Source organism: Microbulbifer marinus, from assembly GCF_900107725.1.
GTDB lineage: Bacteria > Pseudomonadota > Gammaproteobacteria > Pseudomonadales > Cellvibrionaceae > Microbulbifer > Microbulbifer marinus.
Genome location: NZ_FNQO01000002.1, coordinates 1 through 115,343, shown reverse-complemented (window position 1 = coordinate 115,343; position 115,343 = coordinate 1). Strand labels below are relative to the sequence as shown.

Annotated in this window: 88 protein-coding genes and 1 pseudogene (1 of these 89 running past the window's edge); 56 read left to right on the top strand and 33 right to left on the bottom strand. The window is 61.3% G+C overall.

Going from position 1 to position 115,343, the window contains the following annotated elements; genetic code table 11:
- Positions 1-537, top strand: partial view of an O-antigen ligase family protein gene (locus tag BLW36_RS08410; RefSeq protein WP_091387228.1) — the final stretch only. The gene continues 756 nt to the left of window position 1, outside the view; 537 of the gene's 1,293 nt are visible here — the last part of the coding sequence; its start codon lies beyond the left edge, outside the window; its stop codon occupies positions 535-537.
- A 61-nt stretch (positions 538-598) separates the two neighbouring features.
- Here the strand turns inward: BLW36_RS08410 and BLW36_RS08405 are convergent, their stop codons facing one another.
- Positions 599-1,930, bottom strand: coding sequence for a UDP-glucose dehydrogenase family protein (locus tag BLW36_RS08405; RefSeq protein WP_091387226.1), 1,332 nt, complete (start codon positions 1,928-1,930; stop codon positions 599-601).
- Between the two features lie 268 nt (positions 1,931-2,198).
- Between BLW36_RS08405 and BLW36_RS08400 the strand changes: the two genes are divergently transcribed.
- On the top strand, positions 2,199-3,095 hold the full coding sequence (locus BLW36_RS08400) for an ELM1/GtrOC1 family putative glycosyltransferase (protein WP_244506197.1): 897 nt from the start codon (positions 2,199-2,201) through the stop codon (positions 3,093-3,095).
- A gap of 45 nt (positions 3,096-3,140) precedes the next feature.
- Here the strand turns inward: BLW36_RS08400 and BLW36_RS08395 are convergent, their stop codons facing one another.
- A complete protein-coding gene (locus BLW36_RS08395; RefSeq protein ID WP_091388592.1) occupies positions 3,141-3,812 on the bottom strand; it encodes a YrbL family protein in 672 nt (223 codons plus the stop codon).
- A complete protein-coding gene (locus BLW36_RS08390; protein ID WP_244506227.1) occupies positions 3,805-4,938 on the bottom strand; it encodes a glycosyltransferase family 4 protein in 1,134 nt (377 codons plus the stop codon). The genes BLW36_RS08395 and BLW36_RS08390 overlap by 8 nt, the downstream gene beginning before the upstream one ends.
- A 168-nt stretch (positions 4,939-5,106) precedes the next feature.
- On the opposite strand from BLW36_RS08390, the gene waaA reads away from it, so the two are divergent.
- The gene (gene waaA, locus BLW36_RS08385; protein ID WP_091387219.1) at positions 5,107-6,396 is read left to right on the top strand and encodes a lipid IV(A) 3-deoxy-D-manno-octulosonic acid transferase; all 1,290 of its coding nucleotides are present in this window, start codon (positions 5,107-5,109) and stop codon (positions 6,394-6,396) included.
- A 63-nt stretch (positions 6,397-6,459) separates the two neighbouring features.
- On the opposite strand, the gene BLW36_RS08380 is transcribed toward waaA, so the two are convergent.
- The gene (locus BLW36_RS08380; RefSeq protein WP_091387217.1) at positions 6,460-7,962 is read right to left on the bottom strand and encodes a TolC family outer membrane protein; all 1,503 of its coding nucleotides are present in this window, start codon (positions 7,960-7,962) and stop codon (positions 6,460-6,462) included.
- Positions 7,963-8,314: 352 nt separating this feature from the next.
- On the opposite strand from BLW36_RS08380, the gene BLW36_RS08375 reads away from it, so the two are divergent.
- The 5 genes from BLW36_RS08375 to BLW36_RS08355 all read left to right on the top strand — a co-directional run bounded on the left by BLW36_RS08375 (position 8,315) and on the right by BLW36_RS08355 (position 13,293).
- Positions 8,315-8,983: a paraquat-inducible protein A gene (locus BLW36_RS08375; RefSeq protein ID WP_091387215.1), complete on the top strand. Its 669-nt coding sequence runs from the start codon at positions 8,315-8,317 to the stop codon at positions 8,981-8,983.
- Between the two features lie 137 nt (positions 8,984-9,120).
- Positions 9,121-9,648 carry a paraquat-inducible protein A gene (locus tag BLW36_RS08370; RefSeq protein WP_091388590.1) on the top strand — a complete coding sequence of 176 codons (528 nt, stop codon included), beginning with the start codon at positions 9,121-9,123 and terminating at the stop codon, positions 9,646-9,648.
- Positions 9,641-12,025: a PqiB family protein gene (locus tag BLW36_RS08365; RefSeq protein WP_091387214.1), complete on the top strand. Its 2,385-nt coding sequence runs from the start codon at positions 9,641-9,643 to the stop codon at positions 12,023-12,025. Before BLW36_RS08370 ends, BLW36_RS08365 begins: the two co-directional genes overlap by 8 nt.
- 25 nt (positions 12,026-12,050) lie before the next feature.
- Positions 12,051-12,599, top strand: coding sequence for a DUF4136 domain-containing protein (locus tag BLW36_RS08360; protein WP_091387212.1), 549 nt, complete (start codon positions 12,051-12,053; stop codon positions 12,597-12,599).
- Positions 12,600-12,741: 142 nt separating this feature from the next.
- Positions 12,742-13,293, top strand: coding sequence for a DUF4136 domain-containing protein (locus BLW36_RS08355; RefSeq protein ID WP_091387211.1), 552 nt, complete (start codon positions 12,742-12,744; stop codon positions 13,291-13,293).
- 99 nt (positions 13,294-13,392) lie between these two features.
- Here the strand turns inward: BLW36_RS08355 and BLW36_RS08350 are convergent, their stop codons facing one another.
- Both BLW36_RS08350 and BLW36_RS08345 read right to left on the bottom strand, forming a co-directional pair.
- On the bottom strand, positions 13,393-14,445 hold the full coding sequence (locus BLW36_RS08350) for a glycosyltransferase (RefSeq protein ID WP_091387209.1): 1,053 nt from the start codon (positions 14,443-14,445) through the stop codon (positions 13,393-13,395).
- A gap of 38 nt (positions 14,446-14,483) precedes the next feature.
- Positions 14,484-15,524 (bottom strand): glycosyltransferase family protein, encoded by a 1,041-nt coding sequence (locus BLW36_RS08345; protein WP_091387207.1) that lies wholly within the window; start codon positions 15,522-15,524, stop codon positions 14,484-14,486.
- Positions 15,525-15,772: 248 nt separating this feature from the next.
- On the opposite strand from BLW36_RS08345, the gene BLW36_RS08340 reads away from it, so the two are divergent.
- The 6 genes from BLW36_RS08340 to parE all read left to right on the top strand — a co-directional run bounded on the left by BLW36_RS08340 (position 15,773) and on the right by parE (position 21,369).
- Positions 15,773-16,432, top strand: coding sequence for an NUDIX domain-containing protein (locus tag BLW36_RS08340; protein ID WP_091387205.1), 660 nt, complete (start codon positions 15,773-15,775; stop codon positions 16,430-16,432).
- Between the two features lie 87 nt (positions 16,433-16,519).
- Positions 16,520-17,041, top strand: a complete 522-nt coding sequence (locus tag BLW36_RS08335; protein ID WP_091387203.1) for a DUF1249 domain-containing protein — start codon at positions 16,520-16,522, stop codon at positions 17,039-17,041.
- A gap of 43 nt (positions 17,042-17,084) precedes the next feature.
- The gene (locus BLW36_RS08330; RefSeq protein WP_244506195.1) at positions 17,085-17,912 is read left to right on the top strand and encodes a metallophosphoesterase; all 828 of its coding nucleotides are present in this window, start codon (positions 17,085-17,087) and stop codon (positions 17,910-17,912) included.
- Positions 17,913-18,053: 141 nt separating this feature from the next.
- Complete coding sequence (locus BLW36_RS08325; RefSeq protein WP_139304842.1) at positions 18,054-18,752, top strand: hypothetical protein; 699 nt, start codon at positions 18,054-18,056, stop codon at positions 18,750-18,752.
- 94 nt (positions 18,753-18,846) lie between these two features.
- Positions 18,847-19,470, top strand: a complete 624-nt coding sequence (locus BLW36_RS08320) for a YqiA/YcfP family alpha/beta fold hydrolase (RefSeq protein WP_091387200.1) — start codon at positions 18,847-18,849, stop codon at positions 19,468-19,470.
- A gap of 12 nt (positions 19,471-19,482) precedes the next feature.
- Complete coding sequence (gene parE / locus BLW36_RS08315; RefSeq protein ID WP_091387198.1) at positions 19,483-21,369, top strand: DNA topoisomerase IV subunit B; 1,887 nt, start codon at positions 19,483-19,485, stop codon at positions 21,367-21,369.
- Positions 21,370-21,527: 158 nt separating this feature from the next.
- Here parE and mmsB read toward each other — a convergent pair.
- The 3 genes and pseudogenes from mmsB to BLW36_RS08300 form a co-directional block, all read right to left on the bottom strand.
- Positions 21,528-22,430: pseudogene (gene mmsB / locus BLW36_RS08310) on the bottom strand (3-hydroxyisobutyrate dehydrogenase); the annotation flags it as partial.
- Between the two features lie 16 nt (positions 22,431-22,446).
- Positions 22,447-23,958, bottom strand: coding sequence for a CoA-acylating methylmalonate-semialdehyde dehydrogenase (locus BLW36_RS08305; protein WP_211567168.1), 1,512 nt, complete (start codon positions 23,956-23,958; stop codon positions 22,447-22,449).
- A 131-nt stretch (positions 23,959-24,089) separates the two neighbouring features.
- Positions 24,090-24,689, bottom strand: coding sequence for a GNAT family N-acetyltransferase (locus BLW36_RS08300; RefSeq protein ID WP_091387195.1), 600 nt, complete (start codon positions 24,687-24,689; stop codon positions 24,090-24,092).
- A gap of 505 nt (positions 24,690-25,194) precedes the next feature.
- Between BLW36_RS08300 and BLW36_RS08295 the strand changes: the two genes are divergently transcribed.
- Positions 25,195-26,541 (top strand): DEAD/DEAH box helicase, encoded by a 1,347-nt coding sequence (locus tag BLW36_RS08295; protein WP_091387193.1) that lies wholly within the window; start codon positions 25,195-25,197, stop codon positions 26,539-26,541.
- 68 nt (positions 26,542-26,609) lie between these two features.
- On the opposite strand, the gene BLW36_RS08290 is transcribed toward BLW36_RS08295, so the two are convergent.
- A complete protein-coding gene (locus tag BLW36_RS08290; protein ID WP_091387191.1) occupies positions 26,610-27,908 on the bottom strand; it encodes a M20 family metallopeptidase in 1,299 nt (432 codons plus the stop codon).
- A 63-nt stretch (positions 27,909-27,971) separates the two neighbouring features.
- On the opposite strand from BLW36_RS08290, the gene BLW36_RS08285 reads away from it, so the two are divergent.
- From BLW36_RS08285 to BLW36_RS08240, 10 genes are all read left to right on the top strand, one after another.
- A complete protein-coding gene (locus tag BLW36_RS08285) occupies positions 27,972-28,301 on the top strand; it encodes a tetratricopeptide repeat protein (protein ID WP_091387189.1) in 330 nt (109 codons plus the stop codon).
- Between the two features lie 214 nt (positions 28,302-28,515).
- Positions 28,516-29,625: an ABC transporter ATP-binding protein gene (locus BLW36_RS08280; RefSeq protein ID WP_091387187.1), complete on the top strand. Its 1,110-nt coding sequence runs from the start codon at positions 28,516-28,518 to the stop codon at positions 29,623-29,625.
- Positions 29,616-31,859, top strand: coding sequence for an extracellular solute-binding protein (locus BLW36_RS17400; RefSeq protein ID WP_211567167.1), 2,244 nt, complete (start codon positions 29,616-29,618; stop codon positions 31,857-31,859). The genes BLW36_RS08280 and BLW36_RS17400 overlap by 10 nt, the downstream gene beginning before the upstream one ends.
- Positions 31,856-32,731 (top strand): sugar ABC transporter permease, encoded by an 876-nt coding sequence (locus BLW36_RS08270; protein ID WP_091387185.1) that lies wholly within the window; start codon positions 31,856-31,858, stop codon positions 32,729-32,731. The genes BLW36_RS17400 and BLW36_RS08270 overlap by 4 nt, the downstream gene beginning before the upstream one ends.
- Positions 32,732-32,783: 52 nt before the next feature.
- Positions 32,784-33,656, top strand: coding sequence for a sugar phosphate isomerase/epimerase family protein (locus tag BLW36_RS08265; RefSeq protein WP_091387183.1), 873 nt, complete (start codon positions 32,784-32,786; stop codon positions 33,654-33,656).
- Positions 33,657-34,071: 415 nt separating this feature from the next.
- Positions 34,072-37,026 carry a TonB-dependent receptor gene (locus tag BLW36_RS08260; protein WP_091387181.1) on the top strand — a complete coding sequence of 985 codons (2,955 nt, stop codon included), beginning with the start codon at positions 34,072-34,074 and terminating at the stop codon, positions 37,024-37,026.
- A gap of 114 nt (positions 37,027-37,140) precedes the next feature.
- Positions 37,141-38,694: a tryptophan halogenase family protein gene (locus BLW36_RS08255; RefSeq protein ID WP_091387179.1), complete on the top strand. Its 1,554-nt coding sequence runs from the start codon at positions 37,141-37,143 to the stop codon at positions 38,692-38,694.
- A complete protein-coding gene (locus BLW36_RS08250; RefSeq protein WP_091387177.1) occupies positions 38,691-39,701 on the top strand; it encodes a cupin-like domain-containing protein in 1,011 nt (336 codons plus the stop codon). The genes BLW36_RS08255 and BLW36_RS08250 overlap by 4 nt, the downstream gene beginning before the upstream one ends.
- Positions 39,702-39,737: 36 nt before the next feature.
- The gene (locus tag BLW36_RS08245) at positions 39,738-41,231 is read left to right on the top strand and encodes a tryptophan halogenase family protein (protein ID WP_091387175.1); all 1,494 of its coding nucleotides are present in this window, start codon (positions 39,738-39,740) and stop codon (positions 41,229-41,231) included.
- A gap of 294 nt (positions 41,232-41,525) precedes the next feature.
- The gene (locus BLW36_RS08240; RefSeq protein ID WP_091387173.1) at positions 41,526-44,072 is read left to right on the top strand and encodes a glycoside hydrolase family 3 protein; all 2,547 of its coding nucleotides are present in this window, start codon (positions 41,526-41,528) and stop codon (positions 44,070-44,072) included.
- Positions 44,073-44,280: 208 nt separating this feature from the next.
- Here the strand turns inward: BLW36_RS08240 and BLW36_RS08235 are convergent, their stop codons facing one another.
- Positions 44,281-45,429: a helix-turn-helix domain-containing protein gene (locus BLW36_RS08235; protein ID WP_091387171.1), complete on the bottom strand. Its 1,149-nt coding sequence runs from the start codon at positions 45,427-45,429 to the stop codon at positions 44,281-44,283.
- 373 nt (positions 45,430-45,802) lie between these two features.
- On the opposite strand from BLW36_RS08235, the gene BLW36_RS08225 reads away from it, so the two are divergent.
- The 4 genes from BLW36_RS08225 to BLW36_RS08210 all read left to right on the top strand — a co-directional run bounded on the left by BLW36_RS08225 (position 45,803) and on the right by BLW36_RS08210 (position 53,188).
- Positions 45,803-47,380 (top strand): sodium/sugar symporter, encoded by a 1,578-nt coding sequence (locus tag BLW36_RS08225; RefSeq protein WP_091388581.1) that lies wholly within the window; start codon positions 45,803-45,805, stop codon positions 47,378-47,380.
- A gap of 214 nt (positions 47,381-47,594) precedes the next feature.
- Positions 47,595-48,557, top strand: coding sequence for a glucokinase (gene glk, locus BLW36_RS08220; protein WP_091387169.1), 963 nt, complete (start codon positions 47,595-47,597; stop codon positions 48,555-48,557).
- Positions 48,558-48,730: 173 nt separating this feature from the next.
- On the top strand, positions 48,731-51,517 hold the full coding sequence (locus tag BLW36_RS08215; RefSeq protein WP_091387167.1) for a TonB-dependent receptor: 2,787 nt from the start codon (positions 48,731-48,733) through the stop codon (positions 51,515-51,517).
- A 171-nt stretch (positions 51,518-51,688) separates the two neighbouring features.
- Entirely contained in the window at positions 51,689-53,188 is a 1,500-nt protein-coding gene (locus BLW36_RS08210) for a tryptophan halogenase family protein (RefSeq protein WP_091387166.1), read from the top strand.
- Positions 53,189-53,468: 280 nt separating this feature from the next.
- On the opposite strand, the gene BLW36_RS08205 is transcribed toward BLW36_RS08210, so the two are convergent.
- Positions 53,469-54,296, bottom strand: coding sequence for a DUF3014 domain-containing protein (locus BLW36_RS08205; RefSeq protein WP_091387163.1), 828 nt, complete (start codon positions 54,294-54,296; stop codon positions 53,469-53,471).
- A gap of 79 nt (positions 54,297-54,375) precedes the next feature.
- Positions 54,376-55,290, bottom strand: a complete 915-nt coding sequence (locus tag BLW36_RS08200) for an alpha/beta hydrolase (protein ID WP_170833170.1) — start codon at positions 55,288-55,290, stop codon at positions 54,376-54,378.
- A gap of 152 nt (positions 55,291-55,442) precedes the next feature.
- Here BLW36_RS08200 and BLW36_RS08195 point away from each other — a divergent pair, with 152 nt between their 5' ends.
- A complete protein-coding gene (locus BLW36_RS08195; protein WP_091387160.1) occupies positions 55,443-57,086 on the top strand; it encodes an alpha-amylase family glycosyl hydrolase in 1,644 nt (547 codons plus the stop codon).
- 66 nt (positions 57,087-57,152) lie between these two features.
- Here BLW36_RS08195 and BLW36_RS08190 read toward each other — a convergent pair whose 3' ends face one another.
- The 4 genes from BLW36_RS08190 to BLW36_RS08175 form a co-directional block, all read right to left on the bottom strand.
- Positions 57,153-58,004, bottom strand: coding sequence for a universal stress protein (locus tag BLW36_RS08190; RefSeq protein ID WP_091387158.1), 852 nt, complete (start codon positions 58,002-58,004; stop codon positions 57,153-57,155).
- A 319-nt stretch (positions 58,005-58,323) separates the two neighbouring features.
- Positions 58,324-60,195: an alpha-amylase family protein gene (locus BLW36_RS08185; protein ID WP_091387156.1), complete on the bottom strand. Its 1,872-nt coding sequence runs from the start codon at positions 60,193-60,195 to the stop codon at positions 58,324-58,326.
- A 44-nt stretch (positions 60,196-60,239) separates the two neighbouring features.
- Positions 60,240-62,672 (bottom strand): glycoside hydrolase family 31 protein, encoded by a 2,433-nt coding sequence (locus BLW36_RS08180; RefSeq protein WP_170833169.1) that lies wholly within the window; start codon positions 62,670-62,672, stop codon positions 60,240-60,242.
- Between the two features lie 39 nt (positions 62,673-62,711).
- The gene (locus BLW36_RS08175; protein ID WP_091387152.1) at positions 62,712-64,586 is read right to left on the bottom strand and encodes a glycoside hydrolase family 13 protein; all 1,875 of its coding nucleotides are present in this window, start codon (positions 64,584-64,586) and stop codon (positions 62,712-62,714) included.
- A 318-nt stretch (positions 64,587-64,904) separates the two neighbouring features.
- On the opposite strand from BLW36_RS08175, the gene BLW36_RS08170 reads away from it, so the two are divergent.
- Complete coding sequence (locus BLW36_RS08170; RefSeq protein WP_244506194.1) at positions 64,905-66,422, top strand: MFS transporter; 1,518 nt, start codon at positions 64,905-64,907, stop codon at positions 66,420-66,422.
- Positions 66,423-66,562: 140 nt separating this feature from the next.
- A complete protein-coding gene (locus BLW36_RS08165) occupies positions 66,563-67,969 on the top strand; it encodes an alanine/glycine:cation symporter family protein (protein WP_091387147.1) in 1,407 nt (468 codons plus the stop codon).
- A 68-nt stretch (positions 67,970-68,037) separates the two neighbouring features.
- On the opposite strand, the gene BLW36_RS17520 is transcribed toward BLW36_RS08165, so the two are convergent.
- Positions 68,038-68,742, bottom strand: coding sequence for a L,D-transpeptidase family protein (locus BLW36_RS17520; RefSeq protein WP_244506193.1), 705 nt, complete (start codon positions 68,740-68,742; stop codon positions 68,038-68,040).
- A 437-nt stretch (positions 68,743-69,179) separates the two neighbouring features.
- On the opposite strand from BLW36_RS17520, the gene BLW36_RS17515 reads away from it, so the two are divergent.
- Positions 69,180-69,485 (top strand): hypothetical protein, encoded by a 306-nt coding sequence (locus BLW36_RS17515; RefSeq protein WP_244506192.1) that lies wholly within the window; start codon positions 69,180-69,182, stop codon positions 69,483-69,485.
- Here BLW36_RS17515 and BLW36_RS17680 read toward each other — a convergent pair.
- Positions 69,421-69,564 (bottom strand): hypothetical protein, encoded by a 144-nt coding sequence (locus BLW36_RS17680; protein ID WP_425286752.1) that lies wholly within the window; start codon positions 69,562-69,564, stop codon positions 69,421-69,423. The genes BLW36_RS17515 and BLW36_RS17680 overlap by 65 nt on opposite strands.
- Before the next feature lie 1,768 nt (positions 69,565-71,332).
- Between BLW36_RS17680 and BLW36_RS08145 the strand changes: the two genes are divergently transcribed.
- From BLW36_RS08145 to BLW36_RS17610, 4 genes are all read left to right on the top strand, one after another.
- Entirely contained in the window at positions 71,333-71,596 is a 264-nt protein-coding gene (locus BLW36_RS08145) for a hypothetical protein (RefSeq protein WP_091387141.1), read from the top strand.
- A gap of 159 nt (positions 71,597-71,755) precedes the next feature.
- On the top strand, positions 71,756-72,505 hold the full coding sequence (locus BLW36_RS08140) for a hypothetical protein (RefSeq protein WP_091387139.1): 750 nt from the start codon (positions 71,756-71,758) through the stop codon (positions 72,503-72,505).
- Positions 72,506-72,727: 222 nt separating this feature from the next.
- Positions 72,728-72,919 (top strand): DUF3185 family protein, encoded by a 192-nt coding sequence (locus tag BLW36_RS08135; RefSeq protein WP_091387137.1) that lies wholly within the window; start codon positions 72,728-72,730, stop codon positions 72,917-72,919.
- Positions 72,920-73,072: 153 nt separating this feature from the next.
- A complete protein-coding gene (locus BLW36_RS17610; protein WP_091387135.1) occupies positions 73,073-73,291 on the top strand; it encodes a GDCCVxC domain-containing (seleno)protein in 219 nt (72 codons plus the stop codon).
- A gap of 311 nt (positions 73,292-73,602) precedes the next feature.
- Here BLW36_RS17610 and BLW36_RS08125 read toward each other — a convergent pair whose 3' ends face one another.
- Positions 73,603-75,258, bottom strand: a complete 1,656-nt coding sequence (locus BLW36_RS08125) for an alpha-amylase family glycosyl hydrolase (protein ID WP_211567166.1) — start codon at positions 75,256-75,258, stop codon at positions 73,603-73,605.
- Between the two features lie 312 nt (positions 75,259-75,570).
- Positions 75,571-78,285, bottom strand: a complete 2,715-nt coding sequence (gene malT, locus BLW36_RS08120; protein WP_091387133.1) for an HTH-type transcriptional regulator MalT — start codon at positions 78,283-78,285, stop codon at positions 75,571-75,573.
- Between the two features lie 235 nt (positions 78,286-78,520).
- Between malT and BLW36_RS08115 the strand changes: the two genes are divergently transcribed.
- The 9 genes from BLW36_RS08115 (at position 78,521) to BLW36_RS08075 (ending at position 85,214) form a co-directional block, all read left to right on the top strand.
- A complete protein-coding gene (locus BLW36_RS08115; protein WP_091387131.1) occupies positions 78,521-79,414 on the top strand; it encodes a hypothetical protein in 894 nt (297 codons plus the stop codon).
- Positions 79,415-79,450: 36 nt separating this feature from the next.
- Positions 79,451-80,101, top strand: a complete 651-nt coding sequence (locus BLW36_RS08110) for an MBL fold metallo-hydrolase (protein WP_091387130.1) — start codon at positions 79,451-79,453, stop codon at positions 80,099-80,101.
- 48 nt (positions 80,102-80,149) lie between these two features.
- Entirely contained in the window at positions 80,150-80,719 is a 570-nt protein-coding gene (locus BLW36_RS08105) for a DUF2799 domain-containing protein (protein WP_091387128.1), read from the top strand.
- A gap of 46 nt (positions 80,720-80,765) precedes the next feature.
- Entirely contained in the window at positions 80,766-81,194 is a 429-nt protein-coding gene (locus BLW36_RS08100) for a hotdog fold thioesterase (protein WP_091387126.1), read from the top strand.
- Entirely contained in the window at positions 81,194-81,916 is a 723-nt protein-coding gene (locus BLW36_RS08095) for a M48 family metallopeptidase (RefSeq protein WP_091387124.1), read from the top strand. The genes BLW36_RS08100 and BLW36_RS08095 overlap by 1 nt, the downstream gene beginning before the upstream one ends.
- A gap of 41 nt (positions 81,917-81,957) precedes the next feature.
- Positions 81,958-83,346, top strand: coding sequence for a 23S rRNA (uracil(1939)-C(5))-methyltransferase RlmD (rlmD, locus tag BLW36_RS08090; RefSeq protein WP_091387121.1), 1,389 nt, complete (start codon positions 81,958-81,960; stop codon positions 83,344-83,346).
- Positions 83,347-83,466: 120 nt separating this feature from the next.
- A complete protein-coding gene (locus BLW36_RS08085; RefSeq protein ID WP_091387120.1) occupies positions 83,467-83,835 on the top strand; it encodes a DUF2750 domain-containing protein in 369 nt (122 codons plus the stop codon).
- Positions 83,836-83,892: 57 nt separating this feature from the next.
- Entirely contained in the window at positions 83,893-84,270 is a 378-nt protein-coding gene (locus BLW36_RS08080; RefSeq protein ID WP_091387118.1) for a VOC family protein, read from the top strand.
- 14 nt (positions 84,271-84,284) lie between these two features.
- Complete coding sequence (locus BLW36_RS08075; RefSeq protein WP_091387116.1) at positions 84,285-85,214, top strand: SDR family oxidoreductase; 930 nt, start codon at positions 84,285-84,287, stop codon at positions 85,212-85,214.
- Between the two features lie 10 nt (positions 85,215-85,224).
- Here the strand turns inward: BLW36_RS08075 and mnmH are convergent, their stop codons facing one another.
- Positions 85,225-86,313, bottom strand: a complete 1,089-nt coding sequence (gene mnmH / locus BLW36_RS08070; protein ID WP_091387114.1) for a tRNA 2-selenouridine(34) synthase MnmH — start codon at positions 86,311-86,313, stop codon at positions 85,225-85,227.
- A 91-nt stretch (positions 86,314-86,404) separates the two neighbouring features.
- Between mnmH and BLW36_RS08065 the strand changes: the two genes are divergently transcribed.
- Positions 86,405-88,339, top strand: coding sequence for an SLC13 family permease (locus BLW36_RS08065; protein WP_091387112.1), 1,935 nt, complete (start codon positions 86,405-86,407; stop codon positions 88,337-88,339).
- A 19-nt stretch (positions 88,340-88,358) separates the two neighbouring features.
- Here BLW36_RS08065 and BLW36_RS08060 read toward each other — a convergent pair whose 3' ends face one another.
- Entirely contained in the window at positions 88,359-88,805 is a 447-nt protein-coding gene (locus BLW36_RS08060; RefSeq protein ID WP_244506191.1) for a CBS domain-containing protein, read from the bottom strand.
- A gap of 434 nt (positions 88,806-89,239) precedes the next feature.
- On the opposite strand from BLW36_RS08060, the gene BLW36_RS08055 reads away from it, so the two are divergent.
- A complete protein-coding gene (locus BLW36_RS08055) occupies positions 89,240-89,713 on the top strand; it encodes a hypothetical protein (RefSeq protein ID WP_091387110.1) in 474 nt (157 codons plus the stop codon).
- 202 nt (positions 89,714-89,915) lie between these two features.
- On the top strand, positions 89,916-90,461 hold the full coding sequence (locus BLW36_RS08050; RefSeq protein ID WP_091387109.1) for a SixA phosphatase family protein: 546 nt from the start codon (positions 89,916-89,918) through the stop codon (positions 90,459-90,461).
- Here BLW36_RS08050 and cobB read toward each other — a convergent pair.
- From cobB to selD, 3 genes are all read right to left on the bottom strand, one after another.
- Entirely contained in the window at positions 90,458-91,189 is a 732-nt protein-coding gene (gene cobB / locus BLW36_RS08045) for a Sir2 family NAD+-dependent deacetylase (RefSeq protein WP_091387107.1), read from the bottom strand. The genes BLW36_RS08050 and cobB overlap by 4 nt on opposite strands.
- A gap of 48 nt (positions 91,190-91,237) precedes the next feature.
- Positions 91,238-92,545, bottom strand: a complete 1,308-nt coding sequence (locus tag BLW36_RS08040) for an NAD(P)/FAD-dependent oxidoreductase (protein WP_091387105.1) — start codon at positions 92,543-92,545, stop codon at positions 91,238-91,240.
- Positions 92,546-92,677: 132 nt separating this feature from the next.
- Positions 92,678-94,966 carry a selenide, water dikinase SelD gene (gene selD, locus BLW36_RS08035; RefSeq protein ID WP_091387101.1) on the bottom strand — a complete coding sequence of 763 codons (2,289 nt, stop codon included), beginning with the start codon at positions 94,964-94,966 and terminating at the stop codon, positions 92,678-92,680.
- A gap of 256 nt (positions 94,967-95,222) precedes the next feature.
- Here selD and BLW36_RS08030 point away from each other — a divergent pair, with 256 nt between their 5' ends.
- From BLW36_RS08030 to BLW36_RS08020, 3 genes are all read left to right on the top strand, one after another.
- A complete protein-coding gene (locus tag BLW36_RS08030) occupies positions 95,223-100,466 on the top strand; it encodes a DUF748 domain-containing protein (RefSeq protein ID WP_091387099.1) in 5,244 nt (1,747 codons plus the stop codon).
- A gap of 18 nt (positions 100,467-100,484) precedes the next feature.
- Positions 100,485-102,428, top strand: a complete 1,944-nt coding sequence (locus BLW36_RS08025; protein ID WP_091387097.1) for an aconitate hydratase — start codon at positions 100,485-100,487, stop codon at positions 102,426-102,428.
- A gap of 78 nt (positions 102,429-102,506) precedes the next feature.
- On the top strand, positions 102,507-102,989 hold the full coding sequence (locus tag BLW36_RS08020) for an MgtC/SapB family protein (RefSeq protein WP_091387095.1): 483 nt from the start codon (positions 102,507-102,509) through the stop codon (positions 102,987-102,989).
- A gap of 82 nt (positions 102,990-103,071) precedes the next feature.
- On the opposite strand, the gene BLW36_RS08015 is transcribed toward BLW36_RS08020, so the two are convergent.
- The 4 genes from BLW36_RS08015 to BLW36_RS08000 form a co-directional block, all read right to left on the bottom strand.
- Positions 103,072-103,365: a hypothetical protein gene (locus BLW36_RS08015; protein WP_091387093.1), complete on the bottom strand. Its 294-nt coding sequence runs from the start codon at positions 103,363-103,365 to the stop codon at positions 103,072-103,074.
- Between the two features lie 60 nt (positions 103,366-103,425).
- Positions 103,426-104,739, bottom strand: a complete 1,314-nt coding sequence (locus tag BLW36_RS08010; protein ID WP_091387091.1) for a sulfite oxidase — start codon at positions 104,737-104,739, stop codon at positions 103,426-103,428.
- 260 nt (positions 104,740-104,999) lie between these two features.
- The gene (locus tag BLW36_RS08005) at positions 105,000-105,806 is read right to left on the bottom strand and encodes an ABC transporter permease (RefSeq protein WP_091387088.1); all 807 of its coding nucleotides are present in this window, start codon (positions 105,804-105,806) and stop codon (positions 105,000-105,002) included.
- Positions 105,803-106,489, bottom strand: coding sequence for an ABC transporter ATP-binding protein (locus BLW36_RS08000; protein WP_244506190.1), 687 nt, complete (start codon positions 106,487-106,489; stop codon positions 105,803-105,805). The genes BLW36_RS08005 and BLW36_RS08000 overlap by 4 nt, the downstream gene beginning before the upstream one ends.
- Before the next feature lie 156 nt (positions 106,490-106,645).
- On the opposite strand from BLW36_RS08000, the gene parC reads away from it, so the two are divergent.
- The 4 genes from parC to BLW36_RS07980 all read left to right on the top strand — a co-directional run bounded on the left by parC (position 106,646) and on the right by BLW36_RS07980 (position 112,076).
- Positions 106,646-108,895, top strand: a complete 2,250-nt coding sequence (gene parC, locus BLW36_RS07995) for a DNA topoisomerase IV subunit A (protein WP_091387086.1) — start codon at positions 106,646-106,648, stop codon at positions 108,893-108,895.
- 133 nt (positions 108,896-109,028) lie between these two features.
- Positions 109,029-109,484 carry a MarR family winged helix-turn-helix transcriptional regulator gene (locus BLW36_RS07990; RefSeq protein ID WP_091387084.1) on the top strand — a complete coding sequence of 152 codons (456 nt, stop codon included), beginning with the start codon at positions 109,029-109,031 and terminating at the stop codon, positions 109,482-109,484.
- Between the two features lies 1 nt (position 109,485).
- Positions 109,486-110,571, top strand: coding sequence for an HlyD family secretion protein (locus tag BLW36_RS07985; protein ID WP_211567165.1), 1,086 nt, complete (start codon positions 109,486-109,488; stop codon positions 110,569-110,571).
- A 14-nt stretch (positions 110,572-110,585) separates the two neighbouring features.
- Entirely contained in the window at positions 110,586-112,076 is a 1,491-nt protein-coding gene (locus BLW36_RS07980) for a DHA2 family efflux MFS transporter permease subunit (RefSeq protein WP_170833167.1), read from the top strand.
- A gap of 51 nt (positions 112,077-112,127) precedes the next feature.
- On the opposite strand, the gene BLW36_RS07975 is transcribed toward BLW36_RS07980, so the two are convergent.
- The 3 genes from BLW36_RS07975 to BLW36_RS07965 form a co-directional block, all read right to left on the bottom strand.
- Entirely contained in the window at positions 112,128-112,544 is a 417-nt protein-coding gene (locus BLW36_RS07975; protein ID WP_091387083.1) for a DUF2147 domain-containing protein, read from the bottom strand.
- Between the two features lie 112 nt (positions 112,545-112,656).
- On the bottom strand, positions 112,657-114,123 hold the full coding sequence (locus tag BLW36_RS07970; protein ID WP_091387081.1) for a protein adenylyltransferase SelO: 1,467 nt from the start codon (positions 114,121-114,123) through the stop codon (positions 112,657-112,659).
- Between the two features lie 70 nt (positions 114,124-114,193).
- On the bottom strand, positions 114,194-115,343 hold a 1,150-nt coding region (locus BLW36_RS07965), incomplete at its 5' end, for a Ppx/GppA phosphatase family protein (RefSeq protein WP_139304840.1).

Sequence of the window (115,343 nt, the reverse complement as noted above, 5' to 3'; positions counted from 1 at the left end):
GGGACCAAGTTTGGCGGTATCGTGGTCGAGCGGCTCGACTATGAAAGCGACACCATCGATGCGGTGATGGCCGGGGATATTGAGGGCACACCTTTCACCAGTACGGGTATCCGCGTGCGCACCTGGGTGGAGTCGCTCGGCTGGATCCAGGAGCGCCCACTGCTCGGCTGGGGCGGCAAGGGGCGCAGCCTGGTGATTGAGCAATCGCAGACCATGCCCCAGCATCTGAAGGACCTCTTCGGGCACCTGCACAACAGTTACCTGGACCTGCAGGTGAATAACGGCCTGCTCGGCAGCCTGCTGCTGCTGGCGTTGATCGGCTGGCTATTGGTAGGCAGTGTAAAGACGTGGCGACGGGGCGAATTGCCGGGGGATCTGCTGCTGTTTTTCCTCTGCTTTATGCTCTACTGGCTGGTGATCAACTGTTTTGAATCGTATCTGTTTTTTGCCAGCGGCGGCTATGTCTTTGGCCTGGTCTGCGCCGGTGTGGCCACCCAGATACTGCGGGCGGATTTCGCCCGGCCACCAGCTGGGTAGGCGAACTCCGCGATAAAAAAAGGGGCGCCAGCGGCGCCCCTTTTTTATGCTGCTGCCCGGCTTACGCGTGCGGGCGGCCGACACAGTAGTAGTCGATGCCGGCGCGGGCCAGCTGCTTCGGCTCGTACAGGTTGCGGCCGTCGAAGATAACCGGCGCCTTCAGGCCGCCGGTCACCGCCTCGACGTCGATCGCCTTGAACTGTTGCCACTCGGTGGCGATGATCAGTGCGTCGGCGCCGGCCAGGGCGCTCTCCTTGGTGCCGCACAGCTGCAGGTCGTCGCGCACGCCGTAAATGCGCTGGCACTCCTCCATCGCCTGCGGGTCGAACGCCTGCACCTTGGCCCCGCGCGCCCACAATTGCTCCATCAGCACACGGCTCGGCGCTTCGCGCATATCGTCGGTATTGGGCTTGAAGGCGAGCCCCCACAGCGCGAAGGTCTTGCCGGTCAGGTCTTCGCCGAAGTGCGCCGTGATCTTGTCGAGCAGGTAGTGCTTCTGCCGCTGGTTGCGCTCTTCCACCGAGGTCAGGATGCCCGGGGCGATACCCAGCTTGCCGGCGGTGGTGATCAGTGCCTTGACGTCCTTCGGGAAGCAGGAACCGCCGTAGCCGATACCGGCGTAAATGAACTGGTAGCCGATGCGCGGATCGGAGCCGATGCCCTGGCGCACCTGTTCGATATCTGCGCCGACAAGATCGGCGATTTCCGCCATCTCGTTCATAAAGCTGATCTTGGTCGCCAGCATGCAGTTGGCCGCGTACTTGGCCAGCTCGGCGCTGCGCACGTCCATCGCCATGATCTTTTCGTGGTTGCGGTTAAACGGTGCGTACAGCTGGCGCAGGGCTTCTTCCGCATCCTGGCTGTCGGTACCGATGATAATGCGATCCGGGCGCATGCAGTCGGCGACGGCGGAGCCCTCCTTCAGGAACTCCGGGTTGGAGACTACGTTGAAGGTCAGGTCCCTGGCGCCGCGCTTGCCCAGCTCGGTCTCGATCGCCTCGTGCACCTTGTCGGCGGTGCCGACGGGCACGGTCGACTTATTGACGACGATCTTGGGCTCGCTCATATGCTCGGCGATGGTTCTGGCAACCGTCAGCACATGGCGCAGATCTGCGGAGCCGTCCTCGTCCGGCGGCGTACCCACGGCGATAAAGATAATCTCACCGTGGTCGACACCAGTCTTGGCGTCGGTGGTGAACTGCAGGTTCTCGGTGGCGAGGTTGCGCTCGACCAGCGGTTCCAGGCCCGGCTCGTAAATCGGTACCTGGCCCTGCTTCAGCGCCTCGATCTTGTCCTTATCGATATCGATACAAAACACTTTGTGGCCGGCCTCGGCCAGTACCGCAGCTTGAACCAGGCCGACGTAGCCGGTGCCAAATACACTTACATTCATTCGCGTGTCTCAATTTCAGTCGATAGGGATAAGGGCGATGGGCGCGGCCCATAGCCATAGCCGCCGGAATTGTACCCGATATTCGCAAAGATTCTGGAATGGGGACCGTTCATAGGCAGCGGGAGATTGGTGTTGCAGGGCCGGTGCCGCGAGCCTGCGCGGCATTTTCGCGGGGCCGGGGATTATACTGCGCCGCCCCGGGCCTTCAACAGCGGGGCGAAGCTGGGCTATGCTTCCCGCCCTTGCCAATAGTTTGAGGCTATTTCCCTTGCATTTGACGGTCTGGCGTTTCCTCGACGGAAATCGAGCCCACGAGAAACAGAGTGCAGCGCTGCTGCAAGGTCTGCGCGGCAGCTTTGCCGGAACCGTGGAGAGCTTCGATATTCCCGCCTCGATTACTGCATCCCGGTTGTGGTTCGCTGAGCCAGCAGTATTGCGCGACATGCCGCGGCCGGACTTCCTGATCGGTACCGGCCGCCGCAGCCGCCTGCCGATGCTGGCGGCGCGCCGACGCTACGGCGGCCGCGCGGTGGCCATCAACCTGCCGCTGCTGCCGTTCCGCTGGTTTGATTTTGCCATAGTGCCCGAGCACGACCGCCCGCCACCGCTGCAGAACGTTATTTTGAGCCAGGGTGCACTCACCGAGCCGCTGCCGCAGGACGCGATGCAGCGGGGGCGCGGCCTGATCCTGTTGGGCGGGCCCAGCAAGCACTTCGATTGGGACGCGACATCCATTCAGCAGCAGGTCGAGCGCCTGCTGGAGGCGCCGCTGGATTGGCACCTGTCGGACAGCCGGCGCACACCGGCGGGTACCGTCGCGCGGTTTTCTGCGGCCGCTGCGCAGGTGGTCGACTGGCAGGATTGCCCGCCGGGCTGGGTGCAGGAACAGATGGCCGCCGCGGAGCAGATATGGGTCACCGAGGACAGCATTTCGATGGTGTTCGAATCGCTGCAGAGCCGGGCGCGGGTAGGGATTATTCGCACTTCGAGCAAGGGGCGGGCAAACAAGGTGCGCGCCGCGGTACAGCGGCTGGTGGATCAGGGGCTGGTCACCGACCGCGTGGACGACGTGGCCGCACCCTTCGAGCTGTCCCGCGAGCCGCTCAACCAGTACCTGATCTGTGCGCGGGCGCTGCTGCATCGGTGTGGCCTGCCGGTTACCTGACTCGGGACGGTCGCTGGCTGCCACTTTTGTATCGCGCAAACAAAATCAACGTTGTCGCTTCAGTCCGCGCGCCTCGAATTTGCGCCACGGCACTTTCTTGTCGGAAATCTCCCAGTCCACACGCAGCCACATACGCTCGATGCGCCGCTGGATATAGCGCTCGGCAAAGAAGTCGGAAATTTCCGGTAGCGGCAGGAAGGCGGCGCTGCCGAGGCCGTCGATCAGGTAGAGTTCCAGCTGGCCGCGTTCCTCGCGCAGCACCAGATTGTGTGCAATCAGGTTTTTGGTCAGCACCTTGTATTGCAGCAGCCAGTCGGCAAAACGCTGCAGTGCCGCGCGCACCTCTGCATCGAGGCCGTGCTTGTTCAGGTACTGGCGCAGGGTGGGGGCCGGTGCGCCGGACGCATCCAGGATCATATCGGTGACCGCACCCGGCCCGAGGCTCGTCTCCTGTATTCCATACCAGCGCGGCAGGTGCCGCCACAGGCCTGCGTCGTCGCGCTGCAGTGAGCGCTGTGAGTAACCTTCCAGCTCACGCAGGTTGTCGTCGAAATATTCTTCACCGCGCCACTGTTTGTACCAGGGCGCGCGACCGATCAGTTCCGCGGTGCGCCCCGGACGCATCACCTTGACGCAGAGTTGCGGGTTTTCCGGGTGGCGGTAGCAGAAGCGGTTGCCGCCGCTGGCGAAGGGCTCGCTGTGACTCAGGTCAATCACGCGCATGCTCCCCGCTGCCGTTTGCTGCGCTTTCCGCCAGCAGTGACTGGTAAATTTCGATGGTGTGTCGCGCCTGTTTTTCCAGGGTGAATTCCTCTGTCAGGCGGGATCTTGCCGCGGGGCCATCGAGCAGTTTGCGCACCGTTTGGTAGAGTGCCTGCGGGTCGGATTTGTCCACCAGTCCCTGCGGGAAGCAGGCGCGCAGGGATTCCGCCGGACCGCCGATATCGTAACCGACCAGGGGCGTCCCGATCGCCGCGGCTTCGATCACGGTGCGGCCGAACGGCTCCGGGCGCTGGGACAGATTGAAGACCATGGCCGACTGCTTGTACCAGTAGCGGATATCCGCACGGTGGCCGACAAAACTCACCCGATCCTCAATGCCGCGATCGCGTACCCGCTGTTTCAGTTCCTCTTCGTAGTGCGCCTTGTTCGGTTCGCTGCCGCCAAGGATAACGCCGTGAATGTCCGCGTATTCTTGTGCCAGGCGCGCCATCAGGTCGATGAAATCCTCCTGGCCTTTCCAGCGGGTCAGGCGCCCGGGCAGCAGCAGCCAGCGCTTGCCGCGCAGCTGCGGGAATTCCGTGCAGGTTTTGTCGAGCCAGTCCGCCGGCAATGGCAGATCGGGATAAAACTCCTGCGTGTCCACGCCCCGGTAGACAATTTGTGGTGGTCTGCGCAGATCCTGCGGGTAATTTTGCAGCAGGTAATCGCGCACGCATTCGGAGATGGCGATGACCTGTTCGGTCTTTGCCATGATGGCGCTGTAGCGGTTGATCGAATAGAGGCCGTGCGCGGTACTGACCAGTCTAGGGCGGCTGGCTGCGGGCATCTTTTTCCAGGCCAGGTAAGTCAGCCAGGCGGGCACGCGTGAACGCACGTGCAGTATGTCCGCATCCAGCTCCGCGAGCAGTTTGCGCAGCGGGCGCACCTGCAACAGGCTGGACAAGGATTTTTTGTGGATCGGCATGGCAATATGCCGCGTGCCTTCGCGCTGCAGCTGTTCGACCATACGGCCGCCGCTGGAAATGACGATGGATTCGTGTCCGGCGGTTACCAGCGCGCGGGCAAAATCCACGGTGCCGCGCTCAACCCCGCCCGAATTCAAGGCGGGCAGCAGTTGCACTACCTTCAAAGGCTCAACTCCGATTGCAGAAGGGGAAATGATCCCGTCGGTGATATGATGGGCCCGGACTCGGGCGGCCGGACAGGGCGCCCATTATAGGCAGCGGAGCCGCATCCCGTACAGGCGACGGCTCTGCAACTGACTGATTGAGCTTTATCACACCCATAGATGCGCACTCTGTATACCTGGTTATTTCGAGCCGCCATTCCGCTGATACTGTTGCGCCTCTGGTGGCGCGGCCGGGTACAGCCGGAATACCGCCAACGTTGGCGCGAGCGCATCGGTCGCGTCCCCGTGCGGGCAAGTCGCGCGCCGCTAATCTGGGTGCATTCGGTGTCGGTCGGCGAGACGCTGGCGGCAGTGCCGGTGATCGAGCAGCTGGCCGCGCGGCATCCGCACTGGCAGTGGTTGGTAACCACCACCACACCCACCGGTTCCGAACGGGTGCGCGCGGCGCTGCAGCCGTTGCTCGGCGGGCGACTGCTGCACTACTACCTGCCCTACGACCTGCCCGAGTGCCTGACGCCCTTCCTCGATGCGCTGCGGCCGGACATGCTGGTGATCATCGAGACGGAGCTGTGGCCGAACCTGCTGGCGACCTGTGCGGAGCGCAATATTCCCACGTTGCTGGCCAATGCGCGGCTCAGCGAGAAGTCGGCGCGCGGCTACGGACGCTTTCCCCGCCTGACCCGGCCGATGCTCGACAATCTGAGCCGGGTCGTGGCCCAGTATTCAGCCGACGCCCAGCGTTTCGTCGAGCTCGGCCTGCCGCCTGAGCGGGTCGTCGCCAGCGGCAATATCAAATTCGATCTGCATATCGACCTTGGCCTCGAGAGCGAGGCCCAGGCCCTGACACACCAGTGGCGCGGCGCGACCGGGCGTAAAGTCTGGCTTGCGGCCAGCACCCATGCCGGCGAAGAGGAAGTCATTCTCGACGCCTTCGCGCAGTTGCGTAAGAAGTTTGCAGACTTGTTGCTGGTACTCGTGCCGCGCCATCCGCAACGCTTCGATAGCGTCGCGCGTCTGTGTCGCGACCGCGGTTACAAACTACTGCGCCGCAGCGACGGCGGTCCACCGCGCCCCGAGCACCAGATATTGCTGGGCGACACCATGGGCGAGCTGCTGCGCTTTTACGGCGCCTGCGATACCGCATTTGTCGGTGGCAGCCTGGTGCCGGTGGGCGGTCACAACATGATTGAGCCGGCCGCCTGGGGCGTGCCGGTCGTGTGCGGTCCGCACCTGCATAACTTTGCCACGGTGGCAGAATTGCTGCGCGGCGCTGGCGGTATGGCGGTGGTGGAAAACGCCGAGGAGCTGGCGACGCAGATCGCCGAGTGGCTCGGTAATGACAGTCGGCGCCACAGGGTTGGTGAGCGGGGTCGGGCCGTAGCGGCAGAGAACAGCGGTGCCTTGCAGCGCCTGTTGGGTGAAATCGAGGGATTGGCCGAAGCCCTTTGAGGGAATCGGCAGGCGGGTATTGCCCGCCTGCCGTGACAACAGGGCATTAAATGCCCAAGTCTATTACTTGGACGCAGGGACGGCGACGGCCTCGGCGACCCGGGTGATCGGCTGTGCCGGGTTCAGCTTGGCTTCCAGCTGCTGCAGGTCGTCCGGCGCCAGCAGGCCCGCTACCCGTTTCAGGTTCAGCGTATTCAGGATGTAGTCGTACAGGGCATTGGCGAAGTCGGTCTGGGACTGAAACAGCGTGCGCTGCGCCAGCAGTACGTCGACGATATTGCGTGTGCCCACTTCGTAGCCAGCCTGGGTCGCCGCCAGTGCGCTCTGGGCGGAGATCACCGCCTGTTGGCGCGCTTCTACGCGGGAAACATCGGTCACCACCGCGCGGTGCAGGGTGCGGGTGTTCTGCACGGTGTTGCGCTCGGCCAGGTTACGCAGGTCCTCGGCCTGGAAGGCGAGATTGCGCGCCTCGCGGCGGCTGGCGCTGAGACGGCCGCCGGAATAGATCGGCACGTTCAATGTCAGCGCGGCAATTTTGGTCTCGCGATCTGTGTCGATCGGCAGGGTGAGCGGAGTCTCGCCCGGTACGGAGGTGTCGGCGTCGCCATCCTGGTAGTACTTCTGATAGCTCAGCGAGCCGGTCAGGGTCGGCAAATGCTCGCTGGCGGCGGCGCGGGCGCCATAGCGGGCCGCATCGGCGGCCAGGCGCGCGGCCTTGAGATCGAAGTTGTTTGCCAGCGCGAAGTCCACCCAGGCGCTGCGCTCTACAGGCTCCGGCGGCGCAACATTGAAGTTTTCTGCTAGCGATGCGACGGAATCGTGGTGTGTGCCAGTGAGTACAGACAGCGCATCGAAGTTGCTCAGCAGGTTGTCCTGTGCGGTCAGCCTGCGTGCGACGGCGTTGTCGTAGGCCGCCCGGGAATCGTAGACGTCGGTGATCGCGGTAAGACCGACCTCGAAGCGCTGCTGAGTCTGTTCCAGCTGCTTGGCCAGGGCCTCCTCTTCCGCGCGGGCAGCTTCCAGTACGTCGTAGGCGCGCAGCACATCGAAATAGGCGGTGGCCACACGCAGCATCATTTCCTGCTGGTTGGCGCTGAATTCAGCCACGGCCTGATCGGTGGCCTTTTTACCCTGCTGGTAGCCGAACCAGGCCGGCAGGTCGAAGATGGCCTGATCGAGGCGGGCGGAATAGACACGCTCGTCCGTGTCGGAGTCGGTGCTGTTCGGCGTCGCGATAACCGTGTCCGCGATAAACGTATAACTGAACTGGGTAGAATCGGAGCGGGTGCGGCTGGCTTCGGCACTGCCGTTGATCTGCGGCAGCAGCGCGGAGCGGCCCAGGTTCTTGGCTTCCAGGCCGGCGTGGTAGGCGGCGCGGTCGGCGGCCAGCTGTTGGTCGTTATCCAGTGCCTGCAGGTAGATTTCCCACAGGGTATCTGCCTGGGCTTGCATTGCACTCAGGCCCAGCACTGCGGCGGCAAGCGGAGCCTTCAACGCGGCGAGGATATGAGTCTTCAGCGGGCGCAGGTGGCGGCCTCGCGTTTCGCTGCAATCACTTCTTTTCATCTTTTTCAACTTCCTGTGGCGGGTGCGGTCTTAAAGCTTCTACTTTCGAGTTCGGGACTAAAGCCCTGTCCGGTGAACGAAGAGGCCCCTCTGAACTCCTAAAGTGAGTAGTGCTGCCAGTCTCCCCAATAGCAGTCGCGAGAGTGTACCTGCGGCCAGCTGGAGCGTCGAGGCGACGACTGTGGCTTTTTGGTATATCTTCGTTAAACCGACGCGAATGTGCGGTTACTGGCAAGCATTCTTATGCCGCGGCTATGGATGCGGCCTCAGCGCGACATTTCAATAGACGCGCCCGCAGCCTGTTTGGATGCGGCAAACATTGTGCAGAAAAAGGCAAGGATTCCTTCCGCAAATGAAACCCGGGCGAGACAAGACGCCGACGCGCTGGCAGCGTGCCTGTCACGAATGTGATCTGCTGCTGACCGGCAGGCTGGCACCGCCCGGTCAAAAACTGCTGTGCCCGCGCTGTAACGCCACGCTGCACCGTAATGCGCACAACAGTATCCGCTACACCGCGGCCCTGAGCCTGACCGGGCTGCTGCTGTTCATCCCTTCCGCGACCCTGCCGCTGCTGCGTTTTTCCATTTTTGCTATCGGTGCCGAAAACACGCTGCTCAATGGTGTCATGTCTTTGTTTGATGCCGGCTATATCTGGCTCTCGACCCTGGTGCTGTTCTGCAGTGTGCTGGCGCCGCTGGGAAAATTTCTGTTGTTGGCTTTTATCTGCTGGGGCAGTGGCTGGGCATTCCTCGACCGTCCGGTGGGCGCGGCGGTGCGCTGGTATCAGCACCTGAAGGAGTGGGGCATGTTGGATGTGTACATGCTCGGCATACTGGTGGCGCTGATCAAGATGAGCGATCTGGGCAAGATGGAGGTAGAGCCCGGTCTCTACTGTTTTGTCGCCATGATGCTGGTGGCGAACCTGACCACTCTGAGTTTTGATCCGCACGCGGTCTGGGACCGTTTGGCGCAGCGCCGCGCGCACAGGACGCGTGCCGCCACAGCGGGGGGATTGCCGTGAACCGCGCACAGAAAGCGCTTCAGCAGGGGCTGACCAGCTGCCTCTGCTGTCACCAGCTGGTCGCACTGCCCGCGGCCGGCCGCTGCCGCTGTCCGCGCTGTGGCGCCCGGGTACACGGTCGTATCGACGGCAGCCTGATGCTGACCTGGGCGCTGACCATTACTGGCGCGCTGCTGTTACTGCCGGCCAATATGCTGCCGGTGATGACGGTCATCTATCTGGCCTCCGGGGAACCCAGTACGATAATCAGCGGCGTGATGCAGCTGTATCACGCCGGTCTGTGGGGCATAGCGCTGATTGTCTTTGTCGCCAGCATCGCGGTGCCGGTGATGAAACTGGTGGGGCTGACGCTGTTGTTGATACAGATACAGCTACCGCTGCCGCTGAATCCGCGCCAGGCAATGGTGCTCTATCGGGTGGTTTCCGGTATCGGTCGCTGGTCGCTGCTGGATCTGTTCATGATTTCGATCCTGGTGGCGCTGGTGGATATGGGAGCCGTTGCCCAGGTAGCTGCGGGGCCCGGCAGCACGGCCTTTGCCACTGTGGTGGTGATAACAATGCTGGCGGCGCGCAGTTTCGATCCGCGTTTGATCTGGGATGTGTACGACCGGCGGCGGGGCATGGATTCCACTAACAACAACCATGGAGCCGCGGGGAATGGCTGACGAGCTTCCGCCAGAAAATCGCCCGCGGGAATCAAGCTTCGAAGACGAAGGCCCGCAGCGCGGGGTGGTCCGCAGCAGTCGCGGGCTACCACTGGTGTGGATTTTGCCACTGATTGCGGCCCTGATCGCCGTGTGGCTGCTGTACCGGGATGTCACCCAGGGGGATATCAAGGTCACGATTCTCTTTCATTCCGGTGATGGTCTGATCGAAGGCAAGACGGTGGTCAAGTATTCCGGCGTCGATATCGGCGTCGTGCGGGATTTTCGCCTGGTGCCGAAGGCGCCGGAGCTGGATGGCGCCGACGGCGTCCTGGCCGAAGTGGATTTCAATCGCAGTGCCGAGCACCTGCTGGTGGAGGGCACTGATTTCTGGGTGGTGAGGCCGGAGTTTTCCATTACCGGTGTGCGCGGTCTGGAAACCCTGGTATCGGGCAACTATATCGCCCTCGAACCCGGTAGCGGTGGGCGCAAGCGCAAGTTCGTCGCGCTGGACCGGCCGCCGGCGTTTGTACGTGGCGACGGCCTGCGGGTAACTCTGAAGTCGCCACGACTGGGGTCGCTGAACCGTGGCTCGCCCGTCTACTACCGGCAACTGCGGGTCGGCCAGGTGGAGGATTATCGTCTCGACCAGGACGACCGAGAGGTGGAGATAGATCTGTTTATCCGCCGCGAATTCGCCCATCTGGTGCACCGCGGCAGCCGTTTCTGGAACAGTTCCGGCATTTCGGTGGAGGGCGGTATCGGTGGCATTACCGTGAACCTGGAATCGCTGGCCGCACTGGTGGCCGGCGGGGTCAGCTTCCATACGCCGGAGGCACAGCGGCAGTCGCCGCTAGCGGTCAACGGCACCGAATTCAAACTGTACAAGAGTTTTGCTGCTGCCGATGCCGGAATTTCTGTCACGCTGAATTTCGATCGCGGCGTCAATGTCACGCCCGGCAGCACCCAGGTGTATTACCAGGGCATACAGGTGGGTAAAGTCAGCGCGGTCAAGGCCAGCCGCAATATCGACGGCATGGAAGTGCGCCTGCTGATGGACCCGATCACCGACGATCTGCTGAGTGAAAACACGCGCTTCTGGCTGGCCCCTCCGACGCTGGAATTTGCCGGCGGTCTCAACGATCTGCTCAAGGGCAACCGCATCGAGGTGGATCTGCGCCGCGGTGAGCGCTCCCTGCGTACTTTCCAGGCGCGCGCCTCGGCGCCGCCAATGGATCCGCGCGCACCCGGTCTGCACCTGCGCCTGACGGCGCGCAACACCGGCTCCCTGCAGCGCGGCGCATCGGTCTATTACCGGCGTATCGAGGTCGGCAAGGTACAGGGCATGGAACTGCGCAAGGGCGGCGATGGCGTCGAGGTTTACGTGGTGATCGAGCCGCGCTATGCCCATCTGGTCAACAAGGAGAGCCGCTTCTGGAATATCAGCGGCCTGCGTGCGTCTGCCAGCCTGAGCGGAATTGAAGTGGAAGCGGATTCACTGTTGTCGCTGCTCAGGGGCGGGATCGCGTTCGGCAGCCCCCCGCGGGCGCGCGAGAATGCGGCGCCGGCGAGCAACGGCGAGCGTTTTCCGCTGTACAGTAGCCGCGAGGCGGCGCTGGAAGAGGGGATCGCGATCCAGGTTACGCTGGCCAACGCCGAGGGACTCAAGGTCGGCGCGCCTCTGCGCTATCGCGGCATCCAGGTAGGCGAGATCACCCGCATGCGGCTGGAGCGAGACATCAGTGCCGTGCGCGCGACCGCCAAACTGTTTCACCGCGGCGAGCACTTCGCCCGCGAGGGTACGCGCATCTGGGTAGTGTCACCGCAAATCGGCCTCAGCAAGGTCGCCAATGTGGACACCCTGATCACCGGTCGTTACCTGGCACTGGAGCCCGGCGGCGGCGCGGTGCAAACGGAGTTCACCGCTCTGCCGGAACCGCCCCGTGAAGACCTGGCGGACACCATGCTTCGCCCAGGCCTCGCCGTCATTCTCGACGCGGCGCGACGGGGGTCGCTGGTGCCGGGCAGCCCGGTTTACTACCGCCAGGTGCAGGTGGGCGAAGTTACCGGTTTTGCGCTGGGGGAACTGGCGGACCGGGTTTACATCTATGTACATATAGAGCCCTGCTACCGCACACTGGTGCGCGAACATACGGTGTTCTGGAATGCCAGCGGCATGGAAGTGAACTTCGGGCTGAAGACCGGTCTGCAGGTCAATACCGAGTCCGCACAGGCGCTGCTGGCGGGCGGCGTCGCCTTTGCGACACCCGAGCCACCGCAGATGGGGCTGGAAGTGGAATCGGGCAGTCATTACCCGCTCTACCCGGAGTCGAAGCCCGAGTGGTTCACCTGGAGCCCTAAAATAGAAATATGCGGAGCCGCCGAGCCGACCAAATAAAGTAACGGAAAAAAGGGAAGTAATTATGCGCAAGACACTGATTGGCCTGTTCGCAACATTGGTACTGGCCGGTTGCCAGGACATGCAGGTAGAGCGCGTCGAGCCGCGCGCGGCACCGGTGCCTTTTTCCACCTATGCCTGGGGTGAGGCGGCGCTCAGCGATGTACCGGAAGCTTCCGCGCAGCTGGTGGAACTGGATGAGGAAATGCGTGCGGCGGTTTCGGGTGAGCTGCGGGCGCGTGGCTATCGCGAGGTGGACGAGGTCGCGCGCGCGGATATGCTGGTCGACTACCAGGTGGCGGTCGTCGAAGAGCAGTTTTCGGGAGATCCGACCGACCCCACTTGGGATGCCCAGTTCGATAGCAATGCAACAAAAGGGGTAGTGGAGCTGCCCGAGCGCACCGGCGCGCCACGGGTGATCCTGTCCCTGGGCATAGGGCGGGCCGACGGTGCTCCTATCTGGGGCGGCAGCGCCACTAAGCTGCTGACGCGGCCGGAGAGCGAAGAGGAGCGCCGGCGTATAATTGGCACCGCGGTGCGCGAGCTGTTGCGGGATCTGCCGGCGGCCTACTGACACGGTAGGCCTGGTGCGGTGAGATGACCCGGTTCAAAATGCCCGGCGGGATTATATTCGCGCCGCTTGAAAATTAGTTCGGACAAATTTCCACATCGGTACGGATGCCGATTCTTCAGCAATTGAGCAGTAGGAGAAAGGCATGCTTGCCATTTTGCGGGCCCACGTTTTGCGTTTGCAACTATTGGCCCTGATCGTTTTGTTACTGGCCGGATGCGCGACGGTGCCGCCGGTTGCCGTGGATTACGATCCGCAGGCGGACTTCAGCAGCCTGCGGACCTATTACCTGCTCGATCCCCTCGCCACCGGTCCCGTTTCGCCGCTGGAGATGAAGCGTGCCACCCAGGCGCTGGAAGGGCTGTTGCGCATGCGCTACCAGCCGGCGGAGACTGCCGACAGCGCTGATTTCCTCGTGCGGTTACAGCTCAACTCGGTGGAAAAGGTGGTGGTCTACGAGGACAGTCTGGCCCTCTACGGTGGCTACCGCTACTGGGGCGTGGGCTGGCGCGCGCCGCTCGAGGTGCGCCAGTATCGCGAAAGTTACCTGGTACTGGATGTACTGTCGCCGCAGAGTTCGCCGCTGTGGCGCGCCAGTACGCCGTCTGCGGCGGCGCGCTATGCCGATCCGCTGCAGAGCCAGCAGCGGATACGGGAGGAGCTGGCGTTAATGCTCAACCGGTTCCCACCTCACTGATTCGGTGCGTTTGAGAAATGGAAGTCTGCTGGGCAAATGTCAGCAGACTTCGACATTGCGGCCGCCGATGTGCGAGCCGTCGGCAGGCGTCGGTTTGACTCAGCCGCGCTTTGCCATCAGCTGCTGATACAGCTCGACATAAGAGTCGACGATATGCTTCCTTGAATAACCGTTCGCGTACACTTCGGCAGCGCCTTCGATCAGGCTCTGGCGCAAATCGGGATTGTCCAGCACAGACTTGATCGCCTTGGTCAGCGCATCCGCGTCGTCGATGGGGGTGATCAGGCCGCTCACACCGTCGGTGATGGCCTCGCCGGGGCCCTGAGAGTTGGTCGCCACGATCGGGCAGCGGTGCGCCCAGGATTCCATCACGATGGAGCCGAGGCCCTCGTGCCGCGACGGGCACACGAACAGATCGGCCGTGCGCATTAGCGCGGTGACGTCAGTACGCCAGCCGAGAAACCGCACGCGCTCATCCAGGCCGAGCTTGTGGCATAAAGCTTTCAGCTTTTTCTCTTCCGGGCCGGTGCCGGCGAGCCACAGTATCGCATCCGGTATCTGCGCCAGTGAGTGCAGCAGCACGTCGAACGCCTTGTTCACATGCAGGCGACCGGCGGCGAGGATCAGCGGCTTGTCTTCCGGGGTGTTGAAGCTGTTTCTTGGCAGCGGCTCCACCGGCGTCTCGTCGGCGAAGTTGGGGATGTGAAAAATCCGCTCTTTCGGGATACCGCCATCGATCATGTGCTGGCAGATGCCCTTGCTGATACCGATCCAGTAATCCGCATGGCGGTAGTACTTCAGGTTGTAATAGTGCCCCAGGCGACTGACCAGCAGGTAATCGCTGGAATTGGGGGTGATGATGGTGGCGCGTCCCATCCAGGTCATCACGATATCCGGCTGCCAGTTGTTGAGTGCCTGCCGGTAAATCTTGCGGCCGCGAAAATCCAGCTTGCCGCCGAACTTGAAACCTTCGGTCTCCACGCCGTTGTTGCGCAGCGCCTGCACGCGGTGGTCGTGGTTGCGGATAAACGCTTTCTCGTCCAGCTGCGGGCGCTCGTTCAGACCGCTCACCAGGCGCACGAAAAAGTTTTCCGCACCGCCGTGTTCTGCGCCGGCCAATACCTGTGCCACTCGAATTGGCTTGTTACTCATAAGCAATACTGTTCAGTGTCTGTGGTCCGGTGTGCGCGCTACTTCAGCGAGCCGTCCAGATTGATATCGCGCGCCCAGGCGTAGTCGTGGCTGAAAGGCTGCAGCGTCGAGGCTTCGACGATGTACTGCGCGTAGAGTTGCGAATTCATTTCCGTCTGGAAGAAATCCCGCGCGCGCGCCGCCCAGGCGCGACGCTTGGCATCGTCGCCGTGGAATTCACGAATCTTTGCCAGCAGATCCTGCTCGTCATCGAAGTAAACCACGCTTTCCGGTGGCAACAGCTCGTCGAAATGCAGCTTGTCGCTGGTGAACTGCAGGATGCCGTTGCCGGCCAGTTGCGCCATGCGCGCCGACGAATACCAGTAGTGCGTGTCCTGGCGATTGAAGTTCAGTCCCATCTTGGTCTGCGCCAGCGCGCGATCGTAGTCGCGGCCCCACACCGGCGCCTCGCCGAAGCTGCCGTAGGTTTTGAAGTTCAGCGAATCACCGAGCGCGTCTTTCAGGTTCTTGACCATCTGCAGGCGTTTGGTGAAGTTGTTGCTGTTGCTGCAGAACAGCAGGTCGATGGGCAGATCGGTGCGCTGGGAGTTGTCCAGGTTTTCGATCGCCGGATCTACCGGGTTCGGCATGTGGTAGACGCGCGCCCCAAAGCCCTCGAACATCTTCAGTTCGCGGCGACCGGTGGAGACGAAGACCGCATCGGCAACCTCTGCGCGGTATTTGATGCGCTCCACATTGCTCGGTACGAACAGCGGATCGTTGTTGCAGTGCGCGATCACACAGTTCGGCAGCCGCTGTTTGATCTCTTTCAGGGTGTCGTTGCCGATCATGTCGCAGTGGCCGGCAATCACCAGGTCGGGCTCGAATGCATCGACGGTTTCCAACAGGCGCCGGTTGGCCTTTTTTACGCCGAGGTCGCGAATCCCTAGCGGCGCTTCGAACGCGGCTACATCGCGATCGCTGAAAACCTGAGTATAGTGGTCATTCTTGATCAGTCCGAAGGTCAGTTTCTGGGCCCAGCTGACCCGCGTCTTGCCGTAGCGGCGCAGTTGCTGATAGGCAATATTGAGCACTCTCATATGGTGCGTTCTCTAGATATCCTGGGGAAAATAATTTGTGTGGCCGCTGAGTCAGGGGCTGTCAAAGGGCCCAAGACAGATCCAAGACGGCTTTGCAGGTGGCTCTGGGAGCCCCGTTGCGACTGTGGATTTGTTCCCAGGCCCGTTAAATGGGCGCAGAGTATAACAGTTGCCCGACGGCGATATAGCCCCGCAAATGGGAATGGCCCCGCGGCGCTGTCCCGCTGACCCGTTGAAGAGATGCGATAATGAAAAAGAGTGAGAGCAAAACCGATCTGTCACCCCAGTTCAGCCGCGGTGCTGTGGATGTGATATCCCGCACGCCGGTATTTCAGGGGTTTTTCACCATGCTGCGCCTGCGCCTGCGGCATCGCCTGTTTCGTGGTGGCTGGAGCGGCGAGTTCGAGCGCGAGCTGTTCGTGCGCGACCCGGCGGTGGGGGTGCTGCTCTACGATCCCGAGCGGGACCTCGTCGGGCTCATAGAGCAGTTCCGCGTCGGCGCGCTGGAGCGCCCGGGCGGCCCCTGGTGCCTGGAGGTGGTCGCGGGTATGGTGGAGGAAGGCGAGCCTCTGGAAGAGGTGGCCCGGCGGGAAGTGGTGGAAGAGGCCGGTCTGCAGGTGGGAGAGCTGCACTTCGTTAGCAGTTATATGCCGAGCCCGGGCGGCAGCTCGGAGCGGCTGCACCTCTACTGTGCGCTGGTCGACCTCGACGGAGCCGAGGGGCATTTCGGCCTGGAGCACGAAAACGAGGATATCCGCCTGCGGGTGTTTCCGCGGCAAGAGGTGCTGCGGGCGATGGATGAGAGGGGCCCGGATGGCTGCCCGATCGATAATGCGGCCACCATCATTTGTCTACAGTGGCTGCAGCTAAAGCGTGAACAACTGGTGGCAGGTACGCCAGAAGGCTAACCGGTCACCGTGGATTTCGTTCGTTTACCCGCTCTGCGTGCAAACTGAGATCTAAGTCACGGCGACAATAGAATTGGAGTGTCGATAATGGCCCTACTGACCGAAACCGGGGCAAAGGCGCGCAGTCGCGCCGATGTGTCGCTAAAAGGTAAGAAAAAGTCGACGTACCGCGTCGACTTGCCGTCTTATCACGCCGACTGCGATGCGAACTATCTGCGCCTGTGCAAGCTGCTGCCGGAACTGGCCAGCAGGCAGCACTGGCGCTACCGGATGCCGCACGGCTCTCTGGAGCTGTCAGTAGTGGAGCGCTCCAGATATACGACGGAAGTCCGTTTGAGTGCGGCGGCCGACGATAGCGAACGCCGCTGGCTGGCGCCGCCGCAGATCAGGGTGCGGCTCTACCACGACGCACGTATGGCAGAGGTGGTTGCGGTGGACGGGTACGGGCCGGTGGGTGGCAATGGAGTCGATAGTGTCTACCCCAATCCGCGCATGCAGCGGGCGGATGAACGGCAGCAGGCGAACCGCTTTCTCGGTGAATGGCTGGGGCACTGTCTCGCGAACGGTCAGGTGGAATTTGAATTAGTGCTGGATGGTCGGCGAATGTAACGTTCTGCCGGGTTGCACATGGATGTGTTTACAAGGTGAGCAAGTGAGTCGCGAGCGCAAACAGTCAATCGGGTCCGTACATCGCCTGGTTCAGTTTACCGACCCCCATATCGGCGGTCGGCCTGACTACCAGTTGCTGGGTCTGGACACCGGTCACACCCTGGACGAAGTGCTGCGGGCCATCGGTGCACAGCAGCCGGGCGCGGATTTGTTGGTTGCTACCGGCGATATCAGTGCCAATGGCTCCGAGGCGGCCTATCGCCGCTTCCTGCAGAAAATGCAGCCCGTGCGCACGCCGTGGTACTGGCTGCCCGGCAACCACGACGATGCCGCGCGCATGCGGCAGTTCGCCCCGAGCCGCTGCGCGGAACTGGTAGCGCTGGGCAATTGGCGGTTGCTGCTGCTGGACACCAGCCTGGAAGGTCACATTTGCGGCGGGCTCAGTGACGAACAACTGACGCGCTTGCAGCAGCTGCTGACGGAGTGTCGCGAACACCCGGTGATGATTCTGATGCATCACCAGCCGGTGCCGGTGGGCAGTGACTGGATCGACGGCCATATGCTGCGCGAGGGCGCTGAGCGCTTTCTGCAGTTGATTGGCGATGCCGAGAATGTGAAGGCCCTGGTGTGGGGGCATGTGCACCAGCAGTTCGACAGCCGGCTCGACCGCCCCGGCCTTGGCAGCGTGGGCCTCCATGCAACACCTTCCACATCGGTGCAGTTCACGCCGGGCAGCGGGCCCTTTGCCGTTGATGAAGAAATGCCCGGCTATCGCTGGTTCGAGCTGTGCGACGATGGCAGCTATGAAACAGGCGTGGAGCGCGTCACCGTGTCCGAGTACAGCGTCGACCTGGCTTCGGCCGGCTACTGAGCCAGCCTGCTGCTCTGTTCGTGAATGCTTGGTCGGCGGCTGTCCGGCGCCAGCCGCAGTCGTTACTCAAAACCTGTCTTTCCCCTTTGCCGGCCTTACAATGAATGCTCCAGCTGTATGCGGGACCTTGTGAGGCGATGTATGAGAAACGTTTTCCTGCCGCTAGTCTTGGCTTCCCCCCTGTTCCTGGCCGCCTGCGGCCAGCAGCCGGCCGTATCGGGCGATGCATTGTCCGCTAGCGGCGCCGGTGCCCATGCGGCGATTCGTTCTGAGGCCGGCGCCAGAGGCCTGTTGCCGCGCCGCAGCGGCCTGGACGCGGTGGCGGCCGCGCCTGCTCTTAATCTCAGCGGTGCCTCCGTGTACCTGGCGCCACTCGAAATCGACTACCGCAGCCAGGATGCCTCCAGCCTCCAGCCAATAGGGTTTCGCAATCGCACCCTGGATGCCAGTGAGCGCGCCCGCCTGCAACAGACCATGGCACAGGCGTTTGCCGAAAACTTTCTCGGCCCGCGGGGCGGTCGGCTGGCTGCCGGCAGCGGCGCCGCGGACTATACGCTGCGGTTGCGGCTGACCAACTTTTATCTGCCCGCCCCGCTCGAGCAGACCACCCGGTTGCGGCAGGTGTTCTCGGAGAGCGTCGCCTACGGCACTCTATCCGGCACCCTGTATGACCGCAGCGGCAACGTCGTCCTGCAGTTCCGCGACCGCCGCGAGTTCGGCGATACCTTTGCCGGCTCCGGTGGCGAGCGCCTGCAGCGCTTCTCGCCGCCGGCATTCTGGGCGGACATGCGCATGGACCTGCGCCGCGCGTTTAGCAGCCTGGACAGATCCCTGCGCTGACCGCGGATGCCGGGTGGCCCCGGCCCCGGGGTTGCATCGACAATCCCGGCACAAGTCGCCAATCCTGCCGCCGTGGGCGTTATAATCCCCGCCCATGTCCGCATTAGAGCAAAAACAGCGGCCGTTGCTGATCTACCTGCACGGCTTTCTGTCGTCCCCGCAATCCTACAAGTGCCAGCTGATGCGCGAGCGCCTCGCCGCCGAGCACCCGCGCATCGTCTTCTGTGCGCCGCAGGTGTCGCCCTATCCCGCCATCGCGCAGCAGTCTCTGGTCGCGCTGGTGGAACGCTTCCTGAACAGCGGTGGGTGCGGTCCCATAGGCCTGGTGGGCAGCTCCATGGGCGGCTTCTGGTCCAGTTACCTGGCGGAGCGCTATGGACTGCCGGCGGTACTGGTAAACCCCGCGGTGCATCCGGGGCGCTTTATGCCGGCTTACGTCGGGCAGGTACTGAAGCCATACAGCGGTGAGTCGCAGGAATATCGCCTAACCGAGGCAGACGTTGATACCATGCGCCAACTGGATGGCGAACTGCGGCAGCCCCTGCGCGGCCGCTACTGGCTGTTGGCGCAGCGCGGCGACGAGACGCTCGACTACCGCGACGCGGAGACGTTTTACCGCGGCCAGCGTCAGACCATCGAAGACGGGGGCGATCACAGCTTTCAGGGCTTCGCGCGCTATTGCGAGCCCATTGTCGAATTTCTATTTAACCAGCAGTAATCAATAAAAATTATGGCCAACTATTCCGCCGAAGATATTGAGGTACTCACGGGGCTAGATCCGGTGCGCAAGCGCCCGGGCATGTACACGGATACCACGCGCCCCAACCATCTGGCGCAGGAGGTGATCGACAACAGTGTCGACGAGGCCCTCGCCGGCCACGCCAAGAAGATCGAAGTCGTATTGCACAAGGATCACTCGCTGTCGGTCAGCGACGACGGTCGCGGCATGCCGGTGGATATCCACCCGGAGCAGGGGCGCCCCGGGGTCGAGGTGATCCTGTCCACGCTACACGCCGGCGGCAAGTTCTCCAACAAGAACTACCAGTTCTCCGGCGGTCTGCACGGGGTCGGCGTGTCGGTAGTGAACGCGCTGTCCAAAGTGCTGGAAGTTACCATCCAGCGCGACGGGCATGTGCACCGCATCGGCTTCCAGGACGGCAACAAGGCCTCGGACCTGGAAGTGATTGGCGACTGCGCCAAGCGCACCACCGGCACCAGCGTGCGCTTTATGCCGGATCCGAAATACTTCGATTCCGCCAAGTTTTCCGTGCCGCGCCTGCGCCACCTGCTGCGCGCCAAGGCGGTACTCTGTCCGGGCCTGACCGTCACCTTTATCAATGAGCAGGACGGTGAATCCGATCAGTGGTTCTATGAGGACGGCCTGAAGGATTATCTGGCGGCCGCCAACCAGGGCTGGGAAGTTCTGCCTGCCGAACCGTTTGTCGGCAGTTTTGCCGCTTCCACCGAGGCCGCCGACTGGGCGGTGCAGTGGCTGCCGGAGGGCGGCGAGATCACCGCCGAATCCTACGTGAACCTGATTCCGACTGCCCAGGGCGGCACCCACGTCAACGGCCTGCGCTCCGGCCTGCTGGAGGCGATGCGCGACTATTGCGAGATCCGCAACCTGCTGCCGCGCGGTATCAAGCTCGGGCCGGAGGATATCTGGGCTCAGTGTTCCTACGTGCTGTCGGCCAAGCTGGCCGATCCGCAGTTCTCCGGCCAGACCAAGGAGCGCCTGTCGTCCCGCGAGGCGACAGCGTTTATTTCCGGCGTGGCCAAGGATGCGTTCAGCCTGTGGCTGAACCAGCATACGGAAGAGGGCGATCGCCTCGCGGAATTGTGTATCAGCAACGCGCAGAAGCGCGTGCGCTCGGCGAAAAAGGTCGCGCGCAAGAAAGTCACCCAGGGGCCGGCACTGCCGGGCAAGCTGGCGGACTGTTCCAGCGGCGATACGTCCCGCTCCGAACTCTTCCTGGTGGAGGGTGACTCCGCCGGCGGTTCCGCCAAGCAGGCCCGCGACCGTGAATTCCAGGCGATCATGCCGCTGCGCGGCAAGATCCTGAATACCTGGGAAGTGGATTCGGCCGAGATTCTCGCCAGCCAGGAAGTGCACGATATCGCCGTGGCCCTGGGGGTGGATCCGGGCAGCGACAACCTCGAGGGGCTGCGCTACAACAAGATCTGTATCCTCGCCGACGCCGACTCCGACGGCCTGCACATCGCCACGCTGCTGTGCGCGCTGTTCCTGCGCCACTTCCGTCCACTGGTCACCGAGGGCCACGTGTACGTCGCCATGCCGCCGCTGTTCCGCATCGATATCGGCAAGGATGTCTACTACGCGCTGGATGAAGCGGAAAAGCAGGGCATCCTCGACCGCATCACCGCCGAGAAGAAAAAGGGCAAGGTGCAGGTCACCCGCTTCAAGGGCCTCGGTGAGATGAACCCGCTGCAGCTGCGCGAGACCACCATGGATCCGGACACGCGCCGACTGGTGCAGCTGTACATCGATGCCGGTGATGACAGCAATCAGCTGCTCGACATGCTGCTGGCGAAGAAACGCGCTGGTGATCGCAAGCAGTGGCTGGAGACAAAAGGCAACCTGGCGGAAGTCGGATAACCGTTCGCCCCACTGAAAAAGCCCCGCCGATGCGGGGCTTTTTGTTTTTACGGCATATAAATCTGGCGAGTTTGAATAGCGTATTGCAGTTTTGAGGAATGGATAAAAACTCTGGGCTATTTGTTTTTTCTCTGAAAAGTTTCGGAATTCTATTTTCGTTATTTTCTATTAAACAATGTCTGGATGCTGGAAAAATCCAGTTCGTTATTTCCCGCCAAGCTATGCAGCCCGTACAAGTTGCGCGCCAGTGAGCCCAGCGGCGTATAGGACCGGCTGGCGGTCGCCGCCTGCTGTGCCAGGCCCAAATCCTTGCACATCAGCTTTACCATAAAGCCGCCCTCATAGTTCTTGCTCGCCGGCACATTCTCCATCACGCCCGGATAGGGATTGTATTTCTCCAGTGACCAGTTGGCGCCGGAACTTTTCTGCATGATTTCCGATAGCACCTTAGGGTCCAGGCCGTTGTCGACGCCCAGTTGCAGTGCCTCGGCGGTGCCGATCATATGGATGGCCAGCAGCATGTTGTTGCACATCTTCGCGGTCTGCCCGGCGCCTGCGGGGCCGGCGTGGAAAACGTTGCTGCCCATATGTTGCAGCACTTCCCGCGCGCGCTCGACATTGGCCGTCTCGCCACCGCACATAAAACTGAGCGTGCCGGCGACGGCTCCGGCGACGCCGCCGGACACCGGCGCCTCGATCGCATCCAGCCCGCGCTGCTGCGCCTCCGTGATCAGACGCCTGGAGCTGCTGGCAGCGACGGTGGAACAGTCGATCACCAGCGTTGTTTCGGCGATATGGTCGAGCAGTTTGTCCCGGTCGATATACAGCGCTTCGACATCTTCGCCGTTCGGCAGCATGCTCAGCACGTAGTCCGCACCGGCGACGGCTTCGAGCGGTGACGACGCCTTGCCGACGCCGCGGCTGGCGGAAATATCCAGCAATGCCGCCACCGGATCGAAGCCCTTTACGGTAAAGCCTGCCTCGACCAGGTTGGCGGCCATGGGACCACCCATATGGCCGAGTCCGAAGAATGCCACTGTCTTGCCCATCGTTTTTCTCCCTGAAGCGTGCGCGCTTTTATTTCAGGTGAATGGTCATGTTCGGATGTTCCGCGTGTTCGATATCCGCATCGAACCAGCGCGCGGTAATCGTCTTGGTCTCGGTGTAGAAACGCACCGCCTGTTTGCCGTAGGCGTGCTGGTCGCCGTAGAAGGACGCGCGCCAGCCCGTAAAACTAAAAAACGGCAGCGGCACCGGAATCGGCACGTTGATACCCACCTGGCCGACGAGGATTTCGTGCTGATACTTGCGCGCCGCGGCGCCGCTCGAGGTAAAGATCGAGGTGCCGTTGCCGTAGGGGCAGTCGTTGATCAGCCGGATGGCGTCGTCGAGCGTATCGGTGTTGACCAGGCACAGCACCGGGCCGAAGATTTCGTCCGTGTAGATCGACATCTCCGGCATGACATCGGCAAACAGCGTCGGCCCGACCCAGTTGCCGTTCGGGTAGCCGTCGACTTTTACCTCGGAGCCGTCCAGAAGACAGCTGGCACCCTCGGCCTTGCCGTTGGCGATATAGCTCAGCACCCGTTCGCGCGCCGTAGGTGAAATCAACGGGCCGAAGTCCGCCTTCGGATCCTTCCAATAACCCGGGCGCACCTTCGCCATGGTGTCGCGAATCTCCGGAATCCATTGCTGCGCCTCGCCCACCAGTACAACCACCGAGATGGCCATACAGCGCTGGCCGGCGGCGCCGACCGAGGAGCCGACCACATTGTTCAGTACCGCCTGCTTGTTCGCGTCCGGCATCACCACCATATGATTCTTGGCGCCGGCGAAGGCCTGTACCCGCTTCAGGTGATCGGTGCCGGTGCGGTAGATATGTTGGCCCACGGGCACCGAGCCGACGAAGGAGATAGTCTTTATGTCCGGGTGCTCGAGCAGGAAATCCACCTGTTCCCTGCCACCGTGCACCACCTGCAATACCCCCCTGGGGGCGCCGGCCTCTTCAAACAATTCCGCCAGCTTGCACGGGGTAATTGGATCCTGTTCTGACGGCTTTAGTACAAAGGTGTTGCCGGAGGCAATCGCCATCGGGAACATCCACAGCGGAATCATTGCCGGGAAGTTGAACGGAGTGATGCCGGCGCAGACACCGAGCGGTTGCAGATACGAATAGCAGTCGATGCTTGATGCCACATTCTCGACTGTCTCTCCCATCGTCAGCGCGGCGATATTGGCCGCCTGTTCGACCACCTCGATACCGCGCCAGATATCGCCCTTCGCATCCTCGAAGGTCTTGCCGGTCTCCTCGCACAGGATCTCGGCCAGCTCCTCCTGGTGCTGCTTGAGCAGCTCCTGGTATCTGAGCATCAGCCGCGCGCGGGCCGGCACCGGCGTTTCGCGCCAGTTCTGGAACGCCTCGCTGGCGGAGTCTATCGCCCGCTGCAGTTCGTCTTCGGTCGTGTAAGGTGCCTGGGTCAGCACTTCACCGGTAGCGGGATTGGTTACATCCAGCCATTCGTGGCTGTGGGATTGGACCCAACTGCCGTGCAGGTACAGGGGAAGTTTGGCGGGAATTGTGTTGTCCATGCTGGTCACCCGGATAGCGATGCATGAACAGTTTAGGTGCAGGAATCAGTGGCGCTAGAAAAAGTGGCGCGCCTGTTTTCACCGGCACGCCACATAGGCTTTCCTCCCTTACTTTTTTGCGCTGCCCGTGGCTAACGTGGGCGCGCAGCAATGTTGTGCGCTGCAGCAACTGTCGGCCCGAAAGCCGGCTGATGCAGGTCGAGCGAATAAGTCAGCAGCGTGTAGTCGCGCGGGTCCGCCTTGCAGCTGAAGCCCATAGACTTGGCAAAGCCTTTCACGCGCACGTTGTCGGCGGACTCAATGGAGTAAATCCGATCGAGATTGTGCTCGCGGGCAGAGTCGATCAGCCGTTGTAACATTCGGCTGCCGAGACCCAGGCCCTGCCAAGCATCGCTCACCACTACGGCACATTCACAGCCGTGGCCGTCATCGTCCAGCGCGTAGTGGGCTACGGCCACTGCGCGTTGAGCGTGGTCGCTATCAGCCACGGCGATAAACGCCTCGTGCTGCTGGTGATCATTATCGGTCAACAGTTCGATGAGTTTTTCGCTGGCCTTGCAGCTACCACCAATAAAGCGGTCGCGGCGTGTCTCGGGCGACAACCCCTCAATCAGATCTTTTTCCAACTGGCCATCGTTTCTGCACACCGGGCGAATCATTACCCTGCGTCCATTTCCCAAGGTGACCGTTTCCGATTCGTAATTTTTGCATGTGTTGTTGTAGGTAGACATTTTTATCTACCTCCTAACTGCTTTTGCAGTTGTTGCCGAAACTTCCTCAGCAGAAATTTAACTTCTACAAAGCCCTCGATCGCTTATGCAACCGTATTTGTATCCTACGGTCGTGGTCTGGGGATCCCCAAGGGGTGGCGCCCATTGAAGTAAATCGTTTAACCGATAGGCGGGCTAGAACGCGATCGCATCTAGGTGAAATAAAACGGTAAATAAAACTATGCAGTCGGGATCTGTGTGTTATAGTGCCGCCGCTGATCCGAGATCAGCTGCGTCATCTGTAGGCCGGCAAGCCGCCGGCAACTCCCCCGGAATTTTTTCCTAAATTCTTCCCGGACCTCTCTACTGAATGCCGCACCATGCCGGTGCTATCACCGGTCACTCGACGGCGGCGCGAACTCAGAGCCAAGTAGCATAAGTTCGCCAATCCCGATTTTTACTTCGCACCCGCGAGCGGGGCGAGCTTATTTAATTGTGCCCAAGGCGCAATTCGAGGTTTTTATACATGTTATTTGAAGATCTGGGCCTGGCCCAGGAGATTGCCCGCGCCGTGGCGGAACAGGGCTACAGCGAACCCACACCCATTCAGGCGCAGGCGATTCCCGCCGTGATGAAGGGCGGCGACATTATGGCTGCTGCGCAGACCGGTACCGGCAAGACCGCCGGCTTTACCCTGCCTCTGCTGCACCGTTTGTCCCAGGGAGAACGCGCGCGCAACAACCAGGTGCGCGCACTGGTGTTGACACCGACCCGCGAGCTGGCGGCACAGGTATTCGACAATGTGCAGGGTTACAGCAAGTATCTGCCACTGCGTCACTCTGTGGTGTTTGGTGGAGTGAAAATCAATCCGCAGATGATGCGCCTGCGCGGCGGTGCAGACATTCTGGTGGCGACTCCCGGTCGCCTGCTGGATCTCTACAACCAGCGCGCTATCCGCTTCGACAATCTGGAAGCACTGGTGCTGGACGAAGCCGACCGCATGCTGGACATGGGCTTTATCCACGATATCAAGCGCATCCTGAAGGTCCTGCCGGCCAAGCGCCAGAACCTGCTGTTCTCGGCGACTTTCTCGCCGGAGATCCGCGGCCTCGCCAAGGGGCTGGTCAAGGATCCGCTGGAGATCGATGTCAGCCCGCGCAATACCACCACAGAAACCGTGCGCCAGAAACTGCACCCGGTGGACAAGGCGCGCAAGCAGAAGCTGCTGAGTCACCTGATCCGCGAGAACAACTGGCACCAGGCACTGGTATTCAGCCGCACCAAGCACGGCGCCAACAAACTGGTGAAGCAGCTGGAGGCGGATAAGATCCGCGCGGTGGCAATTCACGGCAACAAGAGCCAGAACGCGCGCACCAAGGCGCTGGCGGATTTCAAGAGCGGCAAGGTGCAGATACTGGTGGCAACCGATATCGCCGCGCGCGGAATCGATATCGACCAGCTGCCGCAGGTGGTGAACTTCGATTTACCGAACGTTCCGGAAGATTACGTGCACCGTATCGGCCGCACCGGCCGCGCCGGGGCGCGCGGTCAGGCGGTATCGCTGGTCAGTGCGGACGAGATCAAACAGCTGCGGGATATCGAGCGGTTGATCAAGAAGCCGGTGCCGCGGGAGGAGATCGAGGGATTTGAGCCCGACCACCAGCTGCCGGAATCCGGCAGCCACAAGCCGCGCGGTGGACAGAATCGCAGTGGCGGTGGACAGGGTCGCAACGGCGGCGGGCAGCGACGCGAGGACAATCCCCGTGGCAACGGCCGCGGTCGCAGCGGCAACCGCGGCGACGCGGCACCGCGCGGCGATGCCGAGCGCCCGCGCCGCCGCAGGCGCCCGGCGCGCAGAACCGAATCCGCCTAGCGGACTGCAAATATAAAAAGAGCGGCCAGTGGCCGCTCTTTTTCGTTGCGCAGTTACTGCTTTTTCAGTTACTGCTTCTTGTAGTTGGCCATATAGTCCAGGGTCAGTTGGGTAATGGCCTTGGTGCCGATCTTTAATGCGCTCTCGTCCACATAGAAGCGCGGTGAGTGGTTGCTGGCGGCAGTCGCGGCGTCTTTGCCCTTCGGAGTTACCCCGAGCCAGTAATAGAAACCCGGCACTTCGTTGGCAAAATAGGCGAAGTCTTCAGCGCCGGTGATCTTGGGAATTTCCATCACCCGCTTTTCTCCTGCTGCGGCGCGCAGGGCGGGCAGCGAAGCCTGGGTCAGCTGCGGGTCATTGGACAGCACCGGATAGCCTTCAATAATCTGGACCGTTGCCTTGGCGCCGGCACTTTCGGCGATCTTTTCCGCCGTCGTTTTCAGTTTGGCAAATATCTGCTGGCGGTTGTCCATATCGAAATTGCGGATGGTGCCGTTCATGAACACGCTGTCAGGAATAATGTTGTTGCGCACGCCGCCGTCGATCTTGCCGAAGGACACCACTGCCGGCTCCTTGGTGATATCGATCTGGCGGCTGACGATGGTCTGGGTGCCCATCACTATCTGCGCGGCCACTGTGATCGGGTCCACGCCGCCCCAGGGGCGCGAGCCGTGGGTCTGGCGTCCCTCCACGGTGATGCGGAATTCGTCGGAACTCGCCATTGTCGGACCTGGGCGATAGCCGATCACGCCGGAGGGCAGGTTGGAGGTCACATGCTGGCCGAAGGCTACATCCGGCTTGTACTTCTTGAACAGCCCCTCTTTCAGCATCAGCTCGGCACCGCCTTCCTCTCCGTCCGGCGCACCCTCTTCGGCAGGCTGGAAGATAAACAGCACGTTGCCGGCCAGCTCGTCGCGCATGCCGGCGAGCACCTCCGCGGCGCCCATCAGCATCGCCACGTGGGTGTCGTGACCGCAGGCGTGCATCACGCCCACGTCTTTGCCCTGGTAGGTGGTTTTGACCTTGGAGGCGAACGGCAGGTCCACCTGCTCGGTGACCGGCAGCGCGTCCATATCCGCGCGCAGCGCGACGGTCGGGCCCGGCTTGCCGCCCTTCAGCAGGCCGATCACGCCGGTGTGGGCCACGCCGGTTTCCACCTGCATGCCGAGGGACTTCAGGTGCTGTTCAATATATTTGGCCGTCTCGAATTCGCGGTTGCCCAGCTCGGGGTTCTGGTGCAGGTGGCGGCGCCACTCGATCACCTTGGCTTCGGTGTTCTTCAACAGTTGATCCGGGTCGGCGGCGGTGGCCGGGTTGGCGCCAAGCAGCGTTGCGCCTATGGCGAGGGGCAGGAATAATCGTTTCACGGCTGATTTCCTTGGTTGTTGTTATCGTCGGCCGATTCTAACGTGTGTCTGCCGGAGACTCCCATGACCAATCCGATCATTGCCCGCCTGCGCGCCCAGCTGGATCAGGGCCGGGATTCGCCGCTGCTCCGCTTTGGACTCGGCAGTGCGCTGTTCAATGAGAAGGCCTACGGAGAGGCGGCAGAGCACCTGCAGCTGTGCGTCGAGCAGATGCCGGATCACTCCGCGGCCTGGAAGCTGTTGGGCCGCAGCCAGTTGGCGTTGGGCGATTACGACCGCGCACGCAAGGCCTTTACCAGTGGCTTGGAGGTGGCCCGCATGAAGGGAGACAAGCAGGTGGAGCGGGAGATAGAGGTCTTCCTGAGGAAGGCCGACAAGCTGGCAGGCAATTGATCTTTCGGGGTTGATCAATTATTGTTCGATTCTTGTTCGCCTACGCCCTGCGCGGGGCTGATGTCCGCGCGCCGGGGGCTGAGCGAGAATGCGAGGCTGCCCGATTCCACCCCTAGAGTGGTGCGGATAATAACAAGATTGCCAAGTTGTGCGTCGATGAGAGAAGCCTGCCGAACCTGTTCACCCGGCGCCAGCGATTACCAAGGGTGCCGACGTGGCCAGCATTGAATTCAAGCGAGTAGAGAAGCGCTACGCAGACAACCCGCCCACCGTGCCGGGGCTCGATCTGCATATCCGCGACGGCGAGTTCATGGTGTTGGTGGGCCCGTCCGGCTGTGGCAAATCCACCACCCTGCGCATGATCGCCGGGCTGGAGTCGGTGACCAGCGGCGAGCTGTGGATCGGTGATCGCCTGGTCAATGAGCTGCAGCCAGCGGCCCGCGACGTGGCGATGGTGTTCCAGAATTACGCCCTCTACCCGCACATGACCGTGTTCGACAACATGGCGTTCGGCCTGCGGGTGCGCAAGCAGCCGGCATCCCTGATCAAGTCCAAGGTGGAACAGGCGGCGGACACCCTCGGTCTCGCCGATCTGCTGGCGCGCAAGCCGGGCCAGCTGTCTGGCGGCCAGTGTCAGCGGGTGGCACTGGGGCGCGCGATAGTGCGCGATCCGCAGGTGTTCCTGTTCGACGAACCCCTTTCCAATCTGGATGCGGAGCTGCGTGTGCAGATGCGCGGCAATATCGGCCGTCTGCACCGCGAGTTCGCCACCACTTCCGTCTATGTGACCCACGACCAGGTCGAGGCCATGACCCTGGGCTCGCGCATAGCGATACTGAACCGCGGCGAGCTGATGCAGGTGGGCACGCCGATGGAACTCTATAACGATCCGGATAATGTGTTCGTAGCGGGCTTTATGGGCTCGCCGCCGATGAACATAGTGCCGGTTCAGAACCGCGGCGCCGGCCTCAAGAACGCACTGCTCGACCTGCCGCGCGCCGATCTCGGCGGGCTGGCCGGCGAACTGCTGCTCGGCATTCGCCCGGAGAAGCTGCACCCCGCGGCGGGGTCGCCGGATCACTGGCCGCGCCTGCGCGCTAAGGTGGAAATGGTCGAGACCCTCGGCGCCGAGATGCTGGTGCACCTGGGTGACGGCAGTGAGCGCATGATCGCGCGGCTGCCGGGTTTGCAACTGCTCACTCCCGGGCAGACCCTCGAGCTGGCGCTGGATCCGGACGCGATCTACCTGTTCGACCGGCACAGCCGGCAGCGCATTCGCACCGTGCAGCCAGTGGCGGTGGCGGAGGCCGTGCCGTGCACCTGATACAGCGCGCGCTCGCCCTGTGGCTGTGTCTGTGTGCCGTTCAGGCGGTTGCCCAGGAGGAGTTGCTGCTGTGGCACGGCTACCGCGGCGCCGAGCGCCAGGCGCTGGAGCAGTTGCTGGACGACTACAACCGCAGCCAGAGCCAGGTGCGGGTCCGGGCGCTGGCGGTGCCGTTCGGCAGTTACGCCGACAAGCTGTCCGCGGCGCTGCCGCGGGGGCAGGGCCCGGACCTGTTTATCTTCGCCCACGACCGCATCGGCGGTTGGGCCAGTGCCGGTCACTCCATTGCGCCCATCGACGATTTCGTGCGGCCGCAGGTATTGGAGCGCTTCCCGGATAACCTGCTCGGCGCCATGCGCTATCAGGGCAGCCTCTACGGCCTGCCGTTCAATTTCAAGAGTACCGCGCTGATCTACAATCGCGCCCTGATTGACAGTCCGCCGGCGACGACCGCCGAGATGATCGCCCAGGCGCGCGCGCACACCGACCGACAACACGGCCGCTTCGGCCTCGCCTACAGCTATACCGAACCCTTCTTCCACGGCGCCCTGATGAACGGCTTCGGCAGCGGTCCGTTCGATGCACAGAACCGACTGGCGCTGGATAGCGATACCAATGTCCGCTCCGTGCAGCTGCTGACGGAATGGGTCCGAACGGATGGAGTACTGCCGGAGGAGCCCAACAGCACCCTGGTCACCAACCTGTTCAATCAGGGCCGCGCCGCCATGGTCATCAGCGGCCCCTGGATGCTCGGCGAGATAGATCCGCAGATCGATTACGCGGTAGCGCCACTGCCGCGCTTGAGCGCCAGCGGCACGCCGCTGGCGCCGTGGGTGGCGGTCGAGGGCCTGTTCCTGTCTCCCTGGTCCGACAGCAAGGAGGCCGCCTATCGCTTGATGGAATACCTGACCGCGCGCGAGTCCGCCGAGCAGATGGCCATCGCCGGTGGGCAGCTGCCGGCCAACCTGGGCGCCTTCGAGCATCCGCAGATCGCGTCCAATGACGTCGCCATGGCCTTTCGTCAGCAGCTGGAAACCGCGGTGCCGATTCCGAACCTGCCGGAAATGACGCTGCTGTGGAAGCCACTGGAAAATGTACTGAAGAAAGTGGTGAAGGGCGCGGCGCAGCCGGCGGCGGCGATGCAGCGTCTGCAACGCGACCTGCAGCGGGATATCGCCGCATTGCAGGCATCGCAGAGTCGGGATGCCGGGCCGGCACAGCTACCGGCCTGGCTGTGGGGCCTGGGCCTATTCCTGCTGCTGGCCGCCGTGACGGCGCTGCTGAAGCTGCGCCGGCGTATCGCCGCAACCTGGCGCCACAACAGGACCGCGTACCTGTACATCCTGCCGGCGATGCTCGGCATGCTGCTGCTGGTGTTCTTCCCGCTGCTGTACGGCCTGCTGCTATCCTTTACCGATACCACCCTGCTGAACGAGAACACGCCGCTGGCGTCCCGCTGGCTGGGGCTGGACAACTATGTCGGCATCCTCGGCGACTGGAATCTGTGGTACGGCGCGGGTGCCGAGCGCAGTATCAATTTCGATAACTTCTACTGGACCCTGCTCGTCACCGTCTGCTGGACCGCCAGTAACGTGCTGCTCGCCGTCGGCCTGGCGCTGCTGCTGGCGCTGGCCCTGAACAAGCCGATCTTCGGTCGCGCCTGGTTCCGGGTGCTACTGATACTGCCGTGGGCGATACCCAACTACATCACCGCGCTGGTGTGGAAGGGCATGTTTCACCCGCAGTTCGGCGTAATCAATCAGGCGCTGCAGATCTTCGGTATTGCGCCGGTGGCCTGGTTCGATTCAGTTGGGGCGAGTTTCTTTACCGGGCTGGTCACCAATGTGTGGCTGTCGATCCCGTTTATGATGGTGGTGATTCTCGGCGGCCTGCAGTCGATACCGCGCGAGCTGTATGAGGCGGCCCGGGTCGAGGGTGCCGGGCGCTGGTTCCAGTTCCGCGAAATCACCCTGCCGCTGCTGAAGCCGGTGCTGATCCCCGCCATCATCCTGTCGGTGGTCTGGACCTTCAATATGTTCAATGTGATCTACCTGGTCAGCGACGGCGCGCCGGCCGGGGCCAACGATATCCTGATCACCAAGGCTTTCCGCATCGGCTTCGAGAAGTACCAGTACGCCTACGCCGCCGCCTACTCGATGGTGATCCTGGCGCTGTTGTTCTGCTATGCGCTGTGGCAGACGCGGATCTCCAGAACCATGGAGGCGGCGCGATGAAGAGGGTACTGGGCGATATTTTCAGCTGGCGCTTCGCGCTGTTGCTGTTCGCGGGCCTGATCGTGATCTACCCGCTGCTGTGGGTCGTGAGCCTGGCCTTCTCCGGCCAGCAGGCCCTGCAGCTGGTCGCGCTGCCGGAGGGCGCCGGTTTCTGGCAGCAGCTGGCCGCGCTGGTGCCGCTGCCGCAGCAGTGGTCGCTGGACAACTTCCGCGCGGTGCTTACCGAGCAGCCGTTTATGCGCTGGCTCGGCAATAGCCTGGTGGTCGCGCTCAGCACCACCGTGGTGGGGCTGTGCCTGTCCTGCACCGCCGCCTATGCCTTCTCCCGCTTCCGTTTCCCCGGGCGCGAGCGCGGCCTGATGCTGTTCCTGATTTCACAGATGTTCCCGGCGGTGCTGATGCTGATCCCGCTGTACGTCATCGTCGTGCAGTGGCTAGGGCTCGGCAACACCTGGCTGGGGCTGGTGCTGGTGTATGCGATCACCGCGCTGCCGTTCTGCGTGTGGATGCTGAAGGGCTACTTCGACACGCTGCCCTACGAGATCGAGGAGTCGGCCCTGCTGGAGGGGGCCTCGCGCTTTACCATCTTTTACCGGATCATCCTGCCGCTGGCGCGCCCGGCCATCGCGGTGACCGCGCTCTTCTCCTTCATGACCGCCTGGAACGAATTCATCCTCGCCTCCATCTTTATGGACGACGAATCCAGGTACACGGTGCCGGTGGGGCTGCGCTTCTTCGTTAGTGACTATGCATCGGAGTGGGGCTTCTTCGCCGCCGGCTCGATTCTGGTATCCATTCCGGTGATACTGCTGTTCCTTGCCCTGCAGCGTTTCCTGGTGTCGGGGCTGTCCGCCGGTGCCGTGAAGGGCTGACCCTTCGGCGCAGCGGCCGATAAGAATAACCAAGCATTAGTCGGTGTTCCCCATGCCCTCCGGAATCTCCCCCGCCCGTCGCCGCTTCCTGTCAGTTGCCGTCGCGGGCCTCGCGTCTACGGCGATGCCGATGGCCGCCGAGCTAGCCTGCGCAACTGGCTCCCGGAGTTCCTCGACCCGTTCATTGCCCAGCGTGCGGGGCCTGCAGCTGTATACGCTGCGTGCACAAATGGCACAGAGCGTGGAGCGGACACTGGCGCGGGTGGCTGCCACCGGCTACCGGCAGGTGGAGTTTGCGGGTTTCTTCGGCCGGGCGCCGTCAACATTGCGGCGCCTGCTCGGCAATCTGGGGCTCGCCGCACCCGCCGCGCATTTCCCGGTGGAGGAGATGGAGGCGGACATGTCGGCAGTTGTTGGCCAGGCGCGGGCCCTCGGCAGCCGCTATGTGGTGCTGCCGTGGCTGGATCCTTCCCGCCGCAACATCGGCTATTACCGGCAGCTGCCGGACAAGCTCAATCGCTGGGGGCGGATGTGTCGGGATGCCGGACTCCGGCTGGCCTATCACAATCACGATTTCGAATTTGTCGACGCCAAAGGGGCGCTGCCCTATCGATTGTTGCTGGATGGCACCGATCCGGAGCTGGTGTATTTCGAGATGGATCTGTATTGGATGCACCGGGCCGGGCAGGCACCACAGAGTTACTTCGACCGTTATCCGGGCCGCTTTCCGCTGTGGCACTTGAAAGATGCGACGGCAGCCGGGGCCATGACTGAGGTTGGGCAGGGCGTGATCGATTTCCCGCGGCTGCTGGCGCAGGCGGATCGGGCCGGGCTCGAATACGGATTCGTCGAGCGGGATGACGCCGAGGATCCTCTGTCGAGCATCCGCACCAGCCTGGCCGGTGTCAACATGTGGAAAAGTTAGCCTTTGGCCCGCGGTTTCAGTGGGTGGCGGCGGCCGGTAGCGCTGGGGTGGCCAGCGGGTCGCAATTCCTTGTTGGTTGTTTTTTGCGCCTTTGGTAGGGTTTGCCCTGCGCTCATTGCGAATTTGCCCTATCGTTGTGCACAATCGTCGAATCCTGTTAAGTGTTTGAAAAATATAGATGTTTTCTTTCCCGCTTTACTGGGATCAAGGTGGGATAGTCCATTTTTCCCCATTCCCCCAAGGTGGGACGACTCACTTTGGAGCCCTGGCAGAGGATAGGCTCGAGCCAGATCGGGTCGCCGGTGCGAAATGAGAGTAGCCGCATTGGCCGTAAATGAACCCAGAGGTATTGAAGAGTTGTCCCGTCTGGCGAAACCAATAACGAAAACGACGTGAAGATGGGGGAGACAACTCCATGAACAGAATGACCGGATTCAAGAAGAATTCCATGGCCGCAGCCATTGCCGCACTTACCGGGCTGAGTGGCGCGGCACTGGCACAGGACGCCGCGCTGGAAGAGGTGACCGTTGTCGGTATCCGCGGCAGTTTGATCAAGTCGATGGACATCAAACGCGACGCCCAGGGCGTGGTTGATGCGATTTCCGCGGAAGATATCGGTAAATTCCCCGATACCAACCTGGCGGAATCCCTGCAGCGTATCACCGGCGTATCAATCGACCGCCAGAACGGCGAAGGCAGCCGGGTCACTGTGCGTGGCTTTGGTCCTGACTACAACGTAGTCACCCTGAACGGTCGCCAGATGCCGGCGGCAAATCTTGAAAGCAGCGGCGCCTCTGCCTCCCGCTCTTTCGACTTCGCCAACCTGGCGGCCGAAAGTGTTAGCGGCGTAGAGGTATTCAAGACCGGTCGTGCCAACCAGCCTACTGGTGGCATCGGTTCTGTGATCAACGTGAAGACCATCCGCCCGCTGGAACAGGCGGACACCGTCCTCAACCTGAGTGCCAAGTCCCTGCACGACACTTCCAGTGAAGAAGGCGACAGCCTGACTCCGGAGCTGTCCGGTATTTACAGTGGTAAGTTCGCTGACGATACCATCGGCGTGGCTTTTGCTGGTTCCTTCTCCGAACGCCACTCTGGTCAGGCTGGTTCCGAAACGGGTCCAGGCTGGTACACCATCCCCGGTGGCCAGTGGGACTGGGGTTCGGTCAATCCGGGTCATCCCAGCTTTGACAATTTTGAAAACGTTCCGCAGGAAGGTGATATCTATTCCATGCCGCGCGGTATTGGCTTCAACTTCTCCGAGACCCAGCGTGAGCGTACCAACGCCATCCTGACTCTGCAGTGGGCGCCCTCCGACGAGTTCGAGGCCACCCTGGATTACGCCTACGCCGAACAGGACGTAGAGCACCAGTACAATGCGATGGGTGCCTGGTTCAACGGCGACCCGATTTCAGGCTCCTTTACCGAAGGCTCTGGCAACGGCAGCGTGGTAGCCCCGATCGTTTACACCGATGGCACCAATGCTGACGTGACCTTCAATGCGGGAGAGTGGGGCACCATCAACAAAAACGACTCCATCGGCCTGAACCTGGTCTGGAACCCTCGTGAGGACCTGACCCTGAGGTTTGACTACCACAATTCCAGCGCCGAGAACGGTGCCAAGGACGACCGAGGTACCAACAACAATATCGCCGGTGTGCAGTTCAACCGTGAAGCAACCACCGTCAACTACGGCAAAGACCTGCCTACTGTCAACTTCGAATTCATCGATGGCCAGGGCTTCGATCCAGCCCAGATGCTGACCTCCGGTAACGTCTTCAACAACAGTTACATGAAGCACGATATCGAGCAGACGCGCTTCGACGGTACCTTCGATGTCAACGAAGGTTTCGTGAAGAGCATCGACTTCGGTATCGGTCGCAGCGAGTCCACCAACCGTTCCGCATTCGCCAACGTCCAGAACGATACCTGGGGTGGTCTGGGGACGCCGGCGGATTATGACGACAGCCTGTTCGTGCAGAAGAGCATGGCCGATGCGCTGGATGACTTCGGCAGCGCCGACAGCTCGGAGATGACGCCGTACTACTACGCCTCTGACTTCGATGGCATGCGCGCAGCTATCGCCACTTGGGTTGAGGCCAATGGCGATACCTTGCCTAATGAGTGGAATAGCCCATGCGGCCCTTGGTTGTGTGCCAGCAATGACTTCACTACCGACCGTACCGCGGTTGAGACCCAGCAGTATGCCTATACCCAGGTAAACCTGGCCTGGGAAGATGCGGCAATGCCGGTGCATCTGGCAATGGGCCTGCGCTATGAAGACACTAATGTCGACTCCAAGGCGAAAGTGCCCCAGTACGATTACATTACTTGGGTAGGCGACAACGAATTCCGTGCCCATCAGAACGGTGTTGGTTTCAGCCGCCAGGAGGGTGGTTACGGTAACTGGCTGCCGAATCTCGACCTCGATATCGCCCTGACCGACGATGTTGTTGCGCGTGGGTCCATCAGCAAGACTATTACCCGCCCCGGTTACGGTGACATCCAGGGCGGCCAGACCATCGACTCGCTGCTGCGTTTCAGTGGCGGTACCGCACAGCGCGGCAATCCGGATCTGGATCCGTTTGAATCGCTCAACTACGACCTGTCCACCGAGTGGTATTACGGTGAGGCCAGCTATGTATCCGCCGGTTACTACCGCAAGAGCGTGAAGAACTTCATCGGTCAGGACTCATTTACTGAAACGCCGTTTAACCTTGCGCATCCGGCAACTGGAAAACGCTTTGAGGAGGCTGCAGCGGCGCTGGGTACTCGTGATTTAGCTGCCGTCCGCGCGGAAATGGAAGCCAAATACGGTGCGCCGATCGTGGGTGATGCAAAGCTTGGCGATGAAGCAGCTGTCTTTAGCGTGCTGACGCCGGTGAATGCGAAGCGGGCAGAAATCGACGGCTTTGAGTTCGCGGCACAGCATATGTTCGCTGACTCGGGCTTCGGCGCGCAGTTCAACTTCACCACCGTCAACGGCGACATCGCCTATGACAACTTCAACACCAACAAGGGTGACGGGGTTGAAAACCAGTTTGCGCTGCTCGGTCTGAGTGACTCCATGAACGTTGTGGGTTTCTATGACAAGAATGGGATTCAGGCGCGTATCGCCTACAACTGGCGCGACGACTTCCTGGCCGGTACTTTCGATGGCAACGGCGAGCGCAACCCGGTATACGTTGCTGCGTACGGCCAGTGGGATGCCAGCGCGAGCTACGACGTACGGGAGGACCTGACCGTATTCTTCGAAGGCATCAACCTGACCAACGAAACCAAGCGTTTGTATGGCCGTCATGAGAACATGATGATCGGCGCATACCAAACTGGCGCCCGGTACAGTCTGGGTGTGCGCTACAGCTTCTAAGGTTGTAGCCAGGAGTGGTGGCGGCTTGCTGCCACTCACGTCTCGCAGGATGCAAAGGGCGTGATCAATCACGCCCTTTGTTTTTTGAAAGTCCTTGAAGTGAGAGGCTCAACAATGCAACAGGCACCGTTATCCATTCTGATTCTGGGCGGCGGCGCTGCTGGGTGGTTGACCGCCGCGGTACTGGCGGCCGAGCACGGTCGGGCTCGTGGCGGGCACTGTGACATTGTGCTGGTGGAGTCGCCGGATATACCGACCATCGGGGTTGGCGAAGGTACCTGGCCTTCGATGCGGGAAACGCTGCGGCGCATTGGTCTTAGTGAAACGCGGCTATTCGCAGAGTGCGAGGCCTCATTCAAGCAGGGCTCCCTCTTCTCGGCCTGGCGAACGACCGATTGCAAGGATCAGTATTACCATCCTTTCTCCCTCCCGCACGGTTATTTCGAGCAAGATCTCGCACCGTTCAGCCAAGAGGCATATGCCTACGCCGTGACACCACAGGCGGCCATCTGTGACGCGCACCTGGCGCCCAAGCAGCTGGCCACGCCCGAATACGCAGGCGTACTCAATTACGGTTATCATTTTGATGCAGTGAAATTTGGTCTGTGCCTGCGTGACCACTGTACCCGTCATCTGGGTGTGCAGCATGTGCGGGCGAACATTGCCTCGGTGGAAGGTGGTGCAGACGGCAGCGTCGCTGCTCTGGTTACCGATGCCGGTGAGAGACTGTGCGCAGACTTGTTCGTGGATTGCTCCGGTAGTGCCGCGAAGATTATCGGCGAGCACCTGCAGGTACCCTGGGTCGACCGCTCGTCGATCCTGTTTAATGACCGTGCTCTCGCGGTACAGATTCCCCATGCCTCGCCCGAATCACCCATCGCTTCTGTCACGCGCGCAACCGCGCAGGCCAATGGCTGGATCTGGGATATTGGCCTGCCCTCGCGCCGCGGCATGGGTTACGTCTATTCCAGCCAGTTCACCGATACGGCGACCGTCGAGGGCGAGTTCCGCCGTTTCCTCGCGCGCGAGCTGCCGACGGGGGCGGATAGCGAACTGATGTTCCGCGAGCTCAAGTTCGCGCCGGGACACCGGGCCGCCATGTGGCAGGGCAACTGCGTGGCGGTGGGTATGGCCGCCGGCTTTATTGAGCCGCTCGAGGCATCGGCGCTGGCATTGATCGAGCAAAGCGCCGGCCTGATCAGAGATTTTTTGCCGGCGCGCAATGAGCAGATGGGGCTGGCGGCAAAGCGCTTTAATCGTCAGATACTGGCGCATTGGGAGAATATTATCGATTTTCTCAAGTTGCACTATGTGCTGTCCGAGCGCACGGATTCCGACTATTGGCTGGCCCATCGGCGGGACGAATCCATTCCCGAATCTTTGCGGGAAAATCTGCAGCTGTGGCGCCACAGGGCGCCGGCGAAACAGGACTTTCCCCAGGCGCAACCACTGTTTCCCCCACCCAGTTACCGCTATGTGTTAAACGGCATGGGGTACGACTGCGACTGGGTGCGGGCCCCGCGCAAGGACGGCGACCAGGCACGCGCGAAAACACTGTTGACAGAAGTGCAAAAACAGCTAGCCAGCTATCGGCAGGGGTTGCCTGCAAACCGGCAGCTGATTTCGCAATTGGTTGCCCGCAGCCAACCGGGAGTCACTGTTCGATGAAGTATCCAGAACACATTCCCGCGGTCGAAACCTGCTCCGGCGTTGCCGCGGACGAGATCGCCGCGCGGGTGGCGGGACGTACCGAGCCGCTGTTGATGAAAGGAGCGGTAGCCGACTGGCCGATAGTTGCGGCAGCCCGTGCTGGGGCGCTGGCGGATTATCTGGCGCCCTTTGATCAGCGGCGACCCATCATGGTGTTTCACGCCGCTGCGGAAACCCAGGGGCGCATTTTTTACAATGACGCCATGGATGGATTCAATTTCCAGCGCAACGCCGGTGAGCTGCTGCCGACGCTGCGTGCGCTGGAAACCAATAGCGTCGGCCAGGAGTGCTGCTACGTTGGGTCCACACCGGTCGACCACCACTTGCCCGGGTTGCGTACGCACAATGATATTCCCGTCGGCCAGCACAAGCCGCTGGTGTCGCTGTGGTTCGGTAACCGCACCCGCGTTGCCGCCCACTTCGACCTGCCGGAAAACCTGGCGTGTGTGGTGGCTGGTCGCCGCCGCTTCACGCTGTTCGCGCCGGAGCAGGCGGCAAACCTCTATCCCGGACCGCTGGACTTCAACCCCGCCGGGCAAGCCATCAGCATGGTCGACTTCTACGCGCCCGACTACGAACGCTTCCCACGCTATCGCGAGGCGCTCGAAGCGGCACTGGTTGCGGAGATGGAACCCGGTGACGTGCTGTATGTGCCCAGCATGTGGTGGCACCAGGTCGAGGGACTCGATGGCCTCAACATGCTGGTGAATTACTGGTGGCGATCCACACCCGCCTGGACCGGCCTGCCGCAGGATGCTCTGATGCATGCGCTGCTTTCGATCGGCGGCTTGCCAGCGGCGCAGCGAAAAGCCTGGGGCGAATTGTTTCAGCACTTCGTGGTGAACCGGGAAGATGCCGTAGAGCAACTGCCCGCGCACACGCACGGACTGCTCGGCGACCTGGATCGAGAGTCGTCCGCGCGGTTGAAAAAGTTACTGATAGAAAAACTGCAGCGGATGCCATAAGCCCGGCACAGGGCGATGAAGCAGAGAGAGAGAACCATGAGTCAAGCGATTAAAAAAATTGTGATTGCCGGTGGCGGAACCGCTGGCTGGATGACGGCTGCCGCACTCTCCAAGCTGATGGGAACGCAGTTGGATATCACCCTGGTGGAGTCCGAGTCCATCGGCACCATCGGCGTGGGCGAAGCCACCATTCCTACCCTGGTGTTCTTTCACCGGTTGCTGGGCATTGACGAGGCGGAATTCCTCGCTGCCACCCAGGGCACCTATAAACTGGGTATCAGCTTTGAAAACTGGCGCGACGTCGGCAAAGACTACATACATGCATTCGGCGTAACCGGCAAAGACTGCTGGGCCTGCGGTTTTCAGCACTTCTGGCTGCGCGCCCGGCAGTTGGGGCTGGCCGGCGACTTCGGCGAATACTGCCTGGAGCGGCGCGCCGCAGAGGCCCACAAATTTTCCCACCTGCCCAACAACGGCCTGAATTACGCGTTCCATATGGATGCTACCCGCTACGCCGCCTATCTGCGCCAGTTCAGTGAGGGCTTCGGTGTCAAACGGGTGGAGGGGAAAATAGATCAGGTGCAGTTGCACCCGGATACCGGCTTTATCCGCGCTCTCAAGCTCGATTCCGGGCAGGAGGTGGATGGTGATTTCTTCATCGACTGTACCGGGATGCGCGCGATCCTGATCGAAAAGGCCCTGCACACCGGCTTCGAATCCTGGTCGCACTGGCTGCCGTGCGATAGCGCGGTGGCGGTACAGACCCAGGCGGTGGAACCGCCGATTCCGTTCACCCGTTCCATCGCCCGGGAGAGCGGCTGGCAGTGGCGTATTCCCCTACAGCATCGCGTGGGTAACGGCCAGGTGTATTCCAGTAGCTACCAAAGTGACGATTCGGCGCGCTCGCAACTACTGGAGAACATCGAGGGTGAGCGGCTGACGGATCCGCTGCTGATCAAGTTCCAGACCGGGCGCCGGCGCAAGCAATGGCACAAGAACTGCCTGGCGGTCGGCCTGTCCAGCGGCTTTCTGGAGCCGCTGGAATCGACCAGTATTCACCTGATCCAGCAGAATATTGTGCGCTTCCTGCGCTTCTTCCCGCAGAGCGAGATTCGCCAGGTCGAGGTGGACGAGTTCAACCGCCAGTCCGAATTTGATATGGAGCGTATCCGCGACTTCATCATCCTGCACTACAAGGTCACCGACAGGGACGACACGGAGTTCTGGCGCTACTGTCGCCAGATGAGTATTCCGGACACCCTGGCGGCCAAGATCGACATGTTCCGCGAGACCGGCCATGTATTCCGCGAGGCCAATGAGTTGTTCGTGGATTCCTGGCAGCAGGTCATGTTCGGGCAGGGGCTGATGCCGGAGCGCTATCACCCACTAGTGGACACCATGCCTGAGCAGGAGCTGGCGGACTTCATCCGCCAGGTCAAGGCCGGCGTCGATGACGCCCTGGCCCGACTCAAGGATCACAATGACTATCTCGCCGGCTTTTTGCCGGGCGACCAGCAGCGCGCCGGCTAAATGCCGGCCTTCTTCCCATCGCCACGCGCCGCCACCGAGTCTGACCCTTTGTTCGGCTGCGGCCAGGCTCTACCGCCGCAAACCTGCGGTTCATTACCGCAATGACGGGTGCTGAAACGTCCCACGTTGCGGAATTGTCCGGGCGGGCAAGGTGGAATGCGTCAGTTTCCGGCGTCAATTCAAAGTGGGACGACGCTTTTACGGGGGTTGCGTACAAACGCAGGCTGTAAAAGTGCTGTCTCCCCACCAGCGGGAGGCCATCTGGGCAAAAATAATAATTGGAGTTTTGCGGTGATGAAAAAGCGAATTCTGCTGGGGGTCATCTCCGGTCTGATTGCGGGCGGTGGGATCGTGGGGTGCGGTGAGCAGAAAATGCCCGCCGGGCCGGAACAGGATAGTGGCACAGCAGCGGAGTTGAACGCTGATTGGCCGAAGTTGACCAGTCCGATTGCCAAAGATCCGGCGATCGAGGCCCGCATCGATACGCTCATGGCGAAGATGTCAGTCGAGGAGAAGGTCGGCCAGTTGATCCAGGTCGAAATCGACTCCGCGACGCCGGAGGATGTGAAGGACTATCACATCGGTTCCATTCTCAACGGCGGCGGTCACTTCCCGAACAGTGACAAGCACGCGAGCATCGCCGACTGGGTTGCGCTGGCCGACGCATTTTATGCTGCGTCCATGGATACCAGCGACGGCGGTGTTGCCATCCCGGTGATCTGGGGTACCGACGCGGTGCACGGTCACAACAACGTGATCGGTGCGACGCTGTTCCCGCACAATATCGCCCTGGGCGCCACCCAGAACCCTGAGTTGATGCGCCAGATCGGTGCCGCGACCGCGGCGGAAGTATCCGCTACCGGCATCGACTGGGTGTTTGCGCCCACGCTAGCGGTGACCCGCGACGACCGCTGGGGCCGTAGTTATGAATCCTATTCCGAAGATCCAGAGATTGTGCGCAGCTACGGCGGCAAGCTGGTAGAAGGGCTGCAGGGTATCCCCGGGAGCAAGAGCCTGCTCAGCGACAAGCACGTGGTAAGCACCGCTAAGCACTTTATCGCCGACGGTGGCACCGAGAATGGTATCGACCGCGGTGATGCGATCATGAGCGAAGACGAGCTCATGAAGATCCATGCGCAAGGCTATTTTTCCGCGATCGAGTCCGGCGTACAGACGGTGATGGCGTCTTTCAGCAGCTGGAACGGTGAGAAGATGCACGGTCACAAGTATCTGCTGACCGACGTGTTGAAAGGCCGCCTGGGCTTTGATGGTTTCATTGTCGGCGACTGGTCCGGCCATCAGTTTGTCAACGGCTGCAGCAATGTAAGCTGTCCGCAGGCGATCAATGCCGGCCTCGATATGTTCATGGCGCCGGACCCGAATTGGAAAGAGCTCTACACGAATACCGTTGCGGAAGCGAAAAGCGGTGAGATCCCCGCCGAGCGCCTGGACGATGCAGTGCGCCGGATCCTGCGGGTCAAGATGCGCGCAGGGCTGTTCGATGCCGGAGCGCCTTCCGAGCGCGCCTTTGCCGGCGACGAATCCCTGATCGGTGCGCCGGAGCACCGCGCCATCGCCCGTCAGGCGGTACGCGAGTCCCTGGTACTGCTGAAAAACAACGACAACCTGCTGCCGCTGGCCCGCGACCAGCGCGTACTGGTTGCCGGTGACGGCGCCGACAATATCGGCAAGCAGACCGGTGGCTGGACCATCACCTGGCAGGGTACCGGCAATGAGAACGCCGATTTCCCCGGTGCGACTTCCGTTTACGGTGGTATTGCCGAGGCGGTGGAATCTGCCGGTGGTAGCGCCGAGCTGTCTGTGGATGGCAGTTTTGAGCAGAAGCCAGACGTAGCGATCGTTGTCTTTGGTGAGGACCCCTATGCGGAAATGCAGGGGGATATCTCCAACCTGGCCTACAAGGGCGAGCGCGACCTGGCGTTGCTGAATCGCCTGCGCGAGCAGAACATTCCGGTGGTTGCGCTGTTCATCACCGGCCGCCCGCTGTGGGTTAATCCGCATATCAACGCTTCCGATGCCTTCGTCGTGATCTGGCAGCCCGGCACCGAAGGTGGCGGCGTCGCGGATGTGCTCTTCCGTGACGACGCAGGCAATGTGAGCCACGACTTCAAAGGTAAGCTGACCTTCTCGTGGCCGAATGATGCTCGGCCCGAGGTGCGCAACCGGGGGCAGAACGAATCTCTGGCCCAGTTCGGCTACGGTTATGGCCTTACCTATGCGGATCAAGAGCAGATGGCCGCGCTGTCGGAAGAGAGCGGCCTGCAGCAGACCGATGCCAACGAGGCGCTGGCAGTGTTTAACGGCCGCGCGCTGGATCCGTGGAGCTTCCAGGTAACCGATGCTGGCAACAACCGCACGGTGATTGCCAACAGTGTGGTCAAACTGCAGGGCATCAGCGTGCAGTCCGTTGACCGCAATGTGCAGGAAGACAGCCGGCGCCTGCAATGGGCCGGAGAAGGCGATGCGATTGCCGGCTTCTTCGCCAATAGCCGCACCGATCTGTCCAGCTACCTGAACAATCGGGGAGCCCTGGTATTCGATGTCAAAGTGGATCGCGTACCCAACGATGCGGTAAATCTCGGCATGAACTGCGGTATGGATTGTGGTGCCGAACAGCCGATCACCGATCTGCTCGAAGGCGCGGCGCCAGGTGAGTGGAAAACCCTGGCGGTCGATCTGCAGTGTCTGGCCAAGGGCGGCGCGAAACTGGATATGGTGCTGTCACCGTTTTACGTGCGCACCGCCGGTGAGCTGGACCTGACCATCCACGATATTCATATCGCCTCCGGGGCCGAAGACGTCGACATCAGCTGTGGCTGATGTCGCCTGCTGATGCAGAGCGGCGTGTCCCTGATCGTGTGCCAACAGCCGTTGATGCGCGATCAGGTGGCGCCAGCGCAGGCAGTGAAGATCTATAGTCTGTCAGGGGAGGCCGCTTGCAGAAGCGGCCGAACCAATTCCAGCAATATCCCTCTATTACCTCTCCGGCACATCCTGGTGGATGCACTTGCCTGCCGCGCCGCCTGTACTACTCCTGAGAATGCTTGGCCAGCTCCTGTTTGCGGTATTCCGTCGGCGACATGCCGACCAACCGACTGAAGAAGCGGTGGAAGGCTGATTTGCTGTTGAAACCGGACTCCAGCAGGACGTCCAGAACGGTCATATTTGCCTTGTCCGGATCTGCCAGCAGGGCTTTGGCGGCCTCCACTCGATAGCTGTTCACGTATTCAAAGAAATTGGTGCCGAAGTGTTTGTTGATCACCGCCGAGACTTCCTTTGGCGGCAGCTCGATACGGCTGGAAAACTGTTCCAGGTTGAGATTCTTTTTCAGGTAAATTTTTTCCACCTCCATTGCGTGGCGCACCTTGTCGATGGCGCTCTCCGACGGCTCCTCCTCGCTGGGTTCGCGGCTCTGTTGCGGCTGGGTGGCCAGCAGCTGGTGCGCGTAACTGAGGCTGTAGGCAAAGAAGGCGTTGATCAGGATAAAGGCCACATAATTGTCGGCGATACCGAGTAAATCGGCGGTCTCGACCGATGTGTACTTGGCCAGCACATGGACCATCAGTGTCCAGCCCCAGCTGATCAGCACGCCGTAGGTCAGGATGTTGAGCCAGTCCAGTTCGGTGGTGGAGAAATGTGAGTACTCATCCTCCAGTTCACTGCGGTAGCGGTGCAGCAACAGCACCGCGGCCACCGCGTAGGCCAGTGGCACGACGGTGGACAGATCCCACACCAGGTCCACTAGCCGCGCCGGGAAGCCCTGGCCGGCGACAGATATACGGCGGAGGTCGTCGCTGCTGAGATCGAATATGAATAGGTACAGTATGACGGCCAGTGCCGGCAACAGATGTATCGCATGGCGCCGCTGCAGGCGCATGTTCTGCTGGGTGAGGGCAGATACGAACAGGTAAAAGGCCGGTCCCTTCAGCATCAGCGCGCCGAACAGGAAGTAGGGCAGCAGCACTTGGCCGAACAGCGGTGCGACTTCAAACTGGTCATTCCACAGGATCAGTGTGCAGGCGGAGGCGATCGCCACGATGAGCAGGAACGCGGTCAGCAACCGGCCGTAATTGCGGTCGCGGATCGGCAGTACCTGCTGGAAGATCGACAGCAGCAGGCACTCCGCCGCGGTCATCAGCAGCACGACGTCGTGAATATTGAAGATATAGTCTTTCATCGTCACCGAGATACATCTTTATAGGAGTTATGGTCCGGGAGTATAGAGAATGCCTGAGGGCAAGCCTATCCCGAAAGCCCGCCGCGCCGTGTCCCTGTTTGCGGCGCGGGAAGTGAAACGCCCGGATGCGCCCACTTTGCGCCGATATGCAAAGTGGGGCGACGCCTTGCTCCCGGGTATCGATGATGTCTGCGTGACCAGTCCTCAGAACAATAATCAGGCGGCCGCGAATGTCTGCGCAGGCATTCCCGCAGGGGCGCCGGCGATACCAGCGAGAGCTTAACCCCGGCAGCCGGTATGTTTAGTGGTACAGGGGCGGCAATCCCACTCGATGTTCGCAGGGGATGCCAAAAATAATAAACAGGTGAGAGAAATGCAGTTAGCAGCAATCGATATTCTGATCTTTGCCGTCTACGTGGCCGCCCTGGTCACCATCGGCTACCTGGTCTCGCGGGAGAAGTCCGGGCATCAAAAAGATACCAAGGACTACTTTCTGGCCGGCAAGGGGCTGCCCTGGTGGGCGGTGGGCGCCTCGCTGATTGCGGCGAACATCTCCGCCGAACAGATTATCGGCATGTCCGGTTCCGGCTATGCCATCGGCCTTGCCATCGCTTCCTACGAGTGGATGGCCGCCATTACGCTGATCCTGGTGGGTAAATATTTCCTGCCGGTGTTCGTGCGCAAGAAAATTTATACCATGCCGCAGTTTCTCGAGCAGCGTTACGATCACCGCGTCAAGGTGGTGCTGGCGATCTTCTGGCTCGGCGTCTACACCTTCGTGAACCTGACCGCGGTGCTGTGGCTGGGCGCGCTGGCGATCAATGCCATCGCCGGTGTCGAGCTGCTGTTCGGCCTGCTGTTCCTCGGAATGTTTTCCGCGGCCTACTCGCTGTACGGCGGCCTGAAGGCGGTGGCGCTGACCGATATCATCCAGGTGGTGCTGCTGGTGTTCGGCGGCCTGCTGCTGTCCTACCTGGCGCTGGACATGATCGCCGGCGGTCAGGGTCCGGTGGCCGGCTTCTTCGAGCTGACACGGCAGGCGCCGGAGAAGTTCGACATGATCCTGTCGAAGGACAATCCGCACTACGCCAGCCTGCCCGGCCTGTCGGTACTGGTCGGCGGCATGTGGGTGATGAACTTCTCCTACTGGGGCTTCAACCAGTACATCGTCCAGCGGGCGCTGGCGGCCAAGGATCTGAAAGAGGGCCAGAAGGGTATCGCCTTCGCCGCCTACCTGAAGCTGCTGATGCCGATCATCGTCGTGCTGCCGGGAATCGCCGCGGTGGTGCTGCTGCCGGATCTGGCGCGGCCGGATCAGGCCTACCCGCAGCTGATGAACCTGATGCCGGTCGGCTTCAAGGGACTGGTGTTTGCGGCGCTGGTGGCGGCGATCGTGTCCTCGCTCGCCTCCATGACCAACAGTATCGCCACCATCTTCACCATGGATATCTATTCCCGCTACCAGCCGCAGAAGAGCGAGCGCCACTATGTGACCGTGGGTCGGGTGGCGAGCATGGTGTCACTGGTGCTGGCGATGCTCTGCGCACAGCCGCTGCTTGGCCAGTTCGAGCAGGCGTTCCAGTATATCCAGGAATTCACCGGCTTCTTCACCCCGGGCATCGTGGTGCTGTTCGTGCTCGGCGTCTTCTGGCCGCGCGCGACGGCGACCTCTGCGCTCGCCGCCGCCATCGCCTCTGCAGTGCTGTCTCTGGCACTCAAGCTGTGGTGGCCGGAGCTGCCATTCATCGACCGGGTCGGCCTGGTATTCCTGTGCTGCGTGGCGCTGGCGGTGGCGGTATCGCTATGGCAAGGGCGCGGCCGCGGGGTAACCGTGACAGCCGATGGCGCTGTGGCCCTGCGCGAGATCAACTTCACCACCAGCCAGAGTTTCAACCTGGCGGCGCTGGGGGTCACCCTGGTGCTGGCGGCACTCTACGCCACCTGGTGGTAGTAGCGCCCGTCGAACCTTATCTTCTCTGCTGCTTCAGAGCCGGCCCCAGGGCCGGCCTTTTTTTGACCGGCTAGTGCAAATCACTGCGCTGGCAGTTTGTCCTCCCCTGGCGGCGGGGCGGGGGCGATCCGGCGCCGGCAGAGGGCTGGTTTTATTTTGCGCAACCGCTTACCTTATACCGCCGTTTTATCTGGGGTTTGTAACAGGGACAAAGATGACAAGTATCGTAGCGGACATCGGCGGCACCAACGCCCGTTTTGCCATCGCCAGGCCAGAGGCGGGCGGTTACCAGCTGGAATCGCTGAAAGTGGTCGACTGCAAGCGCTTTGACGGATTCGAGGCGGCGCTGCAGCACTGGCTGGAGGGGCTGGATCAGCCGCGTCCGGAAAAGGTCTGTATTGCTGCCGCGGGCCCGCTGGAGAAGACTGCGACGGGCGGTCGCGTCTATATGACCAACCTGGGCTGGACTATTACCACCGATTCCCTGAGCAAGCAGTTCGGATTCCCACGGCTGGAACTGATTAACGACTTCGCCGCGCTGGCGCTGTCCCTGCCGCGCTTGTCTGAAGACGACTACCAGGTGCTGCGCGATGTGCCGCGGCTACCGGATGCGGCCATGGCGGTACTCGGCCCGGGCACCGGCCTGGGGGTGGCCGGCCTCGCGGTGGATAACGGCCGCTACCACGTGCTGGCCGGTGAGGGCGGTCACGCCAACCTGGCCGCGGCGACCGAACGGGAGCTGCAGCTGCTGCAGGTGCTGATGAAAACCCGTCAGCCGGTATTCAACGAGTGGGTGCTGTCTGGTAACGGTCTGGTGAACCTGTACCGCGCCGTGTGTGAGCTGAACGGCCGCCAGCCGGAAGACCTGACGCCACCGGATGTCAGCGCCCGCGGGTTGGACGGCTCAGATCCCATGTGCCGGGAGACGCTGCTGGATTTCCTCAATTTCCTCGGCAGCGCCGCCGGAGACGCGGCGCTTTACCTGGGTGCCCGCGGCGGAGTTTTCCTCGGTGGTGGTATACTGCCGCGTATTGCGGAGCTGCTGCCGGAGAGCGAATTCGAGCAGCGCTTCCTGAACAAGGGCAGGGTGGAGACGTGGATGGAAACGGTTCCTCTCTACGCCCTGAAGGCCGGCTACCAGGCCCTGATCGGCGCCGCGGCGCACCTGGAAGGCTGAATCGGCTAGAAGGAAAGTTTAAGTAAAACAAAGAGTTACGGTGTTTTACGGCGCCCCTTGGGCGGGCGCCACGGATTCTCCCGCCTCCTCCCCCCTCGGGGGAGGATGTTATGGATGAGGGGCAGGCCTAGGATGCAAGGTCTCACCATAACGATAAGTCCAGGGAGAAGATGATGAGTCTATCCAACAAAGGTAAAGGGGCCTTTAAGCCCACTTTGCTGTCTGCTGCTATTGCAGCTGTGAGCGTCACTCTGCCGGCCTATGCCGCAGAAGATGGCGCTAATGCTACGCTCGAAGAGGTATCTGTCACCGGCTTCCGCAAGAGTGTGATGGACTCCATCGACACCAAGCGTGACGCCAAGGCCGTTGTTGAGGCCATCTCTGCCGAAGATATCGGTAAGCTGCCGGATTCCTCCATCGCCGACGCTATTTCCCGCCTGCCGGGCCTGGCTGCCCAGCGCCTGGACGGCCGTTCAAGCCGCGTTTCCATTCGTGGTTTCGGTGAAAACGAAAGTGCCACTACTTTTAATGGCCGCGAGCAGGTGTCCATCAGTGACAACCGTGGCGTGGAGTTCGATCTCTACCCCTCCGAGATCATGAGCGGCGTAACCGTTTACAAGACGCCGACCGCCAGTATTGAAGCCGAAGGCATCGCCGGCGTGATTGACATGCAGACCGTGAAGCCGCTGGAGCGGGGCGAGCGTGTTATTCAGGTCAACAGCCAGTACGAGATGACCAGCTTCGATAAGCTGAATCCCGATGGTGAAGACCAGGGCCACCGTGCCACCGTTTCCTATATCGACCAGTTTGCCGACGATACCATCGGTGTGGCATTCGCCCTGAACACTATGAGCTCGCCGAACCAGGAAGAGCGCTGGAATGCCTGGGGTTATCCCGAGTTCACCTACCAGGGTGAAGAGTACTCCATCCTGGGCGGTGCCAAGCCGTTCGTTCGCTCCTCCGTCCTGGATCGTGACAGCGCCATGCTGGTTGTCGAAGCGCAGCCGAATGAAAAGCTGAACATGACTTTCGATGCCCTCTACGTAGACTTCGCCGATGAGAAGATCCTGCGCGGTATCGAAATTCCGTTTGCCTGGGGTCAGGGCTCCATCAGCCCGGACACTGCGGTTGTTGATCCGGCTACTGGTTTTATCACCAGCGCCACTACCGAAGGTCAGCGCGTTGTTGTGCGTAACGACCTGGAAACCCGCGCCGCTAAACTGAAGTCCTTTGGTTTCAACACCACCTATGACTTCACCGATAGCCTGCAGGTAGAGTTCGACGCTAGCCACTCTGCAGTCAAACGTGATATCTGGAGCTTCGAAAGCTATGCCGGTACCGGCCGAGGCAACGACGTTGGTGTAGCCGACGACCTGACTTATAACCTGGGTGGTGGCAACACCGGTGCCCAGTTTGAACACGGCCTGGATTACAGCGACTGGAACCTGATCCAGATGGGTGGTCCGTTGACCTGGGGCTGGAGTTCCGCACTGAACGAGAAATTCGGTATCGTCGGTGATCCCGCGCTGGAAAACACTGCCCAGGACGGCTTCCTGAACACTCCGGAAATCGATGATGAACTGACCTCGCTGAAGCTGGCCGCTACCCAGATGGTGGAAGCCGGTATCGTGAACGAGATCAGCTACGGTGTTTCGTACCGCGACCGCGAGAAGACCAAGAAGTCCGAGGGTTACTTCATGACCCTGAGCAACTTCCCGGGCATGCTGGTTGTGCCGGAGGAGTACCGTCTTGGCAGCGCCTCTCTGGACTTCATCGGCATGGGCGACATGATTGCCTATGACGCGGCTTCCATGCTGAAAGATGGCTACTACGAGCTGACCGCAGAATCCCTGACCAACCTCAGCCACCTGTTCAAGTCCTGGTCTGTGAGCGAGGCGGTAACTTCTGCGTTTGCACAGGCTAACTTCGAAACCGAAGTTGCCGGCCTGCCGCTGACCGGTAATGCAGGTCTGCGTTACGTCTACACCGACCAGCGGTCCAAGGGCTTCGCCGGTAATATTGTGGACGGACTGGTTGTGGCTGACCCCACTGACATCAGCCACGACTACAACCATTTCCTGCCGAGCCTGAACATGGCTCTGGCCATCGATGAGCAGCAGACTCTGCGTTTCGGTGCCGCCAAGACTATTTCCCGTGCCCGTCTGGACGAGATGAACGCCTCTGTAAAAGTGAGCTACAGCCAGCAGCCGGACGACAACGGTAACTTCTGGAATATCGAAGGTGGTAACCCCGAGCTGGAGCCGAAAGAAGCCATTGGCCTGGATCTGTCCTACGAGAACTACTTCAGCGAAGAAGGTTACTTCTCCGTGGCGCTGTTCTGGAAAGACCTGGATCAGTGGACCTTCGACGGTAACTACGAAGTGGAACTGGCTGGCGTAGCCGATCCGTCTACCGGCTTGGTGCCGGAGAACTCCACTGCAACCGGTAAGGGTAAAGTGAACGGTGGCGGCGGCACCCTGAGTGGTTACGAAGTTTCCGTAGCTCTGCCGTTCAACATGTTCTCCGAAAGCCTGGACGGTTTTGGCCTGCTGGCCAGCCACACCGGTGTCGACTCCGACATCCAGGATCCGAATGGCAACGACTACCAGCTGCCGGGTCTGTCTGACAGCATCGAGACCCTCACCTTCTACTACGACAACCACGGTTTCTCTGCGCGTACCAGCATGCGTAAGCGTAGCGACTTCAAGGGCGACGTATATGGCGTTGGCTTCAATACCGACCAGGTAGACGTAGTGGGTGAAACTATCGTCGATGCCCAGCTGGGTTACGACTTCTCCGGTGCTGGTATCAGCGGTCTGGAAGGTCTGTCCGTGTTCCTGCAAGGTCAGAACCTGACTGACGAGCCGTTCACCACGCTGAGTGGCGATAACTCCCTGCAGGTTCGCGACTACCAGAGCTACGGCAAGACCTACCTGCTGGGCTTCAGCTACAAGCTGTAATCCCATGCAATTAGCATTGAGCTAAGCAAAGCCCTTGTAATAGGTTTATTACAAGGGCTTTTTTTTTCCAACTAAGATTTGGGTTGAACTGTTTTCGGTGGCCTTATGTAACGGTTCAACCACCGGTGATTCTCAGTAATCCGGAAATGGCATCTGACACGGATATGTATTGTGGACGAAAGAATTATTAAGAATCTGGTCATTCTCGGTGGCGGTACTGCAGGCTGGATGACTGCTGCGCTCATGGCAAAAGTGCTTGGCAAAAGCATCGGTATTACGCTGGTCGAGTCAGACAAAATCGGTACTGTAGGTGTGGGTGAAGCCACGATTCCGCCGATCATCAATTTCAATCAGGCCCTGGGGCTCAATGAGCAGGAATTCCTGCAAGCCACCAAGGGTACGATCAAACTCGGTATCCAGTTCGAGGATTGGTATCGCCGGGGTGAGAGCTACATGCACGCCTTCGGTACCGTCGGCAAGAACTTCCCCTTCTGTGATTTCCACCATTTTTGGCGGAGAAGCAAGCTCGGCGGTAACGATTCGAGCTATTGGGATTACTCCCTCAATTACCAGGCCGCTATCCACAACAAATTTGCACCGTTGGCGCAGATAAAAGGTACCAACCTGCCGGGGCTTTCCTACGCCTATCATTTTGACGCCGGGCTCTATGCCAAGTTTCTTCGTCAGTACAGCGAGGGCAAAGGGGTAAAGCGGATCGAAGGCACCGTCCAGGATATTACCTTGCGGTCTGGGGATGGATTCGTCGAGAGCCTGTTGCTTGAGAACGGTGCAACAGTCGCCGGTGATCTGTTCGTGGATTGTACCGGCATGGCGGCGTTGCTGATCGACAAGACCCTGGGGGTCGAATTCGAGGAATGGTCCAAGTGGCTGCCCTGCGACCGGGCCATGGCGGTTCCCAGTGCGGGTAGTCGGCCTTTAGTGCCCTATACCCGGTCAATCGCTCATGCCGCAGGTTGGCAGTGGCGTATTCCCCTGCAGCATCGAACTGGCAACGGCATTGTGTATTCCAGCCGCCACTGGAGTGATGACGATGCCCGCGAGGTACTGATGAGCAACCTCGACGGCGCACCCCTCGCAGAACCCAAGCTTATCCCTTTCCGCACCGGACGCCGCGCCCGCCAATGGGAGAAGAACGTGGTTAGCATCGGACTATCCAGCGGCTTTCTCGAGCCGCTCGAATCTACCAGTATTCACCTGATTCAGTCCGCGGCCACACGCCTGATCAAATCATTTCCCCATCGCGGCGTTAAGCCTGAGGAAGTGGCGGAATTCAATCGTCAGTCTCGTGTGGAAATCGAACGGATCCGCGACTTTATTATTTTGCACTACAAGGTCAACCAACGTCGTGATAGTGATTTCTGGCGGGACTGCGAGGAGATGGAAATCCCTGCTGCGCTGGCAGACAAGATTGAATTGTTCCGCCGAACGGGCAAGGTGTTCCGTAATTACGACGACCTTTTTACCGAGGCCGCCTGGCAGCAGGTGATGATTGGCCAGGGAATATTCCCGGAGGATCACCACAGCATTGCCGATTCCCTATCCGAGCCGCAGCTGGAGGACCTGATGCATAGCCTGAAAACGCTTGTCGATGGCTCCGTCAAGAGCCTGCCGGATCACGAGCAGTTTCTGTTCGGTCAAAAGTCACGGTAAATAAACGGCACTGGAGTATTAGAGATAAGTTTTTGGAAGGCGACGAGTAAGCGCCGGCGCTATTTTTGAATTCCTGGCTGGCCGCCTGCAGCGAAAACGTTCCATCAATTCGCAGTCAGTGCAGTTCATAAAAGTCGAGAACCCGGAGTGGTCCGGCAATGCCACTATCTATTAGGTGATTACCTGCCAGTTCACCTCCTCAACCGAAGAAGAACCGCGACAGTGTGCCGCGGTTCTCTAGTTTTCAACTCCGCTCTGCAGATAGCTTTACAGGTGCGACTTAGTTGCCCTCTTGTACCGGTATCTGTTCCAGCGCGGCTTTTAGTTCCGTGAGCTTTTCCTTCACCCGCGCCGCATTATCAGGCCCCATCCGAATCATCAGCTTGTGCAATCCCGGCAGCTTCTCCAGCTTGGGATCGGCAAACTTGTAATAGACCGACGGGCGCACCAGCTTGATCGGTTCGTCGACCTGCGGCGCGGCGAGCACATGGTCAATGGCCTGCAGCACTTCCTGGTGGAAGTTCTTGTTCCTGATGCCCAGCTCGCCGTAGGCCTGGGCCAGGCGCGGATACCAGTAGCGGTAGATTTCGACGGCGGCATCGGTATCCATCAGTGCGAACAGGCGCACCGGCTGGTCATAGCGGTGATAGTTGTCGGGGGATAGCACCATGCCGGTAGCCCCCTCATCGGCAACGATGATCGGGCCCTTGATGGTCTTCAGTGGGCGGTGTTTGTGGATCAAATCGCCGCGGGAGCCCGCATTGACGGCAGCGACCCATTTGCGCACAACCTCATCGGGTACCAGCCACTTCGCCAGCGCACCGTCCGGCGCCAGGCTCATCAGGTCTTTCAGCGCGGCTTCGTCGCTTTCATTCAGGGGCGGGGGTGGTCCTTTCTCGGGCTCTGCTACGGGAGCCGGCTCGGGGGGCGGCGGCGCCTCGACCTCTGGCAGGGGTTCGGGTTCGGCTTCCTGTTCGGGCTCTACTGCAATCGGTGCTGCGGGTTCCTCCGCTTTGTCGCCGGACAGAAACCAGTAGGCCCCCGCCGCCAGTACGACAACGACCACTAGACCGATGATCCAACCCTGACTCGACTCGTGCTCCGACATTCCCTGCCTCCTGTTGCTGCGGTTTGACTATTGGACCGCGACGGCCACTTGCGGTTTCCCGCGGCCCGGAGTCGCTACATTACTCTCCGCTGGCGGAGGCCGCAAAGTTTTCCCCCTCGAATAGCCATAGCACGGCCTCGGCCAGTTCGCCGCGCCAGAACCCCTCGTTGTGCTCACCTTCGGCCACCAGTTTGGCGCGCCAGCGCTCTCCCGGCAGGCTGCGGGACAGCAGTTCGCCCATCTGCGCGAAGTTTTCCACCATCTCTTCGCCCTCGCGGCCGCCCATCAGCAGGTAGAGACGGGCGTCGGCGGGCGTGGCCTGCTCCGTCAGCGGCAGAATCTGCGGGCCAACCCAATAGGCGGGGGAGAAGATGCCGGCCTTGCTGAATACCTGCGGGTAGCGGTTGATGGCGTAGTGGGAGATCAAGCCGCCCATGGAGCTGCCCATGATTGCCGTGTTGTTCCGATCCGGCAGGGTGCGGTAGTCGCGATCGATCTGTGGCTTCAGCTGTTCGACGACAAACCGCAGATAGGCCTCACCCTCGCCGGCACCGAATTTTTCGTGATCGAAGGGATTCAGTTCGGTAATACGGTGGTCGTCGCCGTGATCGATGCCGACGACGATCAGCTCGAGATGGTGGGATTCCGCCAGTGCATTCAGCGTCTCATCCACGCCCCATTCTCCGACAAAGGAAGTGGCATCGTCGAACAGGTTCTGGCCGTCGTGCATATACAGCACCGGGTAGCGCCGCTCCGATGAGTCGTAGGAGGGCGGCAGGTAGATGCGCACGCTGCGCTGCCGCTGCAGGGCTTCCATCTGCAGTGGCGACAGCACAGTCACATTGGCCTGGGCGGTGGATGCGGCAGTAGTGCCGTCGTGCCCATCGCAGGCCGCGAGCAGCGCGGCGAGCAGGGCGGCGGCGACAGTACACGCTACGCGCCAGCTGCTGAGAGCGGCTCTGTGGGCGCGGGTGGAAGTTGTAGTTGTGCTCATGCCGGTATCCTCGGGGTACGGAGCGGGAGCCTTCCATACTATGCGCGGCGCGGCCTGCCCGCCTACGCCCCCTGCGCGGGAGGATGCGCGAAACGCCGCGCGCATTACAGTAGGTTGGGCATTTTCTGAGCGATGACTCCACAGAGAGAACAATGAAAAAATTGACCAGCTTCCTGGCGGCGCTGCTCCTGTGCGTAGCGCAGGCTGTCGGTGCGACCAGCCCGGTGGATCCCTTCTGGCGCAATGCCACCGTCTATTTCATGCTGCCGGACCGCTTTAACAACGGCGATCCGGACAACGACCTGGCCTACGGACGCCGGGGCGACGCCGACCCGCTGCGCGGCTTTCACGGCGGCGATCTGCAGGGCGTCCTCGACAAGCTGAATGAGGGCTATTTCAACGCGCTGGGCGTCGACGCCCTGTGGATGTCGCCGGTCTACGAGCAGATCCATGGCGCCACCGACGAGGGCACCGGGCGCACCTACGCCTACCACGGCTACTGGCCCAAGGACTGGACCAGCGTGGATCGCAACTTCGGCAGCGAAGCGCTGCTGGCAGAACTGATCGAGACGGCGCACCGCCGCGGCATTCGCGTCCTGCTGGATGTGATCGTGAACCATACCGGCCCGGTGACTGGCAAGGATTCGCTGTGGCCGGCGGAGTGGAGTCGCACCGAATCCGTGTGCGACTGGTCCGGTTTTGCCGGTACTGTCAGCTGCATGCTGGTCGACAACCTGCCGGATATCCGCACCGAGAGCGAGCAGCCGGTCGAGTTGCCGCCGCAATTGATTGCCAAGTGGAAGCGGGAAGGGCGCCTCGACCAGGAGCGGGCCGAGCTGGATGCATTCTTCGGGCGCACCGGCTACCCGCGCGCCCCCAAGTACTACCTGGTGAAGTGGGCCACCGATTGGGTGCGCGAATACGGCGTGGACGGTTTCCGCGTGGACACGGTCAAGCATGTCGAGCCGGAAGTCTGGCAGGCACTGAAGAAGGAGGCGCGCCTCGCCCTGGCCGAGTGGAAGGCCGAGCATCCGCGCAAAAAACTCGACGACCGCGATTTCTTTATGGTCGGTGAGGTGTACGGCTACGGCATCAGCGGCGGACGCGATTTCGACTTCGGTGACCGAAAGGTGGACTTCTTCGATTACGGCTTCGACAGTCTGATCAACTTCGATATCGCAGCGCGCGCCGGTAAGGAGGACATGGAGTCGATCTTTTCCGCCTATTCACAGGCGCTCAATGGTGGCGCGCTGGACGGCGTCGGCGTGCTCAATTACCTGACGTCCCACGACGATATGAACTCCTTCGATCGCGAGCGCAAGCGCGCACGCGAGGCGGCACTGAAGCTGATGCTCGCACCGGGTGGGGCGCAGATCTATTACGGCGATGAGCTGGCCCGGCCCCTCACCGCGGCGGAAGCCCGGGGCGATGCGCAGCTGCGCAGCCCGATGAACTGGGGCGACCTGGAAAAAGCGGAAACCCGCGAGCTGCTGGCCCTGTGGCAGAAGCTGGGCCGCTTCCGTCAGACGCATCCGGCAGTCGGTGCCGGCGTACACCGGAAGCTCGCGGACAAGCCCTATACCTTTGCCCGTACTCTGGCAGGCGAAGAATCCGTGTTGGTGGCGCTGGATACCGAGCGCGGCGAGAAACGCATATCCGTAGCGGGCGTGTTTGTTGATGGCGCCGAGCTGCAGGACTTCTACTCCGGTCAGCAAATAAAAGTTCGCGACGGTGAAGTGCGTATCGACAGCCAGTACGATCTGGTACTGCTGGCGCCGGTAAAAAGGCAGGATTGATAGCGCCCGCGACCGGGGCGATGAAATCCGGCGGCGCCGCGGATGTGCGCCGCCGGTAGGGCCGGCTTAACTGGCGTCGGCCGCGGTGGTGGTGAACTGGTTACAGACCATCACATCCACGTCCAACTGGCCGATCACCCGCTCGGCGGTGTTGCCGCGCAGCAGGGTACCAGTGGCGCCGTACTGGTTCAGGGTGCCCATGACCACCACGTCGGCGTCGATTTCCCGCGCCACTTCTTCCACCACGTCACTGGTGTAGCCCCGCTTCACGTGGATGCGGTGGGTCGGCACACCGGTCTTGTCCGCCAGCTTGGCCAGCGCGCCGCGATCCGGGTAGAGCATGGAATCCAGGAAGGCGTTCACCAGGTGCAGCTCGGCATCGTAGTTCGCGGCAATATACTTCGCGCGCTCGCTGATCTGGCGGTTGAGCTCGCGCTGCTCCTGGGTCTTGGCCTGGTAGTTGACGGTTGCCAGCACCACCTTGCGGCGGGCCTTGGCGCCCGGACGGATCAGCACCACCGGGCAGCGGGCGGTTTTCAGCACCTGCCACTTGGATTCGGCAAAGGTAAAGCGGCGGCTGTTCTTGGCGTGCACCGGCAGGTAGATCATTTCGGCGTTACAGCGCTTTGACTCCTGCACGATGGCGGCCTGCCAGTCGCTGGACCAGCACACGGTAATCTCACACTCGAGTCCCGCCGCCGCGATCGGCTCGCGGATCTGCTCGCGAAACCAGGATTCGTCGCGGAACAGGTGATCGTTGACCGCGCGGGTATCGACGGCCTCGCCGTCCACGGCCACGAATACCGCCAGCCGCGGTTGCGGGTTGCGCATCTGCGCGGTGGTCAGCGCGCGCTCCAGTGCTACATGTTGTTCATCATTGGGATCCACGACTACGAATACTGTGGTCTGCTCTTCCATCTTTCCTCCTGGTTGCCGGGGGTGCTGCCGGTCTTATGGTCAATGTTTGACTTGGCGGTCTAATCTAACACGGCGCGCCAATGGTCCGGTGATTTTGCCGGCGATGAATGTGTATTAGCGCGCCAGATTCAGGACACATGATGGCGGATGCGGCGAGGCGTGTATTGAGCTAGATCAAGAGCGCGTCGTACGCCGCAGAAGCGGGCCGAAGGCCTGTCGGGTAGCGTGAGGCGGCAGGGTGCGACAGTCGTTGAGGCAGGCCGGCTCGACCCGAACCGGCCCCCAGATCTGGATTGCGGCTTGCGCCGCAATGGCGATATCAGTTGATGCGGAAAATATGGCTGGCAAAGGGCTGTAATCGCAGCGTTATTGTTCCCTGGCCGCCGCTCACCTGCAGCTCACCTGCCATCTGGCCGAGTTGATCGGCAAGCGCGTGGCTACCTTCAGCCAGATTCCAGTTCTGCAACAGTTCAGCCGGCAGCTGCAGTTGCACTGGCCGGTCTTTGTTGTCGAAGTTCGCAATCACCAGCAACCGCTCGTCGCCGGCCCAGCGTGCAAAGGCGAACAGTTTGTCATCGTAACCTTTTCCATGTTCGCGGTTGTAGTCGTGCAGATCCATGTATTCACCGCGCAGGGCCCCGCTGCTGGCGGAGAAATTCAACAGACGCTGATAGAAATTGCGCAGTTCTTTTTCGCTGTCGGTCAGCTGTGCGGTATTCCACTGGCCATCGTTATTCCAGCGGCGCACAGTGGGGACAGACCAGTAATCGAAGATGGTCGTGCGGCTCGCCTTGCCGAAGCCGGCATCCTCACCGGCAGCTTCCCCCAGTTCCTGGCCGAAGTACACCAACGTTGGTGCCGCAGACAACGTGGCAGAAACCAGCATCGCGGCCTTGCCCATTTTGGCGTTGCCGGCAAATTCCGCGCTGGCGATACGCTGTTCATCGTGGTTTTCCATAAAGTGCAGCATATGCGGGGCAATATCGTGCAACTCCGCCTGGATTTCCGCAACCTTGTCGGTACTGCCGTTGCCTTCCATCACTGCGCGGATGGCATCGTAGGTGCCGACCTTGTCGTAGAGGTAATCCATCTTGCCGAGGAAGATGTAATCGCGGTAGCGCTCCGGGGTGTAGATCTCGGCCAGCAGCAGTGTGTCCGGCTTTTTCATCTTGATGGAGGAATTCAGGTAGCTCCAGAATTCCACCGGCACCATGCCGGCCATATCGTAACGGAATCCATCCACGCCGAAGTCCAACCAGTAGTGGGCGATATCGCGGAATTTCTTCCAGGAATCCGGCACTTCCTTGTCGGCCCAGAATGCCGCATGGGCGGCGTAGTCCTTCTGGGCAAATTCCGCCGACAGCTCCGGAAAATCTTTGCTGCCGTCCGGGCGCACGCCGAAATTGATCTTGACCGTCTCGTACCAGTCGTCGATGGCGGGCTGCGGACTGCGCGCACCGTTACCGGTCCACTTGGCCGGGCTCTCCGCAAACTGGTCATCGACCAGCGGATTGGCCTCGCCATTCAGCGGACGGTAGCCGGCATCGGAAACCGGCACGCGGAATTCTTCCCCGGTAACGTAATAGAAGTTGTTGTCACGCGCGTAAGTCGCCGACGTATCGTCATCGGCACCGAAGTCGCGCACGCCCTCGGGCTTGTCCAGCGATTCGTAGGCACGCGCCACGTGGTTCGGCACTATATCGATAATGACTTTCAGCCCCTGCTCGTGGCTGCGATCGATCAGCGCGCGGAATTCCTGCAGCCGCTCCGCCGGATTTTCTGCCAGATCGGGGTTTACGCTGTAGTAATCCTTGATCGCGTAGGGAGAGCCGGCGCGCCCTTTGACCACGTCCGGATCATCGTTGCTGATGCCGTACTCGGTGTAGTCGCCCACCAGCGCGTGGTGCAGGGAACCCGTATACCAGATATGGGTGGCGCCGAGATCGTGAATCTCCTTAAGGACCTTGGGCGAAAAATCATTGAATTTTCCGACGCCATTCTCTTCGATGGTGCCCCAGGGCTTGTTCGTGGGGTTGGTATTGCCGAACAGGCGCGGCAGCACCTGATAGATCACCGGCTTTTCAACAGCCTGGGTTTCGGTTGCGTCAGCGGCTACCGGTTCGGACTTTTCCGCGCAGCCGAACCCGGAGGCCAGTAGCGCGGCGGCGAGCAGTGTTTTTACTTTGTTCATTTCTGTACCCGAATTATTTGTGCAGCTAGTTCGTGTGCCGCTTGTCAGTCTTTGACCGCCAGCTTGAGCGCGCCACGCGCCCAGTTGAACTTCACCAACAGCCTGTCGTTGCGCTTGTCATACCAGGCGCCCTGCGCTGCAGAGGCAAAGTCTTTCTTACGCTGAAGCAGCTTCAGGGGCGCGCCATCTGCATCGATGCTGGTGGGCGCCTGCTGCCAGTTGTGGATCTTCAGGGTGATGGCGCGCTCTCCCGGCATACCCTTATAGCCATCGCCTTCCCGATTGAAGGCGAAGTCGATACCGGCGTCGCTGCGGTTGGCGGCGAAGGTCAGTTTCTCGTACTGACCGCGGGCGAAAGCATCCACTGTGGTGCCGTCATCTTCGTAGATGTAACCACTGGATTGCGCCGCCGACTCGTGCGCGTAGTAGTCCAGCGTCAGAGTATTGCTGGAGTAGTCGCGGGTGGTGGCGATATCGTCGATGGTGGGGATAAAAGCACCGGCGCGAACCAGCACCGGGATGGTTTCCAGGTCCACGTCCACCTGCGCCTGCTCACCGCTGTACTGGTCGTCATTCCAGTAATCGAACCAGACGCCGCCGGGCAGTTTCACGCTGACTTCGTCGATGTCGGCCTCGGTCACCGGTGCTACCAGGAAATCGTCGCCCCACAGGTAGGCATCCTTGTAGTCGATCAGTGTCGGGTCGCTTTCGTTTTCAAAGAACAGTGGGCGCATCAGCGGCATGCCGGTCTGGCTGTTCTCGAACGCCAGGGTGTAGTTGTAGGGCAGCAGGCGGTAGCGCAGCTTGACGAATTCACGCGTGATGTCTCTGGTGCGGCGGTCGTGGAAAACCGGCTCGGAGGCGATGTGCTCCTGCGCGTGCGGGCGGTATACCGGCTGGAAGACACCGTACTGCAGCCAGCGAATGTAGAGTTCGCGATCGAAGTTCTCGCCGCCGGCGAAGCCGCCCAGATCCGAATGGGTGTAGCCGAAACCGAGCAGGCTCATGCTCAGCGCCAGTTCCACCTGCGGCTGCAGGCCACCCCATTCGCGGGCCACGTCGCCGGTCCACGGAATCATGCCGTAGCGCTGGGAGCCAGCGAAGCCGGCGCGCATCATGATAAACGGGCGACGCTCCGGATATTTTGCCGTCTGCTTGTCGTGCAGCAGCTGGGCCCATTTATGGCCGTAGGCGTTGTGTATCTCGTCCGCCATACCGATGGCGTGCACCGTGTCAGAAGGGTGCACTTCGGGCTCGCCCAGGTCGCCCCACCAGCCGGCCACGCCCTGCTGCAGCAGGCCATCGTAGATATTCCAGAACCAGTCGCCGGCATCTTCAGAAAAGACATCGATCAGGCCGGTATTACCGAAGTAGAAGTCGAAGCGCTTGGGCTGGCCGGCGAGGTTTTTGGCCAGGGCATTGTTGGCCACCGCCTCGTCCCAGCGCTCGGACGTGGACAGGATAAATGGCTCGGTAACCAAAATGGTGTTGATGCCGCGTTCCTTGAGGTCGGCCATCATCTTTTCCGGTTCGGGGAAGGCAGTTTTGTCCCAGGCCAGGTTGCCCATATGGCCCTTGATATCCGGGCCGAACCAGTAGAGATCCAGCACGACCGCATCCAGCGGGAAATCCTCTTCGGCGAACTTGTCCACGGTCGCGCGCACTTCCTGCTCGGTGTGGTAACCGAAGCGGGAGGCGAAGTTGCCCAGCGCCCAGCGCGGCGGCAGCGGCTGTTTGCCGGTGACGGCTACATAGTTTTCGATCAGCTGCGGATAGGTGTCGCCGGCGACGATGATGTAGGAGGTGCGGCCGCCAACGGCCTCGAACTGCAATACGTCCTCTTCGCTGGCCCCCAGGTCCAGGTTGCCGGTAGCGGAATTGTCGAACAGCAGTATGTACTTGTTGCTGGACATGACGGCTGGCAGCGAGAAGTACATCTGGCTGGATTCGGTGGTGTAGCCGTAGTGTGCGCGGTTGTAGAGCGGCAAGCGCTGGCCGCGGCGGTCCATGCCCAGCACGCGCTCGCCGCCACCGAGGAGTTTCTCTTGCGGTTTCAGTGTAAAACGGAAGCCGCGCATCGTCTCGTTGGCGAAAAAGCCGAGCTCCTCACCGACCAGCGGCTGCTGGCCGCGCTGGTAGTCGATATGGAAGGGAGACTTGTGGATCACTGCGGTGAGGCCGGCGGTGCGGTAAATCAGCCTGTCCTTCTCTTCGCTCAGTGTCGCTTTCGGCCCTTGAGGCTTGCCGCTGTCGATGGCGAAAGAGGGCAGCTGTTTGAGTCCGTCTCGCTGGTAGTGTACCTCCAGGGCGCCTTCACCCAGTGGCGTGAGCGTCACGCTGGTATCGCCGGTATCGATGGTCAGTGACGACTCGTTTAACTCATGATTGCGGTATTGCCGCAGCTGCTCCGCGTCGGCGAGGCTGCCATGCAGCAGCACAATCAGAGCGCAACTGCGCAGAAATAACTTTCTTATCATCATCGGCTCAATTTTATATATGTAGTCGGGTTTGTTTCGTTAATTCAGTTGCAGTACCAGTACATCCCGCGGGGGCAGTGTCAGCGTGTCCAGTGCGTGGCGCTGACCGGTGACAACATCGGTGGCCTGGGTTTCGTTATTGATGACTTCCGCGTAGCGCGCTCTATCAAGTCTTTGCGGTTTATCAGACTTGTTGAAGGCCACCATGATCTTGTCACTGTCGTCATAGCGGAAATACACATAAGTACTATTGCGCGGAGCAAAGTGTTTCAGTTTTCCGCTGTGAATCGCCGGTGTCTGGCGTCGCCAATTGAATAGCGCTCGAACGTAATCCTGCGCCGCCTTTTGTTTTTTGCTCAGGCCCCGACCAGTAAAAGCGTTGCTGCGGTCGCCGGTCCAGCCGCCGGGAAAGTCGCTACGTACGACGCCATCGTCGCGGTGTTTGGGGCTCTGCAGCAGTACCTCATCGCCGTAATAGAACTGCGGTATTCCGCGCATGGTGGCGATATAGGCGATGGCCATCTTGAACAGCGCCGGATCCTCGTCGAGCTGGCTGTACAGGCGGCTGATATCGTGGTTACCGCCGAAGATCACCAGGCGGTCCGGTTGTGGGTAGAGAAAGTCATTGGCCAGCCCCTCGTAGAGTGCGATCAGGCCGCTGTTCCAGCTGTCAGAGTTTGCCAGTCCATCGCGCAGCGCGTAGTGCAGCGGGAAGTCCATCATGCTTTTAAGGCGACCGCCGCTGGCCGGGTCGTGTTCGCCGCGCTGCCAGTGCGCAACGAGTGCCGGGTTGCGGGTCCACTCTTCGCCGACAATATTGAAATTCGGGTATTCACGTTGAATCCGCAGAGCCCAATGCTGCAGGAACTCTGGATCGGAATAGGCGTAGGTGTCGGCACGGATACCGCTGAGATCCGCATACTCGATCCACCACAGCGTATTCTGGATCAGGTAGTTGGCCAGAAGCGGGTTGCGCTGATTCATGTCGGGCATCGAATCAACGAACCAGCCTTCGACGAATTCGCGCTTGTCGATATCGCTCGTATAGGGGTCCAGTGGCGTAAAGCGGCTGTGGTTGGTAATGACATACTCGCCCTTCTTCAGGCCGTTGCCGTTCAGCCAGTCGTGCGCTGGTAGGTCGCTCAACCACCAGTGCCTGTCGCCGATGTGGTTCAACACTACGTCCTGGATAACGCCCAATCCCTTCTGGCGGGCGGCGGCGACGAATTGGCGGAATTCCTCATTGCTGCCAAAACGCGGGTCGATGCGGTAGTGATCGGTGATGGCGTAGCCGTGGTAGGAATATCCGGGTTGGTTATTTTCCAGCAGTGGATTGGGCCAGATCTGGGTAAAACCCATGTCGGCGATGTAGTCGAGGTGCTGGTGCATACCCGCGATATCACCGCCGTGGCGGCCGCCGGGCTCGCTGCGAGCGGTGCCTTCGAGGGTGTCTGCGGTGTCGTCATTGCCTGGCTTGCCGTTAGCGAAGCGATCCGGCGTGATCAGGTAGATGGCATCGGCGGAATCGAAGCCGCGGCGTTCGGCAGAACCCGGGGCGCGCTGCTTCAGCTCATATTCGATGACCGCACGGGTCTCGTCGGCGTCTTGCAATGCAATCTGCAGGGTGCCGGGAGCAGCTTCCGGTGAGACCCGCAAGTCGATAAACAGGTAGTTGCCGTTTTCCACAGACTCGGTACCGAGCAGCTCCACGCCGGGGTAATCGAGCTGCGCTTTGAGGCCTGCTAGCTCCCGCCCGTGCACCATCAGCTGCAGATCCGGTACTGCCATGCCGGTCCACCAGAAAGGTGGCTCGACCTGCTGCACCGGATCCGGGCTAGCTGCCATCGCGGGCGATACGAAGATAAAGGCGGCCGTTGTTAATGTGGCAAGGCACAGCGCTGGTAACCGTCTCATCTCGGGCTCCTGCTTATTAGTTAAAAGTTCCCAGATCGCATTTTGCCCCCTGGGCAGGTGGCAGGTATCCCCCTCGTAAGAGGGGGAGGTCAGTAGTCGCCTGTTGGGTAAAAATTGCTCAATATCGCCGTGTGTTGGGCTCGAGGCAGTGATGACCCAGGCGAGGATACGGGAGGGTGGAGAATTATCGCCGCGTCACGGGGCCGGGTCGAAGTCGGCGGCGCAGCCCCCTACTCCCCCCGCCGGGGAGGAGGGACTCTATCGACAGGCCTGCGACAATCGCCGCATAACCATAATCAGTTATCAGCGGTGAACCCTATGTCTCATGCATCCGGCGCGATGGCGCAGCCAGTGAAACAGCCCAAACTGCCCTTCTGGCAGGTGTGGAATGTCAGCCTCGGTTTCCTCGGCGTACAGTTCGGCTTTGCGCTGCAGAACGCCAATGCCAGCCGCATCCTGTCGGACCTGGGGGCGGACCTGCATTCGCTGTCGCTGTTCTGGATAGTCGCGCCGCTGATGGGGCTGATCGTGCAGCCGATTGTCGGCTCCGCCTCGGACCGCACCTGGAGCCGCTTCGGCCGCCGCAACCCCTACATCCTGTTCGGTGCCATCGCCGCCGCCCTGGGCATGGCGTTTATGCCGAACGCGGGCATCGTGGTGGCCTTCGTCGCGCCGATCCTGTTTGGCGGCGTCATGCTGGCGCTGATGGACGCGGCCTTTAATGTGACCATGCAGCCGTTCCGCGCCCTGGTTTCCGATATGGTGCCCTCCGAGCAGCGCACACTGGGTTACTCGGTTCAGTCACTGCTGATCAATATCGGCGCCGTCTGCGGCTCTATGCTGCCGTTTATCCTGACCAACGTGATCGGCCTGGAAAACACCGCGCAGGCCGGTGAAGTGGCGCCGTCGGTCATCTGGGCCTTCTATATCGGCGCCTCGGTGCTGCTCGGCAGCGTGCTGTGGACCGTGTTCCGGACCAAGGAGTACACGCCGGAACAGTACAATGCCTACAAGGGCATCGATGCCGACCAGCTGGCGCGCGAGCGCGCCGAGCAGAAGTCCCTGTCGCAGCGCCTCGGCGGCTTCTTCCAGCTGCTGTTCACCATGCCGAAGACCATGCGCCAGCTGGCGCTGGTGCAGTTCTTCTCCTGGTTTGCGCTGTTCATCATGTGGGTCTACACCACGCCGGCCATCACCCAGCATGTGTGGGGTGTGGAAGCCAAGTGGTTCGATTCGCACTATCTGGAGACTGTTGGTCAGGTCCCCGCGCATATCGCCGCGGCCAAGGGCGCGGCCGGTGACTGGGTAGGGATTATCTTTGCCGCCTATTCGCTGTTTGCGGCGCTCTTCTCCATCGTACTGGCGCGCATCGCCAACACCTTTGGCCGCAAGCCGACCTACGCGCTGTCGCTGCTGCTGGGCGGTCTCGGCTATATCAGCTTCCTGCTGTTCCAGGGCGGCGAGCCGACCCAGGTGAATCTGCTGATCACCGAAGTTACCGTGCCGAGCGGCGCGCTTGGTCTGCTGCTGCCGATGGTCGGTATCGGTATCGCCTGGGCGGCGATCCTGGCGATGCCCTACGCGATCCTGTCCGACTCGCTGCCGGCCAGCAAGACCGGCGTCTATATGGGCATCTTCAATTTCACCATCGCCGCGCCGCAGATCGTTTCCGCGCTGGTGGCCGGTGCAATTTTGAAAGGTGTTTTCGACAACCAGGCGATCTATATCATCGTGCTGGCCGGGGTGTTTATGGTCCTCGGCGCGGCTTCCGTGTTCTTTGTCCGCGAGGAGCGCGCGGAACAGAGCGGAGCTATAGAGGAAGCGGTCACCGCCTGATGAACTAAAAAGCCCCTCCCAGAGGGGCTTTTTTATTTCCTGGGCTACCTTTTTTCCGACGCACCGGCAGCGCGCGTTTTTGACAAGTCACTGCAGCCCTCCATAGACTGATTGGCTACCTGATCAATCGCCAAAAAAACATGTCATTTCTACAGTCCATCGATTCTGCTCTCGCCGCCTTCGCCGCTTTTGTCTGGGGTACGCCGCTGCTGGTACTGCTGGTCGGCGGCGGTCTCGCGCTGCTGATCTATTCCCGTGCCCGCCCCTATCGCCATATCGGCCACAGTATCGACCTGCTGCGCGGCAAATACGACGATCCGAATGATCCCGGCCAGGTACCGCACCGGCAGGCGCTGTCGACCGCGCTGTCCGGCACGCTGGGGCTCGGCAATATCGCCGGTGTGGCCATCGCCATCAGTACCGGCGGCCCAGGGGCGATTTTCTGGATGTGGGTGACCGCGCTGGTGGGGGTGGCCACCAAGTTCTACACCGCGTCGCTGGCGGTCATGTTCCGCGGCCGCGACTCCGCCGGCGAACTGCAGGGTGGCCCCATGTATGTGATCCGCGAGGGGCTGGGCAAAAAGTGGATGCCGCTGGCGCTGCTGTTTGCCGTGGCGGGGCTGTGCGGCATGCTGCCGGTGTTCCAGTCCAACCAGACGGTGCAGTTGCTGCGGGAGTCCTTCGCGGTGCCGCTCGGCTGGGTACCGGCGGAAGGGTCGCTGCTGTTCGATTTTGCCACCGGCCTGGTGCTGGCCATTGCGGCGGCGGTGGTGATCGCCGGGCGCATTCAGCGTATCGGCAAGTTCGCCGTGCGTGTCGTGCCGGGCATGGTGCTGTTCTACCTGGCGCTGACGCTGATCGTGATCGGCTATTTCTGGCAGCAGGTGCCGGCCGCCTTCGCGCTGATTATCAGCGATGCCTTCAGCGGCAAGGCCGTGGCCGGCGGTGCGCTGGGGGCGGTAATCGCCACCGGTATCAGCCGCGGGGCCTTCTCCAACGAGGCCGGTATCGGCACCGAATCCCTGGCCCATGGCGCGGCCAAGACCCGCGAGCCGATTCGCGAGGGTGTGGTGGCGATGCTGGGGCCGATCATCGATACACTGGTTATCTGCACCTGTACCGCTCTGGTCATTCTGCTGACCGGCGTGTGGCAGCACGCCGACGGGATCGCCGGCGTTACCCTGACGGCGAACGCCTTCTCCGAGGTGTTCGGACACTTCGGTCCGGTCCTGTTGTTGTTGATGGTGCTGCCGTTGGCATTCAGTACCATCGTCACCTTCTGGTACTACGGCGTTAAGTGTTTCGTCTTCCTGTTCGGCAGCCGCTTTCAGGGGCTCTATACGGCCATGTACATCCTGTTGATCGTGATCGGTGCGGTGGCATCGCTGAACGCGGTAAACAGCATAATTATCGGCATGTACGCGATTATGGCGATTCCGACCATGACGTCGACGCTGCTGTTGGCCAGATACGTCAACCGCGCCGCGCACGATTATTTCGTACGCATGGAGTCCGATGAGAAGGCGAGGCTGGAAGATACCGCGTAACGCAAAAAAAACCGCAACAAAAAAAGGGCGAACAGTTGTTCGCCCTTTTTTTGTTGCGGACAGCTTGGCTAGTGTACGACGGAAACCTTGGTGCCCACGGTAGCGTTGCTGAAGAAAATCTTCGCCATATGCCAGGGCAGGCGGATGCAGCCATGGGAGGCCGGGTAGCCCGGCACATAACCCGCGTGCATGGTTACGGCTCCATTGATCCGCATCATGAAATCCATCGACGCACCGCGGAAGATCGAGCCTGGTGGTCTGCGGTCACGACGCACATCCACATTACTGCGTAATACGTAGCCGTTTCTGCTTACGTAGTGACCGTAAAGGTTGGAGCGGTGATTGTATTTCTTTTCGGAGATCCGAAAGTTCCCGGTAGGCGTGCGGTGCCCGGCCTTGCCGGTGGACACCGGCGAAACGCCGGCCAGCTTTCCACCCTTGTAAAAATAGGCCGTCTGTTCGCTGAGATCGATCACGATTCTCGGCGCACCGCCGATAACGTCGTGACGCCACCAGGATCTGCCCGTGTATTGCTGGGCACCGTTGCCCGCATAGGGTGACCTGGTGTAATAGCGCGAGTTGTAGGTCGGTCGATCGTATGAGTTGTAGTACTGGTTACGCGAGTTGTTGTAGTAGCTGCGCACATGCGGAGGGAGGTTGTTTGGGTCGCGATAATCGGCGCCCTCAGCAACTTGTGTTACCAGAGGGGCGCCACTGAGTACCAGCAACGCGGCGAGTGACGATCGTTTTAGTAGTGAAAAACGGCTTTGCATTGCGCACCTCTCTATTGCAAATGGGCTTTGCAAACTACAGCGATTTGCGAGCGCTATCCGCTGCGCGAGCTTTCGCGGGGCGAAGAACTCCAGTACGTCTTGACGACGCGACAGCAGATTGTGATTTCCCCAGCGCAGCGTGCCGATATCCTCCGGTATTCGCTGCAGAGTGGGCGAGCCGCGGCAGTTACCACAGCAAGTGAAAACGATGGTAGGGTCGCCAGATCGGCGAAATTACACCAAAAGGTAATGACGGGGAGTTTGGTTAGAGCGGATACTGATAACCGATTTTCCGCGTTGGTTGCCGTCTTCGGGTGCTGTTTCACCTGCGCATGCGGTAGATACACCGCCCAAATCCCTCCTCCAAATCCGTTGATGAATCGACAGCGCCGACTCGATTTTTAACTGCAAAGGGGCCACAAGAGAGTTCGGTAGCGGTGTCCGATGCCACTTCTGCCGTTTCGTTTCACGAACAAAATGCACTTATGGCCAAAATGCACGTCCTGCACCCGCAACCTGCCGGCGTCCATGGCCCGCAGTCCCGAACCGTACATCACGGAAACGAGCAACCTGTGATGACAGCACAAATTATCGATAACCGCTGTCGCCTCTTCGCGAGTAAACACAACGGGCAGGCGCCGCCCGTTACTGGCCCCGTCGAAATCCAGCTTGCCGAACTCAATGTTCAAGATCTGGCGATACAAGAGCACGATGGCGTTCAGCACAGCTTTTTTGCGTACTGACCGACATATTGCGCTGCAAGGCGAAGTGACCCAGCCATGCATTCACCTCGCCCTTGCCCATCTCATCGGGCCTGCGCATCTTGTGAAACCGAATCTAGTCCAGAATCCAGCCGCAGTATGTTCTTTTCCGTCCGGTACGCCAGCTGCCGTCCACATATAAAGGCACGACGCCTGTCCATAAAACGAACCGGTCGCGCTGGAATTGGTACGGGGATATCATCCATAAGCGCTTCCTCGCCAAAAGGCTGGTTGTTTATCCAGCGCAAATGAGGCGGGACCAATATCGCTCTGACATTGCAGTCGTCACAACCGTGATTTCCAGAGCAACACTTCGATACACTGAAAACCGATTCGATATCAATCGGTTACCATCAGGAGCAGGCATTTGGGATAGTGGTCGCGGAGACCGTTTTGCCCTGCGGACCTATGAAGAGTGACCCTGCGGAAAGCTTGACGAATCAAGGGGCTGGCCTCATTCTGGCGGCAAATCTATTTCGAGATATGCGTCGGCGAGTTATCGGTCCTGACGACCACGATATAAATGTTATGTGTAGAACTGAATGGAAATAGTAATTTTCTCAATCCCTCTGCTCGCAATGGCTAGAAGTATATTTATGCGAATTCGTATGCCCGAGGCATCATTGGTAGAGGTTTTGGAGAGATTGAATACGCCCTCGGTAAAGAATTCATATACATTAATCTTATCAATGGGCTGCTTTCTGCTCTCGCCTATTTATATATCGACGGGCTGGTATTGGGCGTTTTTCGCCACCATCGTGTTGGCGGGTTTAATCTACTTTAAGTTAGCACCAAGCCAGAAGTTGCGTTTTCCATTTTCCGGTAGTAGGGATTTTGAAGAAGTTTATGCGAGAAGAAGACGGGCTGTACTAGTCGTGATTCCAGTTATCCTGCTTTGGGTGCTCTCGTGGTCAAGGCACTACACATAACAAGCAGCTGTTATCGCCCCTTCGGGGCTGGGACGGCCTTTCCGCTGCTTCGCAGCTCCAAGCCCGCCCCAAAGCCGGGCGTTAAGTGAGAATAAGAAATGCCGACTTACGGTAACGAAGAGCAGAATGAATGGCTGGTAAGGCATCCTACTTGGGTAAGATTCCTAGGATGGATCGGTATACCGCTTTTGCTTGCTAGTTCTATTTATGTCGTCCTGATCCCAGTTATATCTGAAAGGTACGAACCTGTCGTAATTCTATCGTGTGTGTTTCTAGGTTTGTTTCCACTCTACATGTGTGTCCAGGCGCTCAAAGTTTTCCCGTTTATGCGTGCAGACGTGGAGGTCAATGACAATGGGTTTTCGATTTTCTATCCTAACGGAAAGTCAGAAACATACAGTTGGTCAAAAATAAAACGAATCAAACACTATACAACTTCACAGGTGTTGGAGTTGGTAGATATGAGTGAGAAGACTGTCTTGGCTGTAATGGAGCAAGCTTGGAGTTACGAAAAGTTCGTAGAGCTTGCTAATAAAAACGTAAAGAGTTAGCACTGCGCGAGCTCCACTTAACAAGTTGCTGCAGGGGACGTTTTACTTTGTGCGCCTTTTGCGCAGTCGCTCCACTCCTATTTTTGCGCAAAATGCGCCCAAACTAAGCCGTCCCTGAGCACGGCGTTAGGCACAAGGCTTCCCCTCGAATAGTAGGCAAGCAAAGGTGGCGTCGCCCTGGGAGCTGGGTCCGCTGATGCACTCCGCTATTTTTCGCGCAATGGGACGGAACGGAAGCGTCTTTGATGGCTAAGTTAATCTTTTAAGTAGCCTTGTTTGCTCTATGCAGCTGGTTATGAATGTCATCACAATAGTACCGTCAAAGTAGTCGGAATATTATCGACACAAGATGCTATTAATCGAAGTGCGCCAGCTTTGGAAGAACGGGTTTTTCGGCTTAAAAACTCTCCTTTCGATCAGCCTCCTCACCTTGGGCGCTAAAGACATCGTTATTGCACTTGATAGAAAACGCCTTTATGAAATTGTGAATGTACAAGAAGGTGACATTTTTGGTCGGTTGCCCTATTTTGAAAAAATAATGCATACTCATGTTTTAGCCTTGAAAATTAATCAACTGTTCGAGCTTGACGCAGATAATTTACAAAAGGCATAGAGGGCTTGTTTTGGGGCGGCATTATAAGGTATTCAAGCATTGTTTCGGCCAGTCTTTCTCCGCTGAATAGGTAGGCCTGCGGTTTGTCTGGCTATTTTTTAGCGTTAAATTTCATAGTATTTTTACTAAGTGTTTATGTCGGTCAGGTAACAGAAAATAATGTACACAAAAAGAATACTTGTTCTCTCAATTTCTCTATTTTTACCATTGTATTGCAAGGCGGCGGGAAACACTGAGCTGTTCGTCATCTCAGCCCTGCATGGCGCGCACAAAGACCATCCTACTTATGACTATCAAACGTTATATAGCCTGGTGGATTCTTTCGAGCCAGACTATGTGGGAGTTGAGATAAGGCAGGAGGATATAAAAGCTAAAAAACAATATCTGCAAAAGAACTATCCAAAAGAAATGGTGGAGCTCGCCAATCGCTATAAGTCCAGGGCGTTTGGATTTGATTGGTTGGGTGATGGCATTGAAGGAGTTGAAATTCCAGATAATTATTGGTCAGATTTAGAGGTCAAGAAACTAGCGAAAGAAATGAGTCAGGATAATCACTTTCTAAGTAAAGAGCCAAAGGAGCTAGGTGTTCAGAGGGAGTTGCAATCAAAAATTATTGAGCAGGCGACCCCGTACTCATTAAATAATGGAGAGTATGGAAAAATTTGTCGAGAAATTGATAAGTTAGAAGAGGTGTGGTTCAGAGGTTCTAAATATGCTGAGATCATAGATTTCAACAAAAAAAGAGATGAGAGAATAGGTGATAGTATCATCAAGTTTATCGAGCAGCATAAAGGTAAGCGTATTGTTTTGGTGATGGGGGCAGATCATAGAACATTTGCTGTTGAACATATAAAAGAATATTTTGAAAGCGATGTTCAAATATTGCCTATAGGTAAGCCGGCTGATTAGTGGGGTTGATCAAGATGGTATTTCCCAAACTGTGCAAGGGCGGAAGGCAGTTGGTCGTTTTCTCTGCGCTCGATGCTTTTGATAACAGGTTTTGCTGCTTATCAAGGCATTATGGGTAAGGCTTCATCGCCGAAATTGGACACTTGGCTCCTCTAAAATGACGGCCTAGTTATGGCTAGGAAGAAAGTAAGTTTTCCAACCTAAAAAAATATCGGGTTAACCATGAATAAAAAATACTTGGGTATCGTGCTCATCATCATTGGCGCCGCTCTGATGGCGTGGGGTTACAGTGTTTATGATTCAGCCGGCTCGCAGATCAGCAGGGCGATCAGTGGCGATACACCCATTGAGGCCTGGATCGGTATGGTGGGTGGGGCTATCTGTCTACTAATCGGCATCGTCAAATTGAAGTAACGGGATACTGATAGCCAGCCCTGAATATTGAATTCAGATGTTGGGGTGAACAACGTGCGGGATTAAGCCGGTAGACGTTGTTGGCCTTGGTATCGATGTATCGGTTGCTTGGGGTTCAGGGCTGCTGGTCAGTCAGAAGCTAGCGAGGCGAACATGGCGGAACTTATTTTGCAGTCCACGATTACCTGCCCGGACTGCGGTCATAAAAAAACGGAAACTATGCCGACGGATGCTTGCCTGTATTTTTATGAGTGCGAGGCCTGCCATGCGCTGCTGAAGCCGAAAGCGGGTGACTGTTGTGTCTTCTGTTCATTCGGCACGGTGCCCTGCCCGCCGATTCAGCAGGGCACGGGATGCTGTGACTCGGGCTAATGGCAAGCGGCATAGGGGCGGGGGCAGATGCCCCGCTCGCAATGTGGGGGCTTCGGTAACGCCAGCTTTATGCGCTAATTTTTTGCCCTAGGCCTGCAGAATAAAAAAAGCCGGCCAGTGGCCGGCGAGAGAAGCAGACGTCGAAAGGAGAGTTAGACGTGCGCAAGCTACTTGGGGGTTGATAGGGCGAAACACCCCGGTGGACGAATGGCGGTTCTGGCACCGGGATGTTTCTAAAGCTGTGATTTCTTGATTCCTGTCATTTCGTGCGTGGTTTCCGCAGGCTGTGCGGAAACCCGTACGCTTAACGGTTATTTCTTCAGGTGCAATACCCGCGCACCGGCCACCGGTAATTCCAGCTCGTCGCCGTGACGCGCGCCGCTAAACAGCTGTGGAGTGATGTCCGTGGCGTCGGCGAATTCCGTCGGCAGCGCAAAGGTCGCCGCGGTTTTGCCGAGGTTCAGTGCCACCAGGTATTCCTCGTCTGCGGCGCGGCGGACGAATACCAGCAGATCGTTGCCGGTATCCACTACTTCCTGTGCAGCGGTGGCGAGGGCCGGTGACAGTTGCTTGTGCCATTCGATAACCGCGCGGAACCGATTCAGCATCGAGTGGCTGTCACCTTCCTGCACGCTGACCGCCTTGTGGTGGTGCTCTTCCGGTACCGGCAGCCAGGGTTTGACCTTGGAGAAGCCGGCGTTGACCTCGCCGTGGTTCACCCACGGCATCGGCGTGCGGCAGCCGTCGCGGCCCTTGAATTCCGGCCACAGGTTGATGCCGTAGGGATCGACCAGGTCTTCGAAGGCGATGTCCGCTTCCGGCAGTCCCAGCTCCTCGCCCTGGTACAGGCACACACTGCCGCGCAGCGTCAGCTGCATCAGCAGGAACAGCGGCGCGCGGGCCATGGCCTGTTCGGTGTCGAAGCCCTTGTTCCAGCGGGTGATGGAGCGGGGCACGTCGTGGTTGCTGATGGACCAGCAGGGCCAGCCCTGCTCGATCACATCGCGGTTCTTGTCCAGCGTGTTGCGCAGGAATACGGCGCTGCACTCTTCGGTCAGCAGATCGAAGGAGTAGGCCATGTTCAGGCGCTCGCCGGTGGTGTACTCGGCCATGATCTTGTGGGTGTTGTCGTCACCCACTTCGCCCATGGTGATGGTGCCCGGGTACTGGTCCAGCAACTGGCGCACGCGCTGCAGGAACACCAGGTTTTCCGGCTGCGACTTGTCGTGGATATGCCACTGGTACTGGTAGGTGTTGACCGGCGGCAGGCCCTTTTCATCCAGCTGCACCGGGCGCGCCGGGTTGTCCTGCAGGGACTGGTTGTGGAATGCGTGATTGATCGCATCCAGGCGGAAACCGTCGACGCCGCGGTCGAGCCAGAACTTCAGGTCGGCCAGCAGTTGTTCCTGGACTTCCGGGTTGTGCAGGTTCAGGTCCGGCTGCTCCTTCAGGAAGTTGGTCAGGTAGTACTGGCGCCGGCGGGTGCACCAGCGCCAGGCGCTGCCGCCGAAATTGGACATCCAGTTGTTGGGCGCGCTGCCGTCCGGCTTGGGATCGGCCCAAACGTACCAGTCGGCCTTGGGGTTATCGCGGCTGGAGCGGCTCTCCTCGAACCAGGGGTGCTGGTCGGAGGAGTGGCTGAGGATCTGGTCGATGATGACCTTGAGACCGCGCTGGTGCGCCGCTTCGATCAGATTGTCGAAATCCTGCAGGTTGCCGAAGATCGGATCCACGTCGCGGTAGTCGGCCACGTCGTAGCCGAAGTCCGCCATCGGCGATTTGAAGAAGGGCGAGATCCAGATGGCGTCCACGCCGAGTGACTGCACATAGTCGAGCTTCTGGGTAATGCCCTGCAGGTCACCAATGCCATCGCCATTGGCGTCGCAGAAGCTGCGCGGGTAGATCTGGTAGATAACGCTGTTGCGCCACCACTCCCCGGAGTTGTCGCTGATGGTGTTGCCACTCATAGGTTACTGCCTATTTCATTATTCGAGGTTGCGGGCGAGACCCACTCCTTTTAAGGATAGGGTGAGTATGAGGTAGCCAGCGGTGGGGTTCCTCCTCCCTGCGCAGGGGGGAGGGGGATGGTATGGCGGGTTCGGCAGGTGGGCTAGGCGGTTCACCGCGCAGCAGCGGCTGTTCAGCGGCGCTGGCTCATGAAGTGAAGGGCAGTTGCCGTGCGAGACTGTCTGCGAGAGGGGGCTCGCAGACAAGCCTCCACGGCGTGTCTCGCAAGGGGGTACCCGGCAGCAGGGCCGCCCGAAACCTCGGCGGAACGGCTAGGGTTGATCCTGCACCGAGCGCAGCATCTGCTCCGCCAGCGCGATGGCCTCCTGGCGGTCCTTCACATCCAGCTTCTGGTAGAGACTGCGGATATGGGTCTTGATGGTGCTCGGCGCCACCTTGAAGTGGCGCGCGATGCGCTCGTTCGACAGGCCCGAGTGGATCGCGTTCAGCACCTGCCACTCCCGCGGGGTCAGCGGCGAGTGGCGCAGGAAGTCGGGCACCGCATCGCTGTCGAGGATCTCGCGGATGATGGTCTCGTCCAGCTCGATGCGGATGCCGCCGTCCAGTTCCGGCTGCTGCTGGGACAGGCGGATCAGCTCCTGGGCCTTGTCGGTTTCGGCGTCGCCGAGGCCGTCCTCGAGCGCCGCCTTCAGGATCACGATCAGCGGCTTGCCGATCTGCAGGAAGCTGGCGCTGAAGTCGCGCTCGATGGCGATACTCAGAGCCTCGCGGATGGCGTTGACGGCGCCGTCGCGCTGCTCGCGCAGCCACAGCAGGTGGGCCTCCAGCACCAGGTTGCGGAGGCAGTCGGTGACCAGTCCGCAGTCCCGCGCCACCTGCTGCAGGCGACTCAGCAGGCGGTTGGCGTCGGACCAGCGGTGCAATTCGATCAGTGCGCGCACGTGGTTGCGGCCGTGGCACTGCTCGAAGTGGTTGCTGGGCCTGTCCGCCACCGGCGCGGCCTGTTCCAGCCAGGTGGCGATGGCCTGCTGGTTGTTCAGCGCGCGCCAGGCGCGCATGCGCGCGGCGTCGGCGTTGGCGACCCAGTCGCGGTGATAGCGCTCGCCGGCCAGCAGCCGGTCGATACGCGCCAGCCATTCCAGCGATTCCTCTTTCTCGCCGCGGGCCTGGGCCACTTTCAGCAGTAGCGTGTATTCCGGCAGCAGCCAGCGTTCGCCGACCTTGCGGTTGATCTGCATGCCGTGGCGGGCGGACTGCGCCGCCTCGTCCAGCTGGCCCTGCTCCCACTGCAGCTGGCCGCGCAGGCGGCAGATGAATTCATAGATCGGCAGACCGGTCAGGTGGTGTTTCTCCACCAGCTGCTGGGCGCGCTCCTGCAGTGCGGACGCTTTCTTCAGCAGCCCCTGGGCAATGGCGATTTCGGTCTGCTGGCAGATGGCCCAGGCGGCGCTGGGGTAATCGTGCTCGGCAATGGCGAGGGCCTCGACCTCCTGCATATAGGTGGTGGCCTGATCCAGCTCGCCGAGGCAGAAGCTGGTCTCGCCGGTGACCAGCAGCGCGGCGGTGCGCTCGCCCGGCTGGTCGTCGCGCAGCAGCCCCAGCGCCTCTTCGGCGTATTCCTTGGCCAGCAGCGTCTGGCCGCGGGCCACGGCGGCCTGGGCGCGCATTGTGGCGAAGGCGCCCTCATACTGGCTCCACTGGTGGGGGTCCTGGCGCTGCAGCCAGCTCTCGGCGGCGGCGAGGGTTTTCTCGCAGCGGTCGTATTCGAAGTTGTCCCGCGCCATCTTGGCGGCGAGCAGGGTGAAGCGCGCGTTGCGCTGTAGTTCATCGGCGCCGAGCCAGTCGAGGCAGTCGTTCAGTACCCGCGTCTGGCCCTCGCGCAGTAGCTGTTCTCCCTGTTGGGTCAGCAGCTGGCGCAGCCGCTCGCGATCCTCCGCCGCCAGCGCGTGGCGCAGTGCCTCCAGCGGCTGGTCCAGCTGCTGCCAGGTGTCGCAGGCGAGACGGTGCAATTCCAGCAGGCGCGAGTGGTCGGTGAGCTGGCGCTGCAGGAAGCGGGCGAATACCGGGTGGTAGCGGAACCACTGGCGGCTGGAATCCTGCGCCTGCAGGAAGAGCCCGCGCCGCGCCGCCTGCTCCAGCAGCTGCTGGCCGCCGTCGAGGCAGCTCAGGCGCTCCGCCAGCTGGGCGTTGACGCGGGTCAGGATCGAGGTGCAGGCGAGCAGTTCGCGCAGCTGCGGTTCCAGCCGCTCCAGCACTTCTTCCGCCAGGTAATCGAGGATATGACTGTGGCCCTGCTCCAGTTCGCCGAGGTAGCGGTCCACTTCCTCGCGGTCGCGCACCGACAGGGCGAACAGCTGTACCGCCGGCGGCCAGCCTTCGCTGAGCTGGTGCAACTGTTCCGCGCGATCGCTGTCCAGAGAAAATGGCAGGCGCTGCTGCAGCAGCTGGGCGATTTCATCGGTATTCAGCGCCAGTTGGTCGCTGCCCAGTTCCAGCAGGCGGCCCTGTACGCGCAGCGAGGCGAGGCCCAGTGGCGGCTGGCTGCGGCTGGTCAGGACCACGCCGATGCCGGCCGGAGCATGGCGCAGCAGGAAGCGGGTGGCGTCGTGTACCGCCTCGTTGTCAATCTGGTGGTAGTCGTCCAGCACGATGCGCAGTTCGCTCGGCAGGCCGCGCAGTTCCGCCAACAGCTGGCTGATGACCAGGGCCGGGTCCGGGCGCTGTTGCGCGCCGAGCAGCTTGTGAGTCTCCGGCACGCCGTTGCCGGTGGCGCGATGCACGCTTTCGACCAGGTAGCGGCAGAACTGGCTGGGCTCGTTGTCGCTGGCATCGAGGGAGTACCAGGCCACCGGATTGTCCTGCGCCGCGGCCCAGGAGGAGACCAGCGTGGTCTTGCCGTAGCCGGCCGGTGCCGTGACCAGTACCACCTGGTCGCTGTGACTGTCGTTCAACAGCGACAGCAGGCGCGGGCGCGCCAGCGTGTGTTCGGGGCAGTCCGGCAGGCTGTATTTGGAGGTCAGTAGCATCGCTGAATGCGGTCGTCTTGAATGATTGATTTTTGTACAGACGCGATTATGCACTATGAGGATGGCATCGCGACAGGTCTGTGACATCCCCCCCGGCCAGGGGCGGAGGTCGGCGCCACTTTTGCCTCAGAGAGTACCAAGTGGTAGTTTCCGTCTGATCAGCGGTGCCCATTAACAGAAACGGTCGCGGAAATGATCCGATGTGCCGACAACAGAACAATAAACAGGGGCGAAAATGGCAGATATAGTAATTTTGGCGGTGCCGGGCATGGGGGCGGTGGACGAGCGTTTCGCCGAACCACTGTTCGCGGCGCTGCGCGAGGGCCTGGGCGACGACTGGTCTCGGCTGCACTGCGACACCATCCTGTGCCAGGGACACCTGCAGACCAATATCGAGCGGGTGTTCGAGGGTATGCAGAAGCGCGATATGGACTTCCTGCGCGCACGCAAGTTCATGCTCTACGGCATGGCCGAGAGCGCCGCGCAGATGGGCGATATCCAGCAGCGCGACGGCAACTACGAGAAGACCCAGCAGGCGATCTACGCCACGCTGGAAAAGGCCGCCGCGGCCACCTCCGACAATGCACCGGTAGTGCTGCTGAGCCACTCGGTGGGCTGCATAAACCTCTCCAACTACCTATGGGACGCCCAGCGCCCGACCGTCGGCTACGGAATCTGGCGCGACGGCGGCCCCCGCGGCGTGCACAAGGGCTCCGGTCGGGACCTGTTCCTGCGCCTCAAGACCCTGAGCCACTGGTATACCCTGGGCGCCACCAATCCGCTCTGGTGTGCGGGCATGCCGCGGGACCAGATCCAGGCCGTCACCTCCGATACCCGCGGTTACAACTTCCGCTGGAAGAACTTCTATCACCCGGACGACCTGTTCGGCTGGCCGCTGAAGCCGCTCAGCGCCTCCTATAACCAGGCGGTGTACCGTGACTACGAGACGCGCCCGCTGGCGGACTGGAGCGCTTCCAACTGGGGCCCGCAACTGGTGGCGCACGACGGCTACTGGCGCGATGAACTGGTGCAGCAGCAGTTGCTCGAGGACCTGCGCGAACTATTGAAGAAGGGCGCGGCCCGCCGACCGGTCGTCGGGGCGCGAACTCCGGCGGCGGCCACGGTATAATCCCGCGCTCAATTTCCGAAGTAGTGGGTTAGTCCTATGTCGCTGCAATTTCACACGGTCCCGGTCACACCCTTTCAGCAGAACTGCACGCTGCTCTGGTGTGAAGGCAGCAAGCGCGCCGCCGTCGTCGATCCCGGTGGCGACCTGGACAAGATCCTGGCGGCCGTCGACGAGCGCGGCCTGCAACTGGAAAAAATCCTGCTGACCCACGGCCACCTGGATCACGTCGGCGGCACCGCGGCGCTGTCGAAACAATTGCAGCTGCCGGTTGAGGGGCCTCACGAGGACGACAACTTCTGGATCGAGCAGCTGCCGATGCAGACGCAGATGTTCGGCTTCCCGCCGGTGGAGGCGTTTACGCCAGACCGCTGGCTGCAGCAGGGGGATACGGTGACCGTCGGCGACGAGGAACTGGAAGTGCACCACTGCCCGGGCCACACGCCGGGCCACGTGATCTTCTTCCACCGCCCGAGCAAGCTGGCGCTGGTGGGCGATGTGCTCTTCGCCGGCTCCATCGGCCGCACCGATTTCCCCAAGGGCGATCACGACACGCTGATCCGCTCCATTACCGAAAAACTGTGGCCGCTCGGTGACGACGTGCGCTTTATTCCCGGCCACGGCCCCATGTCGACCTTCGGCCAGGAGCGCCAGACCAACCCGTTCGTTGCCGACAAGCGCTTCGGCTGATTCGGCCGCGGGCGCAGAAATAGAAACCGCTATCGCGAGAACGCCGCCATGCTGACCACGACAAGACTGCGCCTGTTACTGCTCGCCCTGCCGGCGCTGTTGGCGGGCTGTGCGGTGGTGTCCGAGGAGGAATGCCAGGCGGGCCTGTGGTACGAGCGCGGCCTGCAGGACGGCGCCCGCGGGCGCGGCCAGTCGCTGATCTACGAGATTGCGCAGAAGTGCCAGGAATACGGTGCGCGGGTAGACAGCGAGGAATGGCTGCGCGGCCACGAGGAGGGTGTGGAGCAGTTTTGCACGGCGGAAAACGGCTATTACCAGGGGCGCCGCGGCAACAGCTACGAAGGCGTCTGCACCGGCCCCACCGCCGACCTGTTTATGGCCGAGTACCGGCGCGGCCTGGCGGACTATCGGGTGGAGCAGGAATACCGCCGCCTGGCGGAACGCCGCGACTACCTCGAGCGCGAACTCTACACCGTGCGCGCCGCGCTGGCCGGCGCCAACGATGAGGAGACCATTCGCACGCTGCGTTTCCAGCGCAATGCACTGGCGCGGGAGCTGCAGCTGCTGGATATGCAGCTGCACCGCTACGGCATGTTCGGCTTCGACTTTTTCTATTGAGGGGCGCGGCCCCTTCCCCCGCATGACTAAATCAGGAAGTAACTGAATGGCAATCTGGCACGCCAAACCCTCCCTCGAAGAGCTGAATCAAAGCGCGGCCGACTGTATGCCCGGCTATATCGGACTGCAGATTACCGAGATCGGCGACGACTATCTGGTGGGTACCCTGCCGGTGGATCACCGCACGCGCCAGCCGTTCGGCATACTGCACGGCGGCGCCAGTGTGGTGCTGGCGGAAACCCTCGGTTCCATCGCCGCCAACCTGGTGGTCGATACGGCGAAGTTTTACTGCGTCGGCCAGGAGATCAACGCCAACCACCTGCGCCCGGTGGGCGAGGGTAAAGTAACGGGTACGGCTAAGCCGGTGCATATCGGTCGCAGCAGCCAGGTGTGGGAAATCCGCATTACCGACCCCCACGGCAAGTTGAACTGCATCTCCCGCATCACCATGGCGGTGGTGCCGCACGGCCGCTGATGAGCGATCCACAGATCGTGAGGGAGCCACAGGCGTTCGTCTACGAGGATATTCCCTACCGGCTGGTGCGCTCGCGCCGGCGCAAGCGCCTCGGCCTGGTGCTGGCGGAGTCCGGTGTCGAGGTGCGTATCCCGGAGCGCTGTGCGGCGCGGCACGGGCACCAGTTCCTGCAGGAGAATATCCAGTGGGTGCGCGCACAGCTGTTACGCGCCGACCAGCGCGCGGCGCAGGTGCCGGAATACCGCTACGCATTTGGGGAAAGTTTTCCGTGGCTGGGGCGCCTGCTGCCGCTGGTGCGTGCGGCGCGGCCGGCGGACGCCGGCATCGGCGACGCAATCTCCCTCTATACCCGCTACCGCGAACCGGATGAAGGTCAGTTGCAGAGCGCCTTAGAGCGGTTCTACCAGCGCGAGGCGCTGACACTGCTGACCGATAAATCGGCCCGGCTGGCCGCGCAACTGGGGTTGAATGTTTCCTCGGTGCGTGTGCGCCGCACCAAGAGCAAGTGGGGCCACTGCAGCATTCGCGGCGAACTGCAGTACAACTGGCTGGTATGCCTGGCGCCGGAGCCGGTGGTGGATTACCTGGTGGCGCACGAGGTTTGCCACTTGCAGCACCACAACCACAGCCGCGCTTTCTGGCAGCTGGTGGAGAGCGTGTGCCCGCGCTACCGGGAACTGCGCCGCTGGCTGCGGGACAATGGTCACCGCCTGGTGCTCTGATATCCGCCGCCGCTTTTCATTTTTCTTACTGCAGAACATTCATGGCCAAGAAGCCCCGTTTCTTTACTCCGACGAAACCGCCGCGGAAACCGCTGCCGGCAACAGCCGAGGCGGTGGTGGAAAAGTTCAGCCACGATATGCGCGGCATCGCGCGTGTCGATCGCAAGACGGTATTTATCGATAACGCCCTGCCCGGCGAGACGGTCAAATTCCGTTACAGCGCGCGGCGTTCGCGGTTTGACGAAGGTGTCGTGCAGGAAATCCTGCAGCCGTCTGCACTCCGCTGTGAGCCGCGCTGCCCCCATGTGGATCTGTGCGGTGGCTGCGCGGTGCAGCACCTGGAACCCGCTGCGCAGATTCAGGAAAAGCAGAAGATCCTGCTGGATCAGCTGGCGCGCTTCGGCAATATCGAACTGGCGCAGCAGGGGCCGGAAATATTGCCGCCGCTGGTCGCGGAGCCGTTCGGCTACCGGCGCAAGGGGCGTATCGGTATCCGCATGGTCAGCGCTCGCAGTGACAACAAGCGCGCGGGCAAAAAACTGGTGTTCGGTTTCCGCGAGAAGCGCTCCAACGACCTGACCGATATCAACGAGTGCCACGTGCTGCACCCGGCGATTGCCACGCAGATCCCGCGACTGAAACAGCTGGTCGCCGACAGCGACGGCCGCGCGCACTTCTCCCAGCTGGAAGTGGCCGTCGGTGAAGATGCCGCGGCCATAGTACTGCGCCACCTGAAACCGGTAACCGATACAGACCGGTCGCGCTGGCTGGCGTTTGCCGCGGACACTGGCATCCACCTGTATCTGCAGCCGGGCGACGCGGTCAGCGCGCACAGGATCTGGCCCGAAGGCGGTGACGGGCGGCTGAGCTACGAACTGCCGGAATTTGACCTGACGCTGCGCTTCCACCCGCTGGACTTCGTGCAGGTCAACTTTGCAATCAATCGGCAGATGGTCAGCCGCGCCATCGCGCTGCTCGATCCGCAACCGGAGGAGCGGGTGCTGGACCTCTTCTGCGGTCTCGGCAATTTCACCCTGCCGCTGGCCCGCCGCGCGCGCGAGGTAGTGGGGGTGGAGGGCGAGGGGGCTCTGACCAGTCGCGGCACCGACAATGCGACGCTGAACGGCCTAACAAATGTCCAGTTTCACGCCGCGGATCTGACCCGGGATATCAGGGCGCACAGCTGGGCTATCGGCGGCTTCGATAAGATTCTGCTCGATCCTCCTCGCAGTGGCGCGCTGGAAGTGGTGCGCGAGCTGGCGCGTTTCGGCGCCCGGCGCATCGTCTATGTGTCCTGTAACCCCGCCACCCTGGCGCGCGATGCCGGCGAACTGGCGGGGCTGGGCTATCGGCTGACCCGGGCCGGCGTGATGGATATGTTCCCGCACACTGCGCACGTTGAATCCATGGCGTTGTTTGAAAAAATTTGATGATGTTCATCCGCGGCGGAACGCCCGTGGCGAACCACAGTGGTGCACAGGGGCACCCGGTCATTGGTGCCCCCGGCAATCTGGCGTAAACTGCGTTCAAATCTGTGAGGCAAGGAAGTTATGCAAGTCGACCCCCTGAGTGACGATTTCGAGGACAACTGCGCACGGTTTCTGCCGGAGGCCGCCGAGCAGGGCTGTGTCTGGGCGCTGGAGGGGGACGAGGGCTTCGCCCTGTGCGAATCGGAAAAATACCCGCAGACCGATGTGATGCCGTTCTGGTCCCAGCGTGAATTTGCCGAAATGCATGCCGACGGCGACTGGGCGGATTACCAGGTCGTGGCCATCGACCTGGAAGAGTTTATGGACGACTGGCTGACTGGTATGCACGACGACGTGCTGCTGGTGGGTATCAACTGGAACGCCGAGCTCGAGGGTATCGAACTGGAGCCGCTGGACCTGCTCGAACAGCTGGAGCAGGAACTCCAGTAAGCGGGCGCCAGCTGTCGCTGCCCGCCGGATAAAAATATAACTGACGGGGGTCTCAGGATGGGACAGTTTCTCGGCCTGCGCACGGTAATCTACGGCGTCACCAATATCGCCGAGGCCAAGGCCTGGTACACGCTGCTGCTGGAGCAGGAGCCCTATTTCGATTCCGAGTGCTATGTGGGTTTCAGTGTCGGCGGCTATGAGCTGGGTCTGAATCCGGATGCGCGCAGTATCACCAGCCGTGCCGACGGCGTCATCGCCTACTGGGGTGTAGAAGACCTCGCCGCCCAGGTGGAGCGCCTCGGCGCGATGGGTGCGCGCCAGCACAGTGAAATCGTGGACGTGGGGGAAGGCGTACTGATGGCCAGCTTCCTCGATCCTTACGGCAATATTTTTGGCCTGATAGAAAATCCCCATTTTCAGTTGCAGGATCAGTAACCGGAGCAGTTCCCGTGAGCAAACCGCCGGCGTCGAGGTTCCGCCCTTCCGATCAGACATTCGCCGCCGAGAGCCTGGCGCAGATCGGCCGCGGCTATGTGGTACCGGACCGGGTGGCCTTGATCACCGGCTGCTCCAGCGGTATCGGCCGCGAGCTGGCACTGGCCTTGCACCGCCGTGGCACTATCGTCATCGCCACCGCCCGGCGGCCGGAAAGCCTGCAGGAACTGGCGGATCTGGGTATCGCCACCGAGGCGTTGGACGTCAATTCCCAAGCGGACATCAACCGCGTCGTGCACGCCCTGAAGACGGCTTACGGCCGCCTGGATATCCTGATCAACAACGCCGGCTACGGCCAGATGGGGCCGCTGATGGAGGTGGATACCCGCGCGCTGGAACAACAGTTCCGCACCAACGTGTTTGCCCCGCTGGCGCTGATCCGCGCCTGCGCGCCGCTGATGCGCTCCGAACGCCGCGGTATCGTCTGCAATATCGGTTCGGTTTCCGGTGTCATGCCGACGCCGTTTTCCGGCGCTTACTGTGCGTCCAAGGCGGCGCTGCATACCCTGTCCGAGGTGCTGCGCCTGGAGCTGAAACCCTTCGGTATCCGCGTGATGACGGTGCAGCCCGGAGCCATTGCCTCGGAGTTCGGCCGCCATGCGGAAGTCTCGCTGCGCGGACAGCTGGCCCCGGATTCCTGGTACAAGCGCCAGGAGGAGGTGGTGCGCGCCCGCGCGCAGGAGTCGCAGCAGAATGCCACCCTGGCCAGTATCATGGCGCGCAAGTTGGTGAAGGAGATGCTGCGCAAGCGGCCGCCGGCGGTAGTGCGTATCGGTAACAAGAGCCGCCTGCTGCCGTGGATGGCGCGCTGGCTGCCGCGCCGCTTACGCGACTGGATTCTCGCGCGGCGTTTCAAGCTGCGGCGCATAGCGCACAATAGCTAGCGCGCAACTACTAGCGTGGGTTTTGGCTCGCCAGCCAGTCCGCGACCTCGGCGAAACTGCCGCGAAACAGTATCTCCCCCTCGCGCTTTTCCATCAGGTAATCGTAAGTGCCGTCGTAGTATTCCCGCAGCAGTGCCATCACCAGCGGAATGTAGGCGTCGGCGCTGCCGCTGGCCGCCAGCTCGCGGTTCGCGTCCTGCAGCTGTTCATCCAGCTGCCGGTAGCGCAATCCTCCCAGGCGCTTCTGGATCTTGCCCAGATTGTTGCGCAGTTCCTCGCCGAGGGTTTCGGCCGCACCGCGCTCGCCGCCGCCAAAGCGGGGCAGTGCCTCATTGACATAATCACGCACTATGCGCCGCGCGCGCGCCTCCACCGATTCCTCCACCAGTACCCGCGGCGCGGCTTTCATGGCCTGCTGCAGCACCGGCGGCACGGCGCAGCGGCCGATCAGGCGACTCTCGTCCTCGACGAACACCGAGCCGGGGGCCTGCGCCAGCTTGAGCAGGTCGATACTGACGCGGTTCTCGAAATCGATCTGCGCCGGCTGTTCCCGCCCGGTACGACCGAAACTGGAGCCGCGGTGCCGGGCGATGGCTTCCAGATCCACCGCGCGCGCGGCGCGCTGGATCAGCTCGGTTTTGCCGCTGCCTGTGTGGCCGGCAATGACGATCAGCGGCAGCTGGGCGCATTGCTTGTCCAACTCGTCCAACAGGAAATTGCGCATCGCCTTGTAGCCGCCCTCCACCAGTGGATAGTCGATGCCCTCGGCGCGTAGCAACTGCTGGGTGGTGCGCGAGCGTAGGCCGCCGCGGAAGCAATAGAGATAGCCGTCGGGATGCCGGCGCACGAAATCGCTCCAGGCCGCCAGCCGGTCGGCGCGCACTTCCGCGGTGGCCAGGCGCCAGCCCAGGTCAATGGCGGCCTGCTGGCCGGCGCGCTTGTACTCGGTGCCCACCAGCTCGCGCTGGCGGTCGTCCAGCAGCGGCAGGTTCTCCGCCTGCGGGAAGGCGCCGCGGGCAAACTCGACCGGTGCGCGCGCATCCAGCAGCGGCACGTCGTTCAGAAATAGATATTTGTAATCTGCGGTGTTCTGGCGCAAATCCTGTCTCCCGAATTTTTGCGCAGTGTAACCTGAATAGGCGGCAGTGGATTATTCCACGCACCCGCCGCGCCCATGGAACTACCTATCTATGACCGTCGACCAGCTGACCATTCTCACCATTCTCGCTGTCACCATGGTGCTGTTTATCTGGGGCCCGTGGCGCCACGACCTGGTGGCGCTGGGAGCGCTGCTGGCCTGTGTGTTTACCGGCCTGATCGAGCCGGAAAGCGCCTTCAACGGTTTCGGTCATCCAGCGGTGGTCACGGTGGCCTGTGTGCTGATCCTGAGTCGCGGCCTGCAGAATACCGGCGCCATGGACGTGCTGGCTCAGCGCGTGGTGCCCAAAACCGGCAACATCGGCCTATCCATATTTGCACTGACCGGCCTCGGCGCCTTGATGTCCGGCTTTATGAACAATGTCGGCGCCATGGCACTGCTGATGCCGGTGGCCGCGGATGTGGCGGACAAGCACGACCTGCCGCCGGGCAAGGTGCTGATGCCCCTGTCCTTCGGCACCATCCTCGGCGGCATGACCACGTTGATCGGCACGCCGCCGAACCTGATCGTGTCCGGTTTTCGCGCCAGCTCCGGTGCCGGCACCTTCGGCATGTTCGACTTTACCCCGGTAGGACTGGTGGTGGCGCTGCTGGGCGTGCTGTTTGTGACACTGATTGGCTGGCGCCTGGTGCCGGCGCGGAGCCAGGCCGGTGCCGCGACCTTCGATACCGGCACCTACCTGACCGAGGCACTGATCGAAGAGAAGAGTGCCGCCGCGGGTAAGAGTCTGCGCGAGATCGCGCAAATGCTCGATAGCGAGGACGCCCAGGTAGTCGGTGTGGTGCACAACGACGCGCGCGTTTCGCCGGCCACGCCCTGGCACCGGGTGAATACCGGTGACATCCTCGTGATCGAAGCTGAACCGGAAGCCCTGACCTCAGCCGTTTCCAGCCTTGGCGTGAGACTCGCCGGCGAACCCGGTGAGGAGGAGAAAAAAGAGGAGGAAAAAGAAAAGGAGAGCAGTAAGGAGGAAAAATCCAAAGAGCGTAGTGCAAAAAAGGACAAGGAAGTCCGCGAATCGAAAGAGAAAGAGAAAGAGAAAGAAAAAGACAAAGAAAAGGAAAAGGAGAAGGAGAAGGAGAAGGAGAAGGAGAAGCGCGGCGATGGCGCCGACATTCAGCTGCGCGAATTGGTAGTGATGCCGGACTCGGCCCTGGTCGGGCGCACCGCGCAGTTCCTGCGTCTCCCCGCGCGCTATCAGATCAACCTGCTGGCGCTGTCCCGGCAGGGACGCCGCTCGGTGCGTCGGTTGCGCTCCACGCCGTTGCTCGCCGGCGACGCGCTGCTGATGATGGGCACCGATGATAACCTGAATAACTTTGCCCGTGAGCAGGGCTGCGTGCCGCTGGCCCAGCGTGCCATCACTATTCCGAATAAGGAAAAGGCTGCGATCGCACTGGTGGCCATGGCGTTGGCCGTGGGCGGTGCCGCATTCGGACTGCTGCCCGCGGCGATTTCCTTCGCCACCTGCGCCCTGGCATTTATGCTGCTGAAGGTGGTGCCGTTGCGGGGCTTGTACGAGTCGATCGACGGTTCGGTGATTGTGCTGCTGGGCACGTTGATTTCAGTGGCGGAAGCGATGGAATCGACCGGTGCCGCGGACCTGGTGGCGCAGGGGATGCTCGACAACCTGGCCCAGGGCAGTGCCGTTATCGCGCTGGCGCTGATTCTGATCATCACCATGACGTTGTCGGATTTCATGAACAACGCTGCCACCGCGGCAGTCATGTGCTCCATTGCCCTGAGCGTGGCGGGCCAGCTGGATGTCAATCCGGACAGCTTCCTGATGGCGGTGGCCATCGGCGCTTCCTGCGCCTTCCTGACTCCGGTAGGTCACCAGAACAACACCCTGATACTCGGTCCGGGCGGCTTCGAGTTCGGCGATTACTGGCGCATGGGACTGCCGCTAGAGATTCTGGTGGTGCTGGTCGGCGTACCCATGTTGCTGTGGGTGTGGCCTCTGTGACCCACAGCGGGTATTTGGTTCAGGCGATAGAGTCATCCACCGATTGCGTCAGCTCCGCCAGATATTTACCGCAGAAACGCAGAGCATCGGTGACCGTCACTATGCCCGCCAGTTCTCCTTCGCGCATAACCAGCACGGAGCCGATACCGGTATCCGCCATAGCGAGCAGGATGCGATCGAGCGGATCGTGGATATCGGCGATATAGGGGCGGCGGGCGCAGAGGTCGTGCACATAGAGCTGCTGCTCCTCCAGGCGGTGGCCCGGTGCATTGGCCCTGTCGATATCATTGCGCGAAATGACGGTTTCCAGGTCGCCGTCGCGGGTGACCGGCAGATGGTGCACCTCGTGCTCCTCCATCAGCGCCAGTGCCTCCTCCACGGTGGCACCGATATCGATATGGTAGGGAAAGGGTGTCATCAGCGCCGCCAGCGTCGGCATATGGTGAAAGTCGCGGGACTTGGACATGAAACTAAACCCGGGTCTTGAGGATCACAGAATAGTCATTTGGCGCCGCCGCTAACTGCCAATTATTAGGTTGGCGGTGGCTCCGGTACAATATAGCCAATAAGCAGTTGATATTTGCCGGCGAAAGCTTATTATTCGGCGCTCTCGGCCGAGACGTATATCCGGTGCCCCGCACCCAGTGGGCAGTTCACCATTATCGGCCAATCTGGTTCTCAGCAATCGCGGTATTAAGACCGTAGAAGATCTGGCGTTATACACGTGCTTGCTGTGATATATCGGCTAACTCGCCAATATGCCGAATATAACATCATTAAACCCAGTTCATGCGGGCAATGGTGTTATGTAACCGTTTTTATTTTTCCGCAATCTAATTGTGTCGTTATCGGCACAGTCATATCTCTGTGTTGCTAATAACCGCCGTTGAGGTTTATTGAATGTTTCAGGAATACGATCAAATCGAACAGCAGATAGCCGAGCATCAGGCCAAAATCGAGGAGCTGCAGGAGCAGATGGCCCGCGCCGAACGCAAGAAAGAAGGGATTATCGCCTTCGACAAGGCCCTGGTTAACCTGGCGGCCGAATATCAGATGGAAGAGGAGGAGCTGTTCGTGGCTCGCGGTGAGCAGATCGTCGACTGGCTGGTGGGTCAGCTGGACGATGAGAGTGCCCCGGAGTTCATTCAGACCCTGAAGGCCCGCGTCGCACGTGCGCTGAAGAAAGAGGGCGAGGCTCCGCGTCGCACCCGCCGCGCCAGCGCCAACGGTTCCGGCGAGCCGAAGCTGGAAGTCGGCCACTACCGCAATCCCTATACCGGCGGCACCGTGGAAAAGAAAAAGCGCAATCCGAAGCAGCTGAACCAGTGGGTCGAAGAGCACGGTCTGGAAAAAGTGAAGAAATGGAAGATCTGATCCGGATCTGCTGCTAATACCTGCCCGGCACCCTTCTGGCGGTGCCGGCTTTTTCTTCTGCTACCGGTACTTTGTTTCGCTATCGTTTCGCTCTTTTTCTTTTTCCTGCTGCGCCGCTACTATCTGATCCCGTCGTCGGATAAATTGACCCGACCTGATATTTGATAACAATATTAACAACTTGACGGATTTGGGGACTGTTATGGCATCGCGCATTTCCACTATTTTAATTCTATTCCTCGTCAGCACCATCGCGGCGGCGCGGGAGGACAACGCCCAGTCACAGCTTCAGGTCATCTATTTGGTGCGCCACGCGGAAAAGCTGGTCAACAGCAACAGTCAGGACAAGGATCCCCCGCTTACCGATGCCGGTCGCGAACGGGCGCGGCACCTGGCCTATGTGCTTGGGGATGCAGGCATCGACAGAATCTACAGCTCCGATTATCAACGCACGCGTCAGACCGGTGAGCCGCTGGCAAAAAAACTGGGGCTGCAGATCCAGTCCTATGATCCGCGTGCACTGGAGGCGTTCGCGCAGCAACTGCGACAGAAAAACGGCCGCAGCCTGGTCGTTGGGCACAGTAACACTACGCCGCAGCTGGTCGAGTTGCTCGGCGGTGATGGTGGTGCACCGATCGACGAGGCGACGGAATACGACCGCCTGTATACCGTGATTTTGGCTGGCGACAGCGTCACCACACTGCTGCAGCGTTTCGGTCCGACTGCGCAAGACGAGGCTCGGGACTAGGATTCCCTTTTCGCGCTACCTGATGCCGCCAGCAGCGCGCGCACGAAACCCGTAACCACTTCAGACGCCGGACCGTAGCGGTGTTCGGCAAAGGCGTCGCCGACGCTGCTGCGCTCCAGGTTCAGTTCCACACTGTGGGCGCCGGCCATATTGGCGCACTCGACGAAACCGGCCGCGGGGTACACATTGCCCGACGTGCCGATACTGATAAACAGATCGCATTCCCCGAGTGTCTGGTAGATGCGATCCATTTGCAGCGGCATTTCCCCGAACCAGACCACGTGCGGGCGCAGTGTGCCGCTGCGTTGACAGCAGTCGCACACCGCATCGGTGCGCAGGTCGGCTTGAATCGGAAACAGCTCGCCGCTGATAACGCAGCGGGCTTTCAGTAATTCCCCGTGCATATGGATCAGGTTGCGGCTGCCGGCGCGCTCGTGCAGATCGTCGATATTCTGCGTGACCAGCAGGAACTCGCCCGGAAACTGCTGTTCCAGTTGCGCTAGCGCCCGATGCGCCGCGTTGGGGGCTATGTCCGGCGAGAGCAGTTGCCGGCGTCGCTCGTTATAGAAACGCTGCACCAGTTCCGGGTCGCGCGCGAAGGCTTCAGGGGTGGCGACATCCTCGAGTCGGTGGTTCTCCCACAGACCATCCGCACCGCGGAAGGTGCGGATGCCGGATTCGGCGGAAATACCGGCGCCGGTGAGTACGACGATTCGTTGGTATTGCATTTTTTGCAGGCGTTACGGCGGGCGCTGCGAAAGCGCCCGCTACTTAAGTTAATGCATTTTAAGGCGCGGCTTGACGAAACGGTTGGCCTGACCGACCAGATAAATCAGCATTGCCTTGGCCCAGCCGTGTACCGCGGCCAGGTGCATGCGGTACAGGGAGCGATAGGCCAGCCCGGCGATGCGCCCCTCGATGGTCAGGCTGCCTTTGACCAGCGCGCCCATCAAGTTGCCCACCGCTGTGTGCTTGCTCAGCGATACCAGTGAACCGCGATCGCGATAGCGGAATTCCTGCAGCGGTTTGCTTTCTACCATGGCAATTAAATTGTGCTCGGCGACGCCGGCCATCTGCTGTGCCGCCTGAGCGCGCGGCGGTACCCGCTGCCCGGCCAGGTCGATACAGCCGGCGCAGTCGCCGATGGCGAATATATGGGGATCGCTGGTGGATTGCAGGTCTGCTTTCACTTCGATCTGGTTGAGTTTGTTGCTGGCGAGGCCGTCCAGTTGTTGGAGGAAATCCGGTGCTTTTACACCGGCGGCCCAGACGCGAATAGTCGCCGGGATTTTCTCCCCGTCGTTGGTGATCAGCCCGTCGGCGGTTGCCTCGGCGACGGCGCAGCCAGTTAGTACGCGTACCCCCAGCTTGCAGAGTTCGCGCTCGGCATTGTTGCCGAGCCGCGGCGGCAATGCCGGCAGCAGGTGCGGTCCGGTCTCGATCAGGGTGATATCGAGAGAGCTGCGTTGGATACGGCCGTAATTGCCCATCTGCCGGCTGGCGTCCACCAGTTCCGCCGACAGCTCCACGCCGGTGGCTCCGCCGCCGACGATCGCCACCTGTACCTTCTCCGCAATGTGGGTTTCGAGTTGTAAAAAACGATCCAGCAGCAGGCGGTGAAATCGCTGCGCCTGTTCGGTGCTGTCGAGGAAAGCGCAGTGCTCGCGCACTCCGGGGGTATCAAAGTCGTTACTCTGGCTGCCGATGCACAGCACCAGGTAGTCGTATTCCAGTTCCCGCGCCGGCACAAGCTGGCGGCCTTCGTCATCGGTCACCGGTGCCAGTTCGATAACCCGGCGGCTGCGGTCGAGCTGCTGCAGACTGCCCAGCTGGAAATTGAATCCGTTGGCGCGCGCGTGTACCTGGTAATTGAGTGCATCCAGGCTGGAGTCGAGTGCGCCGGTAGCGACCTGGTGCAGCAGCGGTTTCCAGATATGGGTGCGGTTCTTGTCGACGAGGGTGATCTGCGCGGCGGGGGATTTTCGGCGGCGTTTCAATAGTGGCGTGAAACTGAAATAGTGCCCGAGTCTGGTGGCCAGTTGCAGGCCGCCGGCACCGCCGCCAACGATTACGATTTTCTTCATGACTGATGGTCTCGATTGCTAAAAAGCCGATTCCCCAATCTGTGAGACCATTTTTTTGTTACACCGGTGACTTCTTCATCCAGTGTTTTTTTGTATGGCGGCAGTATCCCTCGCTGAACCTGATTTGGCAATTCAAATCTGGCCCTGCACCGTCTCCGCTTCGCGCGCAATCAGCTCGCGCCAGTCCGCCTTGCGCCGCAACCGGATAGGGGCCTGCGGGCGATCGGCAGGGGTGACCGCGCCGATAATTGCCGCGTCGCTGTAGCCCGCCTGCTGCAAAGCCTGCAGGCAGCCCTCCGCTCTTTCCGCCGGTACTGCAGCCAGCAGGCCACCGCAGGTTTGCGGATCGATAAGCAGATCCCACTGCGGCAGCTGCTGCCACTCCTGCGGATTGTCGACGTAAGCGTAAGCGGCGGCATTCTGTGGCTGCAGGCTGGAGAGCCAACCGTGCTCTGCGCAGTGTGCGGCGCCGGCAATCAGCGGCAGCCGTTCGGCGATCAGGGTTGCACCCAGCGGGCCGCTGCCATCGAGCATTTCCAGCAGGTGGCCGAGCAGGCCAAAGCCGGTAATGTCGGTCAGCGCATGGGCGCCATACAGCGCGAACAGGTCCGCGGCGGCGGCATTGCTGTGCAGCATGGTTTCCACCGCCTGCTGCAGCCATCGTCCCGGGGCTTCGCCGATGCCCTCGGCGGCGAGGATGGTGCCGACGCCGAGGGGTTTGCTCAGGATCAGGCAGTCGCCGGCGCGGGCGCCGGTTTTTTCCAGCAGCTGATCCGGATCGGCGATGCCGTTCACCGTCAGGCCGAGCTGCATTTCTGCGCCTTCGGCGGTGTGTCCACCGGAGAGCGCGCACTGGTGTCGGTTAAGTTCGTAAACGGCGCCGGCGAGCAATTGCTGCAGATCGCGTTCGGTAATCTCCGCCCCGGCCAGCGGCAGTGTGACCAGTGCCTGGGCTGTCACCGGGCGCGCGTGCATCGCGAACAGGTCCGACAGCGCGTGCAGTGCCGCCAGGCGCCCGAAAAGCCAGGGGTCAGCGACCGGCGTCCGCAGCTGATCGGAACTCTGCACCAGCAGCTTGCCCTGGGGCAGCTCCATAACTGCAGCATCGTCGCCGACGCCACGCAGCAGCACGCCCGATTGCTGCACCGGAAGCTTTTGCAGTGCCCGTTGCAGTATTTCCGCGCCCACCTTGGCGCCGCAGCCATTGCAGCGCATCGCCGCCAGGGAGACTCCGTAACGCCCGTCGACAATTTCCCGCGGACGTTTTGGCGACACCTCTTCCATCGTCACCGGCAGGGCACTGAAGCGTTGCATGAAAGTGCGGTCGATATGATCTTTCCAGCGCCACAGGGCGCCGCCGACGGCGGCGACGCCATTGCGTGTGGCAACGGCGCGCTTGTCGCCACAGGACAGCAGGCTGAGGAAGTCCGTCTGCGGACGGTAACATTTGAGTGGGCGTCCGGTCAGTGTGGCGCGCAGGTTATGGAACAGTACCGGGCCCTGACGCACCGCGTAGACGCCGGCCTTCGGCAGCGGACTGCGGGAAAAACTGGCCACATCGCCGGCGGCAAAAATATGCTCGTGTCCCTGCGCCCGCAACTGCTCGTCTACCAGTACAAAGCCCTGCTTATCCAGGGGCAGGCCGGATGTGGCCAGCCACGGCGGGGCGCAGGCGTTGGTGCACAGCAGTACCTGATCCAGCTCCAGCGCCTCGCCGTTTTCGCCGCGCACACCCTGTTCGGTGATTGCCGCCACCGGCCAGTTGCGGTGCTGTTGTACACCGAGCCGGTTTAATTCCCGCGCCACCAGTTTGCGCGCCAGGTACGGATAGCCGTCGGGCAGCCGCTCTCCGGCATGCACCAGGTGTATCTGTAAGCGTCCGGAATACACCTGCTCTTCCAGCGCGTGGGCCATCGCCATCGCCAGTTCGCAGCCACCGGCGCCGCCACCGACGACACCGAGTTTCATCGGCGCACGGCTTTTCTGTACGCGTTTCTGCAGCTGCTGCCAGTAGCGGTAGAAATGGTCGATCGGCTTTATCGGTATCGCCAGTTCCGAGCCGGGCAGCTCGCGCGCCGGCGTCGCGCCCACGTCCAGTGACACCAAGTCGTAGTCAAGATCCGGACGGCCGAGCAGGGAGACTTTACGCGCCTGCGGATCGATGTAGTGGGCACAGGCCTGGATAAAGCGGGCGCCGGCAGCGCGACACAGGCGCACCAGGTCGATGTGGGTTTCATCGAGGTGATAGTGCCCGGCCACCAGTCCCGGCAACATGCCGGAATAGGCGGTCTGCACCTGCGGCGAAACCAGTGTCAGGCGCGCACCCGGCAGCGGATTCATGGCCCACATCTGCAGCACTATCGCGTGAGCGTGTCCGCCGCCGACCAGAACGATGTCCTGGTAATTTGGGTAGTCCTGCATGGTTTTTCGCCGGTAAAAAATCGCAAGGGTGTCGTCACTGTCCCGGCAGGCAAACTGTGCGCAGCCGGATGTCGCTGTTGTCTGGGTAAATAGTAGACAGCCTGCCGGTGCACGGGACTAATTGCGCGGCGTGGCGGTGCATTATCGCGAATCATGGCGCCAGCGTAAAAAAAGACAGAAGCGCTGGTCTTTACTTAATTGGCACAGCTGTGACTGCAGTATTCGCTAAATTCATTTTCTGGCGCCTATTTTACTAATGCCAACGAAGTCTCACCCGCCAACCGATATCTTCCGCCGCCTGCTCTGGTGGCTGGTGATCGGGTTGCTGTTGCTGGGCGCGGCTTCCGTCGCGGTCTCAGCGCTGCTCGCGGCAAGGATCGAGCTCTGGCTGGAACGGCGCGGCATTGAAACCGAAATCGATTACCTGCAGGTCTCGATTCCGCGCCTGCGCCTGATCGCCCGCGGTTTCCGTGGTGAAAACGCTGACGGCCGCGGATTTCACGCCCGCGAGCTGATGCTGGATTACAGCTGGTGGCAGCTATTACACGGGCGCATGCGGTTGCAGCGCGCCTACCTGGACGGCGCCTACATTGACCTGGAGTCCTTCGACAGCGACGGCGAACGATTGTGGGAAGTCTTTGGCTGGGAGCTGAGCAAGGGCAAGCGCAAGGACCGCGATTTCCAGCTGGTCTTGGATTCGGTGCGTATTCGCGACAGCCGGCTCTGCTATCGCCACAAGCCCGTCTGGCCGACGCCCAGTTGCCTGCGCTTTAACGAGCTGCAGGCGCAGGACTTCCTGCTGGGACTACAGCGTAGCGGCGATGAACCGCTGCAGGTGACCATCGCAGCGGAGCAACTCGATCTGCACGAGCTGTTGGTGCGGGAAAAAAATGCACGCGCCTATAACACCGCGCTGGTGCAACTGGATCTGTCCTCCGCACATTACGTGCATCCGGCCGAGCGCATCACGGCCGAACGGGTGGCGGTCAAGCAGTTCGGCAGCTGTCCGCCCGAACGCTGGGCCGAGGCACTGCCGGCACTGCGCCACCTGATTGGCCACTGCGCCACCGCGCGCCGCCTGGAACTGGAGAACGACCTGCTGTTTGTCATCGGCGGTGATGCCGAGGTGCACTGGCAGCGGGCCAACGGGCAGGGTGTTCAATTGCGCCACCGCGACCGTCGCTGGCAGAACTGGCGCGCTGAGACGGTGGCCATCAATGATTTCGAATACATCGATGAACAGGAAAGCCTTGGTTGGCAGAGTGCCGGCGCCAGTGCTTTCGACTGGTGTCCGGGGGGACTGCGCGACCGCGCACACCATTACTGCGTGCGGGCCGGTACCCTGCGGCTGCCGCAGCCGGTGCTGTTCGACTGGACCGGCAAGCTCAGTGTCAGCGCCGGCGCCAGCCGCCTGCAGCAGACGCAGCTGCTGGACATGGCCGGCGCCAATCGCAATCCGCTCACCGCACACCTCGCCGTGCTCGGCGCTCTGCGGTACCGGGGCGAGACCCGTATCCTGGAGGTTGACGCACTGGAACTCGAAAGTGCCAGCGGCTGCGTTCCAGGGGCAATGTGGCAACAGCCGGACCACTGCGTACAGTTGGCCGGGTTGCGCACCAACGAGGAATTCCAATTGCGTTTCCCGTCGCAGGCGCAGCATCAGCCTTGGGGCTTTGCCAGCGGGCCGCTGCAGCTCGCGCAATTTCGGCTGCGGCGTGACGATCATCCGCAGCTGCAGTTGCAAAAGCTGCACTGGCAGCACATCAAGATGATGGCGGCATCCGGCAGTGCTGGCGCGCCGCTACTGCTGCGGGACTTCGGCCTGCAGTCCCTGTCCGGCTGTGTGCCCGATACGCTGCTGCCCGGCGAATGGCGACCGCTGTGCGCAGAGCTGAATACGCTGGCCGGCAACGGCAGCTTTGCCTGGCTGGGTGGCCAACATGGATACGCGATATTCGGCGAGTTGCGGCTGGAGCGCCTGCTGCTGGCCGATCGGCTGAACGGCGATAAAGGGCTGTTGCTGCAACAGTTGCATACCGGCCAGGGTTATATGCGCCGCAGTGTCGATGGTGACCACCCCTGGATCACGGCGGATACCAATGACACGGTGGTGACACCGGTCACCGGGGCCCCGTCACCGCCGCGAGAGGTGGTCGAAGAGAAAGGTGTGCTGGCAGCAGAGCGGCGCCGGCCGCAGCAAGGTGCGCCTGCTGCCGGTGTTACGGAATCGCGTATTGCGGATATCGCCAGTCCCAACCTGAGTCTGCAGAGTGCCTCGCTGAGCCGTCTGCAGGGCTGTCTGCCCGAGACCTGGGCGCGGCTGCTGTACGAGCGGCCGCAACAGATGCCCGGCTGCTTCGATCTGCGCAATCTACGTCAGCACAGTCCGCTGGTGATTGCCTGGCAGGGCGGCCTGGATTTGGCAGCCGGGCAGCTGACGCTCGAGCGCGCGCTGGCCAAAACCCCGCAGGAGCAAACACTGTTGGATCTGTCAGCGTTGCGGCTGCCCGATGCGCGCATTCGCTACCTGCCCGAGCCGCAGTCCAGTCTCTTTTTGTCTTTGCCGCATCTTTCCCTGCAGTCGCTCTACGGGTGTCTGCCGGACACGGTGCCGTCGCCGGCACTGGAAATCCGCTGTACCGACTTGCAAGACCTGCGGCTGGGGAAACAATTTCAGCTGACATTCGACCGCCGGCAGTTGGCCGCCGATTTGAGCGGCACACTGGCACAGCGAATCCTGTTGCTGGAACAGGAGCAGCAGTTTGTCGCCGATCTGCACAAGCTGCTGGCGCCGCAACTGGAAATACTCTGGTCGCGCCGCGGCAATAAACCCTCGGCATTGCAGTTCGATAATTTATCCATCGCCGCCGCGCACGCCTGTCTGCCCAGCAATTTCGAACTGCGCGCGGGCTTGCCGCGCTGTATCTCGTCCAGAGATTTGCGCACGGTGGGTGACAACGGGCTGCTGCTTGGCGAAACCCTGCTCAAGGCGTCGCCGGTGGCGCCGCCGCTGTGGAGTATCGAGCATTTGCAGGTCGACAGTATTGCCCTGTCGCCGAGCACCCTGAATTTGCATGGGCTCGACATTCAGCAAGTGCTGTTCTGCGGGCTTCATGACCTGTTGCCGCTAAGCGCGCGCGAAATTGGTATCGCCGATTGCATTGCTGCCAGGCAGCTGGATTTCGTTGGCGTCAGCCGTATCGGTTTGACACCGTCGGCGCCGCTGGTCGAACTCGGAGCTATGGAGTCGAGGCCGGTCGCCACCTGGCAGGAGACGGGTGAATATCTACAGGCGGGCTTCCAGCACCTGAGCTGGGAAAAACTGGTCTGGGACGGCGAGCCGGTGCTGTGGGTGACCGACCTGTCGGTAAGCGGCTTTCGCGGCTGCGCCCCGGGGCCGACACTGGAGGTCACGATCGAACTGCTCGAGGATATTTCTGGCCGGGAAGTCGGCTCCTGTTACGGCGTGCGCGAAATTCGCATGCGCGGCACGCAGAGAATAGCGCTCGCCGCGCCTTACTCCACCGATGGCTCCATCGAGCTGGTGGGCCTCACCGTCGGTCGGGGTTCGGGCAACCCGCTGGTCTTCGAGCGGATTCAGCTGGATCAATTTGCCTACGGCGGCTCGCCAATCGGCCGCCTGTCCGGTGCCAGCGGTTGCCTGGCGGCGGGCATGCTGGGCGATTCAGGTCTCGCGCCCTGTTACCGGCTCGGCCAGGTTGAGGTGCAAAGGGTGGATCGCATCGACACTGCGGCGGGGCGCGCGACAATTCTGCACGGCCTGCAAGTCGCCGGCGTCGAATTCAGGCAGCGTGACTATCCGGCGACCATGCCTGCCCAGCTGTTGCAGGTGGAGCTTCTCACGGCCGAGCGACTGCGCGTCGGTGGCGGAGAGATAGAAACGCAGCAGTTGGCGCTGAAGAGCGCCTCCAGCTGTATCCCCCGTGGCTATATCGATCGCGCCAACCTCTGCATCACCGTGGAAAAACTGCTGACAAGCGGCAACTACCGCACCGGAGAACGGCGTTTGGCGCTGCCGCAGTTGCAGCTGCAGGCGATCCAGATGCTTTCCGTGGACGGTAAACAGCTGGTGCGCGGGGAAAGCGTTACGGTAGAGCAGCTGTCGAGCGACGGGGCGCAATTCGGTTTCCGCAGGGCGGAGACTGGGGAGTTCGAAATCTTCGCCCGGCCCGAGGATGCGCCGGAATACCATCGCCACTCCGTGATCGGCCGGCTGGCCGGCCTGCAGGTGGAGCAACTCAACTACGACAGGATTGACCGCTGGCTGGAGGTCGCCAACATCGACGCGCTGCGGCCCCGTCTTGTACTGTTGCGCGATCAGGCGGGGGAGTTCCCGGTCCTGGCAAAGGTCGCCCAGTTGACTGGGGCGCCGCCGGGGCGGGCTGCGCCGGCAGCTGACAGCGTAGCCGCAACGGAACAAAAATTTCGTTATCACGTCCACGACCTGAATGTGCGCCACGGCACCTTCACCTGGGTCGACCGCCAGGGCCAGTATCGCGGGAGCCTGCCAGTCAGGGCTATTTACCTGACCGTACACAATGTCAGCAATGACCCACAGGTTGCCCCCGCGGTAGTGCTGTTGAACGGGCGCCCTGGCGGTTTTGGCGAGATACAGCTCGCCGGCACGATCGACTATCTGGATACGCGCAAGTGGAATGCCGATCTGACCGGATATATCGTCAACACCAACCTGATCCCCGCTACGCCGTATATGGCAGAGCTACTCGGCTACAAGATCCTGCAGGGGCAGCTTGATGCGACGTTTGATATTCGCGTGCATGAAAACCACGTCGAAGCCAATGCGGATATGGAGCTGGAAAAAATCAAGGTGCGGCGGGTTCGGGACGATGACCAGCTGCCGGTCAAATCGACCCTGATCCCGCTAAACATAGCGCTGCTGTTGATTGAGGATGGCAACAACAAAGTGCGCTTTAACATGCCGATATCCGGCAACCTCTACGATCCGGATTTTTCCTTCAGCTTTATTTTCAGCGACCTGCTACAGAATGCGATCATGGAAGCGCTGTTCAGTTATTTCACGCCACTCGGATTCTACACGTTGGCCAAGTTTGCCTGGCGGCGTTTCCGCGCCATCGATTTCGACCCGATTGTGTTCCAGCCTGGCAGTGCAGAACTTAGCGCCGCGGCGCATCGGCAGTTGCAGGAAATGCTGCGGGTGCTGCGCGAGCACCCGGAGGCGAGACCGGGAATCTGTGGCATTGCCAACCCGCGCGACTGGCATGCGCTCTATCCAAGCTCTACGCCGGGCCTGCGCGGCAGCGACTCGGCGCTGGAGCAATTCTATCGCTACCCACCGATCGAGCTGCTGGAGGAATTTGAGCGCCTGGCGCTCGAGCGCAGCCGCCAGATCGAACGCTTCTTGATTGATGCCGGAATCACCGCGGCGGAACTGATCCCCTGCGCACCGGACTACAATGGGCGTGATTTCGACGAGCCGCGGGTGGAGTTTTCCAACTAACGCGAAGGACACAAAGCCATGGCGAAGAACCTTGCACAGAAACTTATCGACAGCCATCTGGTCAGCGGCTCGCTCGAGCCCGACAGCCCGATCGAGCTGAAGATCGACCAGACGCTGACCCAGGATGCCACCGGCACCATGGTCATGCTGGAGTTCGAGGCGCTCGGGCTGCCGCAGGTGAAAACCGAACTGTCCGCACAGTATGTGGACCACAACCTGTTGCAGACGGATTTCAAAAACGCTGACGACCACCTGTTTCTGCAGAGCGCCTGCCGTAAGTTCGGTCTGTGGTACAGCCGCCCCGGTAACGGCGTCAGCCATCCGGTGCACATGTCCTGCTTTGGTGTGCCGGGCAAGACGCTGCTCGGCTCCGACAGCCACACCTGTGCGGCCGGCTCCATGGGGATGCTGGCGATCGGTGCCGGGGGGTTGCAGGTGGCCATGGCGATGGCGGGGGTCCCCTTTGCGCTGAAAATGCCGAAAGTGCTCGGCGTGCGGCTCGAGGGCGAATTGCCACCCTGGGTCAGCGCCAAGGACATCATTCTGGAAATGCTGCGCCGCCAGACGGTCAAGGGCTGCGTCAATAAGATCGTCGAATACCACGGTCCCGGGCTGGACAAACTGACCGCCATGGATCGCCACGTGATTGCCAACATGGGCCAGGAAACGGGCGCAACCAGCAGTGTCTTCCCGGCCGACGAGGTGGTGCGCGCCTTCCTGCGACAGCAGCAGCGGGAAGAGGATTTCGTCGAGCTGAAAGCGGACGACGGCGCCAGTTACGACGAAGAGGACACGATAGACCTTTCCACGCTCGAACCGCTGATCGCCTGTCCGTCCAGCCCGGACAAAGTGGTGCCGGTGCGCGAGGTCGCAGGCCGGCCGATTTACCAGAGTTATATCGGTTCCTCTGCCAATCCCGGCCTACGGGACTTTGTCATCCCCGCGCGCATCGTCGCCGGCCGCCATGTCAACGACAGCGTGTCCTTCGATATCAATCCGACCTCGCGCCAGCTGTTGGAAGAAATCAGCCGCAGCGGCGATCTGGCCAAACTGCTCGAAGCCGGCGCGCGCCTGCATCAGACCGGCTGCGGCGGTTGTATCGGTATGGGCCAGGCGCCTGCCAGCGGCCGCATCAGCCTGCGTACGGTGCCGCGCAATTTCCCCGGTCGCTCCGGCACCAAGGAGGATCAGGTCTACCTGTGCAGCCCGGAAACCGCTACGGCCAGTGCCCTGAAAGGGGAAATTACCGACCCGCGCGAGCTGGATATGGATTACCCGACTTTCGACGAGCCGGAGCAGCTGCCGGATATGCGTCCGCTGCTGCAGCCGCCGCAGGAAATCCGCGTGGAAGTTGAGCTGATCAAAGGCCCGAATATCCAGCCATTGCCGGAATTTGAAAAACTGCCGGAGGTGTTGCGCGGACCGCTGTTGCTGAAGGCCGGCGACAATGTTTCCACCGATGAAATCCTGCCCGCCGGTGCCGAGATACTGCCACTGCGCTCCAATATTCCCGCGATCAGCCGCTACGCCTTTTCCCGCGTCGACGAAGACTTCTATCAGCGCGCCATGGACCTGAGTGGCGACTGCTTCGTGGTCGGTGGCGAAAACTACGGGCAGGGCTCCAGCCGCGAACACGCCGCCATCTCACCGCGCTATCTGGGCGTGCGCTGCGTGATTGCCAAGAGCATGGCGCGTATCCACCGACGAAACCTGGTCAATTTTGGCGTGCTGCCACTGCTGTTTGACGACCCGACAGATTACGACCGTCTGGAGCAGGACTCGGTGCTGGAAATTGATAACCCGATCGAGCAGCTGGCGCCGGACAAACCGATAGAGCTAAAGATCAATACTGCCGGGGACACGATTATGCTGCGGCACGATCTTTCGCAGGAAGAAATCGAAACGCTGAAAGCGGGTGGGCTGATCAATGAGGCGCGGGAGAAACACCTGACCGATGGTTAGCCGGTGCCTGAAAGATCGTTTTGTTCTGGGCAATGAGGACTTTTGCGGCCAGTAGCACTGGCTGTGGGAAGCACAGGCATGGATGCATTTACGGAACTGCTTCAGATCGATTGGCAGCTGGTCCTGCACCATGTTACCGATATGGCCATCGCTTACGTCCTCGCCCTACCTATCGGTTGGGATCGGGAAAAGCGCGAGCGCACGGCCGGTCTGCGCACCTTTCCGCTTGTGGCCGTGGCTGCCTGTGGCTATACGCTGGTGGGTTTCGACGTGCTCACGTCTACCGATGCCGAGGGGCGCGTGATCGAGGGGTTGATCACCGGCATGGGGTTTATTGGCGGTGGTGCCATCCTGAAAAATGTCTCGGAGGGGGAGGGCATGGTGCGCGGCACCGCCACCGCTGCCAGCCTCTGGGCCACCGGCGCCATCGGCCTGGCAGTGGCCCTCGGTAGGCTCGAGGTCGCGATCGTATTGAGCGGGCTCACCTTTTTCACCCTGCGGGTAATCACTTCAGCCAAGGAGCACTTGCCCGGTGTTCAGCAGAAAAAATCCGGTGACTAAACATCTGCCGGCGCGTTGATTGTTCGCGTTCGTCGGGAGATGTCATTCGATCCTGTTACAGTCGCTCGCGCCGCTGACCCGGTCACTCGCCACCGGTACCATAGTGCTCGGCCAGGTAACTTGCGATGAGATCAAGCGACTTTGGGGGCAGTCGTGGCATACCCTGTTCCTCGATCATCCAGTCGAGTGTGTCCAGCCAGGCTTCCTTGCTCAGTCTTTGCTGTTTCACAATCATCAGCGAATGACAGCTCGAGCAGAGTCCGTACACTTCCGCTTGCCCGGCACCGGGCGGGAGCCCGCCGAAGTCCTGCGAGCTGGAGTTTGCTTCTTCTGCCAGGGTGATGCCGGGCATTCCCGCGGCGATCGACAGCAGCATTCTGGCCAAGCGATGCCGAGTTCTGTGTCGTGCGGTCGGCAGGCTGTTTATTTCCAAAGCTCAAACCACCCTGACGGCCACCCGGTGATAGGAATTGTTCAGGTAACCTTTCGGATTCCAGTTAATGCCAAAGGGCTGACTGACTCCATCACTGTCAATCGCCTTGGCCCAGACTTCGTAATAACCCTTCTGTGGGAACTTCACGTTGGCGCGGAACCGCTGCCAGGCGGCCTTGTTGGCAGGACGGGACAGGTTTGCCTTCATCCAGGTAGCGCCAAAATCAATGGATAGCTGTACTTCCGATACATCGCGATCGCCGGCCCAGGCGTGCCCACGCACTTCCAGATTGCCGTCGCGGAGCTGTATGCCGGTTTCGGGGGACGTGATCAGCGATTTCACCGGCATGCGCTCGATGATTACAAAATCTTTCTCGTCGACTTTCTCCCCAGGTGCCACCGGGTGGTTGGGTATGCGATAAGCCGTGCCGGTCATCTTCGCGCCATCGTGCACCTGGTCACGTATCTGAATTCGTGTCAGCCATTTTTGCGAACAGGATCCCGGCCAGCCGGGTACTACCAGGCGCAATGGGGCGCCGTTCATCGGGTGGATTGCCTTGCCGTTCATTGCAAAGGCGATAAGGTTCTCCTCCCCCATGGCTTTGTTAATCGGCACGCCGCGGGAGATTGGGAGTTTGCCGGGATCTCCGGACAGATGGGTGTCGGCGCCATAATGCGCGGTATATACCGCACCCGGCTTGATTCCTGCTGCCTTGAGTACATCGGCCAGACGCACGCCGGTCCAGGCGGAGCAAGCGACTGCACCATAGGTCCATTGATTACCCTTGGCCGGCGGTTTGAAGAAGGCCCGCCCGTTACCCGCACATTCGATGGCCAGATTTTGTGTTACTACCTCGAACTGTTTGCGCAGGTCGGCGATGGTCAGTTTCAGCGGTTTGTCCACGAGCCCGTCGATGGTCAATTCCCAGCGCTCGGCGTCCACTTCGCTCGGCGGTATACCGTTGTTGCGTATGAAGTGCCGGCTCGTTGGCGTCACTTCGTCGTCGAGTAAGTGCGGGGGTGTTTCGGCATTGACGGGCCTGTCATTCAACACGATCAAGCCGTCCTTACCTTCCAGCTTGAAAGGCTTGGGATCATCCGCCAGTGCGGCGGGAATTAATCCAGAGGGCATATTGCGGTGGAACGGAATGGCGCTAACCCCCAAAACCGCGGCCATGGTTCCCAGCCCCATACCTCTGAGAAAGCCGCGGCGGTCTGGGTTCGGCTTGCGGCCAAACACCTCTTCGTCGGCCTGCAGCGGGTCATCGCGATACAGCGTGTGGAGTCCGACACTCTCGGGTTTTTGATCATCGCTCATCGTTTGCACCCTCCATTTTGATGGAAAAGTATAGTCAGGGGTGCGCACGCAATGAGGAGCAATCAGTCTGCCTGCTTTTGGCATGTGCGCGATTCTGTTGTTCATCGCGGCTGACAGAGAAATGAGCCATGGGAGCCAATGCTGCGTGTAGATCCACGCGTGCATTGTTGCGGCCAATCAGGTCCGCCTGTTGGCCGCGGCGTCAAACGAAAAGGGTGTATTAAAAATACCGCGGAAGCCGGGGGAATGTGTTCGCTATTTCAGCCGCGATTACCCGGCTGTAGCCGATCCAGCCGCAGCCGCTCGCGGCGATCGAACAACCGCCGCGACGCAACACTGACGGCGACGAAGGTGCCGAAGCCAGTGCCCGCGGCGATGGTGAACATAATCAGGATCTGGTATTTCACTGCGAGGGCCGGCGCCGTGCCGGAGAGAATCTGGCCGGTCATCATGCCGGGCAGGGAGACGATGCCGGCGGCGGCCATGGCGTTGATAATCGGCATCAGTCCCGAGCGCATCGCATCGCGACGAATATCGCCGCAGGCCTCGATCCAGGTCTGGCCCAGCATCAGGCGGTTTTCCACCAGCTGGCGCTGACGCCACACGCCCTCGGTCAGCCGGTCCAGCGCCAGCGCCACGCCGGTCATGGTATTGCCGAGCAGCATGCCGAGCAGCGGAATGGCGTACTGGGGGGTGTACCAGGGTGTCGGTCCGATAATTACCGTCAGCGTCAGTACGGTGACGCTGAAGGCGGATATGAACATTGCGGCGGTGCCGACAGTGAAACTCCAGCCGCCGCGCAGTCGGTATTTCTGCCGCGCCATGACCTCGCGCCCGGCGAGCAGCAGCATCGCCACGCCCATCAGCGCCACCCACGGCAGGCTGCCGACCGAGAACAGTGTCTCCAGTACCAGCCCCACCAGCGTCAGCTGAATCGCGGTGCGCGCCGCGGCCACCAGCAGTGATTTGCCCAGGCCCAGGCGGGCGAAATGGGTACAGGCGGCCAGCGCAAGTACCAGGGTCGCGGCCAGGCCCAGTTGCCACCAGGACAGCGCGATCACACTCATTGCTCCACCTCCTGCTCCCGCAGCCGCGCGCCGTCGATACGGAAGTGCTTTGCGGCAACCCGCTGTATCTGATCCTCGCGGTGAGCCACCCACAGGGTTGGGCACTGATGCTCGGCAATATAGGACTGCAGCCAGTCCTCCACCTGCAGGGTGGTGTCGTCGTCGAGATTGGCGGTGGGCTCGTCCAGCAGCAGCGCCTGCGGGTCGCGGGACAGGGCCCGTATCAGGGCGAGGCGCTGCTTCTCCCCGGACGACAGGCGGGAGACCGCCCACTCGGCCGCGTCGTCCGGGAAACCCAGCGCGCCGAGCGCATCCGGCATGGGTTTGTGCAGGTGTTCGCCGACGGTGTCAAACCACCAGGCGGTTTCCGCCGGCACCATCATCACCGACTGCCGCCAGCGGTGGCCGGCCAGGGAGTCCTGGTCCCGGTCGCCGAGGCGCACGACGCCGCCGTGGGGCTCCAGGTCGGCGACCGCGCGCAACAGGCGGCTCTTGCCGGAGCCGGACGGGCCGGACAGGCAGACTATCTGTCCCGGCGCCACTTCCAGCTCGATATTGTCGAGTGGGCCGACGGCGACATGCTGCAGCCGCAGTACCGAGGTGGACTTAGCGGAAATAACCCATCCCCCCCGAGATCCGTGTTGCGCCCGGCGTGAGGCCGCCGTGGTGGTGCGAAAAGGCAATTAATGGGGGCATCCGGGGTCCTTGCGAAAGCGTGGTGCGGGATTTGTAACAGCTTTGCGGGGGCCTTCGCAATCGGCCGCGCGCCGAGTTCGCTTTGAACCCGTTGCGATTCGCCGCCATAATCCGCGTCTTCCGAACAGAATAACGAGAGTTGTATGACCGATACCTCCGTCTTTGAGGCCACAGAGCGCCTGCCGCTGAAGGAGTACACCGAAAAGGCGTATCTGGATTATTCCATGTACGTGATTCTGGACCGCGCCCTGCCGAATATCGGCGACGGCCTGAAGCCGGTGCAGCGGCGTATCGTCTACGCGATGAGCGAGCTGGGGCTCAAGAACACCGCCAAGTACAAGAAATCGGCGCGCACCGTCGGCGACGTGATCGGTAAATACCATCCGCACGGCGACAGCGCCGTCTACGAAGCGATGGTGCTGATGGCGCAGCCGTTCAGCTATCGCTATCCGCTGATCGACGGTCAGGGCAACTGGGGCTCACCGGACGATCCGAAATCCTTCGCCGCGATGCGTTACACCGAATCGCGCATGGGCAAGTATTCCGAAGTGCTGCTGTCGGAACTGGGGCAGGGTACCGTCGACTGGCAGCCGAACTTCGACGGCACCATGGACGAACCGGCGGTGCTGCCGGCGCGGGTGCCGAATATTCTGCTGAACGGCACCACCGGTATCGCCGTCGGCATGGCCACCGACATTCCGCCGCACAACCTGCGCGAAGTGGTCGACGCGACGGTGGCGCTGCTGGAGAACCCCAAGGCCACCGTGGCGGAACTGTGCGAGTACATCCAGGGGCCGGATATGCCCACCGAGGCCGAGATCATCACGCCGCGGGCGGAGATCCAGAAGGTCTACGAGACCGGCCGCGGCTCGGTGAAGATGCGCGCGCTGTGGAGCAGGGAGGAAGGCGATATCGTCATCACCGCACTGCCCTACCAGGTCAGCGGTGCCAAGATACTGGAGCAGATCGCCCAGCAGATGCAGGCCAAGAAGCTGCCGATGATCACCGACCTGCGCGACGAATCGGATCACGAGAACCCGACGCGCCTGGTGATAGTGCCGAAATCCAACCGCGTGGACATGGACGCGGTGATGAACCACCTGTTCGCGACCACCGACCTGGAACGCAGCTACCGCATCAATATGAACATGATCGGTATCGACGGCCGCCCGCAGGTGAAGTCGCTGGACAAGATCCTCGGCGAATGGCTCAGCTTCCGTACCGTGACGACGAGACGCCGCCTGCAGTTCCGCCTCGACAAGGTCGAGAAGCGCCTGCACTTACTGGCGGGCCTGTTGATCGCCTTCCTGAATATCGATGAGGTGATCGAGATCATCCGCACCCACGACGAGCCCAAGCGCGCCTTGATGGAGCGCTTCGAGCTGACCGACGTGCAGGCGGAATACATCCTCGACACCAAACTGCGCCAGTTGGCGCGCCTCGAGGAGATGAAGATCCGCGGCGAGCAGGCGGAGCTGGAGAAAGAGCGCGATTATCTGACCAAGACCCTGGACAGCGCGCGCCGCCTGAAGACGCTGATCAAGAAGGAACTGCTGGCAGCGGCGGACGAGTTCGGCGATGAGCGCCGCTCGCCGATCGTCGCCCGCGAGGAGGCCAAGGCGTTCAGCGAGGCGGAACTGCTGTCGTCCGATCCGATTACCGTGGTGTTGTCGGAGAAGGGCTGGATCCGCGCCGCCAAGGGCCACGACATCGATCCGACCGCGCTGAACTACAAGGCCGGCGACGGCTTCAAGTTCGCCGCCCGCGGCAAGAGCAACCAGCCGGCGCTGCTGCTCGACTCCACCGGCCGCAGTTACGCGATCGCCACCCATACGCTGCCGTCGGCACGCGGCCAGGGCGATCCGCTGTCCGGCCGCATCAATCCGCCGTCCGGTGCCACCTTCGAGGGGCTGATGATGGGCGCCGATGACCAGCGCGTGTTGCTGGCCTCCGACGCCGGTTACGGCTTTGTCGCCAAACTGGCAGACCTGCAGTCGCGCAACAAGGCGGGCAAGGCGATGCTGACGCTGCCGAAGGGCGCCAGGGTGCTGCCGCCGTGCGAGGTACAGAATCCGGATCAGGCACTGCTGGCGGCGGTGACCAGCGAGGGCCGCATGCTGGTGTTCCCGGTGTCCGAGCTGCCGGAACTGTCCAAGGGCAAGGGCAACAAGATCATCAATATTCCGTCGGCGCGCGCCGCCAGCCGCGAGGAGATAGTGGTCGGGATTGCGGTGCTGGAGGGCAATGCCCAGCTGGTCATCCACGCCGGCAAGCGCCACACCAGGATCAAGGTGTCCGAACTGGACCACTACCACGGCGAACGCGGCCGGCGCGGCAACAAGCTGCCGCGGGGCTTCCAGAAGGTGGACCGGGTGGAAGTCGTGGAGAAGTAAAATTCTCTGCTGTCAGCGGAAAGGGCGAACCAGACGGTTCGCCCTTTTTTGTTTGCGCACAAAAAAGGCGGTTAGGGCGCGTTGCGACAATTGTAAGCATCCTTATAATAAGCGCCCTCAAAACGGGGGAGCCATGTCCAATAACGCCAAGTCTGGAAAAGACGGCGCCGCTCAAATGAGCTTCGAGCTGCACAGCGCCGCACGCCTGTTACGACGTAATTTCGATCGCCGCGCCAAGGCGCACGGCCTCAGCCGTTCGCGCTGGCAGGTGCTGTGGCACCTGGCCAAGGAGGAGGGGCAGAAGCAGGCGGAGCTGGCGGAGCGCATGGACGTGGCGCCCATCAGTCTGGCGCGCCAGGTGGACAAATTGCAGGAAGAGGGGCTGGTGGAACGCCGCGCGGATCCGGGCGATCGGCGCTGCTTCCGCATCTATCTCACGCCCGCGGCGGAGCCCGCCCTGGAGACACTGCGCGGACTGGCACAGCAGACGCGCATCCAGGCACTGGCCGGCTTTTCGGCGACCGAGGTGTACCAGCTGCAGGGGTTGCTGGAGCGGCTGCGGGAGAATCTGACACGTGAGGAGGTTTGAAGTGAAGGACAAGCTGGGGCAGGTGGCAGAACTGGTATCGCTGCGTCGTCTGGGATTCCTCGCCGGCATTGTCGTCGCTATAGCGGTGACCGGCTGGTGCCTGTTCGGCGGCGGCAGTATCGTCGAAACCGAAAACGCCTATATCAAGGCCGACAAAATATCCCTGGCGCCGGAAGTCAGCGGTGTCGTGACGCAGGTGCTGGTGCGCGCCAATCAGCCGGTCGAAAAGGGCCAGTTGCTGGTGCAGCTGGACCCGACGCCGTTTGAACTGGCGGTGGCCGAAGCCGAGGGACACCTGGGGCAGGTGCGCAACGAACTGCTGGCGCGCCGCGCCGACTACGCCGAGGCGGAAGCGGCCCTGCAGCAGGCGCGTCAGGATGCGGACTTCCACCGCCGCCAGCTGGAGCGCAACGAAAAGCTCGGCAAGGTGGCGGTGTCGGAAGCGCAGCTGGACGAGGCGCGCCAGCAACTGGAGCGAGCGCGGGCGCAGATCGCGATCAATACCGAAAAGCTCTCCAGCCTGCGCGCCGAACTGGGCGGCAACCCGGAGATCCCGCTGGAAGACCAGGCCGACCTTAAAGTGGCCCAGGCGCAGCTGGACAAGGCGCGCTACCAGCTGTCCCGCACCCGCCTGGTCGCGCCGGTCAATGGCGTGATCGCCAATACGGTGCCGCAGCCGGGCGAGATGGCGCCGGCCGGTATCGGGCTGATCAGCATGCTCGGTGCCGACGGTATCTGGGTCGAGGCCAACCTGAAGGAGACGGAGCTGGAGCGCGTGCGCGCCGGCCAGCAGGCCGAGGTAACCCTGGATGCCTACCCGGATTTCCAGTGGCAGGCGCAGGTGGACAGCCTGAGCCCTGCCAGCGGCAGCGAGTTCGCGCTGATTCCGCCGCAGAACGCCAGCGGCAACTGGGTCAAGGTAGTGCAGCGGGTGCCGGTACGCCTGCGCCTGTATCCGGCCAAGGACGCGCCGGCCCTGCGTGCGGGCATGAGCGCCAGGGTGCGTATCGATACCAGTGAAGACGACAAGCTGGTATCCGCGCGCACCAGCGCCGGTGAGAGTGGCCGCGTCGTCCTGGCGCCATGACTGCAGCAGTGCCGATGACAGACGGGCGCCGCCGGATGATTACCGCCAGCATCATGCTGGCGACGATCATCCAGGTGCTCGACACCACCATCGCCAACGTAGCCCTGCCCCATATGCAGGGCAGTCTCGGCGCCGGCAACGACCAGATCACCTGGGTGCTGACATCCTATATCGTCGCCGCGGCGATCATGACGCTGCCGGTGGGCTACCTGTCGCAGCGTTTCGGCCGCCGCCGGCTGTTCCTGTGGTCGGTGGCCGGCTTCACCATCACTTCGATGCTGTGCGGCCAGGCCGGCAGCCTCAACGAGATGATTTTCTGGCGCCTGATGCAGGGCGTGTTCGGCGCCGCGCTGGTGCCGCTGTCCCAGGCCACGCTGCTGGATACCTACCCGCGGGAACAGCACGCCTCGGCGATGAGTATCTGGGGCGTGGGGGTGATGATCGGGCCGATTCTGGGGCCGACCCTGGGCGGCTGGCTGACCGAATATTACTCCTGGCGCTGGGTGTTCTACATCAATCTGCCGTTCGGCATCCTGTCGCTGATCGGTATCTACCTGTACGTGCCCGAAGGCGAGATGCGCAAACCCCGCTTCGACGCCCTCGGTTTCGGCTTGCTGGCCCTGGCGGTCGGCGCGCTGCAGATGCTGCTGGACCGCGGCGAGCAGGTGCACTGGTTCGAATCGCTGGAGATTCAGCTGTACGCCATCGCTTCGGTACTGGGGCTCTACCTGTTTGTGGTGCACTCGCTGACGACGAAGAATCCGTTTCTGTCGCCGGGACTGTTCCGCGACCGCAACTATGTCTCCGGGCTGGTGTTCATCTTCGTAGTGGGCATCATTCTGCTGGCGACGATGGCGCTGCTGCCATCCTACCTGCAGCAGTGGAAGGGCTACCCGGTGGTGACCACCGGCCTGGTGCTGATGCCGCGGGGTCTGGGGGTGATGATGGCAATGATGCTGGTGGGCCGGCTGCTGCGCTACGTCGATGGTCGCGCGCTGATCTTTGTCGGCATGCTGCTGGTCAGCCTGTCCCTGCACTTCATGGCCGGCTTCAACCTGCAGGTCAGCCGCAGTGCGCTGGTGTGGACCGGCATACTGCAAGGCATGGGCCTGGGGCTGGTGTTCGTGCCCATCTCCACCCTGGCCTATGCGACGCTGCCAGCGCAGCTGCGCGGCGAGGCCACGGCGCTGTTCAGCCTGTCGCGCAACCTGGGCAGCAGTATCGGCGTGTCGATCGTAATGGCGGTGCTGACGCGCAACCTGTGGATCAACCAGCAGCAGCTGGGCGAACGGCTGCAGTTGTCGCCCGATCTGCTCGGCAGCCTGCCGAGCGCGGGTGAGCTGGGGGCACTACCGGTGAATGTCGCGCAGGAGCTTTCCCGGCAGGCGGCCGAGATCGCTTACGTGAATGATTTCCAGCTGTTGATGTGGATCAACCTGGCGGCGATACCGCTGCTGTTTCTGCTGGCCAACCCGGGCAGCCAGGCGGACGAGGCCACTGCCTGATCTGCGGGAGCGGATTCTGACCGCTCCCGGATGCACGATCAGCGAGTCAGATCACTCCGCCCGGTACCAGGTCTGGGTGCGGTAGAAGAAACCGAGGTAGCCGCGCACCTTCAGCTGGTTGCCTTCGAGCCAGAACTTGCAGTCGTAAATCTTGCCCTTGGCGGGATCGAGAATCTGGCCGCCCTCGTAGATATCGCCGTTCTTCACCATGCCGGTGATGATATCCATACCGACAATCTTCTGCCCCTGGCGCGCGCCGGGACACTTTTCGCAGATAGTGTCGTCGGGCTTCATCAGCAGATCCACGACCCGGCCATAGTACTTGCCGCCCTTCTGGTAGATCTCGACGATGGACTTCGGTTGGCCGGTTTCGTCATCGATGGTGCGCCACTTGCCCAGTACATCCGCCGCGCTGGCCTGCAGGGCAAACAGCAGGCAGCAGGCCGCCATTAGCAGGTTTCTGATCATTTCGGTTACCCCTAGTTATGTCTGTGACCAGGATCTTACACCAAGTCATGCAGAACGGCAGGAATCTATTTCTAGTGTAGCTATGGCGTGAGAATTTTGTTTTAGGGCGCGCTCAGGAAGAGCAGCTGACCGGCATATGCTTGCCGGACTCCGGGGGCGCCACGGCCCAGGTCTCGTGTTGCGGGTGCTCGTCAAAGGGGCTCTGCAGCAACTCGACCATCGTCTGCAGCGGCCGGTAGTCCCCCACTTCGGCGGCGTCTATGATCTTCTGTGCCAGATAGTTGCGCAGCACGAACTTGGGGTTGGCGGCGAGCATCGCGCGGTTGCGCACGCGGGAGTCGCTGTCTTCTCGCGCCAGGCGCTGGTCGTAGTGATCCAGCCAGTGCTCGAGCGCCTCGTGCTGTGCCGGCGGAATCAACTCTTGCAGTGCCGCCGGTGGACGCTCGCCGCGGTAGTGGGCCAGGGCGCGGAAGAACAGCGTGTAGTCGGCACTCGCGTCGGCGAGCAGTTGCAGCAGGTCGGCGCACAGCGCCTGGTCGCCGTCTTCCGCGGTTTGCAGGCCGAGTTTGCGGCGCATCTGCGCGGCGTAGGTGTCGATCAGGTGCGGCTGGAATTCCTCCAGGCAGTCGCGCAACGCCTCGACGCTGACGAAGGCGGAAAACGCGTGCGCCAGTGCGTTCAGGTTCCACAGCACCACACCCGGCTGTTGTTCAAAGGCGTAGCGGCCGGTGTGGTCGGAGTGATTGCAGATAAATGTGGGTTCGTAGTCGTCGAGGAAGCCGTAGGGGCCGTAGTCGAAGGTGTCGCCGATTATCGACATATTGTCGGTGTTCAGCACACCGTGGGCGAAGCCCACCGCCTGCCAGCCGGCCACCAGCTCGGCACTGCGCCGTGTCGTGAAACGCAGCAGTGCCTCGGCCTGTTCGCTGACCGGTAACTCCGCTGTGTCAGCCACAAAGCGTCGGCAGATAAATTCGATCAGCTTGTGCAGCGCCTGCAACTGCTTGGTGTAAAACAAATACTCGAAGTGGCCGAAGCGCACATGGGTCTCGGCAACACGGATCAACATGGCGCCGCTTTCTATCTGTTCCCGCACTACGGGCTCGTCGCTGCCAACGATACAGAGGGCGCGCGTGCTGGGGATGCCGAGCCCGCTCAGCGCCTCGCCGGCGAGATATTCGCGAATGGTGGAGCGCAGTACTGCGCGGCCGTCGCCAAAGCGCGAGTAAGGCGTTTTGCCGGCGCCCTTCAGGTGCAGCTCCCAGCGTTTGCCGGCGTTTTCGATTTCGCCGAGCAGCAGCGCGCGGCCGTCGCCCAGGTCCGGGTTGTAGACGCCGAACTGGTGGCCGGTGTATTTCATCGCGAACGGGCGGCTGCCGTTAAACAGCTTTTTGCCGCAACCGAGTTGGGCCCAGTCGGGATTCTGGGCCTCGCTTTTATCAATTCCCAGCAGCTGCAGTACGGCCGGATTGACGTGTATCAGCTTGGGATGCTCGAACGGCGTGGGATCGATCCGGGTGCCGAAGGCGTCGCCCAGATCGGCGTAATGGTGGCTTAGGGTAACTTCGCTCAGTTTCATAGATAGTTATTGTAGGGTGAGGCAAGTGTTTGCGAAGCAGCGCTTCGCGCGTAGTCGTGCTGTTACGCCGCTAGACCGCTTCCAATTCCAGTTTGCGTTTTTGCGACTGCCAGTGCTCCACTTCCTGGTGCAGCAGGTCTTCTATCGCCGGGTTTTGCTCCAGCCACTCCTGGGCCACACTCAGCCGGTAGCTGTCGTCATCGGCGCTCAACTGCAGGGCGTCGATGGCCCTGTCGGTGTGATCGCGATGCACGAGACAGGCCAGCCGCAGGCACAGCAGGCGATCCGGATTGGGATGGAAACCGTAGTGCTCCAGTGGTGGCTTGATGCGGCCGCGTTGGTTGCGCACCAGATGGGCAACATTTTCCTGTTCGCTTTTCGAAAACCCCGCCAAGTCGGCGTGCTCGATCATGTAGGCGCCGAGCTTGCGGAAGTTGCTGTGGGACAGGGCGAGGCCGAGTTCGTGCAGTTGCGCCGCCCAGCGCAGACGCTGCTGATCCTCGACACTGGCCTGCGGCTGCAGTTGGTGCAGCAATTCCAGCGCCGAGTCGCCGACGCGCCGCGCCTGCGCAGCATCGATGCGACCGTCGTGCATCAGCGCGGCGACGGTGTCGGCGCGCCTGTCGCCGCCGTGCAGTCGCCCGGCCAGGTCGTGGACTATGCCCTCGCGAATGGCGTAGGGCGAAACCCGCATGCTCTGGATATCCAGCTCGCAAAAGATGGCGTGCAATATTGCCAGGCCGGCGGCGAATACCGGCCGCCGATACTCGTCCAGGTTGGGAAGCTTCAGGTCGGCGACATGTTTGGCGCCAGCGACTTTTTCCGCCAACCGGTCCAGGTCCTTGCGTTTGATTTCCGTCAGCTCGCCGCCGTTCAGCACACGTGCGACCGACTTGACGGTGCCGGAGCAGCCGATCACCTCGGCGTTTTCCGCCAGATGCTGCAGCTCCTGCAGCTCGGCGCGCGCGGCGCGGCGGGCGCGGTTGAAGTGGTTGACGGTGTTGTCGGTAATCAGGCCATCGGCAAAGAAGCGCTTGCTGTAGGAAACGCAGCCCATATACAGGCTCTGTAACTGCTGCGGAATCTCGCGTCCGCGCACCAGCTCGGTGGAACCGCCGCCGATATCAACCACACAGCGCAGGCGCGGCGGGCCATCGGCGGCCGCTATCACTCCGCTGTAGATCAGGCGCGCCTCCTCGATGCCGCTGATGATCTCGATG

Excerpts from the sequence above, each read along its gene's own strand:
- BLW36_RS08405 (WP_091387226.1), bottom strand. The coding sequence starts at position 1,930 with ATGAATGTAAGTGTATTTGGCACCGGCTACGTCGGCCTGGTTCAAGCT.
- waaA (WP_091387219.1), top strand. The coding sequence starts at position 5,107 with ATGCGCACTCTGTATACCTGGTTATTTCGAGCCGCCATTCCGCTGATA.
- BLW36_RS08380 (WP_091387217.1), bottom strand. The coding sequence starts at position 7,962 with ATGAAAAGAAGTGATTGCAGCGAAACGCGAGGCCGCCACCTGCGCCCG.
- BLW36_RS08375 (WP_091387215.1), top strand. The coding sequence starts at position 8,315 with ATGAAACCCGGGCGAGACAAGACGCCGACGCGCTGGCAGCGTGCCTGT.
- BLW36_RS08370 (WP_091388590.1), top strand. The coding sequence starts at position 9,121 with ATGCTGACCTGGGCGCTGACCATTACTGGCGCGCTGCTGTTACTGCCG.
- BLW36_RS08365 (WP_091387214.1), top strand. The coding sequence starts at position 9,641 with ATGGCTGACGAGCTTCCGCCAGAAAATCGCCCGCGGGAATCAAGCTTC.
- BLW36_RS08360 (WP_091387212.1), top strand. The coding sequence starts at position 12,051 with ATGCGCAAGACACTGATTGGCCTGTTCGCAACATTGGTACTGGCCGGT.
- BLW36_RS08355 (WP_091387211.1), top strand. The coding sequence starts at position 12,742 with ATGCTTGCCATTTTGCGGGCCCACGTTTTGCGTTTGCAACTATTGGCC.
- BLW36_RS08350 (WP_091387209.1), bottom strand. The coding sequence starts at position 14,445 with ATGAGTAACAAGCCAATTCGAGTGGCACAGGTATTGGCCGGCGCAGAA.
- BLW36_RS08345 (WP_091387207.1), bottom strand. The coding sequence starts at position 15,524 with ATGAGAGTGCTCAATATTGCCTATCAGCAACTGCGCCGCTACGGCAAG.
- BLW36_RS08340 (WP_091387205.1), top strand. The coding sequence starts at position 15,773 with ATGAAAAAGAGTGAGAGCAAAACCGATCTGTCACCCCAGTTCAGCCGC.
- BLW36_RS08335 (WP_091387203.1), top strand. The coding sequence starts at position 16,520 with ATGGCCCTACTGACCGAAACCGGGGCAAAGGCGCGCAGTCGCGCCGAT.
- BLW36_RS08325 (WP_139304842.1), top strand. The coding sequence starts at position 18,054 with ATGAGAAACGTTTTCCTGCCGCTAGTCTTGGCTTCCCCCCTGTTCCTG.
- BLW36_RS08320 (WP_091387200.1), top strand. The coding sequence starts at position 18,847 with ATGTCCGCATTAGAGCAAAAACAGCGGCCGTTGCTGATCTACCTGCAC.
- parE (WP_091387198.1), top strand. The coding sequence starts at position 19,483 with ATGGCCAACTATTCCGCCGAAGATATTGAGGTACTCACGGGGCTAGAT.
- BLW36_RS08305 (WP_211567168.1), bottom strand. The coding sequence starts at position 23,958 with ATGGACAACACAATTCCCGCCAAACTTCCCCTGTACCTGCACGGCAGT.
- BLW36_RS08300 (WP_091387195.1), bottom strand. The coding sequence starts at position 24,689 with ATGTCTACCTACAACAACACATGCAAAAATTACGAATCGGAAACGGTC.
- BLW36_RS08295 (WP_091387193.1), top strand. The coding sequence starts at position 25,195 with ATGTTATTTGAAGATCTGGGCCTGGCCCAGGAGATTGCCCGCGCCGTG.
- BLW36_RS08285 (WP_091387189.1), top strand. The coding sequence starts at position 27,972 with ATGACCAATCCGATCATTGCCCGCCTGCGCGCCCAGCTGGATCAGGGC.
- BLW36_RS08270 (WP_091387185.1), top strand. The coding sequence starts at position 31,856 with ATGAAGAGGGTACTGGGCGATATTTTCAGCTGGCGCTTCGCGCTGTTG.
- BLW36_RS08265 (WP_091387183.1), top strand. The coding sequence starts at position 32,784 with ATGCCCTCCGGAATCTCCCCCGCCCGTCGCCGCTTCCTGTCAGTTGCC.
- BLW36_RS08260 (WP_091387181.1), top strand. The coding sequence starts at position 34,072 with ATGAACAGAATGACCGGATTCAAGAAGAATTCCATGGCCGCAGCCATT.
- BLW36_RS08255 (WP_091387179.1), top strand. The coding sequence starts at position 37,141 with ATGCAACAGGCACCGTTATCCATTCTGATTCTGGGCGGCGGCGCTGCT.
- BLW36_RS08250 (WP_091387177.1), top strand. The coding sequence starts at position 38,691 with ATGAAGTATCCAGAACACATTCCCGCGGTCGAAACCTGCTCCGGCGTT.
- BLW36_RS08245 (WP_091387175.1), top strand. The coding sequence starts at position 39,738 with ATGAGTCAAGCGATTAAAAAAATTGTGATTGCCGGTGGCGGAACCGCT.
- BLW36_RS08240 (WP_091387173.1), top strand. The coding sequence starts at position 41,526 with ATGAAAAAGCGAATTCTGCTGGGGGTCATCTCCGGTCTGATTGCGGGC.
- BLW36_RS08235 (WP_091387171.1), bottom strand. The coding sequence starts at position 45,429 with ATGAAAGACTATATCTTCAATATTCACGACGTCGTGCTGCTGATGACC.
- BLW36_RS08225 (WP_091388581.1), top strand. The coding sequence starts at position 45,803 with ATGCAGTTAGCAGCAATCGATATTCTGATCTTTGCCGTCTACGTGGCC.
- glk (WP_091387169.1), top strand. The coding sequence starts at position 47,595 with ATGACAAGTATCGTAGCGGACATCGGCGGCACCAACGCCCGTTTTGCC.
- BLW36_RS08215 (WP_091387167.1), top strand. The coding sequence starts at position 48,731 with ATGAGTCTATCCAACAAAGGTAAAGGGGCCTTTAAGCCCACTTTGCTG.
- BLW36_RS08205 (WP_091387163.1), bottom strand. The coding sequence starts at position 54,296 with ATGTCGGAGCACGAGTCGAGTCAGGGTTGGATCATCGGTCTAGTGGTC.
- BLW36_RS08200 (WP_170833170.1), bottom strand. The coding sequence starts at position 55,290 with ATGAGCACAACTACAACTTCCACCCGCGCCCACAGAGCCGCTCTCAGC.
- BLW36_RS08195 (WP_091387160.1), top strand. The coding sequence starts at position 55,443 with ATGAAAAAATTGACCAGCTTCCTGGCGGCGCTGCTCCTGTGCGTAGCG.
- BLW36_RS08190 (WP_091387158.1), bottom strand. The coding sequence starts at position 58,004 with ATGGAAGAGCAGACCACAGTATTCGTAGTCGTGGATCCCAATGATGAA.
- BLW36_RS08185 (WP_091387156.1), bottom strand. The coding sequence starts at position 60,195 with ATGAACAAAGTAAAAACACTGCTCGCCGCCGCGCTACTGGCCTCCGGG.
- BLW36_RS08180 (WP_170833169.1), bottom strand. The coding sequence starts at position 62,672 with ATGATAAGAAAGTTATTTCTGCGCAGTTGCGCTCTGATTGTGCTGCTG.
- BLW36_RS08175 (WP_091387152.1), bottom strand. The coding sequence starts at position 64,586 with ATGAGACGGTTACCAGCGCTGTGCCTTGCCACATTAACAACGGCCGCC.
- BLW36_RS08170 (WP_244506194.1), top strand. The coding sequence starts at position 64,905 with ATGTCTCATGCATCCGGCGCGATGGCGCAGCCAGTGAAACAGCCCAAA.
- BLW36_RS08165 (WP_091387147.1), top strand. The coding sequence starts at position 66,563 with ATGTCATTTCTACAGTCCATCGATTCTGCTCTCGCCGCCTTCGCCGCT.
- BLW36_RS17520 (WP_244506193.1), bottom strand. The coding sequence starts at position 68,742 with ATGCAAAGCCGTTTTTCACTACTAAAACGATCGTCACTCGCCGCGTTG.
- BLW36_RS17680 (WP_425286752.1), bottom strand. The coding sequence starts at position 69,564 with ATGCGCAGGCCCGATGAGATGGGCAAGGGCGAGGTGAATGCATGGCTG.
- BLW36_RS08145 (WP_091387141.1), top strand. The coding sequence starts at position 71,333 with ATGCTATTAATCGAAGTGCGCCAGCTTTGGAAGAACGGGTTTTTCGGC.
- BLW36_RS08140 (WP_091387139.1), top strand. The coding sequence starts at position 71,756 with ATGTACACAAAAAGAATACTTGTTCTCTCAATTTCTCTATTTTTACCA.
- BLW36_RS08135 (WP_091387137.1), top strand. The coding sequence starts at position 72,728 with ATGAATAAAAAATACTTGGGTATCGTGCTCATCATCATTGGCGCCGCT.
- BLW36_RS17610 (WP_091387135.1), top strand. The coding sequence starts at position 73,073 with ATGGCGGAACTTATTTTGCAGTCCACGATTACCTGCCCGGACTGCGGT.
- BLW36_RS08125 (WP_211567166.1), bottom strand. The coding sequence starts at position 75,258 with ATGAGTGGCAACACCATCAGCGACAACTCCGGGGAGTGGTGGCGCAAC.
- malT (WP_091387133.1), bottom strand. The coding sequence starts at position 78,285 with ATGCTACTGACCTCCAAATACAGCCTGCCGGACTGCCCCGAACACACG.
- BLW36_RS08115 (WP_091387131.1), top strand. The coding sequence starts at position 78,521 with ATGGCAGATATAGTAATTTTGGCGGTGCCGGGCATGGGGGCGGTGGAC.
- BLW36_RS08110 (WP_091387130.1), top strand. The coding sequence starts at position 79,451 with ATGTCGCTGCAATTTCACACGGTCCCGGTCACACCCTTTCAGCAGAAC.
- BLW36_RS08105 (WP_091387128.1), top strand. The coding sequence starts at position 80,150 with ATGCTGACCACGACAAGACTGCGCCTGTTACTGCTCGCCCTGCCGGCG.
- BLW36_RS08100 (WP_091387126.1), top strand. The coding sequence starts at position 80,766 with ATGGCAATCTGGCACGCCAAACCCTCCCTCGAAGAGCTGAATCAAAGC.
- BLW36_RS08095 (WP_091387124.1), top strand. The coding sequence starts at position 81,194 with ATGAGCGATCCACAGATCGTGAGGGAGCCACAGGCGTTCGTCTACGAG.
- rlmD (WP_091387121.1), top strand. The coding sequence starts at position 81,958 with ATGGCCAAGAAGCCCCGTTTCTTTACTCCGACGAAACCGCCGCGGAAA.
- BLW36_RS08085 (WP_091387120.1), top strand. The coding sequence starts at position 83,467 with ATGCAAGTCGACCCCCTGAGTGACGATTTCGAGGACAACTGCGCACGG.
- BLW36_RS08080 (WP_091387118.1), top strand. The coding sequence starts at position 83,893 with ATGGGACAGTTTCTCGGCCTGCGCACGGTAATCTACGGCGTCACCAAT.
- BLW36_RS08065 (WP_091387112.1), top strand. The coding sequence starts at position 86,405 with ATGACCGTCGACCAGCTGACCATTCTCACCATTCTCGCTGTCACCATG.
- BLW36_RS08060 (WP_244506191.1), bottom strand. The coding sequence starts at position 88,805 with ATGTCCAAGTCCCGCGACTTTCACCATATGCCGACGCTGGCGGCGCTG.
- BLW36_RS08055 (WP_091387110.1), top strand. The coding sequence starts at position 89,240 with ATGTTTCAGGAATACGATCAAATCGAACAGCAGATAGCCGAGCATCAG.
- BLW36_RS08050 (WP_091387109.1), top strand. The coding sequence starts at position 89,916 with ATGGCATCGCGCATTTCCACTATTTTAATTCTATTCCTCGTCAGCACC.
- cobB (WP_091387107.1), bottom strand. The coding sequence starts at position 91,189 with ATGCAATACCAACGAATCGTCGTACTCACCGGCGCCGGTATTTCCGCC.
- BLW36_RS08040 (WP_091387105.1), bottom strand. The coding sequence starts at position 92,545 with ATGAAGAAAATCGTAATCGTTGGCGGCGGTGCCGGCGGCCTGCAACTG.
- selD (WP_091387101.1), bottom strand. The coding sequence starts at position 94,966 with ATGCAGGACTACCCAAATTACCAGGACATCGTTCTGGTCGGCGGCGGA.
- BLW36_RS08030 (WP_091387099.1), top strand. The coding sequence starts at position 95,223 with ATGCCAACGAAGTCTCACCCGCCAACCGATATCTTCCGCCGCCTGCTC.
- BLW36_RS08025 (WP_091387097.1), top strand. The coding sequence starts at position 100,485 with ATGGCGAAGAACCTTGCACAGAAACTTATCGACAGCCATCTGGTCAGC.
- BLW36_RS08020 (WP_091387095.1), top strand. The coding sequence starts at position 102,507 with ATGGATGCATTTACGGAACTGCTTCAGATCGATTGGCAGCTGGTCCTG.
- BLW36_RS08015 (WP_091387093.1), bottom strand. The coding sequence starts at position 103,365 with ATGCTGCTGTCGATCGCCGCGGGAATGCCCGGCATCACCCTGGCAGAA.
- BLW36_RS08010 (WP_091387091.1), bottom strand. The coding sequence starts at position 104,739 with ATGAGCGATGATCAAAAACCCGAGAGTGTCGGACTCCACACGCTGTAT.
- BLW36_RS08005 (WP_091387088.1), bottom strand. The coding sequence starts at position 105,806 with ATGAGTGTGATCGCGCTGTCCTGGTGGCAACTGGGCCTGGCCGCGACC.
- parC (WP_091387086.1), top strand. The coding sequence starts at position 106,646 with ATGACCGATACCTCCGTCTTTGAGGCCACAGAGCGCCTGCCGCTGAAG.
- BLW36_RS07990 (WP_091387084.1), top strand. The coding sequence starts at position 109,029 with ATGTCCAATAACGCCAAGTCTGGAAAAGACGGCGCCGCTCAAATGAGC.
- BLW36_RS07980 (WP_170833167.1), top strand. The coding sequence starts at position 110,586 with ATGACAGACGGGCGCCGCCGGATGATTACCGCCAGCATCATGCTGGCG.
- BLW36_RS07975 (WP_091387083.1), bottom strand. The coding sequence starts at position 112,544 with ATGATCAGAAACCTGCTAATGGCGGCCTGCTGCCTGCTGTTTGCCCTG.
- BLW36_RS07970 (WP_091387081.1), bottom strand. The coding sequence starts at position 114,123 with ATGAAACTGAGCGAAGTTACCCTAAGCCACCATTACGCCGATCTGGGC.